The 115,343-nt window shown below is 40.9% G+C and carries 95 protein-coding genes (2 of these 95 only partly in view); 43 read left to right on the top strand and 52 right to left on the bottom strand.

Translation table 11 applies throughout. The features are described 5' to 3' along the window. From BVC89_RS14350 to BVC89_RS14315, 8 genes are all read right to left on the bottom strand, one after another. Positions 1 to 455 carry the 5' portion of a T6SS immunity protein Tli4 family protein gene (locus tag BVC89_RS14350; RefSeq protein ID WP_158657942.1) on the bottom strand. The gene continues 436 nt to the left of window position 1, outside the view, so the window shows 455 of its 891 coding nt (coding positions 1-455); the start codon lies at positions 453 to 455; its stop codon lies beyond the left edge, outside the window. 191 nt (positions 456 to 646) lie between these two features. Continuing rightward, the gene (locus tag BVC89_RS14345) at positions 647 to 2,227 is read right to left on the bottom strand and encodes an esterase/lipase family protein (RefSeq protein WP_086931849.1); all 1,581 of its coding nucleotides are present in this window, start codon (positions 2,225 to 2,227) and stop codon (positions 647 to 649) included. After that, positions 2,224 to 2,898, bottom strand: a complete 675-nt coding sequence (locus BVC89_RS14340) for a DUF4150 domain-containing protein (protein WP_086931848.1) — start codon at positions 2,896 to 2,898, stop codon at positions 2,224 to 2,226. Before BVC89_RS14340 ends, BVC89_RS14345 begins: the two co-directional genes overlap by 4 nt. 38 nt (positions 2,899 to 2,936) lie before the next feature. Further along, positions 2,937 to 4,004 (bottom strand): beta-ketoacyl synthase N-terminal-like domain-containing protein, encoded by a 1,068-nt coding sequence (locus tag BVC89_RS14335; RefSeq protein WP_086931847.1) that lies wholly within the window; start codon positions 4,002 to 4,004, stop codon positions 2,937 to 2,939. 3 nt (positions 4,005 to 4,007) lie between these two features. Then, positions 4,008 to 5,312, bottom strand: a complete 1,305-nt coding sequence (locus BVC89_RS14330; protein ID WP_086931846.1) for a TIGR02270 family protein — start codon at positions 5,310 to 5,312, stop codon at positions 4,008 to 4,010. Between the two features lie 24 nt (positions 5,313 to 5,336). Next, positions 5,337 to 6,323 carry a DUF2169 family type VI secretion system accessory protein gene (locus BVC89_RS14325; RefSeq protein ID WP_086931845.1) on the bottom strand — a complete coding sequence of 329 codons (987 nt, stop codon included), beginning with the start codon at positions 6,321 to 6,323 and terminating at the stop codon, positions 5,337 to 5,339. A gap of 41 nt (positions 6,324 to 6,364) precedes the next feature. Beyond that, entirely contained in the window at positions 6,365 to 6,892 is a 528-nt protein-coding gene (locus BVC89_RS14320) for a DUF6484 domain-containing protein (RefSeq protein ID WP_103654266.1), read from the bottom strand. A 70-nt stretch (positions 6,893 to 6,962) separates the two neighbouring features. Next, a complete protein-coding gene (locus BVC89_RS14315) occupies positions 6,963 to 8,897 on the bottom strand; it encodes a type VI secretion system Vgr family protein (protein WP_086931844.1) in 1,935 nt (644 codons plus the stop codon). A 1,100-nt stretch (positions 8,898 to 9,997) separates the two neighbouring features. Here BVC89_RS14315 and BVC89_RS14305 point away from each other — a divergent pair. Together BVC89_RS14305 and BVC89_RS14300 are read left to right on the top strand one after the other, a co-directional pair. Further along, positions 9,998 to 11,071 carry a M35 family metallo-endopeptidase gene (locus tag BVC89_RS14305; RefSeq protein WP_158657941.1) on the top strand — a complete coding sequence of 358 codons (1,074 nt, stop codon included), beginning with the start codon at positions 9,998 to 10,000 and terminating at the stop codon, positions 11,069 to 11,071. A gap of 362 nt (positions 11,072 to 11,433) precedes the next feature. Beyond that, complete coding sequence (locus tag BVC89_RS14300; protein ID WP_086931841.1) at positions 11,434 to 11,811, top strand: nuclear transport factor 2 family protein; 378 nt, start codon at positions 11,434 to 11,436, stop codon at positions 11,809 to 11,811. A 76-nt stretch (positions 11,812 to 11,887) separates the two neighbouring features. Here BVC89_RS14300 and BVC89_RS14295 read toward each other — a convergent pair whose 3' ends face one another. Next, entirely contained in the window at positions 11,888 to 12,523 is a 636-nt protein-coding gene (locus tag BVC89_RS14295; protein ID WP_086931840.1) for a hypothetical protein, read from the bottom strand. Positions 12,524 to 12,710: 187 nt separating this feature from the next. Here BVC89_RS14295 and BVC89_RS14290 point away from each other — a divergent pair, with 187 nt between their 5' ends. From BVC89_RS14290 to BVC89_RS14260, 7 genes are all read left to right on the top strand, one after another. Beyond that, positions 12,711 to 13,748, top strand: coding sequence for an agmatine deiminase family protein (locus BVC89_RS14290; protein ID WP_245929401.1), 1,038 nt, complete (start codon positions 12,711 to 12,713; stop codon positions 13,746 to 13,748). Positions 13,749 to 13,788: 40 nt separating this feature from the next. After that, entirely contained in the window at positions 13,789 to 14,673 is an 885-nt protein-coding gene (locus tag BVC89_RS14285) for a carbon-nitrogen hydrolase (protein ID WP_086931838.1), read from the top strand. Between the two features lie 828 nt (positions 14,674 to 15,501). Then, positions 15,502 to 17,436, top strand: a complete 1,935-nt coding sequence (locus tag BVC89_RS14280) for an FAD-dependent monooxygenase (protein WP_086931837.1) — start codon at positions 15,502 to 15,504, stop codon at positions 17,434 to 17,436. Between the two features lie 68 nt (positions 17,437 to 17,504). Beyond that, entirely contained in the window at positions 17,505 to 18,407 is a 903-nt protein-coding gene (locus BVC89_RS14275) for a dihydrodipicolinate synthase family protein (RefSeq protein ID WP_086931836.1), read from the top strand. Next, entirely contained in the window at positions 18,404 to 19,582 is a 1,179-nt protein-coding gene (locus BVC89_RS14270) for an NAD(P)/FAD-dependent oxidoreductase (protein ID WP_086931835.1), read from the top strand. The genes BVC89_RS14275 and BVC89_RS14270 overlap by 4 nt, the downstream gene beginning before the upstream one ends. A 54-nt stretch (positions 19,583 to 19,636) precedes the next feature. Next, complete coding sequence (locus tag BVC89_RS14265; protein ID WP_086931834.1) at positions 19,637 to 21,247, top strand: NAD(P)-binding domain-containing protein; 1,611 nt, start codon at positions 19,637 to 19,639, stop codon at positions 21,245 to 21,247. A gap of 115 nt (positions 21,248 to 21,362) precedes the next feature. Continuing rightward, positions 21,363 to 22,265, top strand: a complete 903-nt coding sequence (locus BVC89_RS14260) for a sulfite exporter TauE/SafE family protein (RefSeq protein ID WP_086931833.1) — start codon at positions 21,363 to 21,365, stop codon at positions 22,263 to 22,265. On the opposite strand, the gene BVC89_RS14255 is transcribed toward BVC89_RS14260, so the two are convergent. Beyond that, on the bottom strand, positions 22,262 to 22,822 hold the full coding sequence (locus tag BVC89_RS14255; RefSeq protein ID WP_086931832.1) for a GNAT family N-acetyltransferase: 561 nt from the start codon (positions 22,820 to 22,822) through the stop codon (positions 22,262 to 22,264). The genes BVC89_RS14260 and BVC89_RS14255 overlap by 4 nt on opposite strands. Before the next feature lie 433 nt (positions 22,823 to 23,255). Here BVC89_RS14255 and BVC89_RS14250 point away from each other — a divergent pair, with 433 nt between their 5' ends. Next, a complete protein-coding gene (locus BVC89_RS14250) occupies positions 23,256 to 23,471 on the top strand; it encodes a hypothetical protein (protein WP_086931831.1) in 216 nt (71 codons plus the stop codon). A 274-nt stretch (positions 23,472 to 23,745) separates the two neighbouring features. Here the strand turns inward: BVC89_RS14250 and BVC89_RS14245 are convergent, their stop codons facing one another. From BVC89_RS14245 to BVC89_RS14235, 3 genes are all read right to left on the bottom strand, one after another. Further along, complete coding sequence (locus BVC89_RS14245; RefSeq protein WP_086931830.1) at positions 23,746 to 24,675, bottom strand: DUF808 domain-containing protein; 930 nt, start codon at positions 24,673 to 24,675, stop codon at positions 23,746 to 23,748. A gap of 54 nt (positions 24,676 to 24,729) precedes the next feature. Next, the gene (locus BVC89_RS14240) at positions 24,730 to 26,838 is read right to left on the bottom strand and encodes an MltF family protein (protein ID WP_086931829.1); all 2,109 of its coding nucleotides are present in this window, start codon (positions 26,836 to 26,838) and stop codon (positions 24,730 to 24,732) included. Between the two features lie 329 nt (positions 26,839 to 27,167). Continuing rightward, positions 27,168 to 27,545: a hypothetical protein gene (locus tag BVC89_RS14235; RefSeq protein WP_216825141.1), complete on the bottom strand. Its 378-nt coding sequence runs from the start codon at positions 27,543 to 27,545 to the stop codon at positions 27,168 to 27,170. A gap of 663 nt (positions 27,546 to 28,208) precedes the next feature. On the opposite strand from BVC89_RS14235, the gene BVC89_RS14230 reads away from it, so the two are divergent. Then, on the top strand, positions 28,209 to 30,317 hold the full coding sequence (locus BVC89_RS14230; protein ID WP_245929400.1) for a carboxy terminal-processing peptidase: 2,109 nt from the start codon (positions 28,209 to 28,211) through the stop codon (positions 30,315 to 30,317). A 164-nt stretch (positions 30,318 to 30,481) separates the two neighbouring features. Further along, the gene (gene xthA / locus BVC89_RS14225) at positions 30,482 to 31,312 is read left to right on the top strand and encodes an exodeoxyribonuclease III (protein ID WP_086931828.1); all 831 of its coding nucleotides are present in this window, start codon (positions 30,482 to 30,484) and stop codon (positions 31,310 to 31,312) included. Here the strand turns inward: xthA and BVC89_RS14220 are convergent. The 3 genes from BVC89_RS14220 to BVC89_RS14210 form a co-directional block, all read right to left on the bottom strand. Continuing rightward, a complete protein-coding gene (locus BVC89_RS14220; protein WP_086931827.1) occupies positions 31,292 to 33,433 on the bottom strand; it encodes an ATP-binding response regulator in 2,142 nt (713 codons plus the stop codon). The genes xthA and BVC89_RS14220 overlap by 21 nt on opposite strands. Before the next feature lie 381 nt (positions 33,434 to 33,814). Next, a complete protein-coding gene (locus BVC89_RS14215; RefSeq protein WP_086931826.1) occupies positions 33,815 to 34,747 on the bottom strand; it encodes an electron transfer flavoprotein subunit alpha/FixB family protein in 933 nt (310 codons plus the stop codon). Then, the gene (locus tag BVC89_RS14210; RefSeq protein ID WP_086931825.1) at positions 34,744 to 35,496 is read right to left on the bottom strand and encodes an electron transfer flavoprotein subunit beta/FixA family protein; all 753 of its coding nucleotides are present in this window, start codon (positions 35,494 to 35,496) and stop codon (positions 34,744 to 34,746) included. Before BVC89_RS14210 ends, BVC89_RS14215 begins: the two co-directional genes overlap by 4 nt. A gap of 351 nt (positions 35,497 to 35,847) precedes the next feature. On the opposite strand from BVC89_RS14210, the gene BVC89_RS14205 reads away from it, so the two are divergent. Then, positions 35,848 to 37,473, top strand: coding sequence for an electron transfer flavoprotein-ubiquinone oxidoreductase (locus BVC89_RS14205; protein ID WP_173780760.1), 1,626 nt, complete (start codon positions 35,848 to 35,850; stop codon positions 37,471 to 37,473). A 29-nt stretch (positions 37,474 to 37,502) separates the two neighbouring features. Here the strand turns inward: BVC89_RS14205 and BVC89_RS14200 are convergent, their stop codons facing one another. Further along, positions 37,503 to 38,126, bottom strand: a complete 624-nt coding sequence (locus BVC89_RS14200) for a DUF4823 domain-containing protein (RefSeq protein ID WP_086931823.1) — start codon at positions 38,124 to 38,126, stop codon at positions 37,503 to 37,505. An 81-nt stretch (positions 38,127 to 38,207) separates the two neighbouring features. On the opposite strand from BVC89_RS14200, the gene BVC89_RS14195 reads away from it, so the two are divergent. The 5 genes from BVC89_RS14195 to BVC89_RS14175 all read left to right on the top strand — a co-directional run bounded on the left by BVC89_RS14195 (position 38,208) and on the right by BVC89_RS14175 (position 43,430). After that, positions 38,208 to 39,041: an acyl-CoA thioesterase gene (locus BVC89_RS14195; protein WP_086931822.1), complete on the top strand. Its 834-nt coding sequence runs from the start codon at positions 38,208 to 38,210 to the stop codon at positions 39,039 to 39,041. A gap of 84 nt (positions 39,042 to 39,125) precedes the next feature. Beyond that, the gene (locus BVC89_RS14190; protein WP_086931821.1) at positions 39,126 to 39,464 is read left to right on the top strand and encodes a hypothetical protein; all 339 of its coding nucleotides are present in this window, start codon (positions 39,126 to 39,128) and stop codon (positions 39,462 to 39,464) included. Positions 39,465 to 40,719: 1,255 nt separating this feature from the next. After that, a complete protein-coding gene (locus BVC89_RS14185; protein WP_086931820.1) occupies positions 40,720 to 41,787 on the top strand; it encodes a 3-deoxy-7-phosphoheptulonate synthase in 1,068 nt (355 codons plus the stop codon). A 262-nt stretch (positions 41,788 to 42,049) separates the two neighbouring features. Further along, the gene (locus tag BVC89_RS14180; protein WP_086931819.1) at positions 42,050 to 42,457 is read left to right on the top strand and encodes a hypothetical protein; all 408 of its coding nucleotides are present in this window, start codon (positions 42,050 to 42,052) and stop codon (positions 42,455 to 42,457) included. A 514-nt stretch (positions 42,458 to 42,971) separates the two neighbouring features. After that, on the top strand, positions 42,972 to 43,430 hold the full coding sequence (locus BVC89_RS14175; protein WP_216825140.1) for a DUF1565 domain-containing protein: 459 nt from the start codon (positions 42,972 to 42,974) through the stop codon (positions 43,428 to 43,430). On the opposite strand, the gene BVC89_RS14170 is transcribed toward BVC89_RS14175, so the two are convergent. Together BVC89_RS14170 and nfuA are read right to left on the bottom strand one after the other, a co-directional pair. Beyond that, entirely contained in the window at positions 43,427 to 43,618 is a 192-nt protein-coding gene (locus BVC89_RS14170) for a hypothetical protein (RefSeq protein ID WP_086931817.1), read from the bottom strand. The two genes, BVC89_RS14175 and BVC89_RS14170, sit on opposite strands and share 4 nt — an antisense overlap. A gap of 245 nt (positions 43,619 to 43,863) precedes the next feature. Continuing rightward, positions 43,864 to 44,448, bottom strand: a complete 585-nt coding sequence (gene nfuA / locus BVC89_RS14165) for a Fe-S biogenesis protein NfuA (RefSeq protein ID WP_086931816.1) — start codon at positions 44,446 to 44,448, stop codon at positions 43,864 to 43,866. A 359-nt stretch (positions 44,449 to 44,807) separates the two neighbouring features. Between nfuA and metH the strand changes: the two genes are divergently transcribed. The 5 genes from metH to BVC89_RS14140 all read left to right on the top strand — a co-directional run bounded on the left by metH (position 44,808) and on the right by BVC89_RS14140 (position 52,915). Beyond that, on the top strand, positions 44,808 to 48,494 hold the full coding sequence (gene metH / locus BVC89_RS14160) for a methionine synthase (RefSeq protein ID WP_086931815.1): 3,687 nt from the start codon (positions 44,808 to 44,810) through the stop codon (positions 48,492 to 48,494). A 3-nt stretch (positions 48,495 to 48,497) separates the two neighbouring features. Continuing rightward, positions 48,498 to 48,740, top strand: a complete 243-nt coding sequence (locus tag BVC89_RS14155) for a DUF2970 domain-containing protein (protein WP_086931814.1) — start codon at positions 48,498 to 48,500, stop codon at positions 48,738 to 48,740. A 638-nt stretch (positions 48,741 to 49,378) separates the two neighbouring features. Then, entirely contained in the window at positions 49,379 to 51,043 is a 1,665-nt protein-coding gene (locus tag BVC89_RS14150) for a nitrite/sulfite reductase (protein WP_086931813.1), read from the top strand. Further along, a complete protein-coding gene (locus BVC89_RS14145) occupies positions 51,027 to 51,524 on the top strand; it encodes a DUF934 domain-containing protein (protein WP_158657940.1) in 498 nt (165 codons plus the stop codon). The genes BVC89_RS14150 and BVC89_RS14145 overlap by 17 nt, the downstream gene beginning before the upstream one ends. Positions 51,525 to 51,748: 224 nt before the next feature. Next, the gene (locus tag BVC89_RS14140; protein ID WP_086931811.1) at positions 51,749 to 52,915 is read left to right on the top strand and encodes a cation:proton antiporter domain-containing protein; all 1,167 of its coding nucleotides are present in this window, start codon (positions 51,749 to 51,751) and stop codon (positions 52,913 to 52,915) included. A 452-nt stretch (positions 52,916 to 53,367) separates the two neighbouring features. Here BVC89_RS14140 and sohB read toward each other — a convergent pair whose 3' ends face one another. The 15 genes from sohB to BVC89_RS14065 form a co-directional block, all read right to left on the bottom strand. Further along, positions 53,368 to 54,435, bottom strand: a complete 1,068-nt coding sequence (sohB, locus tag BVC89_RS14135) for a protease SohB (RefSeq protein ID WP_086931810.1) — start codon at positions 54,433 to 54,435, stop codon at positions 53,368 to 53,370. Between the two features lie 24 nt (positions 54,436 to 54,459). Further along, a complete protein-coding gene (locus tag BVC89_RS14130) occupies positions 54,460 to 55,116 on the bottom strand; it encodes a multidrug transporter (RefSeq protein ID WP_086931809.1) in 657 nt (218 codons plus the stop codon). 3 nt (positions 55,117 to 55,119) lie between these two features. Continuing rightward, positions 55,120 to 55,932 carry an NAD(+) diphosphatase gene (nudC, locus tag BVC89_RS14125; protein WP_086931808.1) on the bottom strand — a complete coding sequence of 271 codons (813 nt, stop codon included), beginning with the start codon at positions 55,930 to 55,932 and terminating at the stop codon, positions 55,120 to 55,122. Positions 55,933 to 55,972: 40 nt separating this feature from the next. Continuing rightward, positions 55,973 to 57,700, bottom strand: coding sequence for a FimL-related protein (locus BVC89_RS14120; protein WP_086931807.1), 1,728 nt, complete (start codon positions 57,698 to 57,700; stop codon positions 55,973 to 55,975). A gap of 482 nt (positions 57,701 to 58,182) precedes the next feature. Next, positions 58,183 to 59,868: a Na(+)/H(+) antiporter subunit D gene (locus tag BVC89_RS14115; RefSeq protein ID WP_086931806.1), complete on the bottom strand. Its 1,686-nt coding sequence runs from the start codon at positions 59,866 to 59,868 to the stop codon at positions 58,183 to 58,185. After that, complete coding sequence (locus tag BVC89_RS14110) at positions 59,861 to 60,124, bottom strand: hypothetical protein (RefSeq protein WP_086931805.1); 264 nt, start codon at positions 60,122 to 60,124, stop codon at positions 59,861 to 59,863. The genes BVC89_RS14115 and BVC89_RS14110 overlap by 8 nt, the downstream gene beginning before the upstream one ends. 14 nt (positions 60,125 to 60,138) lie before the next feature. Beyond that, positions 60,139 to 61,596 (bottom strand): proton-conducting transporter transmembrane domain-containing protein, encoded by a 1,458-nt coding sequence (locus BVC89_RS14105; protein WP_086931804.1) that lies wholly within the window; start codon positions 61,594 to 61,596, stop codon positions 60,139 to 60,141. Then, complete coding sequence (locus BVC89_RS14100) at positions 61,593 to 63,128, bottom strand: monovalent cation/H+ antiporter subunit D family protein (RefSeq protein WP_086931803.1); 1,536 nt, start codon at positions 63,126 to 63,128, stop codon at positions 61,593 to 61,595. The genes BVC89_RS14105 and BVC89_RS14100 overlap by 4 nt, the downstream gene beginning before the upstream one ends. Continuing rightward, complete coding sequence (locus BVC89_RS14095; protein ID WP_086931802.1) at positions 63,122 to 63,478, bottom strand: cation:proton antiporter subunit C; 357 nt, start codon at positions 63,476 to 63,478, stop codon at positions 63,122 to 63,124. The genes BVC89_RS14100 and BVC89_RS14095 overlap by 7 nt, the downstream gene beginning before the upstream one ends. Further along, positions 63,475 to 64,449 carry a DUF4040 domain-containing protein gene (locus tag BVC89_RS14090; RefSeq protein WP_281260999.1) on the bottom strand — a complete coding sequence of 325 codons (975 nt, stop codon included), beginning with the start codon at positions 64,447 to 64,449 and terminating at the stop codon, positions 63,475 to 63,477. The genes BVC89_RS14095 and BVC89_RS14090 overlap by 4 nt, the downstream gene beginning before the upstream one ends. A 58-nt stretch (positions 64,450 to 64,507) precedes the next feature. Then, complete coding sequence (mnhG, locus tag BVC89_RS14085; protein WP_086931800.1) at positions 64,508 to 64,831, bottom strand: monovalent cation/H(+) antiporter subunit G; 324 nt, start codon at positions 64,829 to 64,831, stop codon at positions 64,508 to 64,510. Beyond that, positions 64,831 to 65,124: an MrpF/PhaF family protein gene (locus BVC89_RS14080; protein ID WP_245929398.1), complete on the bottom strand. Its 294-nt coding sequence runs from the start codon at positions 65,122 to 65,124 to the stop codon at positions 64,831 to 64,833. The genes mnhG and BVC89_RS14080 overlap by 1 nt, the downstream gene beginning before the upstream one ends. Continuing rightward, complete coding sequence (locus BVC89_RS14075; RefSeq protein ID WP_086931798.1) at positions 65,121 to 65,591, bottom strand: Na+/H+ antiporter subunit E; 471 nt, start codon at positions 65,589 to 65,591, stop codon at positions 65,121 to 65,123. The genes BVC89_RS14080 and BVC89_RS14075 overlap by 4 nt, the downstream gene beginning before the upstream one ends. Before the next feature lie 168 nt (positions 65,592 to 65,759). Further along, positions 65,760 to 66,479 carry a DNA polymerase III subunit epsilon gene (gene dnaQ, locus BVC89_RS14070; RefSeq protein ID WP_086931797.1) on the bottom strand — a complete coding sequence of 240 codons (720 nt, stop codon included), beginning with the start codon at positions 66,477 to 66,479 and terminating at the stop codon, positions 65,760 to 65,762. Between the two features lie 291 nt (positions 66,480 to 66,770). Then, on the bottom strand, positions 66,771 to 67,613 hold the full coding sequence (locus BVC89_RS14065) for a class I SAM-dependent methyltransferase (RefSeq protein WP_086931796.1): 843 nt from the start codon (positions 67,611 to 67,613) through the stop codon (positions 66,771 to 66,773). A 196-nt stretch (positions 67,614 to 67,809) separates the two neighbouring features. Here BVC89_RS14065 and gloB point away from each other — a divergent pair, with 196 nt between their 5' ends. Both gloB and BVC89_RS14055 read left to right on the top strand, forming a co-directional pair. Further along, the gene (gene gloB, locus BVC89_RS14060) at positions 67,810 to 68,586 is read left to right on the top strand and encodes a hydroxyacylglutathione hydrolase (RefSeq protein WP_086931795.1); all 777 of its coding nucleotides are present in this window, start codon (positions 67,810 to 67,812) and stop codon (positions 68,584 to 68,586) included. A gap of 191 nt (positions 68,587 to 68,777) precedes the next feature. Further along, positions 68,778 to 70,397: a lytic transglycosylase gene (locus tag BVC89_RS14055; protein WP_245929397.1), complete on the top strand. Its 1,620-nt coding sequence runs from the start codon at positions 68,778 to 68,780 to the stop codon at positions 70,395 to 70,397. A 52-nt stretch (positions 70,398 to 70,449) separates the two neighbouring features. On the opposite strand, the gene BVC89_RS14050 is transcribed toward BVC89_RS14055, so the two are convergent. The 3 genes from BVC89_RS14050 to BVC89_RS14040 all read right to left on the bottom strand — a co-directional run bounded on the left by BVC89_RS14050 (position 70,450) and on the right by BVC89_RS14040 (position 75,906). Further along, a complete protein-coding gene (locus tag BVC89_RS14050) occupies positions 70,450 to 71,889 on the bottom strand; it encodes an HDOD domain-containing protein (RefSeq protein WP_086931794.1) in 1,440 nt (479 codons plus the stop codon). Positions 71,890 to 72,011: 122 nt separating this feature from the next. After that, complete coding sequence (locus BVC89_RS14045; protein ID WP_086931793.1) at positions 72,012 to 74,369, bottom strand: GH36-type glycosyl hydrolase domain-containing protein; 2,358 nt, start codon at positions 74,367 to 74,369, stop codon at positions 72,012 to 72,014. A gap of 169 nt (positions 74,370 to 74,538) precedes the next feature. Further along, complete coding sequence (locus tag BVC89_RS14040; RefSeq protein WP_086931792.1) at positions 74,539 to 75,906, bottom strand: MFS transporter; 1,368 nt, start codon at positions 75,904 to 75,906, stop codon at positions 74,539 to 74,541. On the opposite strand from BVC89_RS14040, the gene BVC89_RS29775 reads away from it, so the two are divergent. Then, positions 75,905 to 76,060, top strand: coding sequence for a hypothetical protein (locus BVC89_RS29775; protein ID WP_158657939.1), 156 nt, complete (start codon positions 75,905 to 75,907; stop codon positions 76,058 to 76,060). The two genes, BVC89_RS14040 and BVC89_RS29775, sit on opposite strands and share 2 nt — an antisense overlap. Positions 76,061 to 76,586: 526 nt before the next feature. On the opposite strand, the gene BVC89_RS14035 is transcribed toward BVC89_RS29775, so the two are convergent. Together BVC89_RS14035 and BVC89_RS14030 are read right to left on the bottom strand one after the other, a co-directional pair. Further along, positions 76,587 to 77,717, bottom strand: coding sequence for a hypothetical protein (locus tag BVC89_RS14035; protein WP_086931791.1), 1,131 nt, complete (start codon positions 77,715 to 77,717; stop codon positions 76,587 to 76,589). Positions 77,718 to 77,732: 15 nt separating this feature from the next. After that, on the bottom strand, positions 77,733 to 80,138 hold the full coding sequence (locus BVC89_RS14030) for a cytochrome P460 family protein (RefSeq protein WP_086931790.1): 2,406 nt from the start codon (positions 80,136 to 80,138) through the stop codon (positions 77,733 to 77,735). A 1,184-nt stretch (positions 80,139 to 81,322) separates the two neighbouring features. On the opposite strand from BVC89_RS14030, the gene BVC89_RS14025 reads away from it, so the two are divergent. Next, positions 81,323 to 82,972 carry a vanadium-dependent haloperoxidase gene (locus BVC89_RS14025; protein WP_086931789.1) on the top strand — a complete coding sequence of 550 codons (1,650 nt, stop codon included), beginning with the start codon at positions 81,323 to 81,325 and terminating at the stop codon, positions 82,970 to 82,972. Between the two features lie 79 nt (positions 82,973 to 83,051). Further along, positions 83,052 to 83,534, top strand: a complete 483-nt coding sequence (locus BVC89_RS14020) for a hypothetical protein (RefSeq protein ID WP_086931788.1) — start codon at positions 83,052 to 83,054, stop codon at positions 83,532 to 83,534. 110 nt (positions 83,535 to 83,644) lie between these two features. Here the strand turns inward: BVC89_RS14020 and BVC89_RS14015 are convergent, their stop codons facing one another. Beyond that, positions 83,645 to 83,839, bottom strand: coding sequence for a hypothetical protein (locus BVC89_RS14015; protein ID WP_158657938.1), 195 nt, complete (start codon positions 83,837 to 83,839; stop codon positions 83,645 to 83,647). 122 nt (positions 83,840 to 83,961) lie between these two features. Next, positions 83,962 to 84,708, bottom strand: a complete 747-nt coding sequence (locus BVC89_RS14010; RefSeq protein ID WP_158657937.1) for a DUF547 domain-containing protein — start codon at positions 84,706 to 84,708, stop codon at positions 83,962 to 83,964. Between the two features lie 216 nt (positions 84,709 to 84,924). Here BVC89_RS14010 and BVC89_RS14005 point away from each other — a divergent pair, with 216 nt between their 5' ends. Continuing rightward, positions 84,925 to 86,178, top strand: a complete 1,254-nt coding sequence (locus BVC89_RS14005; RefSeq protein ID WP_158657936.1) for an MptA/MptB family glycosyltransferase — start codon at positions 84,925 to 84,927, stop codon at positions 86,176 to 86,178. Between the two features lie 38 nt (positions 86,179 to 86,216). On the opposite strand, the gene BVC89_RS14000 is transcribed toward BVC89_RS14005, so the two are convergent. Continuing rightward, positions 86,217 to 86,615, bottom strand: a complete 399-nt coding sequence (locus tag BVC89_RS14000; RefSeq protein ID WP_086931784.1) for a hypothetical protein — start codon at positions 86,613 to 86,615, stop codon at positions 86,217 to 86,219. 1,196 nt (positions 86,616 to 87,811) lie between these two features. On the opposite strand from BVC89_RS14000, the gene BVC89_RS13995 reads away from it, so the two are divergent. Continuing rightward, complete coding sequence (locus BVC89_RS13995) at positions 87,812 to 88,987, top strand: sensor histidine kinase (protein ID WP_086931783.1); 1,176 nt, start codon at positions 87,812 to 87,814, stop codon at positions 88,985 to 88,987. Next, entirely contained in the window at positions 88,980 to 89,729 is a 750-nt protein-coding gene (locus tag BVC89_RS13990; RefSeq protein WP_158657935.1) for a LytR/AlgR family response regulator transcription factor, read from the top strand. The genes BVC89_RS13995 and BVC89_RS13990 overlap by 8 nt, the downstream gene beginning before the upstream one ends. Positions 89,730 to 89,847: 118 nt before the next feature. Here BVC89_RS13990 and BVC89_RS13985 read toward each other — a convergent pair whose 3' ends face one another. Then, positions 89,848 to 90,681, bottom strand: coding sequence for a Vgb family protein (locus BVC89_RS13985; protein WP_086931781.1), 834 nt, complete (start codon positions 90,679 to 90,681; stop codon positions 89,848 to 89,850). A 147-nt stretch (positions 90,682 to 90,828) separates the two neighbouring features. Continuing rightward, a complete protein-coding gene (locus BVC89_RS13980) occupies positions 90,829 to 91,560 on the bottom strand; it encodes a TetR/AcrR family transcriptional regulator (protein ID WP_086931780.1) in 732 nt (243 codons plus the stop codon). Positions 91,561 to 91,896: 336 nt separating this feature from the next. Here BVC89_RS13980 and BVC89_RS13975 point away from each other — a divergent pair, with 336 nt between their 5' ends. The 7 genes from BVC89_RS13975 to BVC89_RS13945 all read left to right on the top strand — a co-directional run bounded on the left by BVC89_RS13975 (position 91,897) and on the right by BVC89_RS13945 (position 100,108). Continuing rightward, positions 91,897 to 93,327: a GH1 family beta-glucosidase gene (locus tag BVC89_RS13975; protein WP_086931779.1), complete on the top strand. Its 1,431-nt coding sequence runs from the start codon at positions 91,897 to 91,899 to the stop codon at positions 93,325 to 93,327. Positions 93,328 to 93,336: 9 nt separating this feature from the next. Beyond that, complete coding sequence (gene kduI / locus BVC89_RS13970) at positions 93,337 to 94,173, top strand: 5-dehydro-4-deoxy-D-glucuronate isomerase (RefSeq protein WP_086931778.1); 837 nt, start codon at positions 93,337 to 93,339, stop codon at positions 94,171 to 94,173. A 538-nt stretch (positions 94,174 to 94,711) separates the two neighbouring features. Next, the gene (locus BVC89_RS13965; protein ID WP_086931777.1) at positions 94,712 to 95,554 is read left to right on the top strand and encodes a hypothetical protein; all 843 of its coding nucleotides are present in this window, start codon (positions 94,712 to 94,714) and stop codon (positions 95,552 to 95,554) included. A gap of 29 nt (positions 95,555 to 95,583) precedes the next feature. Next, complete coding sequence (locus BVC89_RS13960; RefSeq protein WP_086931776.1) at positions 95,584 to 95,988, top strand: hypothetical protein; 405 nt, start codon at positions 95,584 to 95,586, stop codon at positions 95,986 to 95,988. Positions 95,989 to 96,361: 373 nt separating this feature from the next. Then, complete coding sequence (locus BVC89_RS13955) at positions 96,362 to 96,568, top strand: hypothetical protein (RefSeq protein WP_086931775.1); 207 nt, start codon at positions 96,362 to 96,364, stop codon at positions 96,566 to 96,568. Positions 96,569 to 97,328: 760 nt separating this feature from the next. Further along, positions 97,329 to 98,729 carry a PQQ-dependent sugar dehydrogenase family protein gene (locus BVC89_RS13950; RefSeq protein WP_086931774.1) on the top strand — a complete coding sequence of 467 codons (1,401 nt, stop codon included), beginning with the start codon at positions 97,329 to 97,331 and terminating at the stop codon, positions 98,727 to 98,729. 395 nt (positions 98,730 to 99,124) lie between these two features. Continuing rightward, on the top strand, positions 99,125 to 100,108 hold the full coding sequence (locus BVC89_RS13945) for a trypsin-like serine peptidase (RefSeq protein ID WP_086931773.1): 984 nt from the start codon (positions 99,125 to 99,127) through the stop codon (positions 100,106 to 100,108). A 119-nt stretch (positions 100,109 to 100,227) separates the two neighbouring features. On the opposite strand, the gene BVC89_RS13940 is transcribed toward BVC89_RS13945, so the two are convergent. From BVC89_RS13940 to BVC89_RS13930, 3 genes are all read right to left on the bottom strand, one after another. Beyond that, positions 100,228 to 100,833 (bottom strand): nuclear transport factor 2 family protein, encoded by a 606-nt coding sequence (locus BVC89_RS13940; protein WP_086931772.1) that lies wholly within the window; start codon positions 100,831 to 100,833, stop codon positions 100,228 to 100,230. Positions 100,834 to 101,001: 168 nt separating this feature from the next. Beyond that, positions 101,002 to 101,874: a LysR family transcriptional regulator gene (locus BVC89_RS13935; RefSeq protein WP_086931771.1), complete on the bottom strand. Its 873-nt coding sequence runs from the start codon at positions 101,872 to 101,874 to the stop codon at positions 101,002 to 101,004. A gap of 98 nt (positions 101,875 to 101,972) precedes the next feature. Then, a complete protein-coding gene (locus BVC89_RS13930; RefSeq protein WP_086931770.1) occupies positions 101,973 to 102,608 on the bottom strand; it encodes a hypothetical protein in 636 nt (211 codons plus the stop codon). 270 nt (positions 102,609 to 102,878) lie between these two features. Here BVC89_RS13930 and BVC89_RS13925 point away from each other — a divergent pair, with 270 nt between their 5' ends. After that, a complete protein-coding gene (locus BVC89_RS13925; RefSeq protein WP_086931769.1) occupies positions 102,879 to 104,027 on the top strand; it encodes an S-(hydroxymethyl)glutathione dehydrogenase/class III alcohol dehydrogenase in 1,149 nt (382 codons plus the stop codon). 117 nt (positions 104,028 to 104,144) lie between these two features. On the opposite strand, the gene BVC89_RS13920 is transcribed toward BVC89_RS13925, so the two are convergent. Beyond that, a complete protein-coding gene (locus tag BVC89_RS13920) occupies positions 104,145 to 106,256 on the bottom strand; it encodes a pyridoxamine 5'-phosphate oxidase family protein (RefSeq protein ID WP_086931768.1) in 2,112 nt (703 codons plus the stop codon). A gap of 129 nt (positions 106,257 to 106,385) precedes the next feature. Between BVC89_RS13920 and BVC89_RS13915 the strand changes: the two genes are divergently transcribed. Further along, positions 106,386 to 107,276, top strand: a complete 891-nt coding sequence (locus BVC89_RS13915; protein ID WP_086931767.1) for a LysR family transcriptional regulator — start codon at positions 106,386 to 106,388, stop codon at positions 107,274 to 107,276. A gap of 58 nt (positions 107,277 to 107,334) precedes the next feature. Here the strand turns inward: BVC89_RS13915 and BVC89_RS13910 are convergent, their stop codons facing one another. Further along, positions 107,335 to 108,171 (bottom strand): AraC family transcriptional regulator, encoded by an 837-nt coding sequence (locus BVC89_RS13910; RefSeq protein WP_086931766.1) that lies wholly within the window; start codon positions 108,169 to 108,171, stop codon positions 107,335 to 107,337. A 96-nt stretch (positions 108,172 to 108,267) separates the two neighbouring features. Next, positions 108,268 to 108,855, bottom strand: coding sequence for a TetR/AcrR family transcriptional regulator (locus BVC89_RS13905; protein ID WP_086931765.1), 588 nt, complete (start codon positions 108,853 to 108,855; stop codon positions 108,268 to 108,270). A 402-nt stretch (positions 108,856 to 109,257) separates the two neighbouring features. Here BVC89_RS13905 and BVC89_RS13900 point away from each other — a divergent pair, with 402 nt between their 5' ends. The 3 genes from BVC89_RS13900 to BVC89_RS13890 all read left to right on the top strand — a co-directional run bounded on the left by BVC89_RS13900 (position 109,258) and on the right by BVC89_RS13890 (position 112,263). Beyond that, positions 109,258 to 109,863, top strand: a complete 606-nt coding sequence (locus BVC89_RS13900; RefSeq protein ID WP_086931764.1) for a glutathione S-transferase family protein — start codon at positions 109,258 to 109,260, stop codon at positions 109,861 to 109,863. A gap of 44 nt (positions 109,864 to 109,907) precedes the next feature. After that, positions 109,908 to 110,381 (top strand): DUF1348 family protein, encoded by a 474-nt coding sequence (locus tag BVC89_RS13895; protein WP_086931763.1) that lies wholly within the window; start codon positions 109,908 to 109,910, stop codon positions 110,379 to 110,381. Between the two features lie 643 nt (positions 110,382 to 111,024). Then, complete coding sequence (locus BVC89_RS13890; protein ID WP_086931762.1) at positions 111,025 to 112,263, top strand: M12 family metallo-peptidase; 1,239 nt, start codon at positions 111,025 to 111,027, stop codon at positions 112,261 to 112,263. Positions 112,264 to 112,423: 160 nt separating this feature from the next. On the opposite strand, the gene BVC89_RS13885 is transcribed toward BVC89_RS13890, so the two are convergent. Together BVC89_RS13885 and BVC89_RS13880 are read right to left on the bottom strand one after the other, a co-directional pair. Continuing rightward, positions 112,424 to 113,431, bottom strand: a complete 1,008-nt coding sequence (locus tag BVC89_RS13885; protein ID WP_086931761.1) for a hypothetical protein — start codon at positions 113,429 to 113,431, stop codon at positions 112,424 to 112,426. Between the two features lie 497 nt (positions 113,432 to 113,928). Continuing rightward, positions 113,929 to 115,343 carry the 3' portion of a TonB-dependent receptor gene (locus BVC89_RS13880; RefSeq protein WP_086931760.1) on the bottom strand. It continues 1,054 nt past the right edge of the window, so 1,415 of the gene's 2,469 nt are visible here — the last part of the coding sequence; its start codon lies off the right edge, out of view; its stop codon occupies positions 113,929 to 113,931.

Below are 115,343 nucleotides of genomic sequence, written 5' to 3'. Positions count from 1 at the left end.
GCACCTATGTTAAAACCATAAGACACATTGTCACGGTAATCGCTTACAACCAGTGCCAGCAGTTGTAATATTTTGGACTCTTTGCCTGGAGCGGCATGAAATATTGCTTTAAGTATTTCACGCTCTGCAAAATACATAGTTTCGATAGTCGGGTTATCGAGAAAGGTCGCATTAGATCGATAAACAGCCGCTGGCACATGAAAAGTATTAGCTTCACCCTTAACTTCAATACGAGTTTCCACAAAGGTGTCCGTTTTGGCACCGACAGATTGGTGAATATCTTGTAGGGCTTTTACTCGCGCTTGCCAAAATTGCTGTGGCGTAACATCCACAAGTGCATCCACAAGTGGTTCTGCGCTTACCTCTACACGATAAATATTATGATAGCGTCCTAATACATCAAACGACTTGGGTAGGCTAAAATTCAAACGTCCGACACTATGTTGAATTAACATAATATTACTTCCTCTATTTGCATCACCTGCCTGCTCCTCATTTCTTATTTTATTGTCACTATTTTCAGCTGGCTTTCCATAACATGCTGAGGTTACTAAAATATATATAAAATATATCAGCCCAATACCAAAGCGAGACCTAAATTGTTTTGGATAAGTTTTCATATAATTCTGTATAAAAGTGCCCTTTACTAACGCAGCTTTTTTCCTCGAACTTCTTCATAGCGATTGGCACACAAAGCGGTAATAGCACGAATACAATACGCTCTCACATCAGCATTATTATAAGGCTCGCCATGGGTCACATTAAACGCTGTAGGGGGGGGAGTGTCAGCCGCTTGATCATCTAGCCCTGTTGCCGAAGATACAGGCACAGTTTCGTCCCCATCAAATTTTATAGTACTCAGTTCTGCCCGCTTCTTCCTGCCATCTTTATCCGTAAAGTAACCACAGAACCCACGCGTTTGATAAGGTTGCCATTTAAACGTATAAGACTCTACTTCCATTAAAATACGATCTGTAGATTCATGGCCAATACCGTGAAAAGTATGCGTATCGGGATGCACTTTAATGTCTACCTTTTGCTGATACTGCTCTACCATGTCTAAAATACTAAGATATTGATCCCACGGAGCGATACTGCCTTCATTGGACAGTTCATCACGCAAACCGCCATTATTATTGACCGCTCCATTGCCGTTTTTTGTGCTGCCTCTTCTACGATGCCGCTTAGACACTGATTTGGCAACTTCATCATTACCAGGGCTCAAGAGGTCAGGATCAATCAGTCCCCAATAATGCCTGCCTGGATTAAGATTTTCATCACCCGTACCCGGGATGCGATATATCTCCTTAAATGGATCGGACTTAGGTAAAGAAATTATCGTATTATTATTGTGTGTTACCGTTAACCAAGCGCTACTGCCATCGTTATCTTGATAATGTTTATTAGGTAACAACTCAAGAGGGCCTGGAAGGTGGCCCAACATAGGCACGGCTTTTTTAGCGCTCGCCCCCAACACACTAGAGGTGACTCGACCAATAATTCCCCCTGAACTTTGAGCACCACCTTTAGCACGCCAGTAAACTTCCGGGGCTCCCGTCGATGGTTGCACTCCATGTATTATTCCCAGTATTTTGTCGCGCCCCCCTTCTGATTCACTGGCAGCTCGAGATACCAAGCCTCCCATAGAATGGGTAACTAAAATAACTTTTTCACATTTGTACGCATACTTTTTTGTTTCAGCAATAATCTCATCAATACGTTTCACAAGTTTATTACCGCTATTGAGATTGCTATCACTCCAGTTATAGCCAAAGGCATAAATGGGAAAATCAAAAATTTTATTGAGTGGCCCAAAATTATCTGCATTTTGCAAAAAAAATAAAAAGGGATGATAGAAGCTTTCAGCTACAGCCTGAAAACCATTACCAACAGGGTCTTCATCATGTGGCTCCAAGAAATTTTCGTCAAAGCTCTCTCCCACCAACATATTTTTTCGCCATTCTCCTGACGAACCAAAATATTTTCTCACCAGCCAGAAAGTCGAAGACGGGTTCCAACGCATATTCGGTAAACCATCATCGCCTCTACCTTCCCCGTCGGTGCCTGCTCGCCGTAAGACTGTTCCCATAATTCCAGGTACCAAGATGATAGGAATGCTCTCCCTTTTCACTTGTACTTTATGTCGAATTCCTGTTTTTAAACCTGAAAAAGGGGCATCTTCAACTTTGTCCCAGTCAACTTCAACAATATTATCTGCCACACTCATGACGTTAATTGCTCCTTAATCCAGTCTTCAATTTCCAGATAAAAATCCACTGGTGTAAATGTGCATGTACCGGGACTTAATTCAAACGCCATCACACTGCCTAGGCTATCTAAGTCACCGCTGTCAGAGCCCGCTGTATGTTCGAAATCATAAAGATGATCATCGTAGCCCAATTGTTTCTCTCTTGCCCACCATCGGCAATGTCGCTTATGAGGTTTGCGCTGAAAAATAACTTCCACAGTACCGTTATCTGGTAATTCTGCAGGTGAGTCACTGACGCCAAGAAGGCTACCTCCAGTATTCACATTATTCATGGTAGTGCTATCAAGATGGCGAACAACACCTTCTCCTTCACACAAAACATCAAAAGAAAAAGTAACAAATTGAGTCTTATCACCGGTAGTACCAGAAGCAATACCTTTGGCAACGCCCGGTTGATCACCACTACATTTAGTGTGAGTCGAACTTTCAATGGCTGTGGGATTGCCATCAATAAATACGGTTTTTGTATGTTTTGCAAGATCTGAAGCCTGGCTTACGATACCGTAAGGAATCGGTGGAGTAGCGCTGCCGATGGGTGTCTTACAAACATCAGGAGCGCTATTAAGAGATTTATCGCCGCTACCTTTATGACTAAAATTGCGAGAGTTAGCAAACACTGTTCGTGCCATGTTAAATATCCTCTTGAATAATCCTTACCTGTACCTTATTAATCTTTCGCCAGTAGCCTCATAGATAAAGCGCCACAAACACCTGAGTCAGATATACAACAAATAACGATATTTGGAATATATTGCATTCTCATTTTAATTCCCGCTAAGGCAATAGCTGCGGGGACAAAGGCCGCACCTAGATCTCCAAGGTACTGTGCTGGACGATGTATCAGATAATTTTTATCGATACTCTTTTGATTACGCGTAATAGCGACATTCAAGACTTTTGCCGGCTGCATTTCACCATTTTCGCCGCTGATAATATGCTTAATTTTTTTCTGATCATTCGTCTTAGTATGCATGTCAATATTATCCAAACATGAGGCTATCACACGACTGAGATCAGCCGACAATGCATGTGATGAGATCGTATTTTTTTGTTGGTAATGCAATGCTGGGCATTGCATAGATATAAACGACTTTAATTTGCTCCCTCTGGCGGCATCCACCGACTTCAGTAAGAGAAAAACAGCACCTTCGCCAGGGATAAAACCGTCACTACCATCCATCTTCAATAAACGATGGTGTTCATCTAAAAACCCTAATACCTCATCGTCGTAGAAACTATCAACAGCTCCTACCAGTGCAGTATCACCTTTACCGGATTGTAAATACGCCAAAGCCGACTGTATAGCCACCATCGAACCTGTGCGCCCGCCGTTAATGAAACAACTATCGGTGCTATTAATGTCAAAGGGAATATATTGCATTAGGCTTTCCAAAAATACGCTATTGATTACATCCCCATGGCAGTAGTTTTCTGGGCCGGCTAAGAATAATGGAATAGTTTTTGACATACGATTAGATGCCATTTTTCTAGCAGCCAAAATAGCAAGACGCAAAAGCCTTTTTTGATAAAAGCTTAATCTACCTCGTAGCCCTCTGTTAAAGACAACACTTTCCAGCGCCGCCTCGGGCACGCAAGATAGACGCACGGGATCATCGTCACTACCATAAATATCCGTTTCACTAAAACGATTTATTCCTGCATTCACTGCAGCATTTATTTTGCCAATGTCGTCACCTAGCGAAGTAATTATGCCCAAATCAGTAATTGTTACCATATTTCAGGCCACCTGCTCATTAGCGAGGGGCTGGCATTTTTCGCAGATGTTAATATAAGGTGCGCGAGGATGTAATAACGCTAACTCGATAGCAGCTGGTGCTCGCTTAAGTTGTGTGCCATTAGTCAAATGGTAGTTTAATTTCTCTTCAGATATTTTATCCCCTAGAAAATAACGATCACCATAACTAAAGCCATTGCGGTGGTGCTGCCATAAACTATTTACTTTTTTACTATCGGGCCAAGGTAACTCATCATCTGGCTCAGTACCAAAGGTTTCCCTAAGACGACTTTTTTGCCCCCGTTCTATATCGATTAACTGATGCTGTTCCAGATCGACACCGGTAAGGAGCGTAAAAGATAAACCCGCGTAACGAGAGATAGCGGGGTCATCCATTTTATCGATCAGCCAAGGAACTGCTGCGAGATCCCCTAAGGCAGTAATCGCTTGAAGTGCAATCCGTAAATCATTTGCATCTTGATTATTCTCCTCTTGTAATAATAACGTTACATATTGTTTTGCTTCTTTATTGGGAAGTATCCTGAAAGCCACATTAATAGCGTATTCTTGCAGCTTTCCAGAAACAAAGATATTCTTTTTGATTGAGTCAAGTTGATGGCGTTCGCCGATAAAAGCCTGAGACCACTGAGCCCAAAATACAAACTCTGAACAACTACCATAACGTGAGATAGTCTTTTTCAGAAGAGGATAATAGTCTCTTATTTTAAGCTCACCCACTAACCTTAACGCTCGGCTGTACAGAGCAGTATCGGTAATATTATCCTCATTCTGGAGAATTTTTGATAAGCTATCACCAGGATGAACCCGTTTCGCGGAACACGCACAAATAGCTAAGTATTGATACTTCTGATTATTACTATCTAATAAGGTTTTAATCCAAGTATGACCAATTTTCGCGGGAATCCAAGCAAGAGCCGACACGACTGCCTTAACAAGTACCTCATTCTTTGCGGTATTTAAAACTGTACGTACCCTACCACTGTTTTCGCCTTCTCTGTCAGTAATACCCAGTTGAAATGCGATAACAGCTGCAACAAAAATACATCCAGGATCAATTGATCTTTGCTCACCGGCTGAATCCTTTTGTATACCAATTGCATCTAGGCACAATTGCCATGCTTCGTCGAAAGAGAGTATCAGCCCCATCAAATTATGATCGATACGAGATTCCAGTTTAGCGAGCTCAACTTGGGTAAAACTAGATTTTTTCGCCACATTTGCTCTCAGAGTCCACAAAAATGCGGCTTCTTCAAAGTGCTGTTCGACAATATCTTTAAAATAATTCAATTCTCAATCGCCTATTTTTTGCGGTCAGTGCTTGAGGACATCAATACGTTTTATATGAGTTATATTTCTCACGCCGCAATATTCAGCCCGCCAAATCATTTGCAAACGTAGCTCGTTTGGCTCAATAATCACTGTATCTAGAGAAGCATTCAGCATTTCCTGTTTGCCATGGACAGATGCTACTTGCACTAAAAAAGTTTTTTTGGGCAGGGAAAAACGGATATTTCCATCTGCGTGCATATTGGTAAGCTCAACTTTTTCACCGCCAATTAAAAACTTTCGTGTAATAAGATCCGGGTGAGCTGAGTTATTAAAACGCTTATTAAAATCATCTGGTAAATAAGGAGCCTTAAGAGATTTCCATGTGTCATCATAGGTGCCTGCATATTGATTACGTGGGTGTGCGTAAGGAGCAAGAAAACCAAAACCGACGGGATCAGGTTTGTTTTCCGGGGAATATATTAAATTTTGAGGGTCTTCAATATTAGGCAGGGCTACACCGTTAATGTCATCTCTCGCATCTTTGTGCCACAACCCTTTACCTATTGGATTTTTCGGACTTATACAATAGTCTTCGTTTTTTAAAAGAACACTACCTCCATAAGCATTTTCATACCGCAAAGGTATCCTATGAAATAACTCTGGTTCGCTAGGACGAAGGCCTTTCCATACGCGATTGCCAAAAATTCGCAATGTTTTATGAACTTCGCCGACAGATAAAGATACATCCATTTGCCTACAGGGGTGACCATCAGGCGCCCAAGCATCGCCTACAACACCAATATCGGTACCCGCTTTGCCGATATGAAAGTCAACAGGAAATTTTAGGCTGGACTTACCTTTTTTACCCCAGTATATATCTTCCGTTTGCAATGCTACTTGCTCACTTAAAACCCCTAAATGGCTAATACGAAATGAAGCTTTTACCACGGCAAAGAGTGTTTCAATACCATCTTCGTTAAACTGTGGTGTTAATTGAACACAAAATGGTGTCTCATTATTTAGATACATAATGTATATTTCATTATGACGGATTTATGTATTGGGCTAAATTAGTTAATGTTAACAGCACCTCCCATAATACGATTAACGCCACTGGAGCGACTAAGTAAGTATTTTCCACGAATTGAAATTTTACCATCTTTATTTAAGGTAATACTCGATTCACCGCAACGCAGAATAATTTCATCCTGACCATCAATAATGACTTTACGACCATCCACATGTACACTTTTTGGCTTCTCATCAGCCAAGTAATAATCCATATTATTATTCAAAGATTGATCCGTACTAGCATCAAGTAGGTCATCAAGTCGACTTTTTAGCATTCCGATAACGACAGGTTGCGTACAGTCTTTATCAACAAACATAATAACTGCACGTCGGCCCATATGGTGGCTTTCTATCTTAACTGTCGCTAGAGCAATTGCTGTTGTATTATCATCGAATCTAAGCTCTGGCCGCCCGTCTTCATTAACAGCGATAATACAAGCGACTGTTAAATCTCCATCAGCATTACCCTGCTGACTAGATTCATACCTAGCATTTTCGTCAGTTAAGTGTCTGGTTTTGTCATTCATAGTATTTCACCCACACTTCTTTTACACATTGTTGCCATCCCAAAATCACCATATATCCCTTATTATCGGGTTAGTTTGAGGTTATCTTATTGGCTTTCATGACTACATTAGTCGAGGCATTTTCATATATATTTTTTCCACTAATTACAATATCCCCGTTACTATTCATAGTAATTTTGGACGCTCCCGTTTTAAAAACAATGCGATCGTCAGCATTCAAGTAAATAGTTTTGGCTTTTAGTTTATAGTCGTTTTTTACAGTCTCAATATGGTTGTCGTCGACTTTTTCTTTTAAATCTTTACCTACTGCAACAATCATATTTTTTCCAATTTTCTCATTATGATCATCACCTACTTCAATGGTTTTTTTATGTTTGATTTTTTCGGTCTGATTGTTATTAACAGTTTTGTTACGGTCATTTTCAATTGTTGAATTTTCATCGTGCATGATGATCTTAGTTCGATCATTTTCTACCGTAAGGGTTTCATTATTCTCAATCTCAGTATCCATATCCTTTTCTGCATGAATAAAAATTTGCTCATTATCTTTTTTATCATCAAAAATTAATTCATTACAGTGAGGCTTACTGCCGCCCTTGGTTGAACGTGTGCGAATACCACTTTTAGTTTTTGAATCAAAAGGTGGCCTATTCTTGCCATTGTATACTGTGCCAGTAATTATCGGCCTGTCACAATCGCCATCGACGAAGTCGACAATAACTTCATGGCCTATACGAGGAATAAACGATGCTCCCCATTGGGCTCCTGCCCAAACCTGCATAACACGAATAAAGCAGGTAGTGTTTTCATCCAACTTCCCTTCTCTATCCCAATAAAACTGTACCTTAATACGACCAAATTCATCGACATAAATTTCCTCACCAGCCGGGCCAGTTACTATCGCTGACTGGGGCCCCACCACTTTAGGTTTGCTATGGATTTTAGGTGGCCGAAAGTGTACTTTGGCAGGAATACATATAAAGTTATTACTATATTCACAGCTCTTATTCGCATCGCTAAGGTGTGATTGATCATAGGCCTTATGATAAACCCGCGTAATTCTATAAGCACCTAGTTCAGAGCTGCATTCGTGTTTATTTATTTTAAATTTCGCGCCTGCGAAGAAGCTTGAACAATTACTATCACCTTCTATTGTATCAATTGCAGCTTCTTCTGCATCTAAGCGGATTTCTACTAAGTCATCACCGTAACTAAAATCATACATTTTCGCATATTCATAGTGCTCATACTTAGGATTATCGGCGAATTCACTGGTGGTTCGTGTATTAGAATATAACTTTTTTTTGGGCTCTTTAAAGTTATAATCACTAAAACTCCATTGACCTTTGTGATAACTATGCGTGTGCTGCCAACGTGTTATTTGTAGCTTTGTCGACGAGCCTGATGAATACTCTAAATCAGTTTGAGCCACTTCTTCGTAAGCATCCGTTTGATCCGCCAGAATTAATTTATGAGAAGACTTAGAATGAATAAAATAGTATGCAATACCCTCTTCTTCTAATAAACGGGAAATAAAGTCAAAATCACTTTCGTTATATTGAACACAATATTCTCGTGGTAGGCCACCTGCCGACCTAAACTCGAAATCAGAAAAGCCTCGATCCTGAAATATCTGACTAACAATCTCTTTAGTATTCTTATTCTGGAATATCCTACAGTTACTCGTTTTTTGCAAAAACCATAACCATGGAACCATTCGCATTTTATATTGACGCATATTATGATGGGTGACTTCACCGTGGCTAAAGGTGCGAATATATCCATGAAAGGATCGTTCATAACTACCATGCACGGTGACAGTAACCTGCCTGCCAACCACACTTTTTGGTAGTATGTTAAGGTTTTCGGAAATCATTGTAAGCTCAAAATTAAAAATATCCGAAATACACTCAACCCCATCAAAATGAGTGAGTATGAACGTATCTTTACCAAGTGAAAAATCACTTACAGATATGAGTCTACCATCTTGAGTCAGATCACCCATTGCGCAGTATCCTTTGTTTGAGACCAAATCTATGTGGCAAAAAGGCCACATATGACACTCTCTGAGCAGATTAAAACTGATGTAAATTCTCTAGAGACTAACATAAAGTTTGAACAAATACGGTAGTTTATATCACCTAACATCACTTAATATGATGTAATACAGGTATTTTTAAAAATTTTCACGCCATTTTTTTCCTCTGCAAAAAAACAGTAACCATTCTTGTAATTTTTTTAATTGAATATGAAATTGGCACTTCAACAATAACACCAATATTTCTCACTGCTTTTCTTTGGGATATCTTAATTGGCAGAAATTTTGGCAATATATATTTCCATAATCAGTAGTCGGTAATATTTTTGAGATGATACCACTCCAAGATAATGAAACTGGAATTTACAGAGTGGTCAAACAACTGGCGCAAAAGAAAACATCCACACATATTAAGGCATCTGAAAACGCACATCATTACCCGGCCAATATCAGTTAGTGACACCCTCATAAGCAGAGAGAGAAAACCATCTACAACCAAAAAACTCACAAAGCAGTTTAAACAAAAACCTTAAATAAAAATATACTTCCTTAGCCCAGAAGACAACAATCACAAAAAGCACAATTATTTAAAATAATAAAATACAGTTTTTAATTATAAAACTTAAAAACACCTCAAGCCGAACAAGAATATTTTTAACATTCAAAAAACAAAGCGTTTTAAAACGAAAACCCCAAAACCCCTTTATGGCACAAAGAACAAACAGTCAAAATAAAAATAAAAATAAAACCTTTAAAAAAATCAAAATAAATATATTTTTTTACATCATAAAATATATTGTTTACAGAATACAAAAACCCCAATCAAATCAATCACTCATAAATTTGGAAAAACAAAATTCGGCACTTAAAACCAAAAATAAAACAACACCGAAGAGCTACTGTCTACTTTTATCATTTACATAACTTTTTTGTTTTACTACTATCCCTGTCGATTTTATTCTTCACATATAAATAATACGTGAAGTAAAAATCATTACCTAAACCCATAACCTTATTAAAAATAAGAAATGGGCTTTTCTACTTTCTATGTAAAAAAGGGTTTCTCCATGAAAAATTTCAATAGGTTTGTATCTCTTACAATTGGCGTTTCATTATCTTTCTGCGCTAACGTCTTTGCATCAGAATCACCACTAAAAGCAAAAATTTCTATTAACGATGATTATTTTAGTGCACAAAATAACGTTGATGTTACTGTTACAGTAACAAACACATCAACAGAGCATGCAAGGATTTTAAATTGGATGTTACCTAGCGGGAGGCTCGACAGTAATATTTTCTTAGTTACTCGTGATGGCGAGAAAGTAAATTACGAGGGGCGTTTAATTAAAAGGCCACAAGCCACAGCAAAAGATTTTCTTATTATTGCACCAAAACAAAGCTATAGTACAACTATCGAATTAACAAGCGCCTATGATATTAGTGCTGCAGGTAGCTATGAAATAAAATTAGATATTGATAATTTGGATGCGCCTATAAAAGGTAAGAGTTCTGAGTTCATAACAGAAAATCAAACAACTTCACTGCAATCTAATAGCCTGCATTTTTGGATGGACGGAGTGCAATTCGAGGCACCAGCACAACCTTCATTTAAGACTACTGAACAAAGCCAGTTTGCTGTTACCACACGCGCCTGCAATAACAGTCAAAGAAACCAAATCAGAAGCGCTGCCAATAGCGCTGCCAATATAGCAAGCAACGCATATTCTTACCTACTTAGCGGTGCCGCTGGATCGCGCTATACCACTTGGTTTGGTAGCAACAATAGTAGCCGCTACAACAGAGTAAGAAATAATTTCTACGCCATTTTAGATGCAACTGAAAATAAGACGGTTAATTATGACTGCTCATGTAATGAAAACTACTTCGCCTACGTCTACCCAAGCGACCCTTATAACATTTATCTATGTAATGTGTTCTGGAATGTACCTGAAGTTGGCACCGATTCTAAAGCCGGCACGATTATTCATGAATTAAGCCACTTTACCGTAGTAGCAGGCACTGATGATTTTGCTTATGGTCATTCAGCATCTAAACGTCTTGCGAGAAACTCACCGTACCGAGCGGTTCGTAACGCCGACAGCCATGAATATTTTGCAGAAAATACTCCCTTCCAAAATTAATATCTTAACTGCAAGATTACACTTCTTAAGTAATTAAGAATTCCATCAAGACTCTCAGTTGAAACCCAACTGAGAGTTTATTCATATAAAGTTTTAATACCTAGTAAGAAAACCATCATCAGTCACAAAACGTCATTAATCTTATTCGCCTATGTTATTGACATTGTTTTATACAAAGCCGCTATAATGCCAGCCCCATGTGCAAGCAGATACGCGCAAATACCTATAATGATTAGAGTGTGTCAAATACAAGAAAATAACAGTCATATGGTATTGCGGTGTTATCGATAACAATAACGAGTAGGCCTTTAAAAAGGACACACCCACCTTAAACACCAACCTTGATAAGTGCGGAGAGACACATGATAGAGATTTGGCATAAAGTACTTCAGCAAAAAGATTTTGATGGTTTAAAGGATTTACTGGATGATAGTGTCGTTTTCCACTCCCCGATTGTACACCGCCCAATAGAGGGCAAAGAGTTAGCATTCTTATATTTAAGCGCAGCTTTCCATACTCTCAATAATAATTTTCGCTATGAACGAGAAGTTATTGATGGCAATAATGCCGTGTTAGAATTTCTAACAGAAATAGAAGGCATCACCATAAATGGTGTCGATATGATTAAGTGGAATGACAAAGGTAAGATTATTGATTTTAAAGTTATGGTTCGCCCCTTAAAGGGCGTCAATATGATCCATCAAAAAATGGGAGAAATGCTACAGCATATGCAGTCATAATATATGCTGTCATCATAGAGCGAAAGAAGGTGAAAGAGTTGGGTCTGTTAACAGACCCTAATAATAGCAATATCTTCTATTTTACTGTTATTCTGCCATGACTTTCTTGAATCAAGCGATCACGCAGCTCTTTTAGCCTTTTTTTCTGAGCAGGTGTAGCATTGCCCTCGCCTATTTCATTAAACAGAGCATTAAGTTCTCGTTCAGTGGGGCTCATATCAGTATCGGCAAGCTTGTTCATGAGAGAATCTTGCTGCTCCATTAATTCATCCAGCTTCTGCTCTATCACATCCATGCGACGCTCATCCATCTGGCTCAGACCTTCATTAAGGTTTAGCTCTTGAAGCTCCAGTTGCAACGCTTCTATTTTACTATCAACCTCAGATAACTTACGCTCAAGTTTATCTTCATCGCTTTCACAAGCTTCGATCTGACTTGGAGATTTGCCACTCAAACTTGATATTTGTGTTTTAAAACACGCATCTAATGCGTCTTCCTGAGCCATTTCGTATTTGCCAAAGCAATGAGCAATGGCCTTGCGCATGATCCCATCCATTTTATCTTCGGCAATTCCCAGACACTGGGCACCTTCAGCGAAACCACCGTTTTGTTTCATCACCTCGAGAATAAAATCGACATTAGGCTTCTGTGCAGATGAAATGGAAGAAAGCATAAGAAAAGCACTAACACTGGCCAAATACTTAATCTTCATTGCTTCTCTCCTATCATTATTGAATATCGTCTTGAAGATTTAATGCATACACAATTGACACACACTAATAAACATATTCTAGCCAGATTGTCGGCAAAAATTTCAGAAGCGCTTCACAATTAACAGTTGTAAGGAATAATGCGATAATTAAGGTCGCGGTTTAGAACATGAAATAATGAGGAATAAAGTGATTCGATTACCTGCTGAATGGGAGCCTCAAAGCGCTATTTTACTGACATGGCCACACCTAGATACCGACTGGCAAAGTATGTTGAACGAGATAGAGCATACTTACCTTGATATTGTGGAAACTTTAAGCAATTACACGCCCATAGTTATCGCCGTACCACCGTCACAATTGGATGACTTGGAGCAAAAATTAGCACGAAATTTTAACCACAAACCTTTTCGGGTTAAATGCTATGGAGCAAGTAGCAACGATGTTTGGGCGAGAGATCACGGACCCATTGCTATTGAGAATAATCGGATAATACGTTTGCTCGATTTCACCTTCAACGGTTGGGGCAATAAGTTTTCAGCAGACTATGACAACCAGATTACACAAACACTGCATCGGCAGGGAGCATTTGGCACAACTCCACTCACAGCGCAGAACATAGTGTTAGAAGGCGGTGCCATAGACTCTGATGGTAAAGGTTGCCTGCTGACGACTCGTCAATGCTTATGTCATCCCAATCGCAATCCGAATATGTCACAAGCAGACATTGAACAATATTTAAAGCGACATTTAGGCGTTGAAAAAATACTTTGGCTAGAACACGGCTATTTAGCCGGCGACGATACCGATAGTCATGTGGATACTTTGGCAAGGTTCGCCCCGAACGACACCATTGTGTATGTCAGTTGTAACGAGCCAAAGGACGAACATTTTCTGGCATTAAAAAATATGCGCGAGCAACTTCAAACCTTTACCAATTGTAATAACCAAGCCTTCAAACTCATTGCGCTTCCTTGGCCAGCACCAAAATTTGCCGATGACGGCCATCGCTTACCTGCCACCTACGCCAATTATCTTATTACTAACAATGCAGTACTTGTACCGACATATCAGGATAAAAATGACGCTCTTGCGCTAGAACAGATAGCCAAAGCCTATCCAGATCGCACTATAGAAGGCGTTGACTGCTCAAACCTTATTCAACAGCATGGCAGCCTGCATTGTATTACAATGCAAATACCCAAGCTTGCCAGCGATTACGTATAATAAACAATTTAACACGGCTTCATTTTCGGAAGATATATCCATGTCAAAGCTTAACGCTGCCCTGATTCAACACCGTTGCTCCTCTGATCTAACAAGTAATTTGGAGAAGTCGCTCACTCTTATACAACAAGCAGCGCAACAAGGAGCAAAGCTTATAGTGCTACAGGAGCTTCACCGTAGCTTATATTTTTGTCAGCAAGAAAATACAGATTACTTCGATCTTGCGGAAACCATCCCAGGCCCAAGCACTGATACTTTAGGCTCCATTGCTCAGCAGCTAGGCATAGTGATTGTGGCCTCTTTGTTTGAAAAACGTGCAACCGGGGTATATCACAATACTGCGGTGGTAATAGATACTGATGGCGCTATCGCAGGTAAATATAGGAAAATGCACATTCCCGATGATCCAGGCTTTTATGAAAAATTCTACTTTACACCTGGAGACTTAGGTTTCACTCCAATTAAAACCTCGATCGGCACACTAGGGGTGCTCGTTTGTTGGGATCAATGGTTTCCTGAAGCCGCACGTCTAATGGCGATGGCCGGTGCACAGATGCTTATCTATCCCACTGCTATTGGTTGGGACCCCAGGGATGATAAGGCTGAGCAAGAAAGGCAGCGACAAGCCTGGATCACTATTCAACGCTCCCATGCGATTGCTAACGGCATCCCGGTTTTGAGCGTTAACCGGGTTGGTCATGAAGCCAATCCTAATAGCACAGAAGCTGGCATCGATTTTTGGGGCACAAGCTTCGCTACCGGGCCTCAAGGCGAGATATTGGCTCAAGCAAACCAATCGGATGAAACAATTACACTAGTTGAATTAGATTTACTACGCAGTGAAAATATAAGACGAATCTGGCCATATTTTCGTGATAGAAGAATAGATGCCTATCATGACCTGAACAAGATCCTAAGAGACTAGGCACAAAATTTTATGGCTCCTATAATTTTTGTAACTATCATCTAAACATAAATTGCAATATACAAGTGAATGCATTAGTAGTTAATGCTAAAAAAATGGCAATGCTTCTTTGACTTCACTTCTCTGGCCTCACAGATAAATACATTTGTTAAAACACTTTAATAAAGATTGAATGGCACAAATATAAAAGCATTTTTTCATATACTTAGACAAAGCAATTATTTGGTTAGACAAAACAGGTATTACTTAATCGTTCGCGACAGAAATTTTTTCAGTCTTTTATGTTAAAGACGACAGGGTCGCAAAACATTGTCTTCAACATTCTGCTCCTATGCAGCCTTTATGCAGCTTTCGACTTTTTATTATTTTTACCTTTATAACATACAAAAGTGACACACAAAAAACACTCGCTTTAATTATCCAGGTGCATGGCATCTTTTTTTTCAAAAAAACGTACAATTCATCATTCCTTTATTAATTAATACTCCTGGTAAAAAATTACGCACATAAAAAAACGCCACTACAAAAAAAGAAAAACACACAAATATAACTAAAAAAATATTCGTAAAACCTTATACAAAAACTACTCTGACACATAAAGTATCACTCCCCTATATTTCTCAAGATTAATATACCGCCCGTTGCAAAACACAATCAAAGATATATTCATAAAACATAAAAAAATCATCAACAAAAAACAAAAAACAATTAACTCCTTAAGGTGATTTTTAATTAATTCTTAATAATGATTTAATAAAATTACACTTTTATTTTTAACAATACAGATTTTCACCAGCACATATTTTTACAATTGAGAATAATTAGATTATGAAAAAAATGAAGGTAGTCATTGTGGGTGCAGGCCCAACAGGAGCATTCCTTGCCGCCGCCTTGGGCAAGCAAGGACATAAAATTATTCTCATTGACCGTAGAGCTGACCCTATTAAACAAAATGACAAGAGAACCATTCAGCTATCCCTTTCACCAAGGGGAAAAGATGCAATTGAAGCACTAGGGTTACAAACAGAGTTTGAGCAAATAAGTATTCCGCTTAAAAATCGCATTTTTCACTTGCCTGATGGAAAAGTTGACATACGAAGCTATCCAGATAATGGGTGTGAACTTTTTTCTGTCAGCCGCGTGGATATAGCAAAAATACTGATCCATGATGCCCTCAAACAAGGAAGTATAGAAACACATTTTGGATCACACTGCTGCGATGTATTGGATAGTACCGAGAGCGCTCGAGTAATATTACGTAAACAAGATAACGCTATCGTCGAGTTGGATGCGGATCTCGTGATCGGTGCAGATGGAGTATCGTCCAATGTAAGAAAAGCCATCACTCGTAATCCCATGGTTAACTTTGCCAAAACCATTACGCCTCATGGCTATATGGAATGGACAATTAGCGCGGAGTACGCAAAGAAAAAACTGTCGGCCTCGGCACCTCACATATGGCCGCGTAGCCAATGGCTATTGGTTTCTTTCCCATGTCAGGATGGTCGTCATCGTGGGACATTTGTTACGACACATAAATTGTGGCAACAAATGAAAAGCGAAAACACTATAGAGCAAACACTACGTGAACAGTTCAGCGACGTTTTCCCTCACTTAGAAACACCGTTAGAGCATATTATCAATAGTGAATTATTGCCTATGACAATGGTGCGCAGTGATTCTTATTATAATGGGAAAAAAATATTAATCGTCGGTGATGCAGCTCATGGTGTAGCACCCTTTATGGGCCAAGGCGTTAATTTGGCACTTGAAGAAGCCGCAACACTTGTTAAAGTAATAAAAGATGAGAGCTCCACGCTAGAGCAACGTTTGACTGAGTTTTCACAAGCACAAGTGATAGAAGGTTTAGCATGTTGCGACTTATCACAACAAGCGGGCTACACCTTACTCGAAAAACCTTCTCAGCAAAAAAATAAAGTCGACCCTTTAATAAAGCTCAACTTCTCTCGCGCAAGCTACCAGAGTGTCACACAAGAAACCATAGCTGGATGGTATCCATCCGTACAGGTAACTCCGGGCATGCATAGTTTGCCCCCAAGCTTCTCGATTCCAAACGATTTAAAAAACCGATATGACCTAGAGGAAGGTAAAACTATTTTTCAGTGTGGGGACACTGCAGAAAGTCTATTTCTAATAGAATCAGGGGATATATCCATTACAGATCCATCTGATGGACATAGTGTTCGACTAAAAGCACCTATAATTATTGGTGAAGAACAATGGTTTGATTCAGATAAAAGGAAACATACTGTGCGCACAGAAAGCCTGTGCTCTATAGCTAAGGTTCCTTATCAAAAGTTAGAACAGTATTGTCTTCGTTTACCCGCTGCAGGCTTAGCGTTAGTGAGAGGCCTAGCATCTGTATCGCTATCGAGAAATCAAACAGAAAAAATACCAACAAAGCTCTACACTGTTCTACTGACTGATTCTCAAACTGATGTAGATACCCTATTCGATTGGCTCACATCCCTTGAAGAAAATCTATCCACGCAGATATTTTTCTGCGAAAAAGAAATAGCCAGATTACTCATATCTAAGTTTGATCTAGAGATAAATACTATTAACTTTAGTAGCGAAGAAACAATAGGAAAGCTTCAAAAAATTATTTCAACAGGCCTACTGCGAAGAGTCGTTCCATTTACCAACGACTTACCAAAAGATTTCCTAAACCAAGTTGGCGAAGAGATTTTTGATTTGATTGAAATGCCTTTAGGTCAGTCTCTTGAAGTTACTCCATGTTAATTCCCATATTAGCTGAGTCCATGCTAGTTAAGCCCCACGTTAAATATATTATAGTCGGGAAATAAGTTATGAAAGTCGATTGGCGAGGTTACTTCGCAGCAGCAGTCACTCCATTTGATGCTAACCATGAATTAAATGAAGATGCACTGCATCAATATATGCTTTGGTTGGTAAAAGAGAAAATGCACGGTATTGTGCTTGCCGGTAGTAACGGTGAATGGCCAGCACTAACTAAGGAAGAGCGAATTCGTTTATTTAAAATCGGTAGAGATAGTGTTCCTAAAACTACGCCGTTAATAGGAGGCTGTGGTGCAATATCAGTGCGTGAAACCGAATATTATCTGGAACAGTGTGCCGAGTTAGAAATGGACGGGGCATTAGTAAGTATCCCACCTTATGTCAGTCCAACGGATCGAGAGGTGCTAAATTTTTTCACTCAAATATCGGCTAAGGCGCAGCTTCCCATTATTGCCTACAATTGGCCGATTGGCACAGCTAAAGACTTATCCCCAGAATTGCTCAACAATATTGCAGATTTGGAAAATATAGTAGCGATTAAGAATTCAACTCCCGATTTATCCGCATTTATTTCATGTTTACGCATGATTCGAAATAAAGTTCAAGCGTTTGGGATAATGCCTGGCGATGTCGGAATGGGTTTATTGGATGCAGTGGGTGGCGACGGCTGTATTGGTGCTGCCGGAACTTTAGGACACATACAACCAGACTTTTTTGATGCTTTTTGGAGCGGAAATAAGCAAGAAGCAAAAAAACTTGGTGCAATTGATCAAGACTTGATGACAAGTATGTTTCAAGGTTTTACCGGTCGCAATGGTCATGCAATAGCAATTTTTAAAGCTATTTTGCGAGAAAGAGGTGTTCCCGTCGGCCCGGTGCGTCCCCCGCTACTTGACCTCGATGAGCCCGCTCTAAAGAATATTCGGCAATTTCTAGAGAAGCACGGACTATGATTTCTCCGGAACAAGATATTATTGTTGTTGGCGGCGGCTTAACAGGTTGTTTAACAGCCTTATATATGAGCCGGCGAGGCCTTCGCGTTACCTTGTTAGAACAAGGGGAGCTGCTAAACGGGGCAAGTCTCAATAATGCAGGTGGCCTTTATTTTCAATTACAACCACAATTTTCTGCTTTCGGTAAAGAACAGAGAAGCAAGATAAGAGACCTAGCGACCCTGATCAAACAGGCTCGCCCTGCATGGGACAGAGCAATTTCTACCATTGGCGACCCCAGTATAGCGAATTTTTGCGGCGGTTTAATTGTTTCCTTAGACGATGAAGGAAATACAGCGTTGATGGAGAAACATTTACAAGAAAAAGAATGGGGATTTGATACTCAATGGTTAGATTCCTCTCATATAAAAGAAATAGTGCCAAATATTTCTCATAAAGTAAAAAGTGCAACCTACTCTGCACATGAAGGCTATGTTGATGTTGTGCGGTGTGCACAAAGCCTTGCACACAGTATTAAAGATAGCGATATTAACCTTGCAACTAATGTTGGGAAAATAAAATTAGCGGTTAATGATAAATATTACCAAGCCAGAACAAAACAAGGATACACATATTCTAGTGAGCAGATAGTGCTTGCATTAGGCGCTTATACAGGGCAAACACTTTTAGATTTAGGAATAGACCTTGGCATCGAAGCTATTCCACTGCAAATTTTCGATTTTGATTACGAGTCACCTCTGCTACCTGTTTTTATACGCAGAGTTGGCGCTCGACTTTCAATGAAACAATTGCCCAATGGTAGTGTTATTGTTGGTGGGGGTTGGCGAGCTTTAAGTAATGATTTAGATAAAAATATTGAAATTATAGAAAATAATATAACAGATTGCCGATCATTAGCCGTAGAAATGTTTCCTGCTCTAGAGAATTCACTTCCGTTAAGAGCTCGTGGCGGTCGGGCAGCCTGGACACAAGACGGTTTACCCATCGTCGGAGAAGTAGCATCTCATCCGAAATTATGGCTCGCTTGCGGCGGTAATGGCTATACATTAGCGCCTTTATATGCCGAGCTATTAACTCAAAAAGTTCTCAGACAGGAGCCCGAGTATGATTTACGGCCATTTTCTCCTGAGCGTTTTTTAACTAATTCATTTATTAATATTCCACCTGATGGCTAAAGTTGGATACACATTTTATTTTGCCCAAAACAACTAGAAGAAGACTTTTACACTATGACAACGCATAGCAAGCATAAATATTTAATTATTGGCGCAGGCCCTGGAGGGCTTCAGCTTGGATATTATTTACAAAAATCAGGTAGAGATTATTTAATTTTAGAATCTGGAGAATGCGCGGGGAAAAGATTCCAACAGTACCCTCGTCACGGACAACTAATTTCTATCAATAAAGTGTATACTGGATATGATGATCCAGAAGTAAATTTACGCTGGGACTGGAACTCTCTTTTGTGTGACGGCGAGAGCGATGTTCTATTTAAACATTACAGTCAAGAATACTTTCCAAAAAACGAAGCTTTATTGGAGTATCTCGACAAATTCTCTGAGCATTACCAGCTAAATGTTAAGTATAAAACCTCAATCGTTAATATCAGCCGCGAAGGTGATATCTTCCACGTAAAAGATAATAGTGATCATACTTATATCGCAGAGCAGTTGATTGTCGCTACGGGTTTTTCCGAACCCTATATGCCACCGATTGAAGGGATTGAACTAGCAGAAACCTACGGCCAAATGTCGCTTGATCTTAAAGAATACACAAACAAAAGAGTATTAGTGATAGGTAAAGGTAATTCAGCTTTTGAAACAGCAGATCATTTGTTAGGAGCAACATCTTTTATTCATGTTTGTAGCCCCAATCCCATATCAATGGCATGGACAACAAAGTATGTTGGACACTTGAGAGCGGTAAATAATAACTTCTTAGACAGCTATCAATTGAAGTCTCAGAATGCAGTTTTGGATGCAACCATTAAAGGCATTAGCAAAGAAGAGGATGGCAGCTATTCGGTTTCTCTTGACTATTCTCATGCCGATGGGGAAAAAGAAGTTATTGTTTATGATAAGGTGATTCTATGCGCAGGGTTTCGCTTTGATGACAGTTTATTTGATGACACCTGCAAACCTACTTTGTCACGACAAGATCGTTTTCCTGAACAAACCAGCGAATGGGAATCGACGAATATTAAAGGCCTGTATTTTGCCGGTGTACTCATGCATCAGAGAGATTACAAGAAAAAGCAATCTGGTTTTATTCACGGTTTTCGCTACAACATACATGCAATGCATAAGATACTGGAAAACAAGTATGAAGGCCAAGCGCTTCCTTGCATACAACTTATGCTAGGTGTGTCGTCAATATGCGAACAGATATTGTATCGTATTAACGTCAGCTCGGCTCTATGGCAGCAAACAGGCTTTCTCGCCGACGCTATTATTATCAGACAATCGGATAGCACTGCTGATTATTACTCGCAATTACCTATGGACTATATTCATGAGGGAAATATATTTGAGAATTATAAAGATACAAAAGAAATACAAAATCAAGAGTATTTAACGGTGAGCCTCGAGTTTGGAGCCGCGCAAGCTGATCCATTTAATATTCAGCGAAAACCCCATCCAGATAAAGCCGATGATAGCGCTTTCCTTCACCCTGTTATTAAACACTATAAAGGGGGAGAATTAGCAGCAGAATTACATTTATTAGAAGATCTTGCCGGTGAATGGAAAAAAGATGTTCACATAGACCCCTTAAAAACATTTATCGAGACACAGTTAGCAAGTCATCTGCCAAAACAACAAGTAGAAGATAAAGTACAGTAGTTTAGACATAAAAACGTATTAACTAGTGCAGTGTATACAAGGATGTATTTTACTATACACGTGCGCTTTATTAATTTTCTTTTAAGGCTGCAGAGGTTCATGTATCATTCGAAATATGAGATTTCTTGTTAATATTATGCAGTCACGAGCGCACGTTTTTTTTGCTCTTATCGCTATTATATTCTGGTTAGTATCGTTCGGTCCAATGTGGGCACTAGAAAACCTCCAGCAGCATATATCTATCTCAATCACAATGATCTTCGGCTCTTTTGTAGCCGGAGGAACAGCTTTGGGGGGCGGCGCAGTGGCTTTTCCTGTTCTTACCAAAGTTCTGGGAATCATTCCCGTTGAAGCCAAATTATTCTCTTTAGCCATACAGAGCTTTGGAATGACTGCGGCAAGCTTAACGATTATCTGTAAACGTATTCCGTTCTATCCAAGAATCGTCTTCTTTGCATTATTAGGTGCAATTCCTGGAACACTAGTAAGCCTAATATGGATTAGTGAAGTCATGCCAAGAATTGCGACAAAATCAATTTTCAGTCTATTTTTACTTATATTTTCTGTCACTATATTGAACTTTAAGAAAAATATACTGGCGGATCATAGCCCAGCAGAAACGAATTATGGCGCTATAGTACTGGTGGGTTTTATCGGTGGTATCGCCAGTGGATTATTGGGTTCAGGAGTGGATATATTGCTGTTCGCCCTACTCGTTCTCATTCTTAAAAAAGATATCAAAAAAGCCACTGCGACTTCTGTTATTGTCATGGCAGTAACTTCAGTGTTGGCAAGCACCTTTAATATTGCTGTATTGGGCAATATCACACAACAAGTACAGTCCTATGTCCACGCAGCAATACCCATAGTAGTCATCGGTGCCCCTTTGGGTGCTTGGTTATGCGCTAGGCTTACCAATCAAACAGTTTTCAACACTTTAATCGTACTTATTTCTTTGGAGATTAGCTTCACACTATTTGAAGTTTCTAAATTATTTTTCGTGGCAAATTCACCCTAAGATTGGCGGGACGACCACTGCTGGAGGGTGATTTCATATAAAACGTGATCGACCAATGAATGGCTTATAGGTATATCAGGATGTTTAAAATTTAGGTGACTATCAACTAAACCTAGGCGTTCCATTACTTTACGTGAACGAATATTGGAGACAGTAGTGAAAGAAACCACCTTCTCTAACCTTAGCGTTGTAAAAGCAAAAGCTAACACTTCACTAGCAGCTTCCGAGGCATATCCCCTGCCCCAATAATTTTTATGCAAACGCCAACCGATTTCAACATTGGGATAAAAAGGCAAAGTTTGTTTGACTTCGTGCAGACCAATAAAGCCTATAAACTCCGAAGTGTCTTTGATTTCAGCAGCCCATAACCCCCATCCTCTATGGGCAATAAGTGATCGGCACTTTTCAGCGAGAGCGTCACTGGCCTCCATATTCAATGGACTGGGGAAAAACTCCATAGTATCCATATCAGAGTTCAAATCAGCGAAGATAGGTAAATCTTTATCACACCACTGTCTGAGTCTAATACGCGCTGATTGTAGCGTATGAATCGTCATTTATCTGTCCTTATGGCCTGTCGTTATCTTCTGATGGTAACACTCACAGTGAGATCTACAAAACACCTTTTTTGATCAAAAAAAGAACAAAGCAGAATGCTAAGGCGACATAAAAACAACTGTATAAACTACTGTATATTTAATGCTTGCCGAGCCAAACAAAACACTGTATATTAAAACAGTTGATAGAAAAACATCATATATTAGGCACAAAATTTGAACTCTAGTGTCGCTATTTGACACCAAATATTGAAAGCACCGATGTTTAAAGCGTTGATGTTGAAAGTACAAATGTTGAAAGCATCAAAACAAACGGTGTTGATATTAAAAATACTGAAATAAGAATCCCAAAATACGAGTACTGAAATAGAAGCACTGAGAAAGTAACAGAAAGCTAATAGAAAATAGTAGTGTAAATAACAGGAGCTGAGATATGAACCGTTATGAGTTATCTATGGGCGATAAAGTCACCTCACCTGCTGGAAGATTATTGAGAGTAGCAGATATTTTTGTTCCGAGAAGTAATAAAGATAAAAGCCGTAGCATTCCTGCTCAATTCAGAACCATGAGTCATAAAATTGTTATATTTGAAAATGGTTCTATGGCGCCATTACGCGAAATCAAAAGCCACTATAAGGTTGTTATGTAATACAGCAGCCAGCTAAGCCTGGGCTGCAAGCAAAGATAATAAATTGAAGTGGTCATATATAGTGTGCAAAAAAGATAGCTGTGAGTTTTTTGCACACATAAAAGAACTGTATTTCTATTTAATATCCACTATCAACAAAATTTAATGTTGAGATAATTAATTCTAATGCTTAATCTTGGTCTTTAATTTTGCTTGGTCTTTAATTTTGATAGTCACCGGGTATAGAGTTCTGCGACTAATTTTAGCCTTAAATTTCACCTCTAAAATAACCTAATCAAGCACGGGTTTGTAATCGAGCCTTAAGCGAAGCAAACACTTCTACAATGAGTAAAACAATTAAGCCAGCTGCAACACCTACTATACCTGATACCACTACTTCCGTTATCGGCAGTAGAAATCCTATGTTTGCTTCAACACTATGCTTAATATGGTGCAACATTTCATGAAAGAAATGTATGCGGTGAACAATAATGCCGCCGCCTACAAGAAACATAGCAATGGTACCAACAACCGCTAGTAACTTCATAAGTTTCGGAGCCACTGCCAGTAAAAAAGCGCCTAGTTTCTTATTAAAAATATTAGCCTCTTCACTTTCAATAAGGTGTAGCCCCGCATCATCCATCTTCACAATCGCAGCGACTAAACTGTAAACCACACCGGTCACAAGTAATGCAACGGCAGATACCACAAGTGCTTGAATAAGCAATGACTCCCCTTCTACCGATCCCAAAGCGATCACTATAATTTCAGCAGATAAAATAAAGTCGGTTCTTATAGCACCAGCAATTTTTTGTTTTTCATACTCAGCAAGGTTTATATTTTCAGTAATGACTTCTTCGCTAGCATTTGAATTATCATCAACTTTATTGTGAAAGAACTTATGTAAACATTTTTCAGCGCCTTCAAAACATAGATATAAACCGCCGACAATCAATAATGGCGTAATTAACCAGGGTAGAAGTACACTAATTGCGAGAGCAGCAGGCACTAAAATAAATTTATTTTTAAATGACCCCTTAGCCACCGCCCATACCACAGGTAATTCCCTTTCAGCTCTAACACCAGAGACCTGCTCGGCATTAAGTGCTAAATCATCCCCTAACACTCCCGCAGTACTTTTTGTAGCAACTTTTGTCATTGTTGCCACATCGTCCAATAGTGTTGCGATATCATCCAGTAACGCCAATAAACCTGTCGCAGCCATGAAAACCCCTTATATTTTTATATCAATCAGCTAAAGATGTTGTGAATTATTCGATTAAATACCCGCAGATAGATAGCCCAAATAGCGATCCCGAATATTTCGCACGTAGGTTACAGGTTCACGGCCTCGAACATAACCAAAGCGAGACTGTTTGTAGTATTGTGGCTGGGATAGTTTTAGCATCGCTTGGTCAACATGACCAAACCATTTATTAGGATCAAACCCTAGTTGCTTGGCCAAACGCCTAGCATCTCGTACATGGCCAGTACCGGCATTATAAGCAGCTAAAGTAAAATAAATTCGCTCTTGGAAGTCTAGTTCCCCAGGAAAACGTTCTTCTAACCAATTCATATAGGCAGTACCTGCAGCAACACCATTCTCGGGAATTTGCAGATTATCAAAGCCGAATTCGCGAGCCGTGCGGGGCATTACCTGCATTAACCCCACCGCGCCGGCAAATGACTTAGCTTTAGGATTAAATTTACTTTCTTGATAAATCTGCGATACAAGTAAGCGCCAATCCATGTCATAGTGACCAGCATATTTTTTTACGAGATCATCATATGATGATAACTTATCACCTTTGATTCGCTCATTTTGATAGCGAGCAATTTTCTTTTGATTTTTAAAATATTTGTTATAAACGATGTTGTAAAATAAACCACGATACTCTTTCTGAATATATTGATTAAGTTCATTCAATAGCTCATTCTTGCCGTCCCTCACTACCATCGCAATAGGCGATTCACGGGTTAGGTCAAGATTGGCTACAACATTTTGATGGTAGGATTTCTCAAGCGCAACCAAATGACTATCGGCAACGGTGAAATCAAATTCCTGATTTGCCAAACGTCCCAATAACTCTTCAGTGGTAGCATGCTCAACCTTAACAATTTCTACATCTTCTATATCTTTTACTTGATCAAGCATGCGTGAATAAAATACGGTGGCAGGATTCAAACCGACTTTAAATCCGCTTAATTGCTCTAGGCTTTCAATCTTAGGGCCACCTTCGCGGCCAACAATTTGCTCGGTAACTTTAAGATAGGGACGAGTGAAGCTAAGGCCTTTGCTCTCACGCTCAGGTGAGTGAGTAATGGAAGCAGCAATCACATCCCCCTCTCCAGCATGAAGTGCGGAAAATAGTTCTGGAATACTATCTTTGATAATGACAGATAAATGCAGCTGATGGGTATCAGCAAACTTCCTTACAAGCTCGTAATCAAACCCCATTAGCTCACCTCGCCACATAAAATAGCTGGCAGGATTATTGAGTGTTAACATGCGTAGACGACCACTAGTTTTGATTGCTTGCCAATCTCTTAAAGCATTTTTTTGTGAGCTTGTTTTCACATGGTGGGACACTAAGAATTCATTTAATGCGCGCAGGAGTACCGGATTGTTCTTGCGCACAGGCCAAGCAATTGGACGGTGTTTATTAACCTCGAAACCCATCGCTAGCTCAGGATAAGCAGGTAATAATTTACGCGCAATATCGCTGTCGATAATAGTAGTCTGGTACTGACCTGCCGCGACTCCAGAGAGTAAATCGCTATCACTCACCTCACCACTTACTTCTTGGATAGTAATATTAATATCTTTATTTTTAGCTTTTTTTGCATTGAGGGTTTCAATATAAGCCGTTCCATGGGGCAAGGTGATGGTGGTTTCACTCAACGCCTGCCACGAATCGATCTTATGGTCTTTTTTGCTAATAACATGTTCCGAAATGCGCGCCACAGAGCGCGAAAATTTTACCGCCTGTTGACGCGCTTTGGTAACTGTCATATTGGTGATCACAAGATCCCCCTCACCCGCCAGCAGCGAAGGAATCAAACTGTCGAAGCTGTCGACAAATACCCACTGAACATCTAGCTTATGAAATGCCGCAAATTTCTCCGCCAGTTGCTGATACACTTGTATAGATATTCCCCCACGGGGTAAGGCATCAGCGCCATCGAAGCGTGGCGCAATTAGACGTAGCACACCATGTTCACGAATATGTTCAAAGTCATCGGTCGATAGATAGGGTTCGGTTTTTTCAGGTTCTGGTAGCGCAGTATTCTCACTGACACCAGAAGTGGATTCGATATCCTTTGAGCAAGAAACTAACAAGATACATGTAACAACTAAGCAATATAGCAACCAGCGCAAATTTCTCATTTAACCTTCCATATGTATTTCCATTGAAGCGACAGTGTACCTGCATGCCAAGCTGTAGAGAATCCTCACGGATACTTTTTGTTAATGGAATAAAAACTGAGTATAGAGAGAATTCTATTTTAGAAGGTCTGACATGGTTCCAGAATAATCAGATGAAATTGAAGCAGGGAGTTTTAGCAAAGCCCTCAGGGGTGTATGAAGGCTTTGTATAAAGCGGGATTTCGGGCAAGACAGCCGCATCACAGGGCACTTGCTACAAGGAAGCATCGTGCTTAGGGGGTTAAACCCTTCGGCTGGCTGCCATCAATGCGACAAGCAAGAGTTATGCATTAGTTTTCAGTATCTACCTCTTCTGTACTCTCCTCAACGGCCTCTTCTGCATCAAGCTCATCATTATCTATCACAGAATCATCTTGCTGGGATGCGTCTGTACTGCAGTCCCATCCCCAACCTCGCTGTTTTTCAGCAAAGTTCGAGGCTTTTTCCTCACAATATCCAGTTTCGGCTTTTGCTGTCCATAGAACCGCCTCACTACCATCTTTGACATAGATAACAGAACATGGAACGGGCTCGCCCTGAACATCATACGCTACGCGGATTTCACGAACGCTGCCATCTTTCTGGCAGTTATAGGTTTGGTCAGCGTGGGCCGATATACTCAGTATCGCTGCTGCTGCGACAACATATTTTGTAACGCCTAAAAACATACAAATCTCCTTACTCAAGTTTCTATTAGGTAACAAATTAGGTAACAATCTAGGTAATAACCAGGCAGCACTAAAACTAACAAAATATAATTATAAACAACATTCTAAAAATCAAAAAAAGAGTATATCAGGTCACTTTTTACAACATTACCTGAAATAAGACGCACACATTAGTATCACAGCGACGTTAAGCTATTGAACTTTATAGACTAATTCAGCTCTGTGGATATAGACTGATTGAGTTGTGTGAATGTGAAATAGAGTGGTTTAGCGGGATTATACAGACTCTAATGCCAATTCAGTTCTATGGAAATAGCGAAGCTATGGTATATTAAACTCGATTAAATGGGATCGGTACTGGCCAATTTAGTGAGAGCAAACACTAAATATTAGAAGACATATATTGCAATTCCCTGTCATGGCAGTGACGATATCACAATAACGACCAAATCGATATAGATAGTATTCGTAAAGATACCGTTTGTAAGGATAAAATAGCGCAAAGATAAACTATTTCGTCCACAAACAAGTAATTAATTGAAATGCCGAGCTATATTATTGATAAGCTGCTCATTTGTTTATCAATAATATAGCTACCAAAAACGCAAAAATGCACCTTTTGCACAATGTAAAGTGGTACTAAGATAGAAGGTAGTCTGCTGTATGATGATTAAGAAACAAGCTATGGTTTCTTGGGTTATTGGACTGACGTTAAGTGTTGCAGCCGTAGCAAAACCGGTTGATAGAATCTCTGCAACCAAGTCTCAATCTGACACGATCCGAGATATTCTCTCCAAGTTACAATCTCGCCATTATCGCGAAATGCGTATCGACGATACCTTGTCCGCCAACTACTTAGACAACTATCTGGATACCCTCGATCCATCGCGAATGTTTTTTTACGACAAAGACATTAAGTCATTCAAGCAGCACGAGGCCAAGTTTGACGATTACTTCAAAACTGGTAACTTACAACCTGCGTTTGAAATATATCATCTGTACCGCCAACGCATTGTGTCTCGGCTTGAATCTGTCCTGGAGTTACTCAAAGACCCCACCGTCAAGTTCGATTTCACCAAAGATGAAGAGGTTCTCCTTGAACGCGATGAAGAAGCCTGGCCGTCAAGCCTCGCGTCGGCGGATAAACTCTGGCACAAGCGCGTAAAACTGAGCCTACTCAACCTTAAAATGTCTGGTAAAACAGTCGAAGAAGCAAAAGATATTGTGACCAAGCGTTACAAGCGTCAGTTAAAGCGTGTAGAGCAAGAAGATACTGCCGATATTTTTGAAACCATTGCCAATTCGTTGACTCTGCTTTATGACCCACATACTAATTACTGGTCGCCACGCACTTCTGAAAACTTCAATATTAATATGCGTCTGTCATTGGAAGGTATTGGTGCCGTCTTACAATCTGAAGACGAATATACCAAGGTAGTTCGACTAGTGGCGGGAGGCCCTGCAGATAAGCAGGGGCAACTCAAACCCTCCGACAGAATTAGTGGTGTCGCCCAAGGTGATGATGGCGAAGTTGTCGATGTAGTGGGTTGGCGGCTAGAAGAAGTGGTTGATCTTATTCGCGGCCCCAAAAATACTGTCGTGAAATTGCAAGTGACGCGGGCGGATGCAAAGCCTGGCGATAACAAAATCATTCGAATTAATCGCGGTCGCGTAAAGCTCGAAGACCAAGCAGCACAGAAAGAAATTCTGGAGCTATCTGATGGCAAAGGAATACATAAACTTGGCATTATTAACCTGCCTACATTTTATGTGGACTTTGACGCACAGAGACAACGCAAGATTAACTACAAAAGTAGCTCTAATGATGTTGCTAAATTAGTACGAGAGTTAATGAAAGAAAATGTCGATGGCATTATCCTAGATTTACGTAACAATGGGGGTGGCTCGCTGCAAGAAGCGGTTAACTTGACAGATCTATTTATCGATCAAGGGCCCGTAGTTCAAATACGCAACCCTGATGATCGCATAAACCGCCATAACCGTTCTCGTTTTAAAGCCCTATACGACGGCCCACTAATTGTACTAGTTAATAGATTAAGTGCTTCTGCGTCAGAAATTTTTGCCGGCGCAATACAAGACTATAACCGAGGCCTTATTGTGGGAGCTCAGACCTTTGGTAAGGGCACGGTGCAATCGGTTAATCCTCTTATTGAAGGAGGGTTAAAAATAACCGAATCTAAGTTCTACCGTGTATCTGGAGACAGTACTCAACATCGTGGCGTTATTCCCGATATCAGTATTCCATTTTTGATTGATCCTGAGGAAGTAGGTGAGTCGGCCTATGACAATGCCCTCCCCTGGGATCAAATTCACCCAGTACCTCATTCGGATTATTTTAATTTTTCCTCTTTGCTACCAATGATGAAAAGTCTTCATAAGGAGCGCGCCAACAAAGATCCAGATTTCACTTACTTACTTGATCAAGTGAAAATCATGGAGAAAAATAGAGAAAGAAAAACTATTTCTCTAAATGAGAAGCAACGAGTTAAGGAAAAAGAAGATCTAGAACTCGAAGCAATGCGCATTGAAAATAAGCGTCGCTTGGCTAAAAACCTGGAAGTATTCAAAACTATCGAAGCGTACCGGGAGTCTGAAAAGGAAGAGGAAGAAAAAGAAGAGAGTGCTCCTGTATCGGAAAGAAATAAAATTGACGTAGATGGCGACGCAATTTTGATTGAAACAGGGAGTATTTTATTAGATATGATCCGTTTGCAAAGTAAAACCGACCAACAAACGGCCTCTGTACGATAAGTCCACTGGACTCCTAAAATACCCGGCATGCTACTTCCCATGCCGGGTATTTTTTTATCCTGCAATCACACCTTTATTCTATGCAAAAAACTCTAGGCACAAATAGTCTCAGCTTTAAAAGCAGAAGTCCTGCCTGTCTATATTTATTATTAACGAGATAAAATATGAAATGTGTATCGTTCAACGTCAATAGTATCCGCACACGAATGCATCAGCTGGAAGAAGTGGTCAACAAATACCAACCTGACTTTATTGGTTTACAGGAAACCAAAGTCAGCGACGAAGATTTCCCGCTACAGCAGATACAGGAACTTGGTTACCATGTGTATTACTTTGGCCAAAAAACCCATTATGGTGTGGCATTGCTCTCTAAAGTGCCGGCAAAGAAACACATTAAAGGTTTTGCCAATGACGATGAAAACAGCCAAAGACGATTTATCGGCGCAGACTTTGAACTTGCAGATGGGAAAATACTTACGGTGTTAAATGGTTATTTTCCTCAGGGAGAAAGTCGAGAACACCCAACGAAATTCCCGAACAAACAACATTTTTATCAATCTTTAATCCAACATTTAAATGAACATCACACCAATGATGCAGCGCTTATCGCCATGGGAGATATGAATATTTCCCCTTCGGATAAAGATATTGGTATCGGCGAGGATAACCGTAAACGTTGGTTAAAAGCGGGAAAATCTAGCTTTTTGCCAGAAGAAAGAGAGTGGTTTGAGCAGCTGATGGACTGGGGACTTGAAGATACCTATCGATTGCACTATCCAGACAACAGCGACACATTTAGCTGGTTTGATTACCGTAGTAAAGGATTCGATCGCGAGCCTAAACGTGGCTTGCGCATTGACTTTGTATTAGCAACGCAAGCTCTGGCAGCAAAGTGTACAGGCGCAGGTATCGACTACGACATACGCTCAATGGAGCGCCCATCTGATCATTGTCCAGTATGGGCCAGTTTTGATTTAAGCCTTCTCCAGCAGTAGCGTAGACCAATAAGAAATCGTACGTTTTAATGTCTTTTTGGGATTATGTGTTAGGTCGAGATAATCATCGAGGCCTAATTCATAAGCGGTATCTTCAAGCTCTTCACGAGAACTACTAACACCGAGAATAGGCATAAAGTTTTCCATATTTTTGCCCGCTTCATAACTGCGAATATTACGCACAACTAAATTAATATCACTGAGTGTATCGCAATCAATCACAATAATGTCGAAGTCCCCGTCATTTATAAGGCCTATCATCCGATCATTGTGCTCGACAGATGTGATTTCGTCTCCCATCTGTTGTATATGTTGGCGTAATATAGAATCCCCTGAAAAATCTTCAGTAACAAAGCCAACACGGACTTCTGGCGCTGGAGTATGCTCGCCATCCTCATTTTCTTGCTTATAAATTTGGTGGAACATACTTTCAATTTCAAACAGACCCGTTGGCTTGTCGACGTAGTAAAAACCATTGGCCTCATCAAACCCATTTTTGCGCATAACACTCTGCTGGCGTCGGGTGGCAGCACCAATTTTTCGCGTATATTTTAACTCGGCGATATCCAATAGATTTTGACAAAAAGTTATCACCGACTGATTATCCGGCTCAAGATAAAAGACTAGACTTTCAATAGGATTTTGGAATTTATAACTATCCTGCAGAGTTTGGATGGCACGTTTATATTGCGTTTCGGTAAAAACATTAAAGCCCAAAGCATCCAATTCTTGACGTTTTAAATCTACAATGCGCGGGTGATTATGAACCAGCAACACATTACGCCCAGAAAAAGAATCCTTATGAAAATCTAGCTGCCCTGTTCTGTCGGCGATATCTATTTTTGCATTAAAACGAAATTGCTGCTCATTTTGCATGGCATCGTTAAACTCAATACTGCCATCCATTAGGTCGGCCAAACCTTTGGCAACAACTAGAGATAATGTGCCCTGGGGAACTTTCGGCATACTATCACTAGCAAAAAGTTTTTTACTTTTATCAAAACTACGAGTTACCGACACATAGAGTTCGCCTGCAGTGTCATATTCACGCAAAAACTCCACTTCCACCAGGACAATACATTTGTCTATGTCATGCAAAATAATATTCAATAAACTTCGTATAATCTGTGCCAAACGTGAAGCATCACCCTTTAAACGCATAGGCAAAGTGGGCGATAAACTGGTCTCAATTTGAATATTGCGGCTTTCGGCATCATCGATAAATTCTGTTACCAAGTGCTGAATCTCATGGCGAATATTAAAAATATTTTCCTCAAGCTCCAAGCTTTTAGACAACACACCATTAAAATCCGAAATATTCGTGTGTAAGGAGTGTAACTCATTTCTAATGATCGACTTTAAGTGCTTCTCACTTAAATTTTCAGCATCACTTAGAGTGGACATAAAACGGTCAATATCACTATGAAGACGCTGCATGAACTCTTGATTCAGTTTCACGTTAGCCTTGGTATCACGCTTCTCCTCTTCCATTGAAAGTGTCTTACGCGCTAATGCGTAGGTCGCCTCCAGCTTCTCCCAATAGTTTTCTGAAATAAGACGGCACTGATGACTGAGTACCAAGAAAAAAAACAGCATTAAAATACCATATAAATACCCTTCAAAATCACCTAAATAAATAGCACTTGCTGCAGCCGGCACAAGACCAAAAAATTGGTAGTAAGACAGGAATTTTTGGTAGGGAGCAAAAGCATGCGCTGTGGTGGAGAAAAATATCACGGTATATAGCCATAACAGTGGCGCTTCTTCTTCCATTTCTAGCTGTGTAGTAACACTAACTAAAATAACGCCCCACCAACAAGCCCCGATGAGCGTCGCCACAAAGTAACGGTTACGCCATTTTGCTGGAGCTCTGGGATAGAGCTGGTCAAAGCGAAAGAGAAAGAGACCACGCAGCAAAGTAATAAGCAATAATCCGACTGTTAAAACCCCCATCAGTTGGGGATTATCATCGATAAACCGGCCATGAGCGAGGCATATGAGAAATACAAAGAAATTAGATATTAGACCTCGTCGGCTGTATTTCGCCATGCGCGAATCTGTTTCGCGCATAATGCGTCGATCTTTCTGTACTTTGCTGGCTGGCAAAAAGAATTTCAACATATCTTGTCCAAGCAAGGGGTTAGGCCAACAGGTTTTGTTTGCATTTTACGATTAAAACCAGGCGACTTCTGAATCGCGTCCTTTGATACATAGTTCTGCAATCGTTATTTGATTATGCTTATCTTCATTTAAGCATAAGCTGCTAAATACAGTTAGTATTAGACCCTATCCCCATTAATGAGATTGGCAAGCTATTCTACTGGAACCTATTTATTGTTCCAAATTTATTATCCTAAGTTGTTAGTATAAGAGAAAGGTAAAATGAAGAAGAAGGTGAGCCTCCTAGCAATTAACCCGGTGGTTATTTATGCCCTGTGGGTATTTACACCAAGCTAATTGCGATACAAGGATGCATCCAATAAGGAGGCCCAGAAGTGTTGATTATCCAAGCAAATTATCTAACGCAGGTACAGCTTCGAACAAATCTGCGACTAAACCATAATCAGCAACTTGAAAGATAGGCGCATCTTCATCTTTATTGATAGCAACAATTACTTTTGAATCTTTCATGCCAGCCAAATGTTGAATAGCACCAGATATACCAACGGCGATATATAGATCAGGGGCAACGATTTTACCCGTTTGGCCAACCTGCATATCGTTCGGCACAAAGCCCGCATCGACAGCAGCACGAGAAGCTCCCACTGCCGCACCTAACTTATCTGCGAGTTTGTACAACATTTCAAAGTTGTCACCATTTTGCAAACCCCGACCACCGGAAATAACGATGTTGGCAGCGGTTAGCTCTGGACGATCAGATTCGGCAAGTTCTTCTTTAACAAAGCTCGAAAGGCCAAGCGCATGTGCCGCATCTAATGATTCTACTGCACAGGCTTGCGCTGAAGTTTCTGCTGGATCAAATGCCGTGCCACGAACCGTCATCACCTTAATAGCATCACTGGATTGGACTTTAGCGATAACATTACCTGCGTAGATAGGGCGCAAGAATGTATCGTCACTTTCTACAGCGATAACATCAGAGATAGGTTGTACATCCAACAGTGCTGCCGCACGAGGAACAGTATTTTTCCCCGTTGTTGTTGCAGGTGCCAAAATATGGCTGTACTGATTGCCAATTTCACCGACAAGAGCAGCAGTATTTTCAGCTAATTGATGCTCATAACTTTCGTTATCAGCAACCAATACTTTACTAACTCCCGAGATTTTTGCTGCCGCCTCAGCAGCTTCACCACAGTCTTTACCTGCGATTAAAACAACAATATCACTATTAAATTTAGCTGCAGCTGCAACAGTGTTAAGCGTTGCATCTTTAAGCGATTTGTTATCATGTTCAGCTATGACAAGTACACTCATGAAATCACCTTTGCTTCGCTCTTCAATTTTTCAACCAACTCTTCCACCGACGCGACCTTAATACCGCCCTGCCTTTCTGGTGGCGGTGATACACTGAGTACTTTCACTCGCGCAGCGCCATCAACACCCACAACATCTAAGCTTAGCGTTTCCATTGGCTTCTTCTTAGCTTTCATAATATTAGGGAGAGATGCATAGCGTGGTTCGTTTAAGCGCAGATCGGTAGTTATCACCGCGGGCAAACCTAATTCAAGAGTTTGCAAACCACCATCAATTTCTCTGGTAACAGCCACTTTGCCTTCATCAAGCTCAACCTTTGACGCAAAAGTCGCTTGGCCTAACCCTGTTAGCGCTGCAAACATTTGACCTGTTTGGTTGTTGTCACCATCGATTGACTGCTTGCCTAAAATCACAAGTTCTGGCGACTCTTTTTCATAAATAGCCTTCAAACACTTAGCGATCGCCAAAGGCTCTAAGTTTTCATCGGTTTGTACCAATATACCGCGGTCAGCACCAATAGCCATCGCCGCACGTATCTGCTCTTGTGATTTAGCAGTTCCAATGGACACCACCACCACTTCACTCACTTTGCCGCTCTCTTTTAAACGCACAGCTTCTTCTACTGCGATTTCGCAAAAAGGATTCATCGACATTTTTGCATTAGCCAAATCGACATCGCTGCCATCAGCATTTGGTCTAACTTTTACGTTGTAATCAACTACTCGTTTTACCGGCACGAGAACTTTCATATCCCTTAGCGCCTCCGTATTTAATATCATTATTTAATTATTGTGCAACGCACACTGCATGCATTATAAAATCTAATTATATGCGGTGTATACTCGATAAGCAGCTGATTTAACAATTATTTTTACTAATGTTAACTATTATTTTTACTAAGGCTTAATAGCTGATAAAGTTGGACTTATTTGATAGCTCGGTTGCTAGCATTTGCTATTGGTCGCCACTAGCTAGATTTCTATACTCCGGTGATGACAGCGCCAAAAACCACATGAAAATAGATAATTATAAATACTAGTTAAAATAATATATAAACAGATTGACAGATTAAGAGGTGAAACCGCGTGGAAAGAGAATCCATGGAGTATGACGTTGTTGTCGTCGGTGCCGGCCCCGCCGGTCTGAGTGCGGCATGTCGACTAAAGCAGCTCAATGAAGATATCAATGTATGTGTCGTTGAGAAGGGTTCCGAGGTGGGTGCCCATATATTATCTGGTGCTGTGTTTGAACCTAAAGCCCTTTACGAGTTATTTCCTGACTGGAAAAAAATGGGAGCACCGCTTCATACTCCGGTTAGCGGCGATAATATTTATTATTTCACCAGCGCTGAAAAAGGCATAAAAGTTCCAGGGCTATTTGCTCCCAAAACCATGCATAACCACGGTAATTATATTGTCAGTCTTGGCAATGTATGTCGCTGGCTGGCCGAGCAAGCAGAAAATTTAGGGGTAGAAATTTTCCCAGGCTTTACCGCTGCTGATTTAGTGTGGAATGAAGATGGCAGTGTTAAAGGCATTGTTACTGGCGATATGGGCGTGGGTGAAGATGGCGAGCAAAAAGATAGCTATATGCCGGGTATGGAGCTCCATGCGAAATATACTTTATTTGCCGAAGGTTGCCGCGGCCATATTGGTAAAAAGCTTATCGAGCATTTCGCATTAGATAAGGGCAAAGAACCGCAACATTACGGCATTGGCATTAAAGAGCTTTGGAAAGTCCCTGCAGACAAACATCAACAGGGTTTAGTGGTGCATTCAGCTGGCTGGCCCCTGTCTGAATCGGGAAGCGCCGGTGGTGGTTTCCTGTATCATTTGGAGGACAACCAAGTCGCTGTTGGTGTGATTACAGATCTATCCTATAGCAACCCCCATGTGAGCCCTTTCGACGAGTTCCAACGTTATAAACATCACCCTAAAATTAGTCAGTATTTAGAGGGAGGCGAACGCATTTCCTATGGTGCACGGGCACTGACAAAAGGCGGCATGCAATCGCAACCCAAGATGCATTTTCCTGGCGGGCTGCTTATTGGTGATGATGCAGGAACGCTAAATTTCGCTAAAATTAAGGGCTCTCATACCGCAATGAAATCGGGTATGATCGCAGCCGAAGTAGTAGCACAAGCTTTATCTGAAGAAAAACAGCACAGCGACTTAGACAGTTACGCCAAAGAATATGTGAAGTCTTGGGTATTTACCGAATTGCGCACACAACGAAATTTTGGCCCAGCTCAACATAAGTGGGGAAATTTAGTAGGCTCGGCGTATGCGTTCATCGATATCAATATTTTTGATGGTACGCTGCCGTGGACATTGAAAGATCCAAAACCCGATTATCAGGCGATGAAACCTGCTAACGAATGTAAAAAAATTGACTATCCTAAACCTGATGGCAAGCTTAGTTTTGACAAATTGAGTTCGGTATATTTATCAAATACCAATCACGAGGAAGATCAGCCCTGCCATTTGCAGCTGAAAGACAGCGCCATCCCTATTTCTCATAATTTAAAAGTATTTGATGAGCCTGCTCAACGGTACTGCCCTGCGGGTGTGTATGAAGTTGTTGAGAATGACAACAATGAAAAGGTTTTTCAGATTAATGGGCAAAATTGCGTACACTGCAAAACATGCGATATTAAAGATCCGTCACAAAACATAACCTGGGTAACCCCTGAAGGCGGTGGAGGCCCCAATTACCCTAATATGTAAGCAATGAAGGGTAGAATTTTCACTCCGCCCTACCCTACATTCCTACCAGTGATCACCTTTAAATAGTGAATCGTTGCCTTATGAATAAGATCTACAGGTAGCGATTCATTCGCCGCAAACAGTTTTGCACGACTAAATACTGTACCGATATCAATTAGGTTTCGGGTCTTAACATCGTAAATAAGTACTTGAAATACGACGACATCGGGTCCATATTTGGCATCAGAATGAATAGATTTGCCTTCTATCATTTCTTGTACGCTATTCAAGTTATTTTCGGATACCACCAACTGAGGCCAGAACAAAAGCTCACTGTCATGATTCAATGCATGATTAAAGGCTTGCGTTAACGAAAGTGAGCTTTGATGAGTTTGGTAGCCAGGAAATGTTTGTTGCAGAGAAAAATGCAATGACTTATAAAGAGTTAACAGATTACGGTGTCTATCTTGCTGTAACACATCAACAGGCTTGGCTAAAAATACCGCAGTTTGAGAATTAATCGACCACTGGGCATTTCGTTCAACCCGATAGTTTGAAGCAAGGCGAATATCTTTCAATACATTGTGCGACACTTCAGCCACGTAAGCAGCAGTACATCCGCTAACCAACCAAGTGGTGACTAAAGCGACAAAGCAAATGGCTAGTATGCGCATAGTTAAATACCCACATTGTAAGAAATTAAATGCTATATCTCTAATTATCGTCAACCTGAGTATTTTATTAAGGAAAACCCCATGGATTCACCTCTAGAAAGTATATTGTCTCTAGAACAGCTCGACAGCAATCTCTTTCGCAGCCAAGAACACTGTGAAAACTTCCGCAAGACCTTGTTCGGGGGCCAAGTCCTGGGACAGGCGCTGATGGCGGCATACAATACTCAGGATGGGGAACTTCCAAACTCATTACACGCCTACTTTTTGCGTGCAGGCAGCAGTGAGATCCCTGTTATTTACGACGTCGAGAAAGTTAGAGATGGCCGCAGCTTTAACAGCCGTCGTGCTGTTGCCAGACAGTTTGGCAGGCCAATATTTAATATGTCCACGTCGTTTCACAAGGAAGAAAAAGGCTATGAGCACCAACTGCCATTGCCAGACAATATTCCTCACCCTGAGGAAATTATAGCTCGGCAAAAGAAAACTGCAGAGCTATCGGAAGAACATAAAAACTCTGTGACACCCTTTCATTTAGTTGCTGTAGACGAAGATGTCTTTTCGACAAAAGTCATTGATCCCCCAGTAGGCTACTTCTGGATGAAAGCCATGAAACCCCTGCCTGACTCACCTATTGTGCATTACTGCGCACTGGCCTTTGCTTCGGATCTAGGTTTGCTTGCAACAGCCTTGCTTCCTCATGAAGCGACTGTGTTTACAAAGAATATGGTGAGCGCCAGTATCGACCATGCTATGTGGTTTCACAGTAGAAATTTTCGGGCCGACGAATGGCTGCTATGCAAGACTTTCAGTCCGTGGGCAGGCAATGCTCGGGGCTTTACCCAAGGGTCTATTTTTAATATGAAAGGAGAACTTGTAGCATCGACAGCTCAGGAAGGTCTTATTCGCGAAATATAGCGCTATACTTATGGTAAACCATGTCAATGATTGCTCATTGGCATATTTTCGCCAAAGTCCAAGCTAAGAAAAGTAGGTCAACTTATGGACCGTTATACTATCTCATACGCAACAGAAGCACTTGAGGAGCTTCACCAAGCATTAATAGCAGCATATTGGGACTCAAACTGCGTTTCTCGAAAAGATACAGTATTCGATATTCTTTCTACCATTAGTGCGGAATTAAGTGAGCTAGCTAAACTGAGCATCGAAGATCACAACATGGGTTATGAACCTGTATCTGTACACTTCCCTGAATGCGCAAGAAAAATCAAACAATTACAGAATCATATTGATGAATGGTTTGCGAGAACTGAAACAGCACAAAAATTACATACATCAATTTCTAATGTTATTAATTTAACAGCATCCAAGTTTCTATAATTTACAGTACTTAAAAGTATTTTATTGCGACAAGAAGCGAATCTCAGAAATTGAGATTCGCCATTTTGTATCGCCAATAAATCCTTTTATTTAGTGCTAGATCCCTGATGTTTTATCAAAAAAAGTTCGTATTAATCGGCACCGTAATTTGATATTTCAAGTTAGCTGCCTTTGCTATACAACTATAAGAATTCGATTTAAAAATATACAACCCCAGGCTGGAAGTTTTCCAAATATGTTCAATACTTAAGTTATCTGATGGCAAACATCCCCCCCAAGTGTTAACTGTCGTCAGAGGCTACTTGTTAGCCAGTTGAGGATGTTTATCCTTGATGTTTCACTCCTAATGGTCCTAGCCCGACGGTATCCCCCAGAAACGTCGGGCTTTTTTTATGCAGATACTAAACTTTTTTTATACACATAGTAAAAGCACAGATCAGTATAAAAAAAACACAAAATTTATATTTTTGACAATTATATGTCCGTAATATTTCCTTTACTGTGACGACAGCATGCGTCATATTTTTGACGCGAAAAGATATAACCAAATTCATCATCTTTGTCGCCATTCCTCTCTAAAAACGCTACTTCTACAAATTATCAGTTATAAAAAAGGCAGCTCTAAGCATTACAGCCCAAAGGTTGCACTTAAATTACATATGACATTTTTATTTCTGGGATGTTTTCCACATTTCCTGTGGATAAGTTGGTGGATAGGCCTCTGAAAAACAACGCTAATACCGATTATGTCTAGTTCTCTCTCGGATCGACTATTTTTTAACCTCTTTCTATTTTTTCTTATTTATCAATAAGTTATTGTATTTTTATAGGTTCTTTCCGTAAAAAAAAGGCAATATGGCGCAAATTAGCCCCTTCCAATTAGTTTTGTTGAGGTATGTGCATAAAAAGTTAGCGTGCGCTAACCCATGAAGCCTCTTAGTAACAAATTTGTCAAAAATCAAGGTTTTTATAAGGCATAATTTTATTTAAAATGACGCAAAAAATAACATACAAATTAAAATTAAATATAACGAATAAGAATAATATTTTTAATGACAAAACTATAGCAATTTTAGGTGGAAAAACACGAGCATATCATCTATCGGACAAGTCAATTTTCATCTTTCAATTAGCTGACCTAAAAGTCAGGAATAAAATGCTTGAGTAAATTTTAAAATATAGAAAACAATGTAAACTGTTTTTCTATTACAATAATGCCCCCGAAAACTTCAGCACTAGTTTGGTACAACACATCATGGCAAAAGTAGACAATCTTAATGTAGTATCACAAGAAATCCTTGTGACCCCACAACAACTTAAAGATGAGTTGCCAATTAGCGATATAGCATCGCAAGTGGTAACGGAAGGCCGCAATAGCGTGCGCAATATTCTCGATCGCAAAGATGAGCGACTAATTGTTGTTATAGGCCCCTGTTCTATACACGATACCAAGGCTGCAATTGACTATGCGAAACGATTGAAAGCCCTAGCAGATAAAGTCGGCGATACCCTCTACATTGTAATGCGTGTTTATTTCGAAAAGCCTCGTACGACTGTAGGCTGGAAAGGATTAATTAATGATCCCTATCTTAACGACTCTTTTAAAATACAAGAGGGTCTTCATGTAGGGAGAAAATTACTACTCGATATTGCTGAAATTGGACTACCTTGTGCTACCGAGGCACTCGATCCTATTTCTCCCCAATACCTACAAGATTTGATCTGTTGGTCTGCTATTGGAGCAAGAACAACAGAATCGCAAACACATAGAGAAATGGCTAGTGGTCTGTCTTCAGCTGTAGGATTTAAAAATGGTACCGATGGAGGTTTAACCGTAGCGATTAACGCACTGCAATCTGTATCTAACCCCCACCGCTTTTTAGGAATCAATAGCGATGGTTCAGTGGCTATTATCCACACTCGTGGTAACCCTTATGGCCATGTAGTTTTACGTGGCGGTAATGGTCGTCCAAACTATGACTCAGTGAGCGTCGCTATGTGCGAAAAAGAGTTGGAAAAGCATGCTATTACACCCAATATTATGATTGATTGTAGTCATGCGAATTCCAATAAAAACCATGAACTGCAGACGCTAGTACTGGAAAATGTTGTCAACCAAATACTCGAAGGCAACCGTTCTATTATCGGCATAATGATGGAAAGCAACATCGGAGCAGGTAACCAGAAAATTCCAAGTGATCTCAACGATCTTGAATATGGCGTTTCAATCACAGATGCTTGTATTGACTGGCAAACAACCGAAGAGGCACTTTTAAATACTGCTGAGAAACTCAGATCAGCACTTAAATCCAGAATAAAATAATTGGTAAAATCGGATAAATCCGTCGCAGTAAAGCGATGGATTTATCTTATTCATTCTCTCTTCTCTGACAACACTCAAAAAATCGCTTCTATCGAATTAAATCATACTTTTTTGTTAGGTTATTGTTAAACATTGATAGGAAATCGATATACTATAAGAGCATTTAAAGTATAGATTTTTAGACATTTGGTTGATAAGCTAACTTACTACTTGATCAATTTTTTCATCAAGTTCAAGTGTGAATATAAAGGCAACCTGAATCATGAAGTCTGCAATACTATCCGCTCCACAACAACAAACTGATATCTATACAATTTTAGGAGAACCTCACGATCCAGCTTCACATTGGGCTGAACTGCGCTATGCCCAACTTTCTAGTTATGACTATATATTTCTCTCTGCGAACATAAATTCAAAGCTTGCAAATAAAACTGCCTTGAGTGATTTTATGAATGAAGTTTACCAAATTATGGAAACTTGTCATGAACGTGCTAAGGTATTTATTTATTCGCAACAAACACTCACTAGTCCTGAGTTTGCTAGCTTTACTATCAACTGGCAAGATGAACAAATCAAAGATTTCCACATTAATACAATTAAAGATGTAGAACAAAAAAACTTTATAAGAACGTTGTTTGATCACAGCGGCATGCTTATTGGCAATGCCTAAATCTATTGAAACACGAAAGAAATAGTAGCTGGACAGGCCAGATAAAATTTATAAAGACACATTTCTACTGTTCAGCTAGCATCGCACCGCTGCTCCATCACATACATATCACAATCACTAACTTTCTACCCAAAGTTGAAGTATTTTCTCTTACCCGAAAAAGATTTACACATAAATAAAAAACACTACGTCTTTTTTCGCTGGTGGAAAGTACGTTTGCGAAAAGCCTAAATTAAAAATATCTTTTCACTTACTTTATAAAAAAGCCCCCCAAAAAAACACGCTGCCGGTTTAATTCAAGTAAAAAAACGATATAAACCACATTGCGAAAGATTATTTATATTTTTGTGGAACAAGTCCTAACCCCCATACTTTCATAGCGCATAATTTTACATTATTTATAAAAATCATCACTCGTGACTCTACTTGTAAAAAGTCGCTATCACTAAAAACTCGTCTAAGTCATCAACAATATGAAGAACACATTTTCTATAGCGCATTAATTTCAATATTATTGCCGCTTTCTCTGGGATCCTCAGCGAAGGCTTTATATGTCTCGCCAAAGGGAAATGATAATGCTGCGGGAACTATTAATGCACCTTATAAAACGATTGGTAAGGCAGCAAATGTTGCAGATGCAGGGGATATTGTTTTTATTCGTGAAGGTACATATGAAGAAACACTTAGGCCAGCCCGTTCAGGTAAAGCTTCAGAACCTATTATTTTTCAATCATATCAAAATGAAAAAGTTATCATTACCGCCATGCAGGCACTCAATGGTTGGACTGTAGACTCAGGCCCTGTTTATAAGACATCCGTTGACTGGGATTTAGGCCAAGAGAACTTTGTGATGCACAGAGCAACAGCTCTGGACTTAGCTCGCTGGCCAAACAATACAGATGGCGATCCATTTACTCTTAATTCCAAACGCAGCACCGGTGGAAGCCCAGCCAATGTCGGCCAAGGTGCCTAACCAAGTCCCACTATTACACAAGCACCAACAGTGACGCCGTCCCCACTGCCTACCCCCAGTTTCGCGCCGACACCAGTTGCAACACCTACGGCTAGCCCTACAGTGGTAGTGACACCCACACCTGAAATCACTCCAATACCAGATCTCACCTTACCTCCCGTACCGGAAAACGCTGCGCCCGTAAACAAAGGGTTGATTCCAGGTACTAAAAGCGGTGGCGGCAGCGTGGACTGGCTTCTACTTCTAGTATTGAGCTCTATATTGTTGGGCAGACTCGATCCACTTAAGCCCTAAAAAGCTTGAGGATTAAGCAAAAAAGCCAATCACTAAGATTGGCTTTTTTAGACAAAGAAAAAATTCTAGTAGTATACGGTTTAGCTATTTCTTAGCTTGCTCTTATCTTTTTATTTTTGACTTTTTCTATTCCGACAAACTAGTAGTAGGCACCCGAGCGATCACTGTGATCAGTCATATCCCTTACACCAAGAATTTCTGGCAATTTTTCTCGTAAGGTTTTCTCAACGCCTTGTTTAAGTGTCATATCAACTGCACTACAGCCTTGGCAACCGCCGCCAAAACGCAAAACTGCATGCATATCATCAGTAATTTCAACTAAACTAACATTACCGCCATGTGAAGCTAAGCCTGGATTAATATCGTTGTAGAGAATGTAGTTAACCTTGTCTTCGATAGAGCTATCGTCGGAGATCTTTGGCATTTTTGAATTTGGTGCGCGAATGGTGAGCTGCCCTCCCATTTTATCCGGGGAGTAATCTACTTTTGCTTCATCAAGATAAGGGATGCTTCTCTCTTCAAAGTAAGCATTGAAACCATCTAGGGCAAGTACAGTGTCTGATTCTTCATGCTCACCTGGACGAGAATAAGCAATACATGTCTCAGCTTGAGGAGTACCGGGATTTGCGACAAACATTCGAATGCCAATATCTTCGACATCTTGTTTTTCCAATAATTCTCGCAAATAACCCTGGGCTGATTCAGTGATCGTTACATTTAACATTGAGAGTAAGAGACCTCATAATAACCAAGTAAATTCGTCGGTTATTATTCTACGGGATTTTTTAACAGAGTTGAATAGCTTATCGTCTTTAACGGTTGTCCAGCTTTTATATATTAAGAAGGCTTTAGTTTAGGGATTTAGTTCTGCTAAACTACATCAAAATATTTTGATATAGATACCAGGGTATAAATTGCGAGCAGTTGCTAACGGATAATATCGTATTCATTTGTAATCCCCCAATATAAGCCCAAATAAATATAGGCAACCTGTTTGCGCGTAAGGCTACCGGGCTATAAAGACGGGTTGACCTGATATTTAAAACCAGATTAATTGAACAACACATACACCTAGGATATTCAATGGCCCCTAATTCAGATGCTCAAGCTGCACTCAAAAAAGCATTGTCAGAACGTATTTTAGTATTGGATGGGGCAATGGGTACCATGATCCAAGGTTTCAAGCTTGGGGAAGCAGATTATCGTGGAGAGCGATTTTCCGATCATCACCAAGATCTCGCCGGTAATAATGATCTACTGTCAATTACGCGGCCAGATGTCATTAAACATATCCACCTTGAATACCTGGACGCAGGCTCGGATATTATTGAAACCAACACTTTTAACGCAACACGCATCTCTCAAGCAGATTATTCGCTTGAGTCCATTGTTTACGAGCTGAACAAAGCTTCTGCCGAGGTCGCACGTGAAGCTGCCGATAGCCGCTCGACACCGGAAAAACCCCGCTTTGTCGCCGGCGTCCTTGGACCGACGAGCAGAACCGCCACCATCTCGCCCGATGTTAATGATCCAGGTGCTCGTAATGTTACTTACCAAGAACTAGTGGAGAATTATATTGAAGCTGGTCGCGGTCTGGTTGATGGAGGTGCAGACATATTATTGATCGAAACTATTTTCGATACGCTCAATGCCAAAGCGGCGGTCTTTGCTGTGTTCGAATTGTTCGACAGTATTGGCTACGAGCTACCCATTATGATTTCCGGCACTATTACCGATAGCTCCGGTAGGACTCTATCAGGACAGACAACAGAAGCTTTTTACAATTCTCTAGCACACGCCCATCCCCTGTCCATAGGCTTAAACTGTGCGTTAGGGGCAAAAGAGTTAACGCCTTATATTGCCGAATTATCCCGAGTTGCCAATGCGCATGTTTCTGCTCACCCCAATGCCGGCCTACCCAACGAGTTCGGAGAATATGACCAAACAGATGAAGAAATGGCCGCTATTATCAAGTCCTTCGCAGAGCGAGGCTATTTAAATATTGTCGGTGGTTGTTGCGGCACATCGCCAGCACATATTCGCGCCATCGCCGAAACGGTTGCCCCCTTCCCTCCAAGAGAAATACCAGTAGTAGAACCTGCCTGCCGCTTATCTGGACTCGAGCCTTTTAACATCACCGAAGATTCGCTTTTTGTTAACGTGGGTGAGCGTTGTAACGTTACCGGTTCTGCGCGTTTTAAACGTCTTATTCTTGAAGGGGATTACAGCACCGCCCTTGAAGTTGCCGCTCAGCAAGTGGAAGATGGTGCACAGGTTATCGACATTAACATGGACGAAGGCATGCTGGACGCAAAAAATGCCATCGTTACATTTTTAAATTTAGTCGCCAGTGAGCCCGATATTTCACGCGTCCCTATCATGGTAGACAGCTCCAAATGGGACGTTATTGAAGCAGGGCTGCGCTGCATTCAGGGCAAACCTATTGTTAACTCTATTAGCTTAAAAGAAGGCGAAGAAGACTTTATAGAAAAAGCACAGCTGTGTAAAAAGTATGGTGCCGCCATTATCGTGATGGCATTTGACGAAGAAGGCCAAGCGGACACTGCCGCTCGAAAAAAAGAAATCTGTCAACGCTCCTATCAAATACTTACCCAGAAGGTGGGTTTCCCCGCTGAAGACATTATCTTTGACCCGAACATATTTGCCGTCGCGACGGGAATAGAAGAGCATAATAATTATGCCGTAGACTTTATTGAAGCCACCCGTTGGATAAAAGAAAATCTACCTCATGCAGGTATATCTGGCGGTGTTAGTAATGTGTCCTTCTCTTTTCGTGGCAATAACCCGGTGCGTGAAGCTATTCATTCTGTGTTTCTTTTTCACGCTATCAAGGCAGGCATGAATATGGGTATCGTCAATGCCGGACAACTGGCTATCTATGACGAACTTCCCCAAGAACTGCGTAATAAAGTGGAAGATGTCATCCTCAATCGCTCAGAAGACAGTACCGAAGCTTTACTAGACATTGCAGAAACCTTTCGTGGTGATGGTAAAACTGGCAGCAAAAAAGAAGACCTCGCTTGGCGCTCAGAAAGTGTGGAAAGTCGTATCGCTCATGCCCTTGTCAAAGGTATTACCAGCCATATTATTGAGGATACTGAAGAAGCAAGACAAAACTTGCCTCGGCCTTTGGATGTTATTGAAGGGCCATTGATGGATGGCATGAATGTGGTGGGAGATTTATTTGGTGCCGGCAAGATGTTTTTGCCGCAGGTGGTAAAATCCGCGCGCGTAATGAAACAAGCAGTCTCCTATCTACAACCATTTATTGAAGAAGAAAAAGATGGCGACAGCCAGTCTAACGGCAAAATTCTTATGGCCACGGTAAAGGGAGACGTGCATGACATCGGTAAGAATATTGTCGGTGTGGTTCTAGGTTGTAATAATTTTGAAATTGTCGATCTGGGCGTGATGGTACCCTGCGAAAAAATATTGCAAACCGCCATTGAAGAAAAATGCGATATCATTGGCCTATCAGGCTTAATCACGCCGTCACTGGATGAAATGGTGTTTGTCGCCAAAGAAATGGAGCGACAAGGTATTAATATTCCATTGCTTATTGGCGGTGCTACCACCTCAAAAGCACATACAGCCGTCAAGATCGATCCTCAATTTAATCTCAATCAAGCGATTTATGTTGCCGATGCTTCCCGTGCTGTAGGTGTAGCCACCAGCTTGCTTTCTGAGGAATACGACAACTTTGTCGGTGCTGCCAAAGACGAATATGAAGTGATTAGACAGCGCCGAGCGAATAAGACTTCCAAACGCACAGCCTTGCCCTATCCGCAGGCCATTGAACATAAGCGTCGAATCGATTGGAGTGATTATGTGGCGCCAACACCTCAATTTCTTGGTAAAAAGGTCTTGCACCAATACCCTCTTGAAAATCTCATAGAGTATATTGATTGGACTCCTTTCTTTATCAGTTGGGATCTTGCTGGGAAATATCCCAAAATTCTGCAGGACGAAGTGGTGGGTGAAGCTGCAACGAATCTATTCAATGATGCGCAAACCCTGCTAAAAGACATAATTGATAACAAACGCTTAGAAGCAAAGGCCGTTTTCGGCTTTTGGAAGGCACAAACAGTTAATAATGATGACATTGCCTTATTTGACAAAAATAACCAGCCTTTGGCCACTTGTCATCATATTCGCCAACAGATATCAAAAAATGGCAAAGACATATACCCTTCATTAGCGGACTTTATCGTTCCACAAGAACTCGATAAAGATGACTATATGGGAGGTTTTGTAGTGACCGCTGGTATTGGTGCTGAGGAGCTTGCTCAATCTTATGAAGAAAAGCAAGACGATTACTCTGCCATCATGGTAAAAGCACTAGCAGATCGTTTGGCAGAAGCTTTTGCCGAACATTTGCACGAGCGTGTGCGCAGAGAATTCTGGGGATACGACAGTGAAGAAACCCTCGTCAATGAAGACTTAATCAAAGAACGTTACCGCGGCATACGCCCAGCACCAGGCTACCCCGCATGCCCGGATCATACTGAAAAAGACACCTTATTTAAGTTGCTCGATGCCAGTGAAGAAATTGGTGTTAAGCTAACAGAACATTATGCAATGTATCCTGCCGCCGCAGTATCTGGCTGGTACTTTGCCCACCCAGAAAGCCAATATTTTAACACGGGAAAAATTGGCAAGGATCAAGTAGAATCCCTCGCTAATAGAAAAGGAATACCACTTCAACAAATGGAGCGTTGGTTGCAGTCAAACTTGGATTACGAGTATTAAATAATGAGCAAACAAGAGAACCATGATGAAGGCGGGAAACAAGGCAGCGGTGCTAGCAACAAAGTCAGCTACGGGAGCCTGATAATGTCGACCCTAGCGGCCGCAGTAGGTGTACAAAACGACAAGAATTTAGAAAAAGATTTTGCTACCTCAAGTCCCTTTCCCTACATTGTCGCAGGCATTGTTTTTACTGTTATCTTTCTCGCGTGCCTTATTTTTATCGCCAAAATCGCATTGGCAGAATAGAAATGAGATAAATGAAGAGAAGAAATAGTTGGATTTATTTATGGCAGAACCACTGCCATAAATAAACTAAGATTAGGTCTTTACTAAAACAGCCCTACTGGCCACTAATCCAAAAAACGCAGGTTGTTACAAAAATCAAAATCAATGCGACTGCAGCAACTGCATCAGCAATACTATCACCGTGTTCCATCATTTGAATATCGTCGTCCATCTTATCCTCCTAACTTTTGGTACGTTGTAGTTTTTATAGGGTACGTTGTTGTTCTTTCTTAAAATATGAGAACTCAGAGTATGAGATAGAACATATTTCATCCAATTATTTAGCTGCTTTATGCTTACTCGAAGTAAAAAGTATCATTTATGCAAGAAAAACAACTGAAGAGCTGTTCAAGAATCGATTTGACCCCAGCTAACAATAATTATCAAGCTTTTATTTGATAATTAGATAAAATTCTTCTAAGAGCTTTATATTTATATGTTATATAAAACATAAAGTTATATTAATGTGACAATAAAATATTAATTTATAGGGAGTTGTTACTTTATAACACTCGCTGTCATTTGCTGTTTGCTGTATTATTCCGCCTCATTTTCAGTACGACCCGCCGTATGTCAACCATTAGGGGTATTAATTACACATGTACGTTTACGACGAACATGACCACAAAATTGTAAAAGAACGTGTTCAGCAGTTTCAAAGACAAACCGAACGTTATCTTGCCGGTCAGTTAAAAGAGGAAGAGTTCCTCCCTTTGCGTTTGCAAAATGGTCTCTACGTTCAACGCCTAGCACCGATGCTCAGAATTGCCGTACCATATGGGATGCTCAATGCTGTGCAACTGAGGCGCCTTGCTCATATCTGCCGCCATTACGATAAAGGCTATTGCCACGTAACGACTCGGCAAAACATCCAGCTTAACTGGCCGCAATTAGAAGAAGTACCAGATATATTGTCTGAGCTTGAAGAAGTTGAGATGCACGCAATACAAACAAGTGGCAACTGTATTCGTAACGTCACCTCGGATCAATTCGCAGGCGTTGCAAAGGACGAGATTATCGATCCCCGCCCCTACTGTGAAATTATTCGTCAGTGGTCGACACTTCATCCTGAGTTCGCTTTTTTACCACGCAAATTTAAAATTGCTGTCAGCGGCACGGTTGGTGATAGGGCCGCTATCCACTTTCATGATATTGGCCTACAGCTAGTTAAGAAAGACAACGGCGCTACAGGCTTTAAAGTTCTTGTGGGTGGTGGCCTCGGGCGAACCCCTGTTATTGGAAGTGTGATTCGCGAATTTCTGCCTGAGAAAGATATTCTTACCTATCTTGAAGCGATCTTAAGAATATACAACCTCAACGGTCGCCGCGACAATAAGTACAAGGCACGTATCAAGATCCTAGTTAAGTCCATGGGAGCTGAAGCATTTGCTTCTAAAGTAGAAGAAGAATGGGAACGTATTCGCGACACACAAACTTTATTGACCGATAAAGAAATTAAGCGCGCAAAGAGCTTCTTCACTGAACCCGAATACAGCCAACTTGTCGAAGAAGCTGACGCTGCTCTAGTAAAATCACAGGCGGAGAAAGATAAGGCCTTCTCGCGCTGGCTTGAGCGCAACGTAAAAGATCATCGAGTAGCGGGCTATCGCATTGTCACGCTATCACTTAAGGCAACTGGCGTTGCACCAGGGGATCTTACCGATGTGCAACTTGAAGCCATAGCGGAGCTTTGTGAGCGTTACTCTTTTGGCGAAGTTCGCACCACGCACCAACAAAATATTGTACTGGCAGACGTTAAGGCAAACGAGCTTTTTGCACTCTGGCAATCTTTATGTGAATTTGGCTTTGCTACCCCTAATATCGGCACCCTCACGGATCTCATCTGCTGCCCGGGAGGAGATTTTTGCTCCCTTGCCAACGCTAAGTCCATTCCCGTTGCCGAGGCCATTCAGCGAGACTTTGAAGACATAGATTACATCTATGATCTGGGTAACCTGGAGCTTAATATTTCGGGTTGTATGAACGCATGTGGTCATCATCATATTGGCCATATCGGTATTCTCGGCGTGGACAAAAAAGGGGAAGAGTTTTATCAGGTTCAGCTCGGTGGCAGCCAAGGTAACGACGCGTCACTAGGCAAAGTGCTAGGGCCGTCATTCTCGCGGGAAGAAATGCCAGAGATTGTGCGCAAAATACTTAAAATCTATACTGATAAGCGTATTGAAGGCGAAGAGTTTATCGACACATATCGTCGCATTGGTATTCAACCATTTAAGGAGTATGTTTATGCAAAAGCTCATTAAAAACGGTGAACTTGCAGTTAACGAATGGCACCTAGTTGAGGATGACAGCTTTGACTTGGCTAAACTGTCAAGCGGCAAATACATACTTTCTTTGGCACGCTTTCAAGACGCCGCCAAACAAGCAGATATCAACTTGCAAAATTGCGGTGTTTATCTGAATAGTGACGACGAAGCCGAAAGTTTGGCTGCTAATATTGCCAAAATCCCATTGGTAGCACTTAATATTGGCTCATTTATGGACGGTCGCAGCCTTTCGCAAGCCAGGGTTGTGAGGGATCAGCTAGACTTTACAGGTGAAGTGCGCGCCATCGGCAACTTCTTACAAGACCAATTGTTTTACCTCTCACGCTGTGGTGTTAATGCTTTTTTACTACCAGAGGATGCCGACATAGAATCTTCTATTGCAAGTCTCTCTGACTTCAGTGAAAGCTATCAAGCCTCCTGCGATGAACCGCAACCGCTATTTCGGCGTCGCGTATAAATTGCTCATAATCAAAGGCGCATTCATTGAGTGCGCCTTAGTGTAAACTCAGGCCAAATATTTGGCTTACATCTGGCTTTTTACTAATATAGACCTATCAATCACATAAAAACTTAACATATGTTTTGTCGGCACAATTAAGGTTGGCGAAATCAATAAGACAACATTGAGCCCTTCACGTAGAATAATAAAAAACAAGAAAAATAAGTGTAACGAGGAGCCTAATGGGCGGAGAAGTATTTGAAACGTTTTTTTTAATCTTCTCTGGCGCCGCGCTAATAGCATCATTTGCTCTTTACACTCGTCAGCCACTGCTGGTTGCCTATATTGCCGTGGGCGTACTATTAGGGCCTTTTGGTTTTGAAGTGATAACAGATATCAGCTACATCTCCGAAACGTCTCATATTGGCATTATCTTTCTACTTTTTTTACTTGGTCTGGATATGCAGCCCAGCGCCCTCTTCTCGGTATTGCGCAAGGCCACCAGTGTTGCCTTAATCAGCTGTGCGATCTTTGCCACCATCGGTTTGGCGATAGGCTTACTTTTTCAATTTACCCTAATGGAAGCCATTGTAATAGCTATGGCATCCATGTTCTCAAGCACCATCATTGGCATCAAACTCTTACCTACCACAGTGTTACATCATAAGCATGCAGGTGAATTGATGGTGGGCATTCTGTTAGTACAAGACTTTATTGCCATCTTTTGCCTCCTGGTGTTGCTTGCTGGCTCAAATGGCACCGTTGAAGCGAAACCACTTATTACAGCACTATTGGCACTGCCTATACTTGCCGCAGCAGCCTATTTAGTTGTCCGCTACATACTTTTCAAACTCATAAGCACATTTGATCGCTTCCATGAATATATCTTTCTACTAGCTATAGGTTGGTGTCTTGGTTTAGCTCATATAGCAGAGATGATGCATCTATCTGCCGAGATTGGGGCATTTATTGCTGGCATTTCACTAGCTACGAGCCCTATCTCTCAGTACATAGCGCTTAATCTAAAACCCCTGCGCGACTTTTTCTTAGTACTATTCTTTTTTGCCCTTGGCGCTCAGCTTAATATTGCATTATTACCGGACATACTTGTAGTAGCCCTGCTCTACACGGGATTAATGCTGTCAGTGAAACCCATTTCTTTCTTTATTCTATTGAGGCAGCAAAGGGAGAAACGCCCCCTAGCCTGGGACATGAGCTTTAGACTTGGGCAGATTAGTGAGTTTTCTCTACTCATTGCGTTTGTTGCAAGCCAGAGAGGAGTCATAGGTGAAACCACTTCTGTCCTTATTCAGTGTGCCGCGATTTTGAGCTTCATCATCTCAAGTTATATTGTAACATTTAACTTCCCCAACCCTATTGCTGTGTCGGATAAGTTAAGAAGAGACTAGAGCTTTGATGAAGCGCTAGAATATGCGCTTCAGATAGACAAGTTCAATACAGTGAGATGGATAGAACGATATCAAAATACAATAAGACGCAGAGATCTCTTGTTTTCAGACTCACGATCTTGATTGCAAGGCTTACTGGAAGTGTTATGGCAATCCTTCAACCAGCATCCAAGTAATGGCTCTCTAGAGCTATTACAGCCAGTTAACAAGCCAGCGAGCACAAGGGGTATAGCTAACCGCTTGAATAGTTTTGTTTTCATGCTCATCACTTAATTTCCTTTAGAAACCAAAAAGCTTGCAATAAGATTTACCAAATGCAGAAACAGATCCACACATTTGCCTTATTGTCCCCTAATTTTGTCCATTTGTCATGGATATTTTTAATTAATTATCCCGACAAATTACATCAGTGGATAAAAACTTTCATAAAACTAAGGGACGCAGTCAAAATGCTAGCTAAAGATTCGATTGTTAACGCTTTGCACAACTTTAAGTATGGCACGTTCTACTGCTTTTTCAGCACTAACACCCAATTTTTCAGCGATCGACTTCTTATTGACAAATGCTACTTCAAATATATCCGCTTCATCCTTCATATTTAACAAATATTGGTCAGAAGTTTCGATAGCATCCACCAGGTTCTTTTCTAAGGCCCGTGAACCAAACCAGGTCTCACCGGTTGCCACTGCCTCTACATCTACCTGTTCGCGATTTTGCGCGATGAAATCCTTAAACAACACATGCGTATCTTCTAGGTCTTCTACAAACTTTTCACGGCCTTTTTCTGTATTTTCGCCAAACATTGTTAAGGTTCGCTTATATTCACCAGCCGTTAGCATCTCGTAATCCACATCATGTTTTTTTAGTAAGCGATGAAAGTTTGGTAGCTGAGCAACGACACCAATAGAACCGATGATGGCAAAAGGCGCTGAAACAATTTTTTGGCCTACACACGCCATCATATAACCACCGCTTGCGGCAACTTTATCCACACAAACGGTTAGAGCTAAACCCTTGGATGTAACACGTTTTAATTGGCTGGAGGCCAAACCATAGCTGTGTACCATACCGCCAGGGCTCTCAAGACGCACCACCACTTCATCTTTGTCACTGGCGATGCTCAATACAGCCGTAACAGTTTCCCGCAACTCATCTGTAGCAGAAGCTTTGATATCTCCAACAAAATCAAGTACAAACACCCGCTTACGTTGCTGTTCATCACTATCGGTATCACCTTTTGACTTTAATGCCGCTTTAAGCTTCTTTTTTTCTTCTTTGTCGCGTTTTTTCTTATCTTTTTCTTCAAGCTTGACCACATGTTCGGGCAACACGGCATCCTTAACCACATCGGCCAACTCATCAAATTTGTCATTCAACTTCGTCACTTCAAGGTGGCCCTTATCACCTCTGCCTTGGTTTTTCATACCCGCAGATACAACCAGGGCAATAACGACGCCAATAGCCACCACAACTGTTACAATTTTGGCCAAAAAGAGCGCATACTGAATTAAGTATTCCAAAAAAAATTCCTCTAAAATTAATATTTATTGCCAACTGCTTATTGCAGTTTCAGCTATTTGATTCATAGGCTTAGCCACCAATCCGCTATGACTAAGGGAAATCTGATAAATTGCGCCGTCTGCCATAGGCAAATAAGCAGCACTACCGTATGTCGCTTCAAGCAAAGGGATCATATTGTTAGTTTTGTGAACTAACATCCAGGTGTCGATGCCGTATTCACTTTTACTAAGTGGGTGCACTGAGCGCGTTTTTCTACGCTCATCTTCCAGAGAATGATAACGACCGTTTAAACGCTCAAGCCGATAGCCAGGTTTGGCACCTAAAATATCAAATAAGCCGGACCAGCGAATTACCCGAGCGTCTATCTGCCACTGCTCCCCGTATACATCGAAGTTCTTCTCAACACCATCTTCTATATTCATCAGAGTGGATACATAGTGCTGCTCTTCTTGCTGCTTGAAACTAATAGTAAGGATCGGTTTATCCTGCAGCATTTGCTTGTAACTTAATAAGTCCAACCCGGATAAACCAAAAACGATGGCGGCTGCTAGCAAGCAAAGGCCTATACTGCCTTGAATCCATGCGAGAACCCACTTAAACCGACCGGCAACACGTGCACCTAAATACAGCAGAATAAGTGCTATAACGATATTAACAGCTGCAAATGCTCCAAATAACATGATTTAGCCTTTCACTTGCTCAACAAAATCTTGAATTAATCTTCCTGCAATAGTGCTGACAGGTGGAATATTAGGCAGGGAATCTACCCTAAACCATTGTGCATCAACGATTTCGTCATCGTCGATGCATATTTCTCCGGCGGCATAATCTGCCGTAAAGCCCAACATAAGTTGTCCCGGAAATGGCCATGGCTGGGAGCCGAAGTATCGTAGATTTTTTATCTCAATACCCACTTCCTCTCCCACTTCACGCGCAAAGGCCTGCTCAGCAGACTCACCAGGTTCAATAAATCCAGCCAAAGTACTATACAAACCTTGCGGGTGTTTGACCCCTTGCGCTAATAGACACATATCCCCTTTCCTAACCAAACCAATTACACAAGGAGATATACGCGGATAAAAACGTGCTTCGCAATTTTCACACACAAGAGCGCGATCAACACTGGATGTGGATGTGGGGCTACCACACACACCGCAAAATTGATGCTCTAAATACCATCGCGTCAATTGTAAGGCTCTGCCCGCGAGCTGAAAATATTCTTCACTGGAAGCGCCTAACTGATGGCGCAGACCATACCATTGAAACCCCTCCACCTGGGGCGCATCAAGATGATCGTAGTAAACAGCATAGCAATGCTCGCCGTCCAAAGTTCCCAGATAGTGACGGTGATGATAGGGCCCTAAAGCCGTTGTCATTGAAGAAGACAGCGGCCGCCAAGCACTATTTTCTACACATAATATATGGGTCTTATTAATGACCACAAAGAGGTCTTCTGAAGCCCCTGAGATATTAGTTTCGGCAGGAATAAAAACCATAATAGCGACACCTTCAACACAACGGCACTGAGGGCAATACTTACTCTTCAGCTGCGTTGATCGGGTACCCTAAAGCCTCCAGACTCTCCTCGGCTAACTGCAATACAGATTCATCCATTTGCAAATTAGATGTTACAGAATTGAGGTAGTACTCAATAGATATAATGGAATCGGCAAAGGTCTCCAGCATTTCTTTCAGTGCCGGAGGAGAGTCCGGATCCATAAGAACTTCATCTACAAATGATGCACAACGCTCAAGAATAACGGCTGCGCGGCCACATTTTAGCATGAGCATACCACCACGAATGGTATTCAAGGTTTTTCCAATATTACGAATATGGCCGGTATCAAACTCAGATTCAGAGAAAGAGCTCAAGGCACGCTTGGTCAAGGAAATACCCGCTTCTGACTCGGTGAGAACAATACGTTTTGCCTCAGCCAACTGACCAGATGCGATAATTTCTCTCTGTGCCACCTTATTGGCCATATCGAGCTTTTCATCAGATAATTTGGTCATCTCAATAGAGTTCACCGTGGACTCGATATACAGCAGAGTATTCGCTACTTCTGTCATATCCTGGCGAGAAATTTCCTCCACCTCTTTCCATGAATCAATACGGTTCAATTCATCTTTGAGGGTATTCGATGCCGCCACTAACCCCACAATAGATAAAATTTCGGCCACTTTCTGTAAGGTCGCGATAAAACCATCAATATCATCAATCTTTTGAATACTGCTTTGAGACGCACTTTCGAGAATTTTTTTCGTACTCAATAGCTCTGCCTGTAAGACACTAGCAAGAGAGGATACAGTATGAGCACTTGGACCATTTAACAGATCTCGCTCACTGGCCAAATCCTCATCGGTATAATTGAATCGCTCCAAGCCATAGGTGCTGCGCACTGATTTGACTTCGTCATCATCAGAGGTCGATAACGCAATGAGATAGACCAGCTCTTTAATTAGGGCTTTTGGCGGTTCTGCATCGAAGGCCACTCGCCCATTCTTTTCCACTTGGCGAACAATGCGGTCAATACGCCCAAACAGCATTTTGCGCGTTTCGATGATTTGCATTTTTTGAGAGGTGAAAGACTCCAGCGTCAAATCGGCTAACCACCACAATAACGATAAAGGCTTATCCCCTTCACACAAACGGCGAAAACGTTTTAAAGCACGGCGCATCATGGCAATGGAGTTTTTCAGCTGGCTCTCTTTAAAAAAGCCAAGTAAGCCAATCTGATACATATGGCGTAAGCGACGCACTGCCGGAGCAAATTCTGCATCACTTAGAGTAAGAGGATCTACAACAGGCACCTGGGGCTTATGTGTAAGATTCACCAAAAAGAAGTGGCATTCAGGCAAGGCCGGCTCTTCACGCAATTTACGCAATTCATTAATTTGCGGAATCAACAGTACAGGCACCTTACGCTCAGTTTGCTGAACATATTCCATATAGCGAGTCAGCACAAAAAACGTACTACTTACAACATCAAGACGCCGCTCAAATTTTGAGCCATTACTGCCAGGCGAAATTTCATTTGCAGTGGCCAAAAGCTCTTGAGCAAGCAACTCAGCACCACCAAACTCAATAAGTTTTAACGTTCCGGCGATCTGCCCGATACACTCAATACAAGCTTGCAGTGCGTCACTATCGTCATGGGAATTGGCAAATTTCTCTAAATTTCTCGCCGCCTCCTCGATGGTCGCCACAAGCTCATCTCGAACAAGATTTAAAGATTGAAAGTTAACAGCATCCAGAGAGCTCACAGTTAGGAATCCACTTTGCTATATGTTGAAAAATTTATGTTGAAGGAATCACATCGTAGGCGTAACGCCCGTTTTTTAAAATATTCAATACTAGGCCCTATTAGTGCCAGCACCTATAGTACTGCAACTTAAGTATAATAGGAAACAGGTAAAAATCCTTAAATTTCTTAGAGTTATGGAACGATCTTAACTCAATATCTCGTATAAATTCAAAAACCAAGTCTACACTATAGAGATTGCTCGATAATAATGAGCAAATAGCATGACAGAATATTTATATTTTTGAGGTAACTGCCTATAGGTTTTCATCGAGAAGGGCCTGATGCCAGAGGTTTAGCGCTTAGGTTTTGACCATAAAAGCTGTTTTTTTGTACCAGCTTTCTAGTTATAAGGTTTAGCGTTGCATCATAAAAAGCCGGGCACTTGCTTTAACAAGTGCCAGTAGATCATAAAATTCGAAGCAAGCGTCTAGAAGCAAGCACCTATAAGATAAAGCTGACAACAAGAATAGCAAGCATCGCGGTAACCCATATGACCATGCTGCTAGAAGGACGAGTTTTAGACAAAATACCGCTAGGGGCATGCTCCACAATAAAGGTACACAAGCCGTTAAAACAGGCTAGACCTGCCTGTCGAATAACAGCATCAACACGCCAAATCCCATCGAACAATTTAAGACCTAAACGATAAATAAGGCGACGATATAGCCAATCAAAATCCAAGCTAATGGTTAAAGTACGCTTCATCATGGGCAAAAATACGAAAAACGCGGCGCCAGCAAACACCAGCAATTGAAACTGGGTCACAAGGTGGTCAACGGTATAGGGCTCATATTTCACCGCATAAGGTAGGATGTTATACAGCGGCTGAGGGAATAAGCCAATGGCAATACATAAAAACGAAAACACCCACATGGCAAGACGCATATTCAACGGGGCTTCCTCAGGGCGCTTGCCGGAATCTTTTTGAAAAAAGACAAACCAAGGAAATTTAATGCCCGCGTGCAAAAACACACCAGCAGACGCTGCCATCAGCAAAAACCACACAAATGCTAAACCTTCATACGCCGCTGCCGATGTCTCTAAAGATTTGGTAACAAAGCCCGAAGTAAATGGAAATGCTGAAATGGCGAGTGCACCAATAATGCCATGAAACGCTGTCACTGGCATAGTTTGGAACAAACCACCCAGATGAGAACAACGACGCTCCCCGGTCTGCAGCAGCACACTGCCCGCTGACATCAATAGCAACGCCTTATAGATAATATGAGCAAAAGCATGGGCCGTAGCCCCATTGAGAGCCATTTGCGAGCCGATGCCGATAGCCGTCACCATAAAGCCCACCTGGTTGACGATGCTGTAGGCGAGAATTCTGCGCATGTCATTTTCCAATAGCGCATAAATAATCCCATAGAAGACCATGTAGAGGCCGATGTAGATCAAAACATCGCTACCAGCAAAGCCAATCATCAATGCATAAACGGCAGTTTTAGTGGTGAAGGCAGATAAAAACACACTGCCACTGGGACTGGCTTCAGGATAAGCATCGGCGATCCAAGAAGAAAATGGCGGTGCACCTGCGTTCACTAAAAACCCCGCCAAAATTAGCCAACTCGCCGTTGAATCAAGCTTAAATAGGGTAAATTCAATAGAGCCGGACTGATAAATATGGCCGACAATTCCCGACATCAAAATGACGCCACCTAGCAAATGAATTAACAGATAACGGAAGCTTGCTTTATACGCCAACTCAGTATTTCCAGCCCAAACCACTAAGGTCGAGCCAATTGCCATCAACTCCCAAAAAATAAACAGGGTGATAAGATCCCCTGCAGAAGTGACACAGATGGCAGACCCTGCATAAGCAAAGGCCGCACTAAGTTCTAATGTGGATGCCTGATGTAAGGCATACAGCCCCCCAATCAACGTCATAAGAGCGAAAATTGTGGCGAACACACGGCTTGTCGCGCTAAAGGAAAGGGGCTGAAGTTGATATTCTAAAAATGGCAGTAATATATTGTCCCCAAGAGGCGTTAGCCAAATGCTTATTAAGGTCAACAGCGGTAGACCGAGTACTAGGGCTTGGCGAATGCGACTGTTGCCACTAAATGCAATAGCCAAAGCTCCGAATACAAGGATGAGGCCCGGAGGTAACAACACATTAGTCATCGTAATAAGTGTCCTTACGTTTAAGCACAATACCTAGCACTTTGGCTGCGATAACCATCGCGGCGCAGGTAGCAAAGCCATACCAGGCGTAAAACCCCCAAGAGGCATCAATATGCACACCCTGTTTTTCAAAATGGGCATGATGATGAACAAAAAATTCGGGAATCATAACCAACACAAGAATCACAGCGAGCGCAATCCAGAGCGTTCGCCTATTCTCCTCGCGGTACAACCAGTGTTTATCATTCTCACTCATATGCGTATCACCGCCTACCTCACTTGAATCATGCTGGCTAAATTATAGGGAATTTCAGGGTATAGAAATAAGACCATAGTCAGCAGTGCTGTCATCGATAATGCCGCGACAATAGCCACTGGAGCTTCTCCATGATCTTTATTATCGCCGGCCTCGTTAACAAAAAAGGCGCGGTAAACAATCGGAATAAAATAAGCAGTATTGAGCAATGTAGATAGCAAAATAACGCCAACGGCCAGCATTTGCTCGGCTTCAAAAGCCCCCATTAAGATATACCATTTGGAGATAAACCCCACTGCAGGAGGCAGACCTATCATGGAAAGTGCGCCAATGGTGAAGGCCACCATGGTAAAAGGCATACGATGACCTATACCATCGAGCTGACTAATTTCCGTTTTCTTCGACGCGGTGTAAATAGAACCTGCAGCAAAGAATAGTGTGATTTTGCCAAATGCATGGGCTGCGATATGCATTGCCGCCCCGACTATGGAGATAGGAGCCAGTAGCAAGGCTGCCATCACAACATACGATAACTGGCTAATAGTAGAATACGCCAAACGTTTTTTAAGATTATCTTGTCTCAGAGCAATCACCGAACTCATCACTACGGTGAAAAACGCCAAGTATAATACCCACTCGATATGGGGAGCTGAGCGCAAATGGTCGATACCAAAAATATAGACCACCACTTTAACGACACTGAACACCCCAGCTTTCACCACGGCAACTGCGTGCAGCAAAGCACTTACCGGTGTCGGTGCCACCATGGCCGCGGGCAGCCATCGGTGCACTGGCATAACCGCCGCCTTGCCGATTCCCAATACAAACAGTAAAGCCAACACCGTAAGCAAGGTACCATCGAGCTTACCTAGCAGAATACCTCCGGCGATAAAGTCTGTGGTGCCAGTAATCGACCATACCCAAATAATGGCCGGCAGCAGTAAACCAATAGAAGAGCCTATCAACACACCGAGATAAATACGTCCGGATTTAACCGCATTATCATTCCCTTTATGAGTCACGAGGGGAAAAGTAGAAAGCGTCATAACCTCATAAAAAATAAATAAGGTCAGCAAATTACCAGCAAAGGCAATAGCAAGAGCAGCGGCAATGGCAACTGGGAAGAGCATGAAGAAGCGCGTCTGATTCTTCTCATTGTTACCACGCATATACCCGATACCATAGACGCTAGTAATCACCCAAAGGAAGCTGGCGACAAGAGAAAATAATACTCCTAGACTTTCCAGGCGAAACTTAATTGCCAAACCGGGTAAAATCTGCAGCCATTCATAAGCAATGACCTCCCCGGCTAAGAATCGACGATATAAAGCGGTGACAACAACCAATAACAGTACACTGGCCACTAAAGTGACAGATTCACGAACATTGGGCGACTTCCCAGTAAGCGCAATTAAAAAGGCCGCCACTAAGGGCAAAAATAAACTGAGTAGCAATAGCAATTCACTGCTCATGGACTTTCTCCAAACAAACTGGAGACAGCTTGAGTAGCAACATTCACCGTAAAATCAGTATCGATACCAAAATAAATATTGGCGACAACAAGTAACCACGTGGGAACTAATATTATCCAAGGGGCCTCGCGCTGGCTAAAGGCGTCTTGTGGGTTTAGGGCATCTTGTGGACTAAGGGCTTCATTTCCATTAGGGGACAACTCGCCAGAAGGCGTTTGGAAGTAGGCAATTTCCACCAATTTCCAAACATAAATTACCGCTAGCAGCGAACCCATCAAGACCAGTGCAACAACCGGCCACAAACCCTGCTCTAGCAAGGCAACAATCAAATACCACTTGCTCACAAAGCCCACTGTCAAGGGCACACCAATAAGGCTTAAACCTCCAACTACAATTGCCGCAGCAGTCAAAGGCATGCGCTGTCCTACCCCTTTAAAATGTTCAAGATTAGTGGCACCGATGCGATACACCAAGCCGGCTATCGCCATGAAGATCGCACCCTTCATAAGCGCGTGGTTGAACAAGTGCAACAGTGCAGCCTTTAAGCCCGCTTGAGATCCCAGGCTGAAGCCAATAATCATATAACCTATTTGCGCCACACTAGAGTATGCAAAAAGACGTTTCACATTCGTTTGCAAAATGGCAACAATAGAAGCACCAAAGACTCCCAAAAGGCCTAGCACCATTAACAGCTCTGACAAAGGCAAAAATGACAGCGCAAACTCCACCCCAAAAATTGTGAAGGTAAAACGTACTAACACATATATCGCCACTTTAGTCGCCGTTGCAGCCAAGAAAGCTGTCACCATAGACGGCGCATAAGCGTATGCATTGGGCAGCCAGAGGTGCAAAGGAAACAGGGCCAGCTTTAAACAGACACCCACAATAAAAAATGCAAAAGCGGTGAACACCGTTTTAGTTTGCACCACCTCCGGCAGGCGTTGGGACAGATCGTGCATATTCAAAGTACCGGTCATCATATACATCAAACCAATACCGATCAGAATGAATGTCGCCCCGATTGTACCCATGATTAGATACTGATATGAAGCCCATAAGGCTCGCCTATCTTTACCAAGAGCAATCAAGGTATAAGTAGACAGGGAAGAAATCTCCAGAAATACAAACACGTTAAATGCATCGCCCGTCGCAATAATGCCCAGCGAACCCGCCAGGCAAAGTAAAAAGGCAATATAGAAAAAGGTCTGCTTGTCTTCAGGGATTTCTTTTTCAATACTTTTATGCGCACCCATCAGTACCACAGTACTCATGGCAGAAACCAAGACCAATAACAGAGCACTCAGGGCATCGATACGATATTCAATGCCGATGGGAGCTTGCCAGCCACCCAACTCATAAATAAGGGTGCCTTGGGTTTGCACTTGATAGAGCAGTTGGAAACTGATCAACAAAGCTATAGCGCTGACCAACGTAGTAAATATCCAGACCAGGCGGCGCTGTTGCAGTAACAAGCATATAGGCGCCGCCAGCAGCGGCACGATTACCTGCAAAATAGGAAAATGATTTAGCACTCGCGATCATCCTTTTGTTGGATTTCACTTTCTTCTATGGTGCCGTACTCCTCATTAATTCTTACTACCAGCGCCAAGCCTAAGGCAGTGGTAGCAATACCCACAACAATAGCTGTGAGAATCAACACATGAGGTAAAGGATTGGAAAAGACTGAATAGGCTTGGTCGAGAATGGGGGCCGTACCACCACTGACTTTACCCATACTAATATAGAGAATAAATACGGATGTTTGAAAAACACTCAAGCCCATGAGCTTTTTAACCAAGTTACCGTGAGATATAACGATGAAAAAACCAATCATCATGAGACAGACAACAACCCAATAATTATACTGCTCTAAAATATTCATTGAGCCACCCCATGCTTTTTATCTATCCGCCCGGCAAAGGTAAAAAATATAATGATCATGACACAGGTAACAGTGATACCAACACCCAACTCGATAAGTAAAATACCGTAGTGTTGTCCCGCAACAGAATCACTTGCCAACACGGAATAATCCAAGAAGTTCTTACCATTTAAGAGAGAAACAACACCAACACTGCCATATAATAAAACACCCAAAGCAGACAATATTTGAATAAGTGGTTGGTTGATAACTTTCTTAGCACTGCCAACACCAAACAACATGGCATATAAAATAATCGCGGCCGCAAAAATCACTCCGGCTTGGAAGCCGCCGCCAGGGCCATAATCTCCATGAAACTGGACGTAGAGAGCAAATAATAAGATCGGCGGAATCAGTACTTTGCTGACGATACGTAGGATTTTATGCTGGTACATGGGGGCTACGGTATTTTCATATTGTGCGTTACCGTTGGCAGTGAAGCCCAGCAACCCTAAAACACCGATACCAGCGGTAAAAATCACCACTGTCTCGCCGAAAGTATCAAACCCTCGATAACTGGCCAGTACTGAAGTCACCACATTTGGGACGCCGATATCTTCATAGGATTGATTTAAATAATAGGGGCCTACATGCTGCTGCACCGGCGCGAGTAAATCACCAAAAGAAGGCATATCGCTGGTACCAAAAATTAATAATGCGCCGGTGATCACCACCACAACTAAACCTAAGGTGGTATTGTGACGAGCAGGGTTTTCATAGCGACCCGTGAGGGTTAGAGTAGAAAGCATCAAAATTGTCGAAATACCTGCCCCAACAGAAGCTTCTGTAAAAGCCACATCCACAGCGTCCATCACCACAAAAAATGAAGCAGACAATAAGCTATAGATGCCTGTTAGCATCACGCTGGCGAAAAGGTCTTTGGTCAAAGCAATCGATATTGCCGTAAGTACCAGAAAACCCAGTATGACGATATCAGTTAAAAACTCGATGATTAGCCCCTTCTTGTTTATATAGGTTTGCGCTTAAAGTTTACTCTGAGCTCGATTTTGACTGCTGCTTTTCATAGGGCTTGAGGCCAGAATGCAGCGCAGCCTTCGCCAGTGCATGGCTAGACGTTGGGCTCGTTAGAAAGATAAATAAGATAATTAACAATAGCTTGACAGCAACGATCCACGCCTCCCCCACTTGAACGAGCAAGCCGATCATAATCAGGCCGCTGCCCAGGGTATCGGTAATACTGGCCGCATGCATGCGGGAGAAAAAGTCGGGAAAACGAAATAAACCGATACCTCCTGTAATACAGAGGAAACCGCCACTGACTAGGCAGACCCAGCTAATAATATCTAATACCATTACGACTTAAGCTCCTTTTTTTCGGCATTTGTATCGGCATCCGACTCGGCATATTCAAAGAATCGCAAAATACCGATAATGCTTATAAAGTTAATAAGTGCATAAACTAATGCGATGTCAAGAAACTCTGGACGCCCCATCATAAAGCCTAGAAGTGAGATCATAATGACGGTCTTAGTGCCAAACATATTGACTGAGAGAATCCGGTCATAAAGTGTCGGCCCCATAAATGCGCGAAACAGGGCGAGAATCATAGAGATCAATATGGCGGCAACGGCGGCGACAAACATCATTTCTCCAGTAGCGATACGCGACGATCCATTTCGCCATTTTGCAAATCGCGCAAGCCTTCGCGCGTCAATGAATGGATAAGCACTTCATCGTCTTTCAGATCTAGGGTCACCGTGCCTGGTGTCAGGGTAATTGAGTTGGCGTAAATGACACGGCCCATGTCAGTGGTTTGAGAGATTTTTAAAGTGGCCACGGCAGGATCAATACTCTCTGGCGCAAGCCAGACACGTTTCACCACATCGATATTTGATAGCACAATTTCCTTTGTCAGCCAAAACCAATAGCCAGGCAATCTTAAGGTGAGATGGATCGGTTGCGCTTCACCATCCACCACATCCATTTTGTGAGCAATCCACACCGTCAAGCCTACGGAAAAACATCCTAGTGCCAATATCAGCGGTGTGTAGTGGCCTGAATTCAATAGCCAAAGAGCAATTAATGTACTTGATAAATATAAGGTATGTCGCATTGTCGCTTCTATTCCATATTATTAAGTGCAAGTAATGCCTTGTTCAGGTATTGCTATTGCAGCAAGTATAGCATTGACACAGAAAATCATTATAAATTTTCCAGTGAAATTAACAACTTAAGCTTAAAACCTAAAATAATTCTCGATCGGAGGATGGCACATAAAAAATCAAACTGGCTTCAACCACAGACAATTCCCCCCAGATGCTTTGTCAATGGCCTCTAATTTTTTATTGTGGCGGGACAATTCACCTTCATCAGCTCTAACAACACTGAGCCTTGGCCGATTAGCATCGACCCTAATAATTTGTTCAACATAGCTCCCATCGCCTTCATCATCTGAACTGGCGCCGTTAAAAAGCAAATTTCGCTGGCCACCGGTCATCACCAAATAGACATCAGCTAAAATTTCGGCATCGAGAAGAGCGCCATGGAGGTCTCGCTGGGAGTTGTCGACTTCGTAACGCTTACATAAGGCATCGAGATTATTTTTTTGCCCAGGGTGCTTCTGTCTCGCCATGGTGAGCGTATCGAGCACCTTACAGCGCTGCTCAATAAGGGGCAAAGTGGAATCGAAACGGGCTATTTCACTATCAAGAAAGCCAACGTCAAAGGGAGCATTATGGATAACCAGCTGGGAATCACCGATGAATGTTAGAAAGTCATTGATGATGTCGGCAAAGACAGGTTTGTCCAATAAGAACTCATTGGTGATACCATGGACAGCCATGGCACCTTCATCTACTTCTCGATTAGGCTGAATATATTGGTGATAGTGATTGCCGGTAAGCCTACGATTGACCAATTCAACACAGCCAATCTCAATGATTCTATGGCCTTGGGCGTGCTCAAGACCTGTGGTTTCAGTATCCAGAACTATCTGTCTCACATACCTTCCTAAAGCTTAATTTCTATTATTAATATTATTAATCACACCTGTAAGGCGTACTTTATAACTTTTTTAAGCGAATTTCTATATATCGAGAGCTTATAAATATATCATGTAAGTATAATGGAATTGAAGCTGGCGCCCTATACTTTGTCTAAGAGTCTGCCTACAAGTCAAAATATTTTCAATAGAAAATGATGAAACTTACTACAAATAGTTATAAGCCCTTACAGCATTCTCCAGCAATTCGTTGACAATTGTGTTGCAATATATTTATTGCGATGAAAGCCTCTAAAACTCTCTTTTGATTTTTGTTCTAAATGGTAATACCAAACCTTCTTTAGCCGCATTGGCGCGAATGGCTTGCTTAGCAATTGGCATAGCACCGAGTAAATTGCCCTTCTCCCACTTGGGTTTTATTGGGGTTAGCCCCGCTTTATCCTTACGGGCCACCATCACAAATGACATTCCCATCGGCATTTTATTTTTGTACTTGAATCTTTCTAACACTCGTGTAGAGGCTAAAAAGCGAGCATTGTTAATGGGTAGATTATGGAAAACTTGTTTGGTACTTAAGCAGGTAAAGTCGAGAAACTCTAACCAATCCTTCATTCTGCCAGCGCGTAAAAGTCGACGGCGGGAAATGCTACTGAAATTAAGAAGTGCACCCAGCGGCTGAAATAGCCCAGATAAACTTATAGGGTTGAAAGCGACAATAATGATATATCCTCTTGGAATCGTGACCCTAGCTGCTTCTTTTAGCACTTGATGTGGATTTTCAGAGAACTCCAATACATGGTGCAACACAGTCACATCAATGACATCATCATCAAAAGGTAAATCGCAAAAATCACTGACGCCATCGATACTGGAATTTTTATCATCTAAGCCGCTTACAGCCGGTGACATAGAGATACAGTGATTAATTCGACTGGCACTGCCAAAGTTGACATTGGCGACAGGGCTTAGCTGCATAAAATGGTAACCAAATAAATAACGCAGCTCCTCAGATAAAGTTTTACGCTCATGAAAGAGCATACGCCGACCCAAGGGCGTGGAGAACCACTGGGCAATGCGTGCCTGTGACTGTGCGAGCGGATCAATATTGAATCGAGATCTCAATGACTTCATCATGACTCCAAAACAAATATACACGAACAAAATAAATGCACTCTTACCTTTATTTTATGTCAATACGACAAAATACGCACCTTATTAACATTGCCACCACGCACAAAGTCGCTTATAAAGTGCCTGGGTTCAAAGGTATAGACTAAAAGGTACTGGTTGCAAGATCGAATTAAGAAGATCACATACAAGAGGTCATAATATGTTCAAAGTTTCTCCTATCCCAACATTTCAAGACAACTACGTCTGGCTTATTCAGCAAACAGATGGTAACGAAGTCTGGGTAGTAGATCCTGGTGATGCCACAGCCGTGATTGAATATTTGGAGAAGCACAAGCTCGAACTAGTGGGTGTCTTGATTACTCACTCGCACTATGACCATATCGGCGGCCTTGATGACATTTTGCGATACAAAAACGTGGCTATACTCGGGCCGGACTCGCAACACATTCCTCAAATTACACACCCTCTTTATGACGATGATAAGTTTTCACTCTGGGGTACAAACTGCACAGCCTACGCAGCACCAGGGCACATGCCAGAGCATCTATGTTACGTGGTTGAGAGCAATGATAACTATCAGCTTTTCAGTGGCGACGTATTATTTTCCTCTGGCTGCGGCCGGATTTTTTCGGGCACTCATTTAGAGTTAAAATCCTCATTAGACAGATTAAAACAACTACCAGAAAACACGCTGGTATATAGTGCCCATGAATACACCCAAGCAAACATCGCCTTTGCCAAAGCGGTTGAGCCAAATAACCCAGCCCTCTTAGAACGAGAACAAAGTGTGATACAGATGCGAGCACAAGGCCAACCCTCACTACCCACGACTATTGCACTGGAAACTCAAGTCAACCCTTTTTTGCGCTGCAATAATAGCGCCGTCGTTGATATGGCCAAACAACATATCGGTCACTCCCTTGCTGATGAGTTGGAAGTATTCACAGCACTCAGGCAGTGGAAAGATAATTTTTAACACTTTTATACAACATTTCTTTTTATAGACATGATGTAAGTAAAATCGCATTTTTATCGTGAGTTTTTACTGTGACCCGTGAGGCAAATAGGAATCCTTTCTCCTCAAACAAGCCAAGTTTAACAACAAGCCATTGATTTTATCGAACTTGTCGTTAGACTAGCGCGTACTATAAGCACCAGGGCGTTATAATGCTGTTTAACAAAATTAAATTATTTTTTTTCGTTAGTTTCTTTTTTATCTCCGCATGTAGCAATCTTAAACAACACTTTGTTGATCAGCCAAACGCGTTTGCCAGCGCTAATTCCGAAATGGGACCTGCCTATCCAATTAGTGAAGATTTTGATCTCGACCCTGAATGTTTTATCTCTGCCGATGAGCTTTTCACCAGTGATAATGTGCCCCATAAAGATGTATGGGATCGAGTCCGTGAAGGTTATAAATTACCCGAATACGATAATAAACGTGTACAAACACAGCTTAAATGGTATGTGCGCCACCCCAAATATATGATGCGAGTAACAAAGCGCTCCCAGCCTTATATGTTTCATATTGTTGAGCAACTCGAAAAACGAAATATGCCATTAGAGATTGCGTTGCTACCTATTGTTGAAAGCGCCTTTGACCCCTTTGCCTATTCTCATGGACGCGCTTCGGGTATGTGGCAAATTGTACCAGGCACTGGCCGTATGCTCGGGCTCAAGCAAAATTGGTGGTACGACGGACGCCGTGATGTTGTCGCCTCGACAGAGGCTGCACTAAAGTATTTACAAAAACAACACAAGCGCTTCGATGGCGATTGGCTATTGGCATTAGCTTCCTATAACAGCGGTGCTGGAAATGTATCTCGAGCTATAAAAAAGAATAAAAAACGCGGTAAACCTACTGACTTTTGGAACCTGGACTTACCTAAAGAAACCAAAGACTACGTCCCTCGCCTACTGGCCTTAGCAAAAATATTTGCCGACCCACACGCCCACAATGTAACCCTTCATAGCGTACCTAATGAACAATATTTTACCGCCGTCAAAATCGGCTCACAAATCGACTTAGCGCAGGCGGCAAACTTGGCAGAGATTGACATGAATGTGCTCTACCACCTAAACCCAGGCTTTAACCGCTGGGCGACAGATCCTACTGGCCCCCATGAGTTACTGATGCCAGCTGAACGTGCAATTAGCTTCAGTGAAAAATTAGCCAAGATTCCAGATGAAGATCGTGTTACCTGGGAACGTTACAAAATTCGTTCAGGGGATAGTTTATCTACCATCGCCAGACGCTACAAAATTAGCGTTGCCTCATTGAAAACCATCAATAAGCTACCCAACAACAATATTCGTGCAGGGCGTACATTGATGGTGCCTGTCGCAGCAAAACCAGGGAAACACTATAGTTATAGCTTCGACGAGCGCATTGCCAAACGCTACGCTGCGGTTGCCAAAAAACAGGGCGGACAAAAAATAGATTACACCGTAAAAAGCGGTGATAGTTTATGGTCTATCAGCCGGCGCTACAAAGTCAGTACCGCCAAATTGGCCCGCTGGAATAGTATGGCGCAACGAGATCCAATTAAGCCTGGGCAGGTATTAAAGATATGGACGAAACTACCTGCTGTTGCTGGCGGCTCAGGTGTGGTGCGCAGATTAAATTATAGAGTGCGCTCCGGCGATTCATTGGCTCGTATCGCCAAAAAGTTCGATTTAAAAATTGACGATATTTTGCAGTGGAACAATATCCAGCGCTCCAAATATTTACAGCCAGGACAGTCACTTAAATTGTTTGTCGACGTAAAAAGAATCCAAGAGAGCTAGCAGCTATTTAATTCAGTAAAGTTAATTCAGAAACAACTTTTTGGGTGTTTATCTAGCGGCCCTGAGATTTATTTTTTGAGAGTAAATTTAAGCTTATTTGTGCTTGCGAGCAAAAATGTTTAAAGCTTTCAAATTGCTCATGAGAAAGCTTGCCGCCAAAGTCTGATCGATCGGCATAAAACACGGCAACTTTGCGATTGTCCACTTCAATCACATGAATAAAACATGGGAAATGATGAAGTACTTTTACCACATCATTAGAGTAGAGGTCGTTGTCTTTGCTAGAAGAATCTGGCTTAAACCAACAGCTACCCCCTAATTCGATACAGCGGGTAAAAATATTTTCAGAAAAAGGGCTGATATCCATAACAAAATTACTGTGCCAGCTCTCCACACCTTCACCTAGCATATGCTTGCCTTCAAGTTTTCTGCCTTTAATAAAAGCTAAACACACACGCTCAAGACCAATGCCGCGATGCATACCCTCCAGTACCATTTGAAAAATGGTATTAACACTGACATTTTCCTGTGTGGCAATAGATAAATCTCGTAAAATACTAAGTTGTAAGTGAGAATCACTTTTTAAAATTTTATTGGCAGAGCTTGGTTTTTCCAAAACAAAGTCTTCCAAGCTCGAAGGTATCAGCGGGCAAGCTTCGGCAACACCATAGCTCAGAGCAACTTCGGCAGCCTCATCTCCTCCTTCTTTAATTTTTTTTAACGCCGCCGACATTGACATACCGGTGTAGTCCGCCACTTCTTTCAATACTTTTTTTAATTGTGGACTTTGCCAACCATAACAAGCCGCCCGACTAAGACGTTCGCCAGTCACCACAGCTTTAACTTTAAGTGAAGCATTATCACGAGGATATAAAGCCTGTTCCAAAACCTCCCCCAGATGCCACTGTCTAGCAAGCTCTAAGGTAATGGCTTTAAAACTGGTACCTAAAATTTTGGCCATCGCTTCACGTCGGATTTCGGGAGAATCATTAAGTAAATCTTGGTGTTTTTCGGGATTGTCATCCGATGCCCAAAAGCCCATCTCTCCCAAATTAAATAGCAACGCAGCAATAAAAACTTCTTCACCGCCATCCTCTTCTCCCATTGCCTGAAAGAGGTTTCTCGCTTGAGTCGCCGCATGAATACCCTGAGCTACTAGCTTTAATACACGATCTTTAGGTTTGCCATGTACCAAAGTATCTAGTACTAATGAAGAAATGCAGATTGCCCTAACACCTTTTAAGCCGATATGCACAATAGCCCGGCTGACGGTATTAATATGAGAATGACTTAAATTATATTGAACACTATTGGCAACTTTTAACACCAGAGAAGTCAGGTTCGGATCTTTTAGTATAACTTCAGAAAGTTGGTTGATCTCTGCGTCTTCGTTGCCTGTAATAAGATTGAGCTCACCCATAACATTTCCCAAAATAGGAAAGTTTTGGTGAGTCATTTTATCTGTCCAATACTTCAGCTGCTTTGCCGACATCGCCTCAATAACGCCTAGCTCTAGAGTGCCCCAGGCACTTCATTCAATAGTGGTACCTATAGTCTAGAGCTAGTATGCGGCCTTTGCATTATTTCAGCTGATGGCCGCTACATCCATGTCTCTTAAGCAGCAGGCAATTGGATCTTGATGCTATAACGTTCACCGACTTTAATGTCTCGCACTATAGCTTCATCCAAGACCTTATCATTAATACGTATGGACATTTTATGTAACGATGCTTTTCGCTCATAAGACACATCAAAAGTAGCGCCTCGGAAGACTCGACTCACACTGGCGTGCTGCCAATGTGCCGGCAATTGCGGTTGTATACAAAGACCTTCACGGCAACCTCTAAGGCCAAACAAACCATCGATTAAACTGCGATATACCCAGCTGACGGTACCGGTATTGAATAGCTGACTGGATTTACCTGCCGTTTTAGGGATTTGGTAATAGGCACCACGGTAGTAATTGGGTATATAGGCGGGTAACTGCCCTCGCTGCAAGTAATCTTGCGCATCTGAGCCAGGAATCATCTGACGCAATAACTTAAATGCACGTTCGGACTCGCCAATGGTATAAAGAGCGTAAATATAGAAGATAGCAGCGTGATTATACACCGAACCATTTTCTGCAACGCCGGGGTATTTTTGGGTAACTCGGCCGACGTCCTCTCGCATCGAGGTATAGGCAGGAGCCAACATCATAACGCCGTAAGGCGTCTCTAATTGCTGCTCGATCGCTGCAATCATTTTTTGTTGCTGCTCAGCATTGACGCAGTCCGCCAACATCGACCAGCTTTGCGGATTAAGAAAGATGCGACCCTCAGGATCATCACTAATTCCAAAAACGACATTATCGTCTGTGATGCCTCGAGCAAGCCAATCACCATCCCATAAATGCTCGTTAATCGCTTCTGACATTTGTCCAGCAGAAGCCAATAATTTCTCAGCTTGCCCTTGTTGCCGAAACTGCTGGCAGATATCGGCCCATAATTTAAGAGCGTAAACAGTGGCTACCGACAACCAGCCGGATACGCCTCGCCCCTTTGGCCCTACCATATTCATAGGGTCGCACCAATCTCCTTGGGCAATATAGCTAAGGTTGCGCGCATCTCGGCTTTCAAGTAACCAATGCATGGCATTAGTCACACGCTCAAACACCGTCAGAGTTTTACCATCACTAAGGCCGCTTACCTGTTCGTCCAACAAACCGTAGTCACCGGTCTCGTCAAAATAGGCCTGTAAGCATATAGGCAACCAGACACAATGATCTGTATGAGGGATTTGATTAATATACTGCAGCTGCGCCTCTTCATGCAGCAGGATACCATCTGGCATAGCACCGCTTTGTTCCTGTTGGCTAAGTGCATGTAAGAACGCATGGCGAGATACTTGGGGCTTGATATAGCACATTCCCATATTATCTTGCAGATAATTACGCGTTTGTGGATCGTTAGTGAGACGATTGACATCCCCATGATAGAAGATTTGTCGCCCCAGCCAATGATTAACAAAATTATCAAAGCCGGCATCGGGGGTATTAATCGTAAGACAACCCTCCCCTTCTTTTATATAAGCACGATAATCTTGTAGGCTTGCTTCAAATGCTCCAGGAGCGAAGTATTTTTCTCGCAGCTGAGCAATTTCACTGTCATCTTTAGCTGGCCCAAAAAGGAAGCGATATTCTTGACTATGATCCACATCAAAACTGTGGCGAAATTGAAATACGCCCACAGGTGTTTGGTAAAAGGCTTCACCATCTTCTAACTGCTCTTGATCTACAGCACTTGGCTGGTGTAAGCCACCTTCTCCCTCGAACGCTTCGCGGTTTGTTTCCCATGCCGTAGGTTTGATATTGTGTAAAAAGAAAGTTTTATCTTTTAACGTTTTAATACGGGGATAATCTTCAAGCTTTTGATAGGGAGAAACACTGCTGGCAACAATGCCACCTAAGTCTTGTCGATAACAAGCAGATTGATTCATCCAACTCATATAACCAATGGTGAATGAAGGATAAATGCTAAGTTTACGAGGGCGACCGCTTTTATTACGCACCTGTAAACGCCACAGCTCCACAACATCGTCACGAGGAATGCTCAAAGTTAGCTGAACCTCGATTCCTTGAAATTCTATTCGCCATTGAATTTCATCTTGTGCTGCCGAAAACACAAAAGTATCGCCAGTTTTACGCACAGGTTCATAGGGTACAGAAAAGAGTTCCCCACTTTGCTCGTCTTTAATATAAACAAAACGGCCTGGATGATGCGCGTAGAAAGGCTGTTCGGGTTGGATAAAGGTTTTCGCTTCAATATTAGGGGAATGGGAATATTTTGAAGCATCTGGCTGCATGTGCTGAGCGACTACAAAGCCTCGACAGTTCACTTGCATCACCATTTTTTTATTCCATAAAAATGCGGCAGCGTTAGGCATGGCTGTGGGTGTTTTAAGCTCTATACACTCATCATTAATATCTAGCATCTAAAAGTTTATCCCAAGCAAAAAAGCAATATCGTATTGCTTATCAATTTTTAATATTGTACGCATATATCTGTGATCATAGCGTCAATCCATAATGGAGAATGGAAAATGCAATATACAAAAAGTACAAAGTGCAAAATCCAGATTTTACAGCTCTAATATCAATCCATTAACTCTCTTGCTCTCTTTCTTTTAGTTCTTGTTGAATGTTTTCTAATTGCTTACCGCTTAATGAATAGAAACTGACAACCACCATCGCGATAATCGCAAAAACTCCAGGTATTGCTGTTTGCAATAGTGCGATTCCCACCTGAGAAGCTCCACTTTGCGCCTGATTCGCCGCATAACCAATCGCCGCTAACACCCACAACATACCGGCCGAACCAAGGGCACCACCCAGTTTTTGCGAAAAAGTTGCCGCAGAAAAGGTCATTGCTGTTGCTCGCTTACCCGTTTTCCACTCATTATAGTCTGCGGTATCAGCATACATAGACCACGTCAGAGGTGACTTTGGCCCAAGTGCCAAGCTAATAAGAATATTCAGGGTAAACATAGCCCAGATCATATCCTTGGGCACAAAATAAAATAGGATAGATAAAACACCCACACTTCCCATCAAAATCATCAGCAATTTTGTTTTATCGATAAAACGTGTAAGTAAAGGTGCACAGATTGCGCCGAGCGCATAAGCAACTTGTTGTGCAAATAAATAGTTTGGAAGCAAATCAGGTCGCTCCACATAATAGGTAAAGTAATAATATGCCGAACCACCACGCATGGTAATCGTCAACATGATGACCATTGCCAGAATAAATAAGATAAGCCAAGGCTTATTTTGTAGAAGGTCTTTAATATCCTCAAGCGGATGAGTTTTTTGCGCAGGTGGAGGAGAAATTCGCTCTCGCGTCGACAGAAAAGTGATAGAAAAAATCGCCGCCGCAAGTATGCCATATAACCCCATGGTAAGTTGCCAGCCAAGCTTATCATTCCCGCCACCGAATATCTCAACCAATGGCAAGGTATATTTATTGACTAAGGCTCCACAGCTAAAAGCAAAAAGAAAACGAACGCTAATTAAGGATGTTCGCTCTTGACTGACGGCCGTCATCACACCAGACAAGGCAGAATACGGTGTACTCAATACCGTATATAGCAACATCATCATGGTATAGGTGGCGTAGGCCCACAAAAGTTTGCCCCAATCATTGAGATCAGGCGTGGTAAAGGTAAGCACAGCCGCTGCCGCCATTGGCACTCCGGCCCACAGTAAATAGGGTCTAAACTTACCAAACCGTGTGTTGGTTCTATCGGCAATAGCACCCATCGCAGGATCGGTAAAAGCATCCACAATCTTGGTGACAAGCAACATCGTACCCGCCGCTGCCGCAGAAATACCGAATACATCGGTATAAAAAGCCGCTAAAAAAGAGGCAATTGTTGTCCAATATAAATTAAATCCGAAATCACCCAGGCCATAACCGAGCTTTTCTCTGATACTTAGCTTTGTCATGCGGCCATTATTATTGGATTCCTGCATGCACTCTCCTCAAGTTAATAGTGTCTCATCACATCATTCAAAGGCTTTAAAAGCGAGCTGTAAGCAAGCCTTTAGCGAAGATACTTGTGCCATCCAAGACAACATCCAGCCTGATAAAACAGAAGCACCAAAAAATAATCAAGAGGTACTATGATGTAGTTTAGCGAATAACTGAGCGGGATATTTATTGTTTTCAACTATTTTAAATCCATAGGTATAGATTTGAATCACCGCAGCATTGCTCTTTTCTTATACACAAAAGTCTTATAAACAAAGGCCTTATACATAAAAGGCACAAGCAAATTCCAGCTTAAGCTATCATGTGCACTGCGCGACAATCAACCTCCAGAATCGTGTCTGGTGGACAACAAAAATGTCGCCTTTTGTCTAAGCTTTATTTGATACTTGAAATATAACAATCGTCAGCGCTGTAGTTCTGCAAAAACTCCGTGAAATAGCTACCTGCATTTATAAAAGCTAGTAAATAAATGCGAGCGCGTATGTACAAAATGATGAGCACTTAATAATAGAATTATTTTTATTTAATCGGAAAAGAGCTATGTATGAGAAATTACTTGCAGTAAATATTAGTTTGGGAAAAGGCAGGAGAAAAATCAGAATGATATATAAAGAAATGGGCGCCTGTCGGCGCCCATAAGGTCAGGTGTTTTATTCAGCTATTAGAAAAATATGTGATATTCAGTAAAGGCCTGAGTTTGATTTTGCAGAGTATTTTGAGGAATACCATCGGCTCGTCTTATACCGTATCTCAGTTGTGAGAACTGATTTAAGAAAGTTTCGCCGAGTAAACTAAAACGTGTCCGCTCATCCTCATCCAGATCATCATTGGGATCATGAAAATCGTAGCTAAGCTTAATATTTGTCGATGGTGTCACTAAATAGTTTGCTTCTAAAAATCCAGCTAAACTAGTATTTTTTGCAGTACCAACTTCATCCTCGATAAGATCCACTTCTGCCAGAAATACCCACTTCCCTAAAGTTAAACCACCAAATAAAGCATAAGCGTTGCGCGATGTTTGGTTAAGACCGTTATTAACAGAGGCAGATACACCGACACGATATTTAGTGTCGACCCACTCAAGTAATGTGGATGCTTGTTTATCTTTATTGGTTTCTCCCGCGCCTTGGGTACCATTACTCACAGCAAGCCTGAACGATAACTTATCTTTATCAATACCGTATTCAACACCAGTATCACTATTATCAAAGTTAAAGCCCGTAACCTCACGTATAAACGCTGCATCATCTTGTAGACGATGACCAAAAGGCAAATAGAAACGACCAGCTTTAATATAGTCGTTATCACCTAACACACCTCTTTTAATGGCAATCGCTTCTCGCGTCCGCCCACCTTCTGGGGCCACTTCTTGATCGAGATAAAAAGTGATGTCTTCACTTAAACCAAACTCTAAATAAAGATTACCAGCATTAACATTGAAGCTGCTTGTGTCTTCAATCTCGTTACCTGTAACCCCTTGAGCATTGGAGTCAGGACTATCAAAGCCAGTATAGGTATAGTCCGCGCGAAAATTGCCCCCCACCGATATTTGTTCGGATAACACAGGGTTAAATTTAGTGGTAAGCGGCGAGTCGGTCAACGCCAAAGCGTAGCCATTACCTGCTGCCGTTCGCTTGCCACCACCTGTGATATTGGTGTGGCAAGCCATACATTTCTGGCCGTAGCGTTGTGCCAGATAAGGTTCTGCGAGCACACTATTAAGCGAGAACGCAGACACCATAAACAGCACAATAGTTGGTAAAAACTTCTTTGTGAGAACGTGTTTTAACATTATCTTCCTACCCCCTTAATTATTGTTAGAGTTAACAAATGGATCATTCGGGTGGTCAAAGATAAAATCTTTACTCCCTTCCCCAGTGGTATTAGCTGCGGTATGACATCCGACACAGCCATTCGTCATACTGCCGTCACCGGTTAAACTCATGCCTCTTCGCTCGCTGCCGTCATCATTAATTAAAATATCGCCGGTAGCAGGATCAAGCACAAAGAATTCCCATCCACTTTCTATTGCGCCAGTGTCGGACTCTCCGGTCTCCGTTATTTTTACCATGGCGACAATGCCATTTAATGTTGTACCATCAGCTTCGAAAATCTCCTTCACATAAGTCGTGCCAACAGGATAACCAGGAGAATTATCTAATGGGAACGCAAACTCCTGCTTTTTATACACTCTGCGAATAGAACCGTCAGTTGCCGCATTATGGGCGTTAGGACCAAGTTGAGGATTGCGATCACTTCGCTCATCGACTAAAGCCCATGAGGTATAGTTTTCAAAATCGTCACTGGTAGGTGTATAAACCGTTGGCGTTGGGAAAATATAATCTACGCCAGATGTAGGTGTTGAACCGTTGGCCGCCAAGTGACAAGAATTACATCCACCGTTGTTAACGTTAGCTCCTCGCTTAAGAATGCCACTTAAATCAGTCTCTAAACTAAAGTATTCCCAGCCGGCATTTTCTTGATTGAATGTCCCACCACGCTTAACCATGGCAATTAAGCCATCTTCCGCCGGAAACACTTCAGTACCAGTTTCACGAGAAGTGATTGCTTTTACAAAAATACTGCCTCTTGGGTAAGTAGTGCCGTCAAAATTCATTGCCGTCGGGTTGGCATAAACTCTTCGAGCAAAAAGATCAGCAGCTCCCTGGTGAGCACCACCAGAAATAGTTGGATTAACAGCGCCTATGGTATAGTCAACAAGATCCCAACTTTCGAAGCCAGCAAAGTCACTTACCTCAGCTGCAAATTCTTCGTTGTTATTAAAGGGGTCGCCATCATGCCTAAATACAAAGTCGATACCCGTATTTTGCTCTGGCGTTGCCCCAGTATGACAACCAACACAACCTCCGTTATTTAAAAAGGCGCCGCGTCGTTCTTCACCGTTATCACCACGTAAAATAGTGCCGGTTTGTGCTTCTAATAAAAACCATTCCCAGTCACCAAACATAGGACTAAAGCCACCGCCACGTTTGAGCATCGCAGTTACTTCAATAATATTGCCATCAGCATCGCGTGCTTCTTTTACAAGAGCAGTGCCAATTGGGTAACCTTGGTCGCTGGTATCAGGGTTCGCATAAAGTTGCTTTTTATAAACCACTCGTGTGCTTTCTTGCACCGCACCTCCGTGAGCACGATCACCAAGTAAATCTGGGCGAGTAGTTAACGTATCAATTAAATTCCAGCTACGATAATTCGCGAAAGTTGTATCGTCAGCAGCAACTTCTGATGGGTGCTCAAAGACAAAGTCTTTGCCACCAATAATATCGCCTTCGGAATCTAACACACCACTTGCGTGACAGGACAGACAAGTCCCCATGCGCACATCAACGCCCCTGGCATTAAAGTCAGAAAGGTCGGGCCGGATGTTAAACCATTCCCAGCCACCACCATTAGGAGAAAAATTACCACCACGCTTAACCATGGCAAGTAAGCCACCGCCTTCAGCAAATTCAAATTGCAGCCCATCATTAGCATAGGTGAAGACTTCTTTTACCAGTATTGAACCGTTGTCGAAATCATTCCCCGTTGAATTTAAAGCAATATCGTTGGCATAAACACGTCGCGCAAAAGTTTCATTATCGCTACTGTGTATGCCATCTGTAAGGAAACGGTTTGTTAAGCCAATAGTATAATCGACCGATTCCCAATTACGATAATTTGTAAAGTCAGTAATTTCGGCAATTACTTCGTCATCTGGAGACGTTGGAGAAGACGCAGCTGCCGGTGGTGCACCTGCTGCGATCCAATCAGTAATCGTTTGAATATCGTCAGCATTTAAAAAAGGCCCGCCTAAAGGCATTTGTGATCCCGTAATCCCAGGCGTTCCTAGTACCTTACGCAACAAATAACTATCATCGGGATTACCAGGGTCGATACGTAACAAATCTGGCTGCTGGTTACTTGCCACACCCACTATTTGATCAAAAGAAACGCCGGCAGCAAGGCTTAGTCCTTGTGGTGCAGAAGCACCCGCATGACAGCGAATACAATTAGTTGTAAAAATACTTTGCACATTTGTGAAAAGGTCATTGTTATCAACTGGGCCACCTTCACCAATCGGTTGTCCTGCCTGATCCAAGTTGTCACCACTACCTGCACCGCAAGCGCTCAGCCCCAAAGTAATTAGGACTGCAGACACTGAACGGATAGGAATTTTTGGAAACAGCTCGGCAATAAATAATTTAGGTATCATCGATGCCTCCTGAGAGCAAATTGATGTGCCGAAAGTTATAATGAGGGAGCAGGAAGTGTACGAGGCATGAGAATTTGTTTTATAACGAAACTATAAACTTTTTATAATATCTTTTGTCATGCATTTAAAAAGTTACTTGCCTTATTTTTAAATACATTTTTTGTGGCGCGAATATTTTCTTTTTATAACAACTTATCTGACATACTCTTTTGAAATTAATTCATTTTAAGCCGTCACAAATTGAGGTTTTAACTACTCTTTAAGTATTTAGAAATACCCAATCTCTAATATTTCCTCTATTTTAACCTACAAAACAAGGCGCCTTGCTCAAAAAATTTACAATCTTTGCTTTATTTATACAGAAGCTAGATACTGTAGCCACAGTAAAAATTCACAAATAAATAGCCATTTAAGGGAGAGAATAGCACACATCATTTATCTTGTTATCCAAATACGTACCCCTATAAAGCGAGTAATTAAGAAATATCACACAATTTACTCAACACAGCGAATTTATCGAAGCGAAATGTGTAGCGCTCACAATTGGTGCGGACTATAAAAAGATAGGCTAGAACAAAAAGGCAGTTTGATGCGCTATTCGTATATTAATGTAAAAAGTATTACTTACCAATGACAGAACCAAATCTTATCAAGATGAATTGCATCAAACAACAACCCAATTAAAGATACTTACACATTAATGACTTAGACATCGGCCTCAAGAAAAAATATTACTTGATATAAAAAGTCTGCCAACAAAAAAGTTATTGCATTAACTTATCATTCAAAGGCTCTAAAAAATAAAACATTATTAAAAGCGGGGCCAAAATATTATCCTGTCACCCAATATTGCTTTCATGCGATTATGGAATCATATTTAATCTCTAAAATAATTTTAAAGAGTGTGTTTTATAAAAAAATAGAAGTTATATTTTTTTGTGTTTTTTTCAAGCAGTTGGAATTTAATTAAAAAAATAAAGCTTAATTTCAAAGCAATCAACAAAAATTTTCATAACTTAACAAAACGTAACTCTACTATTTGTATTCGTCGCCATTTTCAATAGACGCAACTTAAAACAATTATTAATACTTTAAATCGGTTAATAAAATTTAACTTACTTTAAATAAGTTAAACCTTATTTAACCAAAATTAACAATTAATAATATAAATAGGTTGTACCAAAATGAGAAAAAAACATACAAGCAGGCCTGACACAAGACTAATTTTATTTTTGTTTACATTAATATATTCATGCACCGCCACATCACAAAATACAGCACCAGTAGATAAAAGGTTATATGATTCCTACATCGGCAATTTTAATCCCGCAAACGCGCCGAAAAGTTTATTTGATCGTTACATCGACATGACAAATAATGTATCGACCTCGAATACTAACTTCAGTGTTTTTGCTGCAACAGCTGAAGAGACAAAAGAAACTATTCTTATTTGGCATGAAATAGCGTTGGAATTAGTGGCTGATGATCATACCCCTGTAGGAAATAATGAGGCGCCTTTATCTCAAGCAGGCCCAACACGAGCGAGCCGTGCACTTGCTATGGGACAAATTGCAGTTTTCGAAGCTATTAATGCTATTGAGAATCGCTTTAGAAACTTCACTAATAATTCAGGTTCTAGGAATAGAGATGCTTCACCCGACGCCGCTGTAGTAGAAGCAGCTTTCGAAACTTATTCGCGATTATATCCAGAAAGTGAACGAGACCTGCAACGAATTAGAAGTCGTGAACTCAACCGTATTCGGCGTTTTGAAACAGATGAGTCACGTATTCAAGCAGGTTTAAGACTGGGGAGAGATGCATCTTCGGATATTATCGCCAATAGAAGAAACGATCGCTCCAATGTTAGTGATGTTAGATTCGGCCGCGGTGGACGTGTTGCCAATAACGGGAGAAGAACATTTGCCGGACGCGATATTAATGGTGGTAGTAGAAGAATTGGCGATTGGCAACCCGACCCTAACGCCCTACCTAGCTCGGGTGAATTTAATCTTGCTTTAGGTGCTTCGTGGGGGAATGTTGAGCCTTTCTTTTTAAGACGTGGCGATCAATTCCGCAGCCGTCCGCACCCAAGAATTACCTCTGCTGCTTATGAGAGTTCACACCGACAAGTTTCTAGAATTGGTGGCGCGCCTAGTAATAGTGTTATTCGAAGCACAAGCACAGCAAATACCCGCTTTATCGGAAACTTCTGGGGATACGACGGCGTACCTATGCTAGGTGTTCCACCGGTAATCTATAACCAAATAGCAGTGCAAGTTGCAGATGACGAAATAGATAATCCGGCACAATTGGCCCGCTTTTTAGCAATGGTTAATGTCGCCATGGCTGATGCAGCTATTGCCGCATGGGATAGCAAATATTTCTATAACTTTTGGCGTCCGGTCACAGCAATCCGAACTAATGATAATAATCCTGATACCACGTTTGACCCAAGCTGGAACCCTGTAGGTATTTCTGTTATCAATACTGACGATGCGGTTCGCGTAACCCCTCCCTTCCCTGCCTATCCTTCGGGCCATGCAACCTTTGGCGGTGTCGTATTTGCATTAATGCGTAGTTTTTTTGGTAACAACACACGATTCACTTTTGTTTCTCAAGAATTCGATGGCGAAGGCAGAGACCCATTTACTAATAGAAGACGTCCTCTTATGCCAGTGCGCTTTGCAAATTTTAGAGAAGCCCAGAGGGAAAATGGTATAAGTCGTGTTTACAATGGTAGTCATTGGTCATTCGATGACACGGCTGGCAATGAAATGGGGGAAGATATTGCCGATTTTTTACTTAATAATGTCAATGCATTTAGCAGAAGATAAATTAAATTAACCAATAAATGCGGTCATTTTTTGGTGCCTATTACTAAAAGATGATCGCTTTTCTAAAGAAATTTACGTTATGAAAAAGCTAAGCATTATTGCACTATTAATATCTTCCATCGTAGCGCATTCCGCTTTAGCTAGCGATACCACTAGCAAGGCTCAACATGCGTCAGAAACCAAACCTATAAAATTTACTAAAGGAGAATTTACTGATAAGACAATTGTTAAATTAAACGCTATTGTTGCTCGCTCACTCGACAGTATAAATAAATATGATGTGATCATCGTTGAAATACAGGAATTAGTACAACAGGCAAAAGAGCAGGCAAGTAAAAAAACAAAATCCGAGGTACAAGTTAAAGTAAAAGAGATATATGCTTTGGCAGAAGCATCTGCTTTAGCATCAAAGGATATGACAGCTGCTGTTGAAGTATTGAAAAAAAGTGGCGAGGACTATGATCCAAACATTCTAACCGGTATGACACGTTTTGTAGAAAGAGTCAAAAATGAAATATCGTCCCAAAAACAAATTCTAGAAGAATCTGTAAACAGCATTTAACACCGCATCATTCTATATATCGAATGAAAGCCATATAGCGTCTTAAGGAGAGATAAAGCAAACTTTCCCTAAGACGCTAGCAACTATACGTCAAGGCCGTCCCAACCTTGCTAAGCAAAACATTTACAGCCTTTAATATATGCTTGCTCCAACACCTGTTTCACTTTAGATTTGTCTTTATTTTGAGCTTTGATGATTTCCCATTTAGACGGATCGTCAAGTTCAAAAATATCCTTCAACATCAGTCCTTTTCTGCGCGCCCCTTTACCATAGGAAAGTACTTTTTTATGACTCAACGGCATCAAAATCTTTTTTTCGCCTATTAGAATATAAGCGCAATATTAGCACTCCTCAAAACTACGGTACAGTACCTCAATAACACCTCAATACCCCCCCAACATTAACCTTTAGGGTTAAAAGCTAAGTATCAGATTTCAGCCACTTTATCATTCAAATTCCAATCGTAGTGGTACTTAATATAACCAGTATAATTTTTAAGCTCTTTCGCCCGTTGTTCTGGCAGGTATGTACTCAAGGTATGTAAACGTTGTTGTTGTGTTTTGCCAAAGTCGTCACCATACCAATCAAATATCGAGGAGAGCACAAGAGTATTATTTTCAAATACAGCACCTCGTGGATGAGAAAGGTATTCCTTAGCCGCTTTATCCAATAATTGGTCGCTATTTGTTGCAGTAAAAACTTGTGCTTGAAGATTAGGGCAACCAATACTCGCACAATTTACAGCAAAATGAATACGAGGATCTTGCCAGTGCTTACGTAAGATTTTATGCTCGATTGCGTTTAAGGTAAGTTCTACACCTGCAATTTCAGCGACCACATCATCCCATGGGCCTTTGTTATCTTCACCAATACTAAGAATAGAAGTAAGGGGATAGTTATCGAGAATAACCTGCACGGTTAACGCATTATACAAGTTTATCCAGTATGCTTTTTGTTCCTTACGCGAATATTTTCTTGGATCTATCTGTTGCAGATATTCGAGATACGTTTCCAATAGTTCAAGATTATTATCATCCACATCTCCATAGGCAAAGCGATTAATACCACCATTATCTCGTTGAATATATTGGCTTAAAATAGTTTGCCAGGGTGAATGATCTATGGATGTTTTCGCGGTCTCAGTAGACTTACCCCAAAAACCTGTCTCAGCCATAACATTCGCTACCTTACTAAAAAGACCTATTATCATAATGCTTAGGTAAAATATCACTGTTACTAATTTATTTTTCATCATATTCGATTTATATTAGGTGTTTGTTAGCATTCGTCCTAAGGCTCTACTGTTTATACGATTATAGATTAACGATATATATTAATGAAAACACGACTTAGTCAAACGCACTCATATTCTTTAACTGTCTGTGGTATTATGTCTACTTTTCTATATGGGTGTTTGGCGTGGGCCTCACACAACCCTATAGATTTTATCACGTTACTTTCTATACTATTTCCGGCAGCCATTGTCACTTTTAGTTACTGGCTATACTCTTTTCACTCAAATACTCAACCCTTGAAATCTCATATTATTTTTTGGGCTATTATTTTTCGGTTTATTGGCGTTATTGGCGCACCGATTTTAGAGGATGACTACTTTCGTTACCTATGGGATGGTTATATGTTAGTGGAGTATGGTTCCCCCTATGGTATTCCACCCTCAGCTTTCTTTGATGCCGACAATCTCAGTGATGAACTTAGTGATGTATTAGATGGTGTCAATCACCCAGATATCGCAACAATATATGGCCCTGTATGCCAACTTATCTTTGGTTTGGCTTATCTATTATCACCTGCTCAAGTGTGGTTGCTACAAGCCTTCAGTGCTGTATTTGATATTGCTGTTATAATTCTCCTTGCGAAAATAACCAGCCCTCGCAATCTGTTACTGTATGCATGGTGTCCTCTTTTAATAAAAGAATTCGCCTTTACCGCACACACCGATATTTTTGCTATTTTTTTTGTTGTTGCGGCATATTACGCTATGTTACAAGAGCGCTGGCGGTATATGGGAGTACTACTCGCCTTTGCCCTTGCCAGCAAAATTTTTGCCCTATTAGCACTGCCCTTTTTGTTATTGCGCAACAGAAAAAGCTGGTTACCGTTTATCTCTTGCTTGATACTTCTTTATCTTCCCTTTATCAAAGATATAATTAACACTAACCACGGCTTAACGGCGATGGCAAATGGCTGGGTGTTTAATGCCCCACTCTACTACTTAGCGTATGCCATGACCCCCATAAGTGAGTGGTATCTAAAGGGCATACTTGCATCTGTTCTCGCCATATTTACAGCTTATCGCTTGTATTTTTGGCACAGAACAAAACTCTCGACATCAATACATTTACATTGGATTTATGCTGTATTTCTACTAGTGCTGCCTGTAGTAAACCCTTGGTATTTGGTCTGGGTTTTAGCATTTGCTACTATCAAACCCTATGCCTGTCTTTGGGTATCATCGGTTGCTATATTACTCTCTTACGCCATCGGCTTAAATTTGGAGGACAGCAATATAGAAGCTTACCAGCAACCTAACTGGGCACTAATTTTGGAATCGTCACTCATACTTACGGCAGGCATTTTTGATGTGTATTACCGCCGTAAGCAACAAATACCCAATACTGAATAAAGAGGGTAAAATTTTGAAACTATTGGTTATTTAAAGGCTTATTTAAGTTTCAAACGATAGCGTTTATCAATGTAATACACTAATGCAAACAAATCATCATTAGTCAACAACTGGTGAGCCGCCTGATCAGGCTGAGCACAGTTACGAAGAGTGCTAGCGACCTTTTGGTAAGTAGACTTTCTAAAAGGCTTCATAGTTTTACCTTTTATTTTTGTCACACCACTTTCGGCCTCCTCAGATACTGTACAGAATTTTACTTTTTTATACTTTTTATTACGCCCTTTAAACAAAGCTTTGCCATATTCGTAGGCAGGATCAGTAATACGCTGTACAGGCTCTTGACGACCATAACCGAAGCTACCACTGCCAGAGGCAAAAACAGAAATAGAGGAAAAAGTAATGAGACATGCCAATATCGATGTTTGAAAAGGGATCACAGTGAGTCCTCAGAGTTACTTTGTTATGACTAAATAATCTGATATGACACTAACATAAAAGTTCTGCTGAAGTAGATTGAGGTGTCGCTCTGTGAATCTTGCGTGATAAACTTATACAAGTTTCGTTATTGACAAATGGCGTACGTGCTATCCGCACAAAGATAAAGACTGCGCACCTCAAAAACATATTCAACGCTATCAACGCCCAATATTATCAATATAAATACGATATTTCCCCGCAATTGCCATTACTCTCCCTAGGGCCTGTTGACACTAATTAAATTACACCTGTCATCCCTAAGGGCTGGGCGTATTTTTTCCATATTCTGCGTTGCTGCTCGTTCATTTGGAATAACCAAATAACACTCACAGCGTCTAAAATACGAAAAAAATACACTCCAGCAGATGGGATTCTATTAGTGTCAACAGGCCCTAGGTTATATCTCTTCTCACACTGTAGACTGTGATATAACTTACTTATACAACCTACTACTGAGGCACCCTCGTATGAAAAATACGGCAATAACTCTATACTTTTCAGGGACAAGCTGATGGTCAGATCATCGCTTGGTTTTGCATATATCTGATGAAATACTAATACTCAAGTCATTATTATAGCTCTAGACCCCATTTCTGACTCAAGAGGTTTGACCGAAAATGTGTGTAATCTATGTTAAATGAATATGTATCTACGCCATAGATGGAACTTCAGATGGATTTAATACGGTAACCCATTAAATACACATCAGTTCAGAAAAACATGAGTCAGAAATAGGAATTATTGGTAATGTTGTTTTCTATTATTGTATGAGTCTTACTTTTAAATGGAATTATCTAGAGAAATAAATGCCTAGTGATACCACCGAAAACGAGATGATCGTGACGACTTAACATCTAAGACAATCACTGCCACTCACGCGCTTTGGAAAGGCTTTAGAGAACATCTCACTCGATGAATTTACTACCTGATACGCTTTTATAAAAAATAATTTCTTATAAACGGATAAATTTCCAAATAAAAAATCATCATTCAGCGAAAATTTCATACCTATCACTATCTTTAATCACCTATAGTGCGATAATAAGACATGGATGTTATTTTTTATCGGAGAATGCCTTTGCTCAATTAAAAAAGATAGCCAGCACAATACCTATGGAAGTAAAATACACAAAAATCCTATAGATGTTTATTGTGTATGAAGTTAAGGCTATTCTTTTTTATTGTTTTCATATGGTTGGGCATCGGTGTTCTTCATGTATTCTTCACTTACTTAGACAGAGTAAAGGCAGGCCGATTTGAAGCCTCTGGCTTTCCTCTTGAGATTTTGTATTACTTATCAGCTTACGTTTCTTGGTCATTTATTTGTTTTCTTATTTTAAAACTTTCTAAATGCTATATCCGTGCGGAGCAATACAAACATTTAGTTATTCTATTCTTTTTGGGTCTAATATTGTGGCTACCTCTTTTCTTTATTATCGATATGAATATCGGCAGCATTCTAGGTGTCACCCCAGTGATGACACCTCTTGAAATACTCTCACAAATTACTAATCAGATTATTTTTTTCTATACACTGTTATATACTTCAATGTTTGGTTGTTGCGTGGCTATATCATTATACGACTATTCGAAAAGTGTAGTGATAGAGAAGCTGGAACTAGAGAAACAAGAGGCGCTTCACCGCTCCCATCTATCAGATTTACAGATGAAAGCGCTGCAATCTCAGCTAAGCCCCCACTTTTTATTTAATAGTCTTGGTTCTATTAGCGGATTAGCACGTCAATCCAACAAGGAGGCAGTTATTTCTGCTATCGCCAGATTAGGTGATATGTTACGTTTTACTGTGGAAAACTCGCAAAAACGGTGTATCCCTCTCGCCACCGAACTGGCGTTTGTCGATAACTATATCACCTTACAAAAGTTGCGATTTAGCAACCGTTTTGTCTTCAATATTACCAACAATACGCACTCTGAGAATATAGTCTGCCCCCCTTTCTCACTGCAGTTACTCATCGAAAATGCCTTTATCCATGGGGTTAATAAAAGTAATGAAAGAACTTACATTGAAGTAACATTAGAAGAACATAATAACCAACTTACATTTATTGTCTGTAATACAAAGGCAAACGAATATCAACAAAGCACCAGTTTAAAATCAGGGCTTGCCAATTTAAACGATAGGCTTAAAATGATTTACGGTGATTCCGCGTCAATACAGCTATTTCCTAATGAAGTGAGCAAAAAAAACGAGTCAAATACAAAGGGTTCGGACAAAGATGATTTTAAGGCACATCATGTTAAGATCCATTACTTTAAAATACATTATTTTAAAATAAAAGTTTCGATGCCGCTGGAGGATGTCGATGTCTAGTATACGAGTTATTATTGTTGATGATGAAGACTTAGCACGCCTTAATATAGTTGATTCTCTAAAACAATATACCGATATGGCAGTTGTCGGTGAATTTGAATCAGGAGATATTCCAACTCATATACTCAATACCCTAAACGCAGACGTGGTATTCATCGATATCGAAATGCCACACGTCAATGGTATTGCATTAGCCAAGCACCTCTTAACACTGGATAATAAACCCCACATTGTATTTGTCACTGCTTATGATAATCATGCAGTTCAAGCCTTTGATTTATGCGCGATTGACTACCTACTCAAGCCTTTTGACAGTCAGCGCTTTGCTCAAACGATTACACGCATACGTTCCTCTTTACAGGAAAAAATTATAAACGATAATATACAACAACTGGAACATATCAATAAGAAAAAATTTCTTGAACGACTAATTATCAAAACTACCGGCGCCATTAATATTGTCAAGATAGAAGATGTTATTTGGCTGAGTTCCAGCGGAAACTATGTAGAGGTACATTGCACACAAACCACCTATTTACACCGTGTAACTCTATCTTTCCTCGAGCAACATTTAGATCCTGATGTCTTTTTTAGAACTCATAGAACTTCTATCGTCAAAAAAAATGAAATCAAAGAAATTCGTGCTCTAGATGAAAATAAATTTTCTATTATTTTGGCCAATGGACAAAGCGTACAATTAAGCAAACGTTATCGCGATGCTTTATTGCTAGCTCTTACATAAAGTATACCTATACTAAGCAATACTATTAGAAAATTATCATCTATCTAACATTATCTCGACTAAAAAGGAGCACTAATTGGCTCCTTTCATAGTATTACTTAACTGTTATTACGTGGTGCTACCGTTTGACTTTAATATTCACCAGCGTCGCAATAGGTTTAAATACCTCAGCAACCATAATATTTCCTGTAACTGGATTGTAAGTAATACCATTGGGAAGTTTCACACGCTTACTTGCCCTTAGCTTGCGCATCTTGCCATCGCGTCTAATAACAAAAATACGTCCATCAGCTAAATTGGTGGCATAAATACGGCCATCAAAATAGGCCAAATGACCAATAGAAAAACCATTTTCAGATTGTATCTGAGTTATTTTATGCTGGTCACCGTATTTATCGATCTTAGTGATAATACCGTTACCCAAATTTGCCACATAAACGTTATCGTATTCATCCACAGCGATTCCTACAGGGCCTTGCAAAAAGCCACCACTGGCAAATACTGAAGATTCACCGTTAGGTGTCACTTTAATGATCGTATCTCCCTCACCTGCAGCACCAAAGTGTGAAATATATAAATTGTCCTGGCTATCAGAAGCAATACCTGAGGGGCCCTCTAGCAATTCACCAAAGTCCGAGATAACACCGTCGGCATCTATACGAGATAAGGTTTTCGTAAAAAAATTGGTAACATAAAGCATGCCATCAGATGTCTTAGCAATATCCACAGGCCCAGCAAGACCATCCGCAATTTCAGACACGCGACCATCAGCGGCTATTTCATATACTTTTGAACCATCAAAACCGGCAGCAACATAAATTACACCATTGTCACCTGCATGAATACCGTCGACGGTAAGGAATGATAAAGGTAAGTCTTTCTTCGGCCCTGCAGAAACACAAGCACACAGGAATAACGCAATAACACAGACTAAATGAGAGAATATTTTCATGTTTATGACCTTCAGGGCGCCTTTAAGGCACCTCTAGTTAATGTTAAGGCCACAGCATCAAATATTATAACGACAGCATTCAAGCGGATTGTGATGAATATAAAGTAGGTAAGGACGAAGCCCTTGATTGTTGTGACAAAAATAAATTTACAGGGGAAAGTCGACCTGTAAACACGAACAGAAATGACGGTGCAAAGTAGCGCGAATCATCTCCACATCTAATTGAGGCAAATTAGCTATGGTCGCCAATTGTTCTAGTTGTCTAAACAAAGATAAAGTAATGCGAGCATCATCTAATGGTTGCTCAGAGCCTAAGATACTAAACACAGACGCCATATAATTAATATCAAACTGCCAATGGCTCAATACCATATCTTTAATAAGCTCAGAACCTAGTGACTCATGATAAAACGCAAACTCTACGATTCTGTCTTCGCGCTTACCTTCGAGCTGGTCACAAATATAGGCGACTGATAAGTGATAAATCTTCTCCAATAAAGCGGATCGCTCTGTTACTTCTACTGCCCTATTTTCATAAGGCTGCAATAACGTACTCATTTGCTGGTAGTAAGGGTTATCATGCAGTTGATGCTGCGATTGCCAATAATCAAATGCACTGACAATAAGATCTTCAATACTGGTGAAATGATAAGTGGTCGTACCTAGGGCAATACCTGCACGCTTTGCTACAGCACGATGACGCACTGCGCGCATACCGTCGCTAACAATAATATCCAACACCGATTGTAAAATAAGCGCGCGAGTTCTCTGTCGTTGCTGTTCCCTTGTACCCGGCTTTGCTTTGCCCTCCTTCGAAAGGATCGCATCAGCAGTTGCCTTAGAAGTCGTACTAGAACTTGCACTGGGGAAATCCACCATTATTGCTTTTCCTGTGGTTGTAGCTGCTGTTTGTCAGGCATACGCTATTAATTGCGACACCGAAAACAAACCTTTTATTTTTTTAGATAAGGATACCAAAAATGATTAATTATAACTATAAATATGTCGTTGCACAGAGGGATAATTATGTGGCAAAATTTAAACTGTACTATAGTACAATATAATAATAAAAATATATCGCTGTTATTACAGGTTAAACATTCATAACAAGCACTACATATATTAAGAAAAATAAGCTTAGTAATAAAAATAACGAAGAAGCTTAAGTAGCAGTTGTAAGCCCAAAAAAGTTGTAATTAAAACGAGGCACTTGCAATGAAAAAAGCGACAGCGAACGATCTTATCTTTGACAAAAACTTTATCTTTGGCGCTGCCACCGCTGCTTATCAAATTGAAGGTGCGGTTGCAGAAGATGGACGAGGCCCTAGTATTTGGGATGTTTTTACGCACAAAAAAGGGAAAATACACAACAGTGACAACGGAGATACTGCATGCGATCACTATCATCGCTATCGAGATGATGTGGATCTTATGACACAACTCAGACTCCAAGCCTATCGATTTTCTATTGCATGGTCGCGCATTCTGCCTGAAGGTACAGGCCGAGTTAACCAGCAAGGGCTCGATTTTTACAAAGCATTAGTGGATCGTCTATTAGAAAAAAATATTATTCCCTACGCTACTTTATTTCACTGGGATATGCCGCTCGCTTTGCATAAACGTTATGGTGGTTTTTTACATCGACGGGCCGCTTATGACTTTGCTAATTATACAGAGATAGTGGTGGAAGCTTTGGGAGATCGTATAAAACATTGGATTACCATGAATGAGCCATGGGAGCACAGCTGCTTAGGCCATGCACTTGGTGTACATGCTCCCGGTCATCACCGCCCTTGGATGCATATGCATATCGTTCATAATCAACTATTAGCTCACGGTTTGGCATTGCAGAAAATTCGTCACCACAGTCCTGATGCAGAAGTCGGCATCACACTAAGTCTAACTCCCATTCACCCTGCCACTGATAGTGATAAAGACAGGCAGGCCGCAAAAATTGCTAATGAGTTTTTTAATTTCATAACCTTAGACCCTTTATTAAAAGGTTATTATCCCAAAGATTTATGCCGACGATTTGGACGTTTTGCACCTAAGGTTAATGCCTATGATATGGATAGTATTTGCGCACCTTGCGACTTTATTGGCGTTAACAACTATCAGCGCGAGTTTGCTCGCTATACTCCCCTAGTACCTTTTTTAAATACATGGATTGTAGGTGGTACGAGTACTGCCGATGGTGATTTTGTGAAAGACGGGGTACAACACACATCTATGGGTTGGGAGGTCTATCCCCAAGGGATGTACGAAGTCTTACATTGTTTACAACACCAATATAATAATCCTAAAGTTATTATTACCGAAAACGGCGCCGCCTTTGAGGATACCCTAATAGAAGGAAAAGTTAGCGACCCTAAACGTATCGATTATTTACAGGGCTATTTAGCGCAAGTAAAAAGTGCTATTAACGAGGGCGCCAATGTCAGAGGCTATTTTACCTGGACACTCATGGATAATTTCGAATGGGCAGTGGGTTATAGTAAACGCTTCGGCCTCGTTTATGTGGACTACGATAATCAACAAAGAATTATTAAAAATAGTGGCTTTTGGTATCGCGACCTGATCCAAAAGAATCAGACAGAATCTTTTCGTTCACATTCCTCAAACTCACACACTTCAGCGATTAGCTAGGAGTAGATTATGACGATCGATACTCGCTACAGCAACCATCCTGACGACGTGAAACATTATACTACCGAGCAACTACGTCAGCATTTTTTAATTGAATCTATATTCAGTATCGATAGCATTAGTCTCACCCACTCTCACAGTGACAGAATAATAATAGGCGGCATCATGCCTGTTAATAAAAGACTAAGCCTTAACGCTAGTAAAGAAATGGGGGTAGATTTTTTTTGCCAGCGACGAGAAATAGGTATTATTAACATTGGCAATAAAGGCTATATCACGATTGATAATGAACGCATAGCGCTAGAACAATACGACGGTTTTTATATTGCTAGGGGCACCAAAAATATCCACCTCGAATCAGAATCATCGAAAAAACCCGCAAAATTTTACCTCAATAGCGCTCCGGCTCATTACAGCTATCCTTCTATTAAAATCCAACACTCCAAGGCCAACCCTCTCAAGCTCGGTGACGATAACAATTGCAACAAACGTACGATTTATCAATACGTCCACCCTGCCATATGCGAAAGCTGCCAGCTACTCATGGGCCTTACCATGCTAGAGCCAGGCAACCTCTGGAACACCATGCCCTGCCATACACACCAACGCAGAATGGAAGCCTACTTCTACTTCGCCATGGACTCCGGCTCACAAGTTATCCACTTAATGGGACAGCCACAACAAACCCGCCACATAATGGTCACCAACGAACAAGCCGTTATCTCCCCCAGCTGGTCCATACACTCCGGCGTAGGCACCAGCAACTATGCCTTTATTTGGGGCATGCTAGGAGAAAACCAAGCCTTCGAAGATATGGATACCATTCCAACTTCCTTTCTTAAATAAAATTTAAAGTCAATCTAAAGCCATAATAGCTTATAAAAAATTGCTCTAATTTACACAGGTTTTTATTTAATAAGAAAGTTTGTATTTGAGGATTTTAAAAAATAAATAAGGTAGTAATTTGATAGTAAGTATTGTTGGTCTTTTTTTTAACTTTTTATAACAATGCCTACATTTAAGAAAAATAAACACCAATATTAGACACATTGTGAATACATCAATGTATGCTCTGCGTCGGCTTAACGTCAAGCAGCATCAAGATATCATCGAGCGACAACGAGGCCCTGCTCCGAAAGTCTGGCACTGATATGTATTACTTATATTCAGCTTATTTATGATGTTTGAGTTTTTAGAAAACTCTTCTACTCTGTGCTTTCTCAAAATAAAGTGTAAAAAGATAAAAATTAGGTGAGATAAGATGTTGTCCTGTTGCACTAACTGTTAGGAGACTGAGATTAACTTAAAAGCCATTCATATCAGTTGGACTATCATCATTCTTCGTATGATCAAAATATAATTACACCACGAAAAAGGAGAACAAATGAAATTATTAAAATGCTTATTACTAATAGTGCTTATCGTCATATTCACCGCATGTACTCCTCTTACAGAGGTGCAGAGATTTGGTAGCGAATCATCAAAAGTTATCTCTGATACAGAGCTAGCCAAGCTCTTTAAAAGCTCTTACTCCAGATCTAAGTATGCTTTTGAACCAGGGTCTACCGCTGACTTAAGCGCTAAGAGTAATGACGCTGATCGCAAAAAGGTATTCGATGACTATATAGCCAACCAACAAGCTATGGCATCCTACTTCCAGGTTCTAGCAAAACTCGCAGGAGACGAAGAATACGATTTTAAAGAAAATATAGATGGTCTAGCTAAATCAATTAAAGATATTCCTGAATCCAAGTTAGATAAAATTCATGTCGACGCATATGCAAAGTTAGTTGAGAAAACAACTGAATGGATCACTTATGCAGCGCGACAAAAAAATGTGAGAAAAATGATTCAAGAGAGTAATGAACCACTACAGATTTTACTCGACGGGCAGATGATTTTGATCGATGTATATAAAGGCACCTTAAATCAGGAATTAGCGATGATCGATGACATGTATGATCAGGAATTCACACTGATTGATACCTCCAAAAATAAGCTACTACTCCATTTGGCTAGAAAAGAGCGAGAAGAATACCGGCTTTTTTATAAAGCCAAGTTAAAAAAAACAAAGGAAACAAAAAAGGCATTACTCAAAATAAAACAAGGACACAAATCCCTTCTTGAAAATGTAAACACGCTGAAAACTGATAAATTCAAAACAGTATTTAAAAAATTTAATGATGATATCAGATCCGCAAAGAAGACATTAGAGTCGATAAAATAATATTTAGCAAATAGGAATAGGAGAAAACGATGGCTTTATCTACTGCGCAAGAAATTATAGAGATCGCTGACAAATTTGCAGAATGTGCCGACAGTATGCAAGAACGTACCTTAATGGCTTTGAATAATGATGAGATTGCACGCGATCAAGCATCCGCATTGTTTCAGGATCAGCTTCTATTTCGCACGCATATTAATAAAATGTATATTCAATCGGGCAACCTAGTTGTAGAAGGAGTTCAAGCGGCTCAATCTGAACTTTCTGGCGTTGTCGATCAGGCAAAGGATAAACTTAAAAGAGTAAACCAAATAGCGAAGTACGTTGATTTGGTATCTGATGTGATTGTCTTTGCTTCGTCCATTTATGCTAGAAAGCCAGATTTGATTATATCTAGTTTCAATGAAGTTAAAAATGATCTAGATAATATTGACTAAACTAAGCGTAGGACTCCGAAGAGTCCTACAGCTCTGGCACAAAACAACAGAAAAATAGTATAGATATTTTTGGCAATGTGTTCAATATACTTTTTCCCCGTGGCTATTAGAGTTTTATCAAGCCAGTGAATACGATACAATGCCTTTGCAGCTAAATTACTCTTTTATAAAGAAAAAATGTATAACAAGCGTAATGAAGGTGATGCCTATTTCGTTTCTAAGATCGGTTTTATGGAGATTTTTAGCACTAATATTCAAAGATAGTATAGCGCGGAATTGAACTGTGACAGCTACATAAGATGATACTATTAAGTTCTAAAAATAACTTTTTGTGATCATTAATCGAAACTTTTGGTAAGATAAAGCTGTGATTATGAGCCTTATCCGCACAGGTATTGACATACGAAGAACTAAACCTGCATACAAAAACCTACCAACAAAAAAAGGTGTGATAGAAATAGGCGCGAGCGACTTAGCCGCTGGTGCATACAGTGGTATTGCTAAGCCAACCAAGAGTATGGAAGAAATACGTACAGCCAAATCGTTTGCGGAAATTAGAGATTTTACTTGTGATACTTAACGATATATTTTAACTGGATGATTAACTTTTTTAATACAACTTTTAATAGCGGAATAGATACCTATCGCTAAAGTACAGTATTATTAACGAAAAGGAGACAAAGAGTACACATCAGTGCCAGACCTTCGGAGGCAGGACCTTGGTGCTGCTTGGCAGTGCCTAGGTATCGCTCGACGGTATCTTGATGCTGCTTGACAGTGAGCCGACGTAGAGCGAACAGGGATGTATTCATAGCGTGTCTGATAATGATGTGTGTTCTTGCCAAGAGCCTTGATAGCGGCTTAATAAAGAAGAGAACCACCCTCAAACGGGAACACTCTACCTACACCACATATCCACTTTAACCTTACTACCATTAGCCACCAACAATAAATAACGTATTAACTAACACCTATGAGTATCACCCAAGCTTCAGTCTGCATAAACTAACCCTGCAAAATAAATTTCATATATTGTTAAATATAAGGCCAAAGCCATTTTAAAAACAATAAACTGTCGCCCAAACAATTAAATAAATTATTGCCTAGTATAAATATATAAATTGTAAAAGTGTTCATAGGTGACAATTGCGAGTCGTAAAAATAGTAAATATGTAAACTAATAGAAATTGTCAAAATAACTACCACATAGTTTTGTATGATAGACAATGTGAAATACTCGAAAACAAGTTTTTGCTTAATACATTAAAGTTTTATTTGCAGTTGTAAGCGATTTCACATCTACCAAAATACGAAAGATAATAAAACACGAGAGAACAACTATGAAGATGTCTACATCTATACTGCTATGTGTCTGTGCTTTTTTTATCACAGCGATGGCGCAAGCGCAGTTTCGTCCAAACCCCATTGAAACCTCTGATTTAACCGTTATGGTTGAGGAGGTGGGTGAGATGCCCTTTGTTTTAGGCCCTGGTTTCTTTGGTCCTGCTCCTAACCTAGCGTCACCGGTCAGAGTTAACAACAGGCTTTATCTTATTGACCAGAATGATGCGATCTATCGTCTAAATCGTCACAATCAAGTGCAACAAATATTTAATGTCAATGAAGCGCCAGCCGGTTTGGTTCTGGATAATCCGAATTCTATTGTTAATGTCTCTCGAGGTCGAAATAAAAAATCGATTTTTGTTATGTTTACCTCAGCGACACTACCTCCAGCTAACATTCCTGTTTACACCTTACCTGATCCTCTCCCCGGAGCTTGCTGCGATGCTACAACTCCCCTACCCATTACGGATCTCTATCGTTTAGGAAGCGAGGCTCCCGACCTCGAAACAAGAACTGAGTTTCAAGTGCTGTATGAATTTAAGCTGGGGCGAAATAAACTGAAAAGACCGAGGGCAATTGCCGCTTTTGAGTCACAGTCCGGCTTTGCACAACATAATGGCGGAGGTATGCTAACCACTCCCGATGGCCGTGTACTCTTCGCCAAAGGAGATGGTTTATCGTCTGGCTTAGATGGTCGCGCTGCGCCTCAAGACGATAACGAAGTTGTCGGTAAAATATTACTAATCGATCCAAATACAGGGGCTATAGAGGTTTTAGCCAAAGGCATGCGCAATGTTCAACGTTTAGCTTACGCCTTTGGTGCTACTGAAGGGTTGGTGGTTGGCTTTGGCGATATTGGCAGCTTTGTCGCAGAAGAAGTTAACTACGTTACCCTTCACAACTTACTAGACCACTCTGAAATTGAAAACTTCGGCTTTGGTCGCAACCCGGATGGCTTTGCCCGCGAAGGCACCTTCTACATTGATGAGGGCTTAGCTTTGGTAGGCTCTTCACCTTTACCTCTTAACTTTGCGCCCTCTCCAGAAGCAGGTTTTATCCAACCACAGGCTCAGTATGGCCGTAATGATCCTAACAGTGGTGGCAGTGTTGCGGTCTCAGGGCCGGTATCTTCCTTTCGCTCACTAACAAGTATCACCTCACTATTTACCGATCTTCCTAATGGTATTTTGTATGCCACCCTCGAAAGTATATTGAATAAGGATACCACCGTTTTCAGAGTAAATTTAGTAGATGTCAGTGGTATGCCACTCAATTCATTTAGAGACTTAAATGAAGGCAAGCGGGCCGACCCCCGCCTTTTTAAATTTCCAGATGGAACTGCCGGCGTGTTGCTTGAAAGAAACGGCAAATTCTTTCGCTTAACACAAATACATTAACATGCTTGCGCCTTGTAAAAGGTTATCTTGAGAATGAGGACAAAACTTTCAGGCAACCAAGGTGAGAAAAAACAAGGCGCATAAATATACAAGACATGATACAAAAGTGAAAATAGCCATAAATTTAAATCTTACAGTGCAACCTAAAAACTTTACCGCTTAAAAGATTTTTTTTCCAAAACCATAAACTAGCGATTGTTGTTATCTAAATTTATATTACAAACAGAAAAAATATCTGAATCTAGATAATTTTAATAAATCTGCAAAACCAAACCACTAAATTTATCGTGGTTACCCCTTAAAAAAACCTACGTTATTGTTAGTTGTCACACATATCTTCATTTTACTTGGGCATTTTTTTGCCTGCCAATCTTAATTTAAGCAGTAGGATTACTATGAATAAGATACAATTAAGTACAACGATCAAATACATCTTTAAATTTTTAAAAACTGCTGGTTTTATTACGCTCGCAGCTTTCGCTCAAGCCAATGATAACCCTTTGTTTTTACAAAAAATGACAAACCCTCAAGACTACAACCCTGTGGTAGCCATTGCCGCTCAGCCTGAGTCTATTTGTGGTACGGATGACCTTCAGCATATAGAAAATTATGATGGACGTTATAATGGCATTGGCTTTAATCAACAGCGCATCGAAAACTATAGCCCTTCTGTGGGAGCAATAAAGTCCAGAGCAAGCGCTACTCAGACGAGTTATTGCTCCGGCACATTAATCTCTAACAATGTCTTTCTAACTGCGAGCCACTGCGTTGGCCGTGGTACGGTGGGTGATTTTGTTGCTTTCGGATATCAGAATGAAGGCGCAAGTAATACTTTAAGAGCTAGCCAGCAATTTTTTCAGATCACCGGTATTTTAGAAGATGGCATAACCAATAATCTCGATTATGCTGTGCTCAGCCTAGCGAATAACCCTGGTAATGCCATCGGTGCTTTCCCCGGTGCACAGGGCACAGCTCTGGGTTGGAAATCCGTGGTAGCTCGCACCCCAGCTCAAGCACTGATTATTCAACACCCATTAGGCGAACCGAAACAATTAGACGCAGGCTCCAACGTCACAACTGGCGGTACTCGTTTATTTTATAGCGATATAGACACACAACCGGGCTCTTCAGGATCGGGGGTATTAGATACCTCAGGCCGAGTTGCAGGAGTACATACCAATGGCCGCTGCGGTGTTAACGGTGGTAATAACTCAGGCGTCGCTATGGAAGATATTATCGACGCATCCAATGTAGTTTCCCTTCCTCGTTGTGATAAAAAGCTCCTTGGTAGTGAAAGCTGGGGCACATGTATGTGCGACGGCGTCATACTCGGCACCAATAGCTGCGAATATTGTTTTGATAGAGAATGTTACGACTAAACCCAAGTTTATTGGAAAGTTGGCTATAGCAAATTAAGAATTAAGTAAGCAATTAATACCTTAATTGCTTACTTACTGTGACCGACCCATAATATCTTTTATACACTAATATAGACTTCCTACAAACCCAACGCCGAAAGCCCCGGATGATCATCAGGTCTTCGCCCTCGCGCCCAGCGAAATTTTCGTTCATGTTCTTCTATATCGTAGTCGTTGATGCTAGCGATACGTTTGTGCATTAAACCGTTAGCGGAGAATTCCCAGTTTTCGTTACCGTAGGCGCGGAACCAATCGCCGCTGTCGTTGTGGTATTCGTAGGCAAAGCGCACGGCAATACGATTATCTTTAAAAGACCACAGTTCCTTTACTAAGCGATAATTGAGTTCCCGGTTCCATTTGCGTGTGAGGAATTCAATAATTTCCTCCCGCCCATCAATACATTCAGCACGGTTGCGCCAACTGCTGTCTGGGGTGTAGGCCATGGCCACTTTATAAGGGTCGCGGCTATTCCATCCGTCTTCAGCGGCCCTCACCTTTTGCATAGCAGTTTCTTTAGTAAAAGGCGGCTTAGGTGGTTTGGCAATTGCGCGTAGGTCTATTTTATCGTTTGTTTTGTTTAAGGCTACACTACTGGTGGATACTGCTGATGCAGCTACAGTGGAAGCTACGCCAGTAATCAATGCACGACGGGATATTTTAATAGCATTATCATTTGTCTTGGACATAATACAATTAACCTAATAATATTTTAAGCAAAACGGAGAATGTTAAGCTGCTTGTTAAAATGGTGGTATGCTTTTAAGTCGCTCCAGTGTAGGCGAGCTGAGGTAAAAAAAGAGACTAAACATCTTAGTTGCCAACCCAATCGTCCATAAGGCATTAAGATAGCTTAATTACTGCGCTAAACGCTGAAAAAGAAAATCAATCAATGTTTTGATTTTAAATGGTAGATAACTTTTATGGGGATAAACAAGCCAAATATTTTCTTTCGCTTGTTTATATTTAGCCAATACTTCCACCAACTTTTTCGAATCGAGGTATTTTTGTACGTAATGATCAGGCAATTGTACAATGCCAATATGTTTCAGCGCCGCTTTGACTAAACTGTGCCCACTGTTACAACGCAAGCTGCCAGTCACCTGCAGTTGCTCGACTTTGCCCCGATTCAAAAAACGCCAATAATCAGAAACACCTACCAAACAGTTGTGCTCTTGCAATGTTTTTATGGAAGTAGGCATACCATACTGCTTTAAATATTTTGCCGTTGCGCATACGTAGAATTGCCGAGTAGTTAATTTCCTTGCAATTAAACCAGAATCGGGTAAGTACCCTGGACGAATGGCTAAGTCATACCCTTCTGTTAATAAATCTACTCGTTGATTGTTCAAGTCTAGTGTTACTCTCACTTGTGGATATTTAACTAAAAAATCATTTACAATCGGTGCAATCACCTCTTCGCCATAGGTAACAGGTGCGGTTAATCGTATATTACCTTGTGGGTGGCTATGAAAATTAGACACTATTTTTTCAGCATCGGCTAAATTATCTAAGATATCGCGACAGTATTGGTAATAAACCGCTCCACTCTCGGTTAAAGAAACTTTTCGCGTAGTTCGATAAAAGAGTTTTACTTTCAGACGCTCTTCTATGACATTCACTTGCCGGCTAACCTGCGCAATTGAAATACCTAATTTTTTCGCTGCGGCGGTAAAGCTCTCTGTTTCCGCTACCGCCACAAATTCGGATACCCCTTCCCATACTTTCATTTCAATCTCCACTGCACACACCAAAACGGATTAAATTATCGAAAACTGCTATCTTAAATTCTTGTGTTTACTTATCGAATAGAATGTATCAATATCGTTTATTGATAGTGATCTGCCATATCAGCAACTACAATGGCGAGAAATTCTTCCTTGGTCATAAATTTATTAAAAAAATCTTCCAGTGTTCCTTCATCGGAAACGTCTGAAAAAAAGACTTCATGATCGGTGCCAAATACACGGGGGTTATCTGTCTTGGGATCAGATGCACACACATATAAGGTATCGGGGTAACTATCGCTATGGGTTAACTCGATAAACTCAATGGGCCAAGAGGTGGCAACTGGTTTAAAAAGACTGAGATCCACCTCTTTTTCATTCTCAAAATCCATATGCCACTCATCGTAATGTTGCGTACCAGGCGTTAACGGGGTAAACAATTGGGGAGTAAAATACGTTTGGCCGTAGTGGCCTTCGGGCGTATCAAAGAAAAAATTTACCATCATTTTAAAAAACTGGTCTTTATCGTTTTTATAGTGCGCTAAATTTTCCTCCACATATTGACCTAGGCCATAAATGGGTTCTGGATTATCGGACCAAGGTACGCCAGAAGGTCTGGGATATAAGGGGCCAGGAAGATGAATAAGTAATAAGTCTTCAGACAAAGAACGGCCTTGAAGTTGCGTCACATCACCGCCAAGAGCGCTTATACGCTTAAGAATACTCGTTTTTATCATTCGCTTTCCTCTTTATTTAGATCTTTTTTTCATCTTTCATCTTTTCTGAATAAACCTCTGAAGTTCCCTCGATTTCTTACCTTATTTTACTTCTGTTTCCATATTCAATACTGCTGTTAGCCCAATGATATACACGCCTACCAAACAGCGCTACTGGTTGAAATTGATTATTACATATAAGTAAATATCTTTTACTAAATCGCATCATTATCATTATATAAGAAAATATATAGTATGTGAGAAAATTCATATCTTAAGGCTATCGTATTTATGAAAGATTCCTTTATTAAGTCCAAGGCTGCGGTTGCTTGGGCGGCTAATGAACCTCTATCGATCGAAGAAATTGATGTTATGCCACCGCAAAAAGGTGAAGTGTTGGTACGCATCATTGCCACAGGCGTCTGCCATACCGATGCCTTTACCCTCTCGGGGGAAGATCCTGAAGGGATATTTCCTGCCGTATTGGGCCATGAAGGTGGTGGGATTGTGGAACAAGTAGGAGAAGGCGTCACCAGTGTTAGTGTGGGAGATCATGTCATTCCCCTCTATACCCCGGAGTGTGGTAAGTGTAAGTTTTGCTTATCAGGCAAAACTAATCTCTGCCAAAAAATTCGTGATACCCAAGGCAAAGGCTTAATGCCCGATGGAACCACGCGCTTTTTTAAAGATGGTAAGCCTATCTATCACTATATGGGATGTTCTACTTTTTCAGAGTATACCGTTCTACCCGAGATTTCTCTCGCGAAGGTCAACCCAGCGGCACCTTTAGAAGAAGTATGTTTATTAGGCTGTGGTGTTACTACTGGCATGGGAGCGGTAATGAATACGGCCAAAGTAGAAGAAGGTTCGAGCGTCGCGATATTTGGGCTTGGCGGCATTGGTTTATCGGCCATTATTGGCGCTACCATGGCAAAAGCTGGTCGCATAATTGCTATCGATATTAACGAAAGTAAATTTGAGTTAGCGAAAAAGCTGGGAGCGACAGAATGTATTAATCCTAAGCACTATGACAAACCTATTCAAGAAGTAATTGTAGATATTACTGATGGTGGCGTGGATTATTCATTTGAGTGTATTGGCAATGTTAACACCATGCGCTCGGCTCTAGAGTGTTGTCATAAAGGCTGGGGGGAATCGGTAATTATTGGCGTTGCCGGCGCAGGCCAAGAAATATCAACCCGTCCTTTTCAATTAGTTACCGGACGAGTATGGCGCGGATCAGCTTTCGGTGGTGTTAAAGGGCGCTCGGAGCTGCCTGATTATGTGGAGCGTTATTTAGCAGGTGAATTTCCCTTGCAAGATTTTATTACTCATACCATGGGGCTAGAAGATATTAATAACGCTTTTGATTTAATGCATAAAGGTGAAAGCATACGTAGTGTGATTCATTTCGATAACCAAAACATGAAAGCTAACTGATTAATAATTAAATAGTTAAATACGTAAATAGCGAGATAAATAAAAACGACTGTAATACTCTTATTACAGGCGTTTTTTAATAAGGGATTATACTTTCGTTAAGGCATGTCTTAGATATTATAAGTCGATTTCTACCGTACTTGTCCCCTCTGCAGGAACAGCACAGCATATAAGCACTTCATCATCGTCATAACTGGCAGTAGGTTGGCTACGATACGCAACTTCCCCTGCTTTTAGCTTTACAGCACATGAACCACAAGCACCATTACGACAACTAAATTCAGGGTTTAGACCATGAGCCTCTGCTGTTTCTAGTAAAGTGGCATCGCCTGCATTCCAGCGCTGTTCAAAATTAGACCGGGTAAATTTAACGATCGCATCCTGTGCTTCAGCCGCTGTTGATACTGCCGCGCTGCCCTCATCTAGCTGGCGCTGCAAAGATGCAGGACCAAATGCTTCGGCTATAATACGCTTGTCGGCTACACCTAGGCGGCGCAAAATATCATACATCGCTTGCATAAAGCCGGGAGGTCCACATAGGAAAAAATCGTAATCATCAAGGGGTAATGCTTGCTTAATTATATCGGCAGAAATATGTCCTGTGGCATTAAAATCTACCCCCGTTTTTTCTGTCGGCTTTGGCTTGTTAATAACAGAAAAATAACGAATACCACCAGAAGAATGTTGCTCCAACGTTCGAAATGCCCCAGCAAACGCCTGCTGCTCAGTTGTTTGAGCTGAATGAAAAATTGTTAAAGGACGCAAATGACGCGTTAAAATACCCTCTTTTACCACATGGGTTGCCATCGACATCATGGGGGTTATACCTACGCCGCCTGCCAGTAGCACCGCCGGTCGTTCTTCCGCAGGATCAATATAAAAATCACCACTGGGAGCTTTCGCTTCAATAATGTCTCCTACTTTTAAATTATCGTGTAAGTGTTGTGATACCAGCCCATCCTGTTCGCGCTTAACAGAAATTCGATAATAACTTTCACCTGGTGCAGAGGAAACAGTATAGGTTCGAACCACCGAACTTTCTTGGCCTTTAGCTGTTAACTTTATCGTTAAAAATTGTCCTGCTTCAAACGGCATCACGTAACTACCTTCCGCTGGTTCAAAATAAAATGAGCGAATAACAGAGCTTTCATCTTCTATGCGTGCTAAACGGTAGGGGCGCCACTGCTGTCTCTTTTTTTGCCCTTCGATAATAGCCGTTGTTTCAGCCCAATTGCCCGTCAACAAGGTATTGGGTGAATAACTATTCAACGAGGCCCTAAAGGGTAGACCGCCTTTTAATTTAATACCGTGCTCAAGCGTAAAACGCCAAGCACGTTCAGAACCTTTAAACGCTTTTACTTCCTCTTCATCTTCCCATAGCAAGGTTACACGTCCCGTGAGCATTAATATATCACCGCTATTAAAGTCGGTAAAAACTAAGCCTGCTTTAGGATTCAATAAAAAATTTCCCAAGGTATTAAAATAATAATTGCCAGGGTAATCGGGTATTGTCAAAGTATTACCATCCACTTTGACAAAACCAGGACGCCCACCTCGGTGAGATATATCCACACCTTCTACGTCAGGACGATTTTGCGCGTGGATAAAACTTGAAACAAAAAAAGTGTCAGCGGCATGAATCATTGCCTTAGCATCATCATCTAAAATTGAAAATGATGAAACTTCAACGGAATCATCTACGATGGCAGGGTCACGAATGAAATCCACACTTCGCTCTTGAATATATTGAGGACAATTTCCAAAAGATTGATCCACTGATAGTGAGAAGAAATTGTCACCTACTCGATTAACCCGTCCATTCACGCGGTTACGACGACGAGTTGGTAACTCAATACCAATAAGCCCCAAAGGCATCCCTTGTTTCTTTAAAGCAACCGCCAGCGGATCACCTTTTATTGCCAGGGCAGATATATCTAGTGTGGTGTTATCCGGCGATTGAACAAAGCCCGGTTTGCCAGGAAGAATTGAGGCCCAGGGCCAGCCATTTTCGTCGACGCTCCCCACGGCCATAAAAGGCAGCTGAGTAAAGAACTCTCGATGTTGATCAGGCATATAGGGGCGAATGGCGCGACGGCCAAAGTTTTCCATCACCTCACGCTTGCCAGTGCGTGTTTGTATCTCCTGCTCACCTGAATGAAAAGGTGAAGGCACCGCCTGAGTGGCGTTTTGCTCTACACCACCACTATTGTGCTGACTATTATTTTGCATAGTACATTTCTCGTCAAAAACTGTTTTGAGCCTATTACGAATACTATAAAACAAGAAAAAACAAAGACAATAGATTGATTTATGGAATAATTATGTACAAAATGAAGATAATTATCAGTGAGTCGTTTTATGGATACCATTAAATGCATGAGTACCTTCGTCGCTGTGGCCTCGCAGAGATCTTTCACCTCAGGAGCAAAGCAGATAGGCATTAGCACCAAACTTGCCAGTAAATACGTACAGCAGTTAGAAGAACGCTTAGGCGCACAATTATTTAATCGCACTACCCGCAATGTCACCTTAACTGATACAGGACAGGCATACTTTGATCGCTGTGTGCCACTACTTGATCAGTTTGATGAGCTAGAGGGCCTAGTGCAAGAACGCCAATCGGAATTGGCAGGTAGCATAAGAATTACCGCACCCACGGGCTTTGGTGGTAAGCAACTAGTGGAAGCTCTGCGCCCTTTTCAATTACAACATCCCAAAGTTCTTATAGATTTATATCTGTCCGATCATCAAATTTCCATTATTGAAGAAGGTTTCGACCTAGCTATTAGATTTGGTGGCCTAAAAGACTCCACACTTATTGCGCGCAAACTTATGGATATGCGTGTGGTGGTGATTGCCTCACCCGATTATTTAGCGGAGCATGGTGAGCCGACACATCCACAAGCCTTATCTGGCCATAATTGTTTATTACAAATGGCTTCTGCCGATCCTGAGCATTGGAAGTTTTGCATTGATGGTAATGTATCTTCGTTTAAAGTGCATGGCTCTTTTCAGGCCAATTCACCCCGTGCTGTAGTCAATATGGCCTTGGGTGGTTTGGGTATAGGCATGTGTCCCATGTATGTAGTCGAACCACATGTTAAGAAAGGCCGGCTAAAAATATTATTTGAAGATAAAGAAGCTTCTGAGCTCGGTCTCTATGCGATATATCCTCAAAGACGGCATTTAATAGCACGTATTCGAGCTTTAATTGATCATTTTACTGAAGTGTTTGAGCAATACTATTAGATAGTGTTTTTACTTTTCCTCCAAGGTATTTTTATTTTTTCTACTTGCAATTAACGAGTTAATTGCCCTCCCCTCGATTTCTTAGTTTTTGCAACCACTCCCTAGGTGAAAGTCCAAGTTTCTTGCGAAACACACGAGCCAGTGCTGAACCATGTTCATATCCCACTTCATTAGCCACAAGATTAACAGATTTATCGAGCTTTAATAGATCCTGAGCAATGGCGATTCTAATATCTACAATGTAATCATTGGGCGTTTGACCAACCGTTTCTTTAAAGAAAGAAGCGAATTTAGAGCGCGACATAGCCGCCAAATCAGCAAGCATTTCCAAGCTCCACTGCTTTTGTGGGTGTTCGTGGATGGCTCTTATGACACGGGACAACTTAGGGTGCGATAAACCTGCCATTACGCCATATGAGAGCGTCCCCTCACTAATAACATGCCGCAAAACTTGCAATAAGAATATATCGGTTAATTTATCAAGCATGGTCTGGCGACCTTTTTGGTCTTCAAATGCTTCTTTAAATAACCATTGCGCAGCTTTACCAATCGCTTCACTTGATGCTATTGGAAAATACATAAATTGCGGCAAGGCATTCACTAATTGTTCTTGGTTAGCAGAATCTAAACTAATGGCTGCACAGACTAAATTAGCATTATGAGATTCATGAGAGATAATGCGATGCAAGGTTGGCCCGGGAATATATATAACAGAAGGTTTATTTAAAACAACCTTGTGGCCATCATTTGTTAACACCGTCAGCACGCCAGATTTAAGCATGTGCATATGACCAGTCTTAGTTCCACCTAAAGCTTGAACACCGCATAAATTACCGCTAAAGAACACATCCGCATTAATGGATATAGCATTCAATATGTGACTTAATTCATCCATTTTTATCCCTTTGACTAAAGAATAAAGGAAGCGAGAGTAAAAAATACATAAATATATTTAACACAAAGCACACAATACATTCCAAATAAAATGGAACTACATTGGTTCCTTGCAATAAGACTCCAGCAGTCTCATCGCAACGACCTTAGCTTCATTAGCAGCATTGTAATCGTTGGTAGTATGAGCGTTTACAATCGCTCCATCGGATAGTAAGGCCATTTGTTTAGCAATAGTATGCGCATTTTCAAACTTACATTCACTTAGCAGTTCTTCAATAAACTGAATTACTAATTTTTTGTGGTTAGTGCAAGCGACATGGATCGGATCATCTTGTCTGGGGTATTCAGCAGAAGCATTGATAAACATACACCCACAAAAGTTATCGGAGTTTATCCACTCAGATAAGGCATCGAAATATGCCGATATTTTGGCAAATTTTACATCCACTTCTTGTTTTGATAATAACCGTGCAATAGTTTGTCGCAAGTTACTCATAAACTGCTCATCACGCCGTTGTAAAGCCGCGATAATAAGTTCATCTTTGGATTTAAAGTGGTTATACAACGTTTTTTTAGCAACACCTGACTCTGCTAACACAAGATCAATACCCGTCGCTCGAAAGCCCTGGCGGTAAAACAGCCGCTGCGCTGTCTCTACCAAATGCTCTTTTCTACTTGCCACCATAACCTAGCTCCTAATTATTTACTTACAGCATATTCGCAACTTATTTATCTACGGCTTACATCTATCCACCGCTTACATCTATCCACGGCTTAATTTGCATGTAACGCATCTGCGAAAAAGTATACAGATTAGTATACTTTTATATGAAAATGATGTCACGGGGAAATTTTTAAACAGTGCACATATATTTTTTTATCAAATAAAACAATAAGTTACGAATAAATCCATCAAAATAACTCAATATTGCCTTTGATCCAACTTGACATAGACAGAATTGTCTATATGATACCTCAAGTATACAGAACTGTCTCCCTTGAGGTATGGTTTGCAAGTGCCCTCATATATGCACTGAAACATGCCTCTTAAAACTATCCTTTTAACCTCTAATGAGAAGAAAATATTATGATAAAGCTATATGATTTTGAGTTGTCTGGTCACGCACATCGCGTCAGGTTAATGTTGTCTTTACTTAATTTAGAATATGAAAAAGTATCGCTGGATCTTGCTAACGGCGAACACAAGAAAGAACCCTATAAGAGCATTAACCCTTTTTCCCTAGTACCGGTATTAGATGACGATGGTGTTGTAATACGTGATTCTGTCGCAATTCTCGCTTACTTAGCCACCAAATACGGCCCTCAATGGTACCCTCAAGAGCCTGAAGCAGTGGCACGAATTCATGAGTGGTTATCTCTATCAACACGAGAAATTGCCGAAGGCCCAGGTAGAGCTCGATTAATTACTGTTTTTGGTGCCGATTTCGACCAAGCACTCACCATCGAAGAAAGTCACGCATTACTGACAAAAATTAACGATTTATTAGCAGATCAAGACTGGATGGCAATAAATGCACCAACCATTGCTGATATCGCATGTTATAGCTATATTGCTCACGCCCCCGAGGGAAAAGTATCTCTTGACAACTACCCCAACATCTTGCGTTGGCTTGCGAAAGTGGAAGCTCTTGAGGGATTTATCCCGATGCAAAAAACAGCGATAGATAGTTAATCTATACATTTAATTCACTACATTAAGCCTATATAGGAAATATTATGAGCGCTGAGATTCGTAAACCCCTACCGCCGTTTACTGCTGAAACGGCTGCCCAAAAAGTACGTATGGCAGAAGATGGATGGAATAGCCGTAACCCTGAAAAAGTATCTTTAGCTTATACCAAAGATAGTGCTTGGAGAAATCGGGCAGAATTCATTAATGGTAGAGAAGAAATTCAAACATTCTTAACCCGTAAATGGGAAAAAGAGCTGGACTATCGTTTAATTAAAGAATTATGGTCTTATACTGATAATCGCATAGCTGTACGCTTTGCCTATGAATGGCGAGATGATTCAGGGCAATGGTATCGAGCTTATGGCAATGAAAATTGGGAGTTCGACGAAAATGGGCTGATGCAAAAGCGCTTTGCAAGTATCAATGACCTTCCTATTCAAGAGTCTGATCGTAAATTTCATTGGCCCCAAGGTCGTCGCCCAGATGACCATCCTAGCCTTTCAGATTTAGGCTTATAATTAAAGGCAAAATAACGAGTGTCCGATAACAGTTAAGACTATCAGGCACTCGCTAAAAAATTAATTTACAGTTAACAATTTACAAAAAGATATGTTGCATCATAACTTTATGAGCGACTGGCGATTCTACAATAGAGAACATTTAATTATTTTTGATTAAATTGTTTATACAAAAACTACACACCAAGATCGACTATTTAAAGAAAAAACCTCTACTACTTATCCTCAAATAAATTCATTTATTACATATTAGACCTTATATTTTCCTTCAAAAAATATTTCACAAGTCAACAACGGCTAAGCATACAGCTTATATACTTAAAAAATCGCACTGCAGAATTAACAAAAATTTACAAAAAAACAAAACCTCAAAAGCACATCAAAAATAAAAATTGTCGCCAAAAAATTAACTAAAGAAATTAATTTTATTGCAGTATTTTTCTGTTCTAAAAAGCAGAACATCAATAAAAATAATTTCCATATTTATAACCCAAGAAAAGTTCTTATTTAGAGTTATAACGTGTTAAAACTCACGACAAACAGCGTCTAGAGTTAAAATTTTTAGTTACTGAATATCTAGAAATAATAATGCTGGCAACATCCAGTCATTATTAACTGACCACTAAAAGAAAAGAGATTAAAAATGAAAAGACAGTTATTATTAGCGACAGCACTGACAAGTGTATTATTTTCTTCAGTGTTTGCTCAAGCCCAAACAAGAAAAAGCGCTCAACTATTTGAACTAATACCACAGGAGCAAGTGCAAACCTTCAGTAAAGACGCCACTATAACAACGCTACAGAAAGACGGCAGCACACGTTTTTTGGGTCAGATAAAATTAAACACAAAGATGATAGACGGCGCTACTAACGATATGTATTTGCCTTTTGGGCCTGGAATGGTGTTTCCAGTGAAGCTTTCAAACAGCTATTGGCTAAACTCAGACTACCAAGTATGGGCTGGCGCTGTTGAGATAGAAAATATAAGAAAATATAATAACAAGAACCCCAACCGAGCTGTGTTCGTAAGAAATAAAGATCGAGTCTTTGGTCAAGTAAATGTGGATGGCCGCATATTTGAAATTATGACCATGGAAAACGGGAAACACATGGTAGTAGAACGGGACTTTAGCCAACTAGGCATTGCCGATGATACACCGGCAGGAGAACTCCCCATCGAGGATAACTTTGCCAGCAATAATATACTTACAAGTGCAGCCGCAGCTAGATCCAATATACGCGTACTACAAATAGCATCTGCAACAGTGTTAAATAGATTTGGTAAAAATACGGTTAGAGATAGAATGAGCTTTTTTCTAGCCCAAGCGAACGATGTTTACGCCAATAACGGTATCGATATTGTATTACGAGATGCTGGTAGAATTAGTTCTCGAGTGGCTGAATTGGCTAGCGTTACTGCGAATGTTATTGGCCTTCGAGATCCCAATGACGGCTTCCTGGATAATTTTGCCGGACGAGTACGCGATAATCGATCTGCCGATATTGTTGCTTTGATTACGGATAATGATGGTGATCGACTGTGTGGCCGGGTCAACGATATCGGTGGCGGTCAAAACAATGGTTTCTTCGTAACACGTCATACATGTACAGGATTTACATTCGTACATGAGATAGGCCACCTGTTCGGCGCAAGACATGATAACGACCCCACCCAAACACCTTTTGCTTTTGGTCACGGTTTTGTTAATGCTGGGGGAAACTTTAGAACGGTCATGGCTGTTAACAGCAACCCACAACCTCGCATTGGCTTCTTCTCAACAGATGATCAAAGGTTTAATGGTGGTATATTAGGCAATGCTAGTGTTGCTGATAACGAAAGAGTCCATCAAAGGCGCCGCAATATTGTTGCTAATTTCAGATAAAAACTAATCATAAATTCAATTGTCATTTCGGCAATTGAATTTATTTGCTCAATAAAAACTAGGGCCTGTTCACACTAATTTAACCGCTCTTGTTTGCACTCAAAGGGCTGGTAGCATTTTTCCGCCTAGCGTCGTGAACAGGCCCTAATATAAATAAACTTTATAGAAAAGGCATTACACCATCAAGCTTGCCAAAGCGAGATAAGTCTTGGGCAAGCTTCTTGCTCAACTTAGCATTAGTAATAACAGGAGCCCTATTTTTATCTACCTCATAGTTTGTTTTTTCCAATTTTTTTAAGAAGCTGTCATTCTCAATATGGCTTGTGTCACGAGTACAGCACGATAGTTCAGCAATTTCAAAGACGCTATTGTTTTGACTAAAACGCTTAAATCCCATATAAGAAAAATGCTCCTCGACTTCTCGATCACTCTGATAAATCAAAGCTTCCATCAGCTTAAATAAGAACTCATTAATACTCGGCTTTTTTAACAAAAGTGTAAAACAATATACACCCGATTCTAGTAACTGCGTTTTCTTTGAAGTAGACAAGTTTATGTCCACCAAGATATCCCCATTTTTTCTCTTTTCGATGTCGACTATGTTAAACTGTCCAGAGTCATATTGTGTATGTAATAATAAACGGCGAACATTTTTAACAAAGTCATCTATGGACATTCCCTTTTCTTCTACTTCTAATAAACTCGCATTCTTTGCCATAAGAGGAAGATCGTGATGATTACTAAAAGGTGTTGTCTTGGATTTTTTTAAAGATAGTTTAAATAACTCTCTAACTTCATGCTCCCGAGCTTTTTTTAAAGCTAAAAATATTGTCTGAATTATCTCTGAGGTTGGTAATTCAGGTTCTACTCGCCACTTGCGACCATAGACAATTTTTTTCTGCGACTGTTTTGACAGACTAATATAGTTGTCATAACCAATAATACCTATCTGAATATAAATGTTATCGCCTTCTGAGCTCGCAAAAATAAGATAACTTTTATTAAAGTGGCAATTGAGTATAATATTTTGGACAGACTCCAGAGTATGTTTATAACGCAAATAATGTTGCGGAATGCAGTTTTTTCCGTTTTTTAATTTAACTGATGGTGCATACTCTAATGCTTGTTCTCCTTGTTGTAATACCATTGGCTTTGATTTTATCGACATAGATGCAACCTATTCAGAAAGAGCCATAATTGCTGAATCTAGCACAAAGCGGAATAGCGGGTTTTAAAAAGCCCAAAATTTTCATACTTACTTCCTCAATTACACATACCGAGCGATTTTTTTAAAAACGTATAGGCATCCTTCCCATACGCCGGTTATGCAAGTAACCTTAGTTAAAGTAAGTGGCAGAAGCCACGTGAGCTACTTTAACCAAACTAACCAATATAAATGATCCCATTAGTATCCAACTTGCAACTGTTAGTAACAAGACACCAGATAGTGATATATAAACGAGCGACATATGCAGTAGGTTCGTACATGTCTTGGCATACTTTTTTTAGTGTGAAAAATAGACCAAAAGGCAGTTTAAAACACAGGTTTACTGCAGGTAGAAGTGGTTTCAATCTGTATTATTGAAAGCCTGTTATCAGTATTTAACTGGCATAATAGGCTGCTAAAAGAAAAATCTCAGATATTTCAAGCTCAATCCATTAAGGTCAAAATGTATATCTTATATCTATCCCATATGTTGCGGGCTCATCCACTCGAACAAACACTGTACCGAAGGTAGCGAAGCTAATGGATTGTACTTCTGCTATATGTTTATTATCTAATACATTACGCCCCCATGTGGCTAATTCCCAATGTTCATTTTCCGATTGCCACGTCATACGAAGGTTAAGACGTTTACGTTTATTACGATAACCTTCGATAATATTATCGAATATATCGAGATGATTGGGCCTCAATTCTGGATTGTTCTCCGCATAAATATAGTCCCCATGAACAACCAAGCTGCCCAATGGAATATCCGGAGTCCAATCAAAACGGACGGTAAAAGACTCATCAAACTTTTCTATCGCACTTTCACTCCTAGCAAGCGATAGATTTCCGGTAGCATCAAAAAACGCAGGAAAGCGTACTTGAGTATTCATATAGTTAGTTACTAAGCCTAAAAATACACTATCGCTAATTACCCAATCTAAACTTAATTCTGCCCCTTTACTTTCTGTATCACTGTTTATAACTCTAAAAATTGCCGCAGTTTCGCCAGGTTCACGACTATTGACTGTACGCTGCAGCCCCTCTATATCAAACTGGTAAAAACTCAGCTGACTGCGCAACTGCTTATTAAAGAAGTCACCTTTAAGCCCTATCTCATAATTAGTAACCTCTTCAGGTTCGATCGGAAACTGGGCACTTCTTACATCCAAAGTATCAAAGCCTCCGGACTTATAGCCAGTAGAGTACGAGACAAAAGTCATAATATCATCGCTAAAGAAGTAATTTGCAACTAGCCTTCCGGTAGTTCTCGACCAGTTTTGACTCGCGCTTAAGAAATCCTGCTGCGCTAGCACTATATTGTTGGTAATGCCTAGGCCTGAAAAAGTCTGAGCGAATGAACTCAACGGCGTTTGCCATGTAAAGTCTTTATCATCATTGCTGTACCTTAAGCCCGCAGCAATGCTAAATTTTTCAGTAACAGCGTAATTAATATCGAAATAAGCTCCAATATTGGTAAAGTCTCCACTGCTAATACTTGTTTCATTATAGATCTGACCGGAAAACGAAGGCCCGAAAAGCAAGGGTAGTTGTAAGCCAACAGCAACCATTCCATACTCCGCATCCGACTGGACAAGAGGCCCAATACCCAATAAACTCGTGAACGTAGCCCAGTCATCAGGATTCCATAAATGATCAATACGATCTAGCAACGCTAATGCTGTATTACCCGCGCTAGTGGCTATAGCAGTTCTTAAGGTATCGTCATTCTTAACTCCGTTGGTGACATTTCGTAACAACGAATCTGTCTTCAGATTAGTCGGTACTTTTTGAAAAACATTTTCTTGACTAAAGTTAATACCCGATACTAAATCTAACTTATTTCGTACAAAATTAAATTGAATTTCTG

The organism is Agarilytica rhodophyticola, from assembly GCF_002157225.2.
GTDB classification, from domain to species: Bacteria; Pseudomonadota; Gammaproteobacteria; order Pseudomonadales; family Cellvibrionaceae; genus Agarilytica; species Agarilytica rhodophyticola.
Note: the sequence above shows the minus strand (reverse complement) of the source record. Positions and strands in the feature narration are given on the sequence as shown.

What these genes read in the sequence shown, in the direction of transcription:
- BVC89_RS14345 (WP_086931849.1), bottom strand. Translation starts at nt 2,227, where the DNA reads ATGAGTGTGGCAGATAATATTGTTGAAGTTGACTGGGACAAAGTTGAA.
- BVC89_RS14340 (WP_086931848.1), bottom strand. Translation starts at nt 2,898, where the DNA reads ATGGCACGAACAGTGTTTGCTAACTCTCGCAATTTTAGTCATAAAGGT.
- BVC89_RS14335 (WP_086931847.1), bottom strand. Translation starts at nt 4,004, where the DNA reads ATGGTAACAATTACTGATTTGGGCATAATTACTTCGCTAGGTGACGAC.
- BVC89_RS14325 (WP_086931845.1), bottom strand. Translation starts at nt 6,323, where the DNA reads ATGTATCTAAATAATGAGACACCATTTTGTGTTCAATTAACACCACAG.
- BVC89_RS14320 (WP_103654266.1), bottom strand. Translation starts at nt 6,892, where the DNA reads ATGAATGACAAAACCAGACACTTAACTGACGAAAATGCTAGGTATGAA.
- BVC89_RS14315 (WP_086931844.1), bottom strand. Translation starts at nt 8,897, where the DNA reads ATGGGTGATCTGACTCAAGATGGTAGACTCATATCTGTAAGTGATTTT.
- BVC89_RS14305 (WP_158657941.1), top strand. Translation starts at nt 9,998, where the DNA reads ATGAAAAATTTCAATAGGTTTGTATCTCTTACAATTGGCGTTTCATTA.
- BVC89_RS14300 (WP_086931841.1), top strand. Translation starts at nt 11,434, where the DNA reads ATGATAGAGATTTGGCATAAAGTACTTCAGCAAAAAGATTTTGATGGT.
- BVC89_RS14295 (WP_086931840.1), bottom strand. Translation starts at nt 12,523, where the DNA reads ATGAAGATTAAGTATTTGGCCAGTGTTAGTGCTTTTCTTATGCTTTCT.
- BVC89_RS14285 (WP_086931838.1), top strand. Translation starts at nt 13,789, where the DNA reads ATGTCAAAGCTTAACGCTGCCCTGATTCAACACCGTTGCTCCTCTGAT.
- BVC89_RS14280 (WP_086931837.1), top strand. Translation starts at nt 15,502, where the DNA reads ATGAAAAAAATGAAGGTAGTCATTGTGGGTGCAGGCCCAACAGGAGCA.
- BVC89_RS14275 (WP_086931836.1), top strand. Translation starts at nt 17,505, where the DNA reads ATGAAAGTCGATTGGCGAGGTTACTTCGCAGCAGCAGTCACTCCATTT.
- BVC89_RS14270 (WP_086931835.1), top strand. Translation starts at nt 18,404, where the DNA reads ATGATTTCTCCGGAACAAGATATTATTGTTGTTGGCGGCGGCTTAACA.
- BVC89_RS14265 (WP_086931834.1), top strand. Translation starts at nt 19,637, where the DNA reads ATGACAACGCATAGCAAGCATAAATATTTAATTATTGGCGCAGGCCCT.
- BVC89_RS14260 (WP_086931833.1), top strand. Translation starts at nt 21,363, where the DNA reads ATGAGATTTCTTGTTAATATTATGCAGTCACGAGCGCACGTTTTTTTT.
- BVC89_RS14255 (WP_086931832.1), bottom strand. Translation starts at nt 22,822, where the DNA reads ATGACGATTCATACGCTACAATCAGCGCGTATTAGACTCAGACAGTGG.
- BVC89_RS14250 (WP_086931831.1), top strand. Translation starts at nt 23,256, where the DNA reads ATGAACCGTTATGAGTTATCTATGGGCGATAAAGTCACCTCACCTGCT.
- BVC89_RS14245 (WP_086931830.1), bottom strand. Translation starts at nt 24,675, where the DNA reads ATGGCTGCGACAGGTTTATTGGCGTTACTGGATGATATCGCAACACTA.
- BVC89_RS14240 (WP_086931829.1), bottom strand. Translation starts at nt 26,838, where the DNA reads ATGAGAAATTTGCGCTGGTTGCTATATTGCTTAGTTGTTACATGTATC.
- BVC89_RS14235 (WP_216825141.1), bottom strand. Translation starts at nt 27,545, where the DNA reads ATGTTTTTAGGCGTTACAAAATATGTTGTCGCAGCAGCAGCGATACTG.
- BVC89_RS14230 (WP_245929400.1), top strand. Translation starts at nt 28,209, where the DNA reads ATGATGATTAAGAAACAAGCTATGGTTTCTTGGGTTATTGGACTGACG.
- xthA (WP_086931828.1), top strand. Translation starts at nt 30,482, where the DNA reads ATGAAATGTGTATCGTTCAACGTCAATAGTATCCGCACACGAATGCAT.
- BVC89_RS14220 (WP_086931827.1), bottom strand. Translation starts at nt 33,433, where the DNA reads ATGTTGAAATTCTTTTTGCCAGCCAGCAAAGTACAGAAAGATCGACGC.
- BVC89_RS14215 (WP_086931826.1), bottom strand. Translation starts at nt 34,747, where the DNA reads ATGAGTGTACTTGTCATAGCTGAACATGATAACAAATCGCTTAAAGAT.
- BVC89_RS14210 (WP_086931825.1), bottom strand. Translation starts at nt 35,496, where the DNA reads ATGAAAGTTCTCGTGCCGGTAAAACGAGTAGTTGATTACAACGTAAAA.
- BVC89_RS14205 (WP_173780760.1), top strand. Translation starts at nt 35,848, where the DNA reads ATGGAGTATGACGTTGTTGTCGTCGGTGCCGGCCCCGCCGGTCTGAGT.
- BVC89_RS14200 (WP_086931823.1), bottom strand. Translation starts at nt 38,126, where the DNA reads ATGCGCATACTAGCCATTTGCTTTGTCGCTTTAGTCACCACTTGGTTG.
- BVC89_RS14195 (WP_086931822.1), top strand. Translation starts at nt 38,208, where the DNA reads ATGGATTCACCTCTAGAAAGTATATTGTCTCTAGAACAGCTCGACAGC.
- BVC89_RS14190 (WP_086931821.1), top strand. Translation starts at nt 39,126, where the DNA reads ATGGACCGTTATACTATCTCATACGCAACAGAAGCACTTGAGGAGCTT.
- BVC89_RS14185 (WP_086931820.1), top strand. Translation starts at nt 40,720, where the DNA reads ATGGCAAAAGTAGACAATCTTAATGTAGTATCACAAGAAATCCTTGTG.
- BVC89_RS14180 (WP_086931819.1), top strand. Translation starts at nt 42,050, where the DNA reads ATGAAGTCTGCAATACTATCCGCTCCACAACAACAAACTGATATCTAT.
- nfuA (WP_086931816.1), bottom strand. Translation starts at nt 44,448, where the DNA reads ATGTTAAATGTAACGATCACTGAATCAGCCCAGGGTTATTTGCGAGAA.
- metH (WP_086931815.1), top strand. Translation starts at nt 44,808, where the DNA reads ATGGCCCCTAATTCAGATGCTCAAGCTGCACTCAAAAAAGCATTGTCA.
- BVC89_RS14155 (WP_086931814.1), top strand. Translation starts at nt 48,498, where the DNA reads ATGAGCAAACAAGAGAACCATGATGAAGGCGGGAAACAAGGCAGCGGT.
- BVC89_RS14150 (WP_086931813.1), top strand. Translation starts at nt 49,379, where the DNA reads ATGTACGTTTACGACGAACATGACCACAAAATTGTAAAAGAACGTGTT.
- BVC89_RS14145 (WP_158657940.1), top strand. Translation starts at nt 51,027, where the DNA reads ATGCAAAAGCTCATTAAAAACGGTGAACTTGCAGTTAACGAATGGCAC.
- BVC89_RS14140 (WP_086931811.1), top strand. Translation starts at nt 51,749, where the DNA reads ATGGGCGGAGAAGTATTTGAAACGTTTTTTTTAATCTTCTCTGGCGCC.
- BVC89_RS14130 (WP_086931809.1), bottom strand. Translation starts at nt 55,116, where the DNA reads ATGTTATTTGGAGCATTTGCAGCTGTTAATATCGTTATAGCACTTATT.
- nudC (WP_086931808.1), bottom strand. Translation starts at nt 55,932, where the DNA reads ATGGTTTTTATTCCTGCCGAAACTAATATCTCAGGGGCTTCAGAAGAC.
- BVC89_RS14115 (WP_086931806.1), bottom strand. Translation starts at nt 59,868, where the DNA reads ATGACTAATGTGTTGTTACCTCCGGGCCTCATCCTTGTATTCGGAGCT.
- BVC89_RS14110 (WP_086931805.1), bottom strand. Translation starts at nt 60,124, where the DNA reads ATGAGTGAGAATGATAAACACTGGTTGTACCGCGAGGAGAATAGGCGA.
- BVC89_RS14105 (WP_086931804.1), bottom strand. Translation starts at nt 61,596, where the DNA reads ATGAGCAGTGAATTGCTATTGCTACTCAGTTTATTTTTGCCCTTAGTG.
- BVC89_RS14095 (WP_086931802.1), bottom strand. Translation starts at nt 63,478, where the DNA reads ATGAATATTTTAGAGCAGTATAATTATTGGGTTGTTGTCTGTCTCATG.
- mnhG (WP_086931800.1), bottom strand. Translation starts at nt 64,831, where the DNA reads ATGGTATTAGATATTATTAGCTGGGTCTGCCTAGTCAGTGGCGGTTTC.
- BVC89_RS14080 (WP_245929398.1), bottom strand. Translation starts at nt 65,124, where the DNA reads ATGATGTTTGTCGCCGCCGTTGCCGCCATATTGATCTCTATGATTCTC.
- BVC89_RS14075 (WP_086931798.1), bottom strand. Translation starts at nt 65,591, where the DNA reads ATGCGACATACCTTATATTTATCAAGTACATTAATTGCTCTTTGGCTA.
- BVC89_RS14065 (WP_086931796.1), bottom strand. Translation starts at nt 67,613, where the DNA reads ATGATGAAGTCATTGAGATCTCGATTCAATATTGATCCGCTCGCACAG.
- gloB (WP_086931795.1), top strand. Translation starts at nt 67,810, where the DNA reads ATGTTCAAAGTTTCTCCTATCCCAACATTTCAAGACAACTACGTCTGG.
- BVC89_RS14055 (WP_245929397.1), top strand. Translation starts at nt 68,778, where the DNA reads ATGCTGTTTAACAAAATTAAATTATTTTTTTTCGTTAGTTTCTTTTTT.
- BVC89_RS14050 (WP_086931794.1), bottom strand. Translation starts at nt 71,889, where the DNA reads ATGTCGGCAAAGCAGCTGAAGTATTGGACAGATAAAATGACTCACCAA.
- BVC89_RS14045 (WP_086931793.1), bottom strand. Translation starts at nt 74,369, where the DNA reads ATGCTAGATATTAATGATGAGTGTATAGAGCTTAAAACACCCACAGCC.
- BVC89_RS29775 (WP_158657939.1), top strand. Translation starts at nt 75,905, where the DNA reads ATGCACTCTCCTCAAGTTAATAGTGTCTCATCACATCATTCAAAGGCT.
- BVC89_RS14040 (WP_086931792.1), bottom strand. Translation starts at nt 75,906, where the DNA reads ATGCAGGAATCCAATAATAATGGCCGCATGACAAAGCTAAGTATCAGA.
- BVC89_RS14035 (WP_086931791.1), bottom strand. Translation starts at nt 77,717, where the DNA reads ATGTTAAAACACGTTCTCACAAAGAAGTTTTTACCAACTATTGTGCTG.
- BVC89_RS14030 (WP_086931790.1), bottom strand. Translation starts at nt 80,138, where the DNA reads ATGATACCTAAATTATTTATTGCCGAGCTGTTTCCAAAAATTCCTATC.
- BVC89_RS14025 (WP_086931789.1), top strand. Translation starts at nt 81,323, where the DNA reads ATGAGAAAAAAACATACAAGCAGGCCTGACACAAGACTAATTTTATTT.
- BVC89_RS14020 (WP_086931788.1), top strand. Translation starts at nt 83,052, where the DNA reads ATGAAAAAGCTAAGCATTATTGCACTATTAATATCTTCCATCGTAGCG.
- BVC89_RS14010 (WP_158657937.1), bottom strand. Translation starts at nt 84,708, where the DNA reads ATGGCTGAGACAGGTTTTTGGGGTAAGTCTACTGAGACCGCGAAAACA.
- BVC89_RS14005 (WP_158657936.1), top strand. Translation starts at nt 84,925, where the DNA reads ATGTCTACTTTTCTATATGGGTGTTTGGCGTGGGCCTCACACAACCCT.
- BVC89_RS13995 (WP_086931783.1), top strand. Translation starts at nt 87,812, where the DNA reads ATGAAGTTAAGGCTATTCTTTTTTATTGTTTTCATATGGTTGGGCATC.
- BVC89_RS13990 (WP_158657935.1), top strand. Translation starts at nt 88,980, where the DNA reads ATGTCTAGTATACGAGTTATTATTGTTGATGATGAAGACTTAGCACGC.
- BVC89_RS13985 (WP_086931781.1), bottom strand. Translation starts at nt 90,681, where the DNA reads ATGAAAATATTCTCTCATTTAGTCTGTGTTATTGCGTTATTCCTGTGT.
- BVC89_RS13980 (WP_086931780.1), bottom strand. Translation starts at nt 91,560, where the DNA reads ATGGTGGATTTCCCCAGTGCAAGTTCTAGTACGACTTCTAAGGCAACT.
- BVC89_RS13975 (WP_086931779.1), top strand. Translation starts at nt 91,897, where the DNA reads ATGAAAAAAGCGACAGCGAACGATCTTATCTTTGACAAAAACTTTATC.
- kduI (WP_086931778.1), top strand. Translation starts at nt 93,337, where the DNA reads ATGACGATCGATACTCGCTACAGCAACCATCCTGACGACGTGAAACAT.
- BVC89_RS13965 (WP_086931777.1), top strand. Translation starts at nt 94,712, where the DNA reads ATGAAATTATTAAAATGCTTATTACTAATAGTGCTTATCGTCATATTC.
- BVC89_RS13960 (WP_086931776.1), top strand. Translation starts at nt 95,584, where the DNA reads ATGGCTTTATCTACTGCGCAAGAAATTATAGAGATCGCTGACAAATTT.
- BVC89_RS13955 (WP_086931775.1), top strand. Translation starts at nt 96,362, where the DNA reads ATGAGCCTTATCCGCACAGGTATTGACATACGAAGAACTAAACCTGCA.
- BVC89_RS13950 (WP_086931774.1), top strand. Translation starts at nt 97,329, where the DNA reads ATGAAGATGTCTACATCTATACTGCTATGTGTCTGTGCTTTTTTTATC.
- BVC89_RS13945 (WP_086931773.1), top strand. Translation starts at nt 99,125, where the DNA reads ATGAATAAGATACAATTAAGTACAACGATCAAATACATCTTTAAATTT.
- BVC89_RS13940 (WP_086931772.1), bottom strand. Translation starts at nt 100,833, where the DNA reads ATGTCCAAGACAAATGATAATGCTATTAAAATATCCCGTCGTGCATTG.
- BVC89_RS13935 (WP_086931771.1), bottom strand. Translation starts at nt 101,874, where the DNA reads ATGAAAGTATGGGAAGGGGTATCCGAATTTGTGGCGGTAGCGGAAACA.
- BVC89_RS13930 (WP_086931770.1), bottom strand. Translation starts at nt 102,608, where the DNA reads ATGATAAAAACGAGTATTCTTAAGCGTATAAGCGCTCTTGGCGGTGAT.
- BVC89_RS13925 (WP_086931769.1), top strand. Translation starts at nt 102,879, where the DNA reads ATGAAAGATTCCTTTATTAAGTCCAAGGCTGCGGTTGCTTGGGCGGCT.
- BVC89_RS13920 (WP_086931768.1), bottom strand. Translation starts at nt 106,256, where the DNA reads ATGCAAAATAATAGTCAGCACAATAGTGGTGGTGTAGAGCAAAACGCC.
- BVC89_RS13915 (WP_086931767.1), top strand. Translation starts at nt 106,386, where the DNA reads ATGGATACCATTAAATGCATGAGTACCTTCGTCGCTGTGGCCTCGCAG.
- BVC89_RS13910 (WP_086931766.1), bottom strand. Translation starts at nt 108,171, where the DNA reads ATGGATGAATTAAGTCACATATTGAATGCTATATCCATTAATGCGGAT.
- BVC89_RS13905 (WP_086931765.1), bottom strand. Translation starts at nt 108,855, where the DNA reads ATGGTGGCAAGTAGAAAAGAGCATTTGGTAGAGACAGCGCAGCGGCTG.
- BVC89_RS13900 (WP_086931764.1), top strand. Translation starts at nt 109,258, where the DNA reads ATGATAAAGCTATATGATTTTGAGTTGTCTGGTCACGCACATCGCGTC.
- BVC89_RS13895 (WP_086931763.1), top strand. Translation starts at nt 109,908, where the DNA reads ATGAGCGCTGAGATTCGTAAACCCCTACCGCCGTTTACTGCTGAAACG.
- BVC89_RS13890 (WP_086931762.1), top strand. Translation starts at nt 111,025, where the DNA reads ATGAAAAGACAGTTATTATTAGCGACAGCACTGACAAGTGTATTATTT.
- BVC89_RS13885 (WP_086931761.1), bottom strand. Translation starts at nt 113,431, where the DNA reads ATGTCGATAAAATCAAAGCCAATGGTATTACAACAAGGAGAACAAGCA.